This window comes from Seonamhaeicola algicola, from assembly GCF_007997385.1.
Taxonomy (GTDB): domain Bacteria; phylum Bacteroidota; class Bacteroidia; order Flavobacteriales; family Flavobacteriaceae; genus Seonamhaeicola; species Seonamhaeicola algicola.
The window spans coordinates 231,523-346,865 of the sequence record NZ_VOSC01000030.1 but is presented as its reverse complement, the minus strand read 5'-3'; the positions used below and the strand labels follow the sequence as shown (position 1 = coordinate 346,865).

Sequence of the window (115,343 nt, the reverse complement as noted above, 5' to 3'; positions counted from 1 at the left end):
AGCCGAATTTTTACCAAAAGTATTCTTTCAAATTTACGCAAACACACTTTTAAAAGTACTGGCAATACCAGCGTATATTTTTTATTTACTCTTTAGTTTAATTTCAGAATTTGTAATCTGGATTTCAGATATCATACTAAAAACGTTTTTTAAAACAGAAGGAGACCAAATTCAAATGGCCTTTACAAAGGTTGAATTAGGTAATTACATTAGTGAACAAATGGAATCAGTTGAAGAACATGACGAAGTAGATTCCGAAATTCAAATATTTCAAAATGCATTAGAATTTTCAGAAGTAAAAGCACGCGAAGTTATGGTACCACGTACCGAAATTATTGCAGTTGAAATGAATGAATCTATAAAAACATTAAGCGCTTTATTTACTGAAACAGGCAGAACAAAAATTTTAGTTTACAAAGAAACTATTGATGATATTTTAGGATACGTACACTCATTTGAACTTTTCAAAAAGCATAAAAACATAAAATCTATGCTTATGCCTGTTGAGTTTGTGCCCGAAACAGTGCTCATAAAAGATGTATTAAATGTGCTAACTAAAAAACGCCGAAGCGTTGCAGTAGTTATTGATGAATACGGAGGAACATCGGGTATTATGACCGTTGAAGATATTGTAGAAGAACTATTTGGTGAAATTGAAGATGAACATGATACTTTAGATTTAATTGAAGAAAAAGTTGATGATGAAACCTTTATGTTTTCGGCACGTTTAGAGGTAGATTATTTAAACGAAACCTATAAAGTAAACCTGCCCGAAAGTGAAAATTATGAAACCCTTGGCGGTTTAATTGTAAACCATACCGAAGAAATACCAAACCAAGGCGATGTTATAAAAATAGATAATTTTAAGTTTATTATTTCTGAAGTTTCAAACACAAAAATAGACTTAGTAAAACTTAAAATGTTAGAAGATAATTAGTTGTTGTACCTTTTATTGCTAAAATTAAAATAAAGTAGTACAGTAAATTACACTTTGCTAACATTAAAAATAATTAATGCAACTTTCTGTTTTTATTATTAAATAGAAAATGGTATTTTCGCGCACGATATTTTCGTCAAATTTAGTGTTTTAACCAACATTTCAATAAAAAAGAAAAAATCCTAAAACGGATATAATTAAGTATAGAAGATGGCAATTTTAAGTAAGATTAGACAAAAAACCTTAGTGTTAATATTGGTAATTGCAATGGCATTGTTTGCTTTTGTTTTATCTGGTCTTTTTGATGGTAGCGCAAGCTTTTCTAACAAAGGACAAAATGTAGGTACCATAAACGGTAAAGATATTTCAAGAGAAGAATTTTTACAAAAAGTAGAAATAGCGCAACAGCAACTTGGTGGTTCTGCTACAAATACACAGGTAATGAACCGTGTTTGGGAGCAAGAGGTAAGACAAGCCGTTTTAGAAACGCAATTTGACGCTTTAGGTATTACTGTTGAAAAAGATCAAATTAGAGATTTACTTAAAACTGCCTTGGCAACAAACCCACAATTTTCAAATGAAGCTGGTATTTTTGATGAGAATAAATTAAACGAATACATTGCTAATTTAAAAGAAAACTCTCCTGAAGGTTATGCCGGTTGGATAAATTATGAGCAATCTTTAGCTACAAATGCCTTACAACAAAACTATTATAATTTAGTAAAAGCTGGTTTAACAGGTACTTTAGCCGAAGGTGAGTTGGAACATAAATTAGACGGAAATAAAGTTGATATTAAGTATGTGCAAGTACCTTATTCATCAATAGCAGATAGTCTTGTAAAAGTTTCAAAATCTGAAATTTCTAGTTATGTTAGCAACAACAAAAAAGCGTTTGAAGTAGAAGAATCTAGAGATATAAGATTTGTTGAATTTAAAGAAGTAGCTTCAGTTGCCGATGAATCTGCAATTATTAATGAATTATCAACCTATTTAAATGGTCAATTAGTTGATGAAACTGGAAGAAAAGATACTATAGTAGCATTTTCAAAAGTAAAAGATAACCAAGATTACATCAATTCAAAATCTGATATTAAGTTTAATGATCGTTTTGTATTCAAATCATCATTACCTTCAAAAGTAGCTGATAGCTTAATGAACTTAGAAGTTGGAGAAACTTACGGACCATATAAAGAAGCTGGATATTTTAAAATATCAAAATTAATTGCTGAAAAACAAATTCCAGATTCAGCTAAAGTAAGACACATTTTAATTCCTTTTATCGGATCACAAAGCGCTGGTACTGATGTTACTTTAACAGAAGACCAAGCTAAAGTAAAAGCCGATAGTATTTTAGCAGTAGTAAAAAGTAACCGTTCTAAATTTCCTGAGTTAGTTACTGAATTTTCTGCAGACCAAGGAAGTGTTGCTAATGGCGGACGCTATGATTGGCATGCTTACAACACAATGGTGCCAGAGTTTAATGATTTTGAATTTAATGGTAAAACAGGTGATTTAGGTGTTGTTAAAACAGTATTTGGTTTCCATGTAATAGAAATTGAAGGATTAACAAGTAAAAAGAGAGCTGTACAAATTGGTACAATTGCTAGAAAAATTGAACCATCAGAAACTACAACAGCTAAAATTTTTAGAGATGCTTCTAAATTTGAAATAGATGGAGCTAAAGGTGATTTTGAAGCTTTGGCAAAAGAAAATAATTATACTGTTAGACCCGTAAATGGAATGAAAGCTTTAGATGAAAGTATTCCTGGTATTGGTAACCAAAGACCAATTGTGCGTTGGGCGTTTGAAGATGAAGCTAGCGTTGGTGATGTTAAACGTTTTAGTTTATCTACCGGTGGTTACGTAGTTGCACAATTAGTAGCAAAACACAAAGCAGGTTTAATGTCTGCTGAAGATGCATCAGCTACAGTATTACCAATTTTAAGAAAAGAAAAGAAAGCAGAGTTAATTAAAAATAGAGTATCAGTTAGTACTTTAGAAGATTTAGCAACTGCTGAAAACACTTCAGTTAAAACAGCATCAGCTATTACAATGAAGAGTCCAACAATTCAAGGGGCTGGTAGAGAACCTTTAGTTGTAGGAACTGCTTTTGGTTTAGGCGAAGGAGAAACGTCTGGTTTAATAGAAGGTGTAAATGGCGTGTACATGGTACAAGTTACTAAAGTTACACCAGCTGTGAAATTAGATAACTATCAAGCTGCTGCTAATAGATTAGAGCAACAAAAAGCGGCAACTGTAAACAGTAAACTATATAATGCCTTAAAAGAAGCTGCAGAAATTGAAGATAACAGAGCAGCATCTCAAGTGCAATAAAATATAATCATATATAAAAAAAAGGCTTCGCGTTGCGAGGCCTTTTCTTGTTTTATAAAATCATTTTTGAGTAAGGTATAACGGTTGTTAAACCTTTGCTTTTAAAATAAGACTCGGGATTTGTTACTGAAGTTGCTAAAATAAAATCGCCACCCCAAGCACCAAGGCTTTTAATGCTACCATTAAAATCATTAAAATATAAATCTTTTGCAGGTATTTGGTTGGTTATTTTTGCAATAATATGTTCGTGTGCGTCAATTAAATTTTCAAAAGCTTTTAAATTATCACAGTGTAGCATTTCATGTGTAATTCTATTAATTTCTAAAATAATAGTTTTTAAATTACTTTTATTTTGTGCTTTGTAATGCGCAATACCATCTCTACTATTTTGCTTTTTATTAAGGTAAACAAAGTATAAATGCTCTTTAAAAATAGGGTTGAAACATACTGGTTCAACTAAAGGAAATTCAGATTCAGTGTTTATTTTATAAGTAATAGGCGTGCTATTTTCAGCACAAGCAATATCATAACCACTACCGCCAAAAGTTAATTTAAGTAAGTTATAGGGGTTAATATTAGTCCATTTTGATAAATTGTTTATTAATGTTGAAGATGTGCCTAATCCCCAGTTTTTAGGAAATTCTAAATGCGTTTCAATATCATAACCACTTTTAATATTTAAAAAAGTTGGGTTTAATTTATTGATAGCTTCAAATATTTGTACAATTCTATCAGAAACGGCGTTTTGTTGTAAAGGTTTTAATGTGTTGTTGTTAATTTCAAAATTACCATTAAACCATATGTTTTTTTGTTCATCAAAACTACACCAATTAATAGTAGGTGTTTCAGTAGGTTTAATTATTAGGTTTTGACCATATTTTGTGGGTATAGCAAGGGCTTTTGCGCCATCTAAAACCACATATTCAGCAGTTAATAATAATTTTCCGTTACTGTTGAATTTAATCATTGTTTATTCTTAAGTTGTTTAAAGCATTAACAACAGCGCTGTGAGTAACTGTATTATTCTTAAAATGATTTGTCAATGTTTTTTTCTCAGCATCGGTAGCTTCAAACTGGTTTAGTATATTCATTAAGTGCATTTTCATGTGTCCTTGCTGAATACCTGTGGTTGTTAAAGAATTTAAGGCAGCAAAATTTTGTGCTAAACCTGCAACTGCCACAATTTGCATAAGTTCTTTAGCTGATGGAGAATGAAGCATTTCTAATGATAGTTTTACTAACGGATGTAAATTTGTTAATCCGCCCACAGTGCCTAAAGCTAATGGAATTTCAATGTGAAAAATAAACGTTTCGTTTTCAATTTTGGCATGGGTTAAACTGCTGTATTGACCATTTTTTGAGGCATACGCATGTGCGCAGGCTTCAATAGCTCTAAAATCATTTCCCGTGGCTAAAACAACAGCATCAATACCATTCATAATACCTTTATTATGTGTTACGGCTCGGTAAGGTTCGTTTTCAGCAATAGTAACAGCTTGCACAAATTTTTCGGCATATGCTTTACTGGCTTCGGGGTTATTTTCAACTAAATCATTAACAGGGCAACTTACTTCAGCTTTAACTAAACAATTGGGTACATAATTAGATAGAATACTCATTATTACCTCTATGTTTTTTTCTTGCTCATTAAATAATTCAAATGTTAAAGCTTCTCTTTTTAATGTTTCAGCAAATTGCTCTAAACAAGAGTTTATAAAGTTTGCTCCCATAGCATCTAAAGTCTCAAAAGATGCATGTAGTTGGTAATAACCAGCAATACTATTTGTTTTATTGCGCAATTCAATATCTAAAATGCCGCCACCACGTTTTTGCATATTTTGGGTAATGGCATTGGTATCTTCAATTAATTGTGGTTTTATAGTATTAAAAAACGTTTGTAAAGTTTCAAAATTACCATGGTACATAAAATGTACCTGTCCAATTTTAGTTGTAGATATTACAGATGTTTTAAAACCACCACGTTTTTGCCAAAATTTAGCTGCTTTACTAGCTGCGGCAACTACAGAGCTTTCTTCAATAGCCATTGGTATGGTGTATAGCTTATTATTAATTAAAAAATTTGGCGCCACACCTAGCGGTAAGTAATAGTTTGTTATAGTGTTTTCAATAAACTCATCGTGTAGTTTTTGTAGTTTTTCATCACTATTCCAGTATTGTTTAATAATACGTTTGGCACTTTTGGAGTTGGCAAAATATGTATCAATAATCCAATCAATTTTTTTTGCTTTTGAAAGTTTAGAAAAACCAGCAATAGATTTACTCATAAAACGTTTTTTAATGCTGCAAAGATACTAACTTGCTGTTTATTATGAATTGCTATTTTGGTGTTACTTAATTAAGTGTTAATAAATGCTGAATTTTGAATTATTTTTAGTAAAATTGACATCATTTTATGTAAAAATCAAAGTTTTTGAAAAAACATCTATTATTTTCAATTATAAATTGTAATAATTGAAAGTCTATGTTGTATTTTAAAAGCCTAAAATCTTGTAACGTTAATTAATGAGATATCTTAAATTTTCAGTTTGCGTTTTATTTATTTTAACTTCAGTTTTAAACGCACAAAACAAACAAATTACCTTAAAAGACATTTGGAGCGGTAGTTTTAGAGCCGAAAGCATGGACGTATTACACTCTATGGCAAACGGTAAGCAATATTCGGTATTAAATTTTGATAGAGCTACAATGGCCACAACCATTGATATTTATGACTACAAAACTCAGCAAAAAGTAAAAACGCTAGTTAGTTCAGCAAACCTAAGCAGCATGCAGTACTTTAGCAATTATACCTTTAGCGCTGATGAAAAAAAGATAATTTTAGCAACTAATGAAACACCAATTTACCGTCACTCTGCAGTTGGAAATTACTTTGTTTATAACGTTGAAGATGAAACTTTAGAGCCTATTTCAAAAGAATTAATACAAGAGCCAACATTCTCGCCTAACGGAACTAAAATAGCGTATGCTTTTAATAATAATTTATTTGTGAAAGATTTAAACACTGGCGAAACTATTCAAATAACTTCCGATGGTAAAAAAAACAGTATAATTAATGGTATTACAGATTGGGTTTATGAAGAAGAATTTGCCTTTGTACGTGCTTTTGAGTGGAGTGCCGATAGCCAAAAAATAGCTTTCATTAAGTTTGATGAAACCAACGTGCCTGAGTTTTCAATGGATGTTTATGGTGAAGCACTTTACCAAACCCAACACGTATTTAAATATCCAAAAGCAGGCGAGCCAAACTCAAAAGTATCTTTGCATGTTCATAATTTAATATCTAGTACAACAACCAATATTAATTTAGATGAAAAAGCATACTATATACCCCGATTACAATGGACTAACAATGCAAATATGTTAAGCTTTCAAATTTTAAACAGAAAGCAAAACAATTTGTACGTAATGCGTTTTAATACGGAAACAAATACAACCCATGTGCTTTTAAATGAAACAGATAAAGCCTATGTTGATGTAACCGATAATTTAACATTTTTAGATGATAATAGCTTTATTTGGACAAGCGAAAAAGACGGATACAACCATATTTATCATTATGATAACAACGGTAAATTAATAAACCAAGTAACTAAAGGAAACTGGGATGTAACAAATTATTATGGTTATAACCCTAAAGCAAAACGTATTTTTTATCAATCTGTTGAAAACGGTTCTATAAACAGAGATGTGTATTCTATCAAAATCAATGGTCGAGATAAAAAACGTTTATCAAATAATGAAGGAACAAACAATGCATCTTTTAGTGCCGATTTTTCATATTTTATAAACACATTTTCAAACGCAACCACACCAACACAATACACTTTAAATAATGCCGTAAATGGTAGTGTAATTTCTAAAATAGTTGATAATGCTGCTTTGGCAAAAAAAATAGAAAATTATACTATTTCAAAAAAAGAGTTTAGTACCATAAATATTAATGGAAATGATTTGAATATGTGGATGCTAAAACCAGCAAATTTTGATGCATCTAAACAATACCCGTTATTTATGACGCAGTATTCTGGTCCTGGTTCGCAATCGGTTTCAAATAGTTGGAATAGTTATAACGATTATTGGTATCAAATGTTAGCACAACAAGGTTTTATAGTTGTTTGTGTTGATGGAAGAGGTACCGGATTTAAAGGTGCTGTATTTAAAAAAGTAACGCAAAACCAACTTGGTAAATATGAAGTTGAAGATCAAATAGCTGCAGCAAAAAAATTAGGAGCATTACCATACATTAATGCAGATAAAATTGGTATTTGGGGTTGGAGTTATGGCGGTTTTATGAGCAGTAATTGCTTGTTTAAAGGTTATGATACCTTTAAAATGGCAATAGCGGTAGCACCTGTTACAAGTTGGCGTTTTTATGATACTGTTTATACAGAACGTTACATGGCAACACCACAAGAAAACCCATCGGGTTATGATGATAATTCTCCAATTAACCATGTAGATAAATTACAAGGAGATTTTTTATTAGTTCACGGAACTGCCGATGATAATGTACACGTACAAAATACCATGCGTTTAGTAGAAGCTTTAGTGCAAGCAAACAAACAGTTTGATTGGGCCATTTATCCAGATAAAAACCATGGTATTTATGGCGGCAACACAAGACTTCATTTATATGAAAAAATGACTAATTTTATTCTTAATTCATTAGGAAACTAAAATGTTTTTCAGAAAAAAATAAAATAACTAACTCAAAGAACTATTATGGCAGAAATTACAAAAGCACCACACCAAAAAGAATTATGGGGGCATCCAGTAGGGCTCTATGTACTATTTTTTACAGAAATGTGGGAGCGTTTTTCGTATTACGGAATGCGCGCTTTATTGGTTTTATATTTAACTTCAAAAACAACAGGTTTAAATCCAGGAGTTGGTTGGAGTCAAGGTGAAGCTTTGGCACTTTACGGATGGTACACAGCATTGGTTTACATCATGTCTATTCCAGGAGGTATTTTAGCCGATAAGTTTCTTGGGCAAAAAAAGTCTGTAATACTAGGTGCAGTTTTACTTGTTATTGGGCATAGTGTACTAGCAATTGAGGCAATGTGGGCTTTTTATACTGGTCTTGGATTTATTATACTTGGGGTTGGGTGTTTAAAGCCTAATATATCAACCATGGTTGGTGGACTCTATAAAAAAGGAGATGTAAGAAGAGATAAAGGCTTTACAATTTTTTACATAGGTATAAATGTAGGCGCTTTTTTATCCGGGTTAGTTGTCGGTTATGTGGGTGAAGTTCATGGTTGGCATTATGGTTTTGGGTTAGCAGGTATATTAATGGTATTTGGATTAATACAGTTTTTGGCGGGGCAAAAATATTTAGTTCACGTTGGAAATTACTTGGGTAAGTCTGAAAGTAAAGAAGATCAAGAAAATTTTAAAAGACCGCTCACTAAAATAGAAAAAGATAGAGTTATAGTATTGTTAATTTCTTTCTTGTTAATTATTGCTTTTTTTGCAGCTTTTGAACAAGCAGGTGGTTTAATGAATATTTATGCGAAAGAAAAAACAAATAGAATGTTAATGGGATGGGAAGTACCCGCAACATGGTTTCAGTCATTAAATTCATTTTTTATAATTACATTAGGTGTTGCTATTGCTGCTTTTTGGGCTAATAGAAAGCTTAAAGGAACTGAAGCATCATCTTTATTTAAAATGATTGTTGGTTTAGGTATTACAGGTGTAGGCTTTTTGTTTATGTCTGCCGCTGCATCAGAATATGATAATACAGGAAGTTCTATGATGATATGGTTAGTATTAGCATATTTGTTTCACACTATTGGAGAGCTATGTTTATCTCCAGTTTCACTTTCATTTGTAACAAAACTAGCACCAGCAAAATACGCATCGATAATGATGGGGATTTATTTTGCAACTACTGGTTTAGGTAACAAAGCAGCTGGTTTATTAGGAGAATCTTCATCTGTATTTGGTGAATTTAAAGTGTTTACAGGAATTGCAATATTTTGTATTGTCTTCGCTTTAATAGTTTTCATTTTCTTTAAAAAATTAAAAGCTTTAACACATGGGGCAGAAGACAACGAAACAGATTTTAGCACTAAAGAAGCCGAAGGCTTTGAATTAGCCGATAATTAATATTATACTATGAATACAGATATACAAAATCTATTTAAAGATAAAGTCTTAGGGCATCCTGCGGGTTTAATTGTATTGTTTTTTACTGAAATGTGGGAGCGCTTCTCATTTTACGGTATGCGAGTGCTGTTAGTTAACTTTTTAACCATGGCAATAACAAGCTCAAATCCTGGTTGGGGATGGACCGCTGAAAATGCCGGAGCTCTTTTTGGTACATATGCAATGCTTTTATATATAACACCTATTATTGGCGGTGTAGTAGCCGATAAAATAACAGGTTACCGTTGGGCAGTTGTTATAGGATCTGTAGTTATGGCTCTGGGGCACGCTTCAATGGCTTTAGAAACCGAGTTTTCTTTATATCTAGGCTTGGGGCTTTTAGTTATTGGTACTGGTTTTTTTAAACCAAACATCACATCTATAATATCTGAAATGTATAAAGAAAATCCAGAGAAAAAAGATGGTGCTTACACCATTTTTTACATGGGTGTAAATGCAGGGGCTTTCTTTGGTATGATGCTTTGTGGTTACTTAGCTGAAAAAGTAGGATGGAGTTATGGCTTTGGTTTAGCAGGTATTTTTATGATTTTAGGAACACTACAATTTTGGTTGTCTGGCAATTTATTTGGAAATATAGGTGCCAAACCTAGTAACGTTCATGAAGTAGAATTACCTCAAAATATAAATGAAAATACTGCTATAGCTGTTAAAACCAATGATGTTGAAAAACAAAATCCTTTCACAATGCTTGATAAGGTTTTAATTGTAATTACAGCAATTATTGGCTTGGGCTATGCTATCAATGATCCTATGTCTAAAATAGCAGGCATAGATATGTTTTCATGGGCTAAAACACCATCTGTTGAAGGGCAATATGTTGTGGTTCTAGTAGGTTTATTATTGTTTTTAGTTTTGTCAATAGGAAGAATAGCTAGGTACACAAAAGTTGTAAGAGATAGAATGATAGCTTTCATAATTTTTGCTTTTTTCACAGTGTTCTTTTGGATGAGTTTTGAGCAAGGAGCTTCATCTTTAATTCTTTTTGCAAGAGATAATGTAGACAGGGTTTTAACAGGTAATGCAGCCGTTACTTTTAACATAATAAATGCACTACTAACAGTTGTACCATTAATAATAATAACTTATGTATTGTTTTTACTTTGGAAAAAAACATTCAAAAAAATACCAGGTTCAAACATTGTATTAGTTATCTGTTTTTTATGTATGTGGGGTTTAGTTGGTTGGATGTTGAATAGAGAGTTTTCTGCAGATATTTCTGAAATTACCGTATCTTGGTTTAGTATATTAAATTCCTTTTTTATTATTGTTTTCGCATCATTCTTTTCTAAATGGTGGGAGAGTAAGTATAACCCTTCTGCAGCAACAAAATATGCCTTAGGTTTAATAATTATGGCTATTGGTTTTGGGTTATTAGCCTTTGGTTCTTATGGTATTGAAACAGGCGTAAAAGTAAGTATGCTTTGGTTAGTATTAGCGTATTTATTTCATACTTTGGGTGAGTTATGCTTATCTCCTGTAGGATTATCTTATGTTAGTAAATTAGTGCCAGCAAGAATGATTGCTTTAATGTTTGGTATGTGGTATTTAGCCATAGCTATTGGAAATAAATTGGCAGCAGTTGTTGGTGGGCAAATAGAGAATATTACTAAAGAGTACAGTTTATCAACATTCTTTTTAATATTTACTATTGTGCCTTTGGTTGCAGGTTTACTTGTTTTTGCATTAAATCCTGTTTTAAAGAAACTTATGCACGGTGTACGATAGTTATAAACGTTAAAAATTAAATAAAAGGCTCCTAATTAGGAGCTTTTTTTGTAAGTTGGGCACACAATTTGCAACTTATCTATTATGAAAAAAATACAACTTATACTGGTTTTAGCAGTTTTAACTACGCTTAATATTTCTGCACAAGAAATAAATTGGCTTACTTTAGAACAAGCTGTTGAACTTCAAAAAAAGACACCTAAAAAAATAATGATGGATGTTTACACCAATTGGTGTGGCCCTTGTAAAATGTTAGATAGAAACACATTTCAAAATCAGCAGGTAGCAAATTACGTGAATGAACATTATTATGCTGTAAAATTTAATGCTGAAGGAAATGACCAAATAACTTTTGATGGTAAAACATTTAGCAACCCAAATTACAATCCGGCTAATGCAAACCGAAGAAATTCACCACATGAATTATCAAGATATTTTCAAATACAAGCATACCCAACCATTGTATTTTTAGATGAGGAAGGCAAGCTAATATTTCCGCTAAAAGGATATAAAACACCTCCGCAGTTAGAGTTATACTTAAAAATGTTTAAGGCTGATGACCACAAACAACTAGATACACAAGAAAAGTTTAATGCATATTATGAAGCATTTAAACCACAATTTCAAGGATAAGTATTAGTATTTAATAATAAAAGCTCCCTTTTTACTTGTTTGATGAAAAGGGAGTTTTCTTTTTTTGCAAACACGCTCCCAATGTTCAATATAAGATTTGTAGTTGCTACCGTCTGCAATAATTTGAGTAGGTTTTAAAGAATCAATAAGGCGGTTTAAATTAATTTTTGGCGATTGCCTAAGCAACACATAATCTGGCTTTAATGTTTTTACATTATAAATACCCAAGCTATCAACAATTAAAAGCGACTTTCTATTTAAAAAATATATGTTTTTTAAGGGAACATATTTAACGTTTTTTATGTGGTTTCCCACAGTGAAATCTTTAATTATTTTGGTGTTTACTTTAGTTATACTATCAAAATCGTTTGAAACAAATATTTTATTATCAGTAATATTTGCTAGTAAACTATATCTGCTTTTATGAAATACTATAAATTCATTTTTTGGCAAAGTATGTTTAGTATATAAAAATGATAGTTGCAATATAACAACCGATAGTAAAGCCCATAAAATGGCTTTAAAGTGCGTTTTTGCTGCTAATTTCACAATACAAATAATAAAAATGTAACTAGTAAAAACATATAATAAACTAAAAGAAATATTCTTAAAAATAAACGCCTCTTGCTGTGCTACCCAAGCAACAAAACTATTCATTAAATAAATTATAAACCCAAAAGCATCAGCTAAAAACTGGGGTAATACGTTAATAGAAGCTAATAAAATTATTAAAATGCCAAAACCCAAAATAAAGCCAAGTAGCGGAATTATTACTAGGTTTGATATGAAAAACAACCCTGGAAATTGATGGAAATAAAACAGGCTAATTGGTATAATACCAAACTGTGCCGAAATTGTAACGGTTAAAGTTTGCCAATATATTTTTAATAGTTTGTTTTTTGGTTTCCAAAGTTTATTTAGCATAGGTTCTATGGCTACAATTGCAAAAACGGCTAAAAAGCTTAATTGAAAACCAACATCAAAAATAAATAGTGGTTTAAATAGTAATATAACAAATATTGATATAGCTAATGTGTTATAAACGTTTGTGGGTCTTTTTAAGTTTACAGCAATAGCCACAATACTAAACATGGTAACAGCTCTAGTTACCGAAGCCGATAAACCAGCAATGACAGCAAAACCCCATAGAGTAGTTAGTAGAAATATGGTTTTAATTAAATACCCTTTTTTTAAACGTTCTATAGGTTTAAATAAAAAATTTAAAATGAGAAAAATAATACCAACATGTAAACCCGAAACAGCTAAAATATGAATAGCTCCAGCATTGGTATAGTTGGTATAAATAGCCCTGTCAATATTTTGACGTTGCCCTAAAAACAAAGCATTAATAATAGCGAGTTCGTTTATTGAGAAATTGTAAGTTTTAAGTTTGTTGTTTATAAAACTACGCAACCTATTGGCATAGCCCAAAAGTGTATGCGGTTTTGATGAAACTTTTAAAAGCGCCTTGTTTTTAATAAAAATTTGATGGTAAATGTATTGCTTCTTTAAATAGGTTTTGTAGTTAAATTGATTAGGGTTTAATGGACTAATTAAGTTTTTAAACGTTGCTTTAGTAATTAAAACATCATCTACTTTTAAAGTAGAAATAGTGCTGTCTTTCTCAATGTTTAAAAGCGTTTTTCCTGAAACATGCGTACTGTCAATATTAAGTAAATCAATAATGTATTTATCATAATAATTACCAGGTTTTAAAACTTCGCGCACCCTAAAAGTTATGGTGCTTGGTGTTGTTTCATTTGTAGTAATTGTATGTGTGTAGTTATTACTTTTGTTTTTATGATTGTGAAAATTAGTAACTAAAACACCTAAAAAAAGTACCGTTATAAAACTAAACACACCAAACCAAATGGTTTTTTTAAATGTGTTTTTAGCTGTAAAATAACAAATACTTAAAGCTATAAACGTAACAGCAAAAATAATTGAAGATGTACTTATATTGATTGGTGTTATATACCCAACTATAATGCCTACAATTAAGAAGAAGGTAAGTTTTATTATGGTGAAATTTAACAGCCGCATTCAGCTGTAAGATAAATAAATTCTTATAAAATTCGGCGTGCTTCGGTAAAAGCTTTATGCCAGTAGGGTTCATTTAAACCAGAAATGATAACACCTTTACTTGTAGTGGCGTGTATAAATTTAATATCGTTATTTTTAATATCAACAATTAAACCTACATGGTTTATTGCGTTTCGGCGGTTTTTACTGGTTTTAAAAAATAGTAAATCGCCTTTTTGTACTTGTTTTAAACTAATGGCTTTTCCTTTTTTAGCCATGTCTCTAGAAATTCTAGGCAAATAAATATCATGTGTTCTAAACGATTCATAAACCAAACCAGAACAATCCATTCCTGCTTTTGTAGTGCCACCCCATTTATATTTAACACCTTGAAATTGTTTTGCAAAATGAATAATGCTTTCAGATTGTGAAATATTTTTTTTATCATTTTTTGCAATTACTGTAGATGTATTTTTTTTTGATGTTTTAGCTTTTTTTGATGACTTACAGCTGCTAAAACCAACAAGTAATATTATGATAAAAAGGAGTTTTTTCACGTTTAAATTTTTATGATGTTAATGATGCATAAATAAGTTTAGCAGTATTTTCACTAGCACCTTTACCACCCAAAGTTTTTTCAAGTTCATAATAATCTTCAAAAATTCTTTGGCGTGTGTTGGCGTTTAAAATATTTTCTAGTTCGTGTTTTAATCGGTTTTTATTAAAGTCGTTTTGAATTAATTCAGTAACCACTTCTTTGTCCATTATTAAGTTTACTAAAGATATAAATTTAAGTGTAATAATGCGTTTTGCAATGTGGTAAGAAATGGCGCTACCTTTATAGCAAACAACTTGCGGAACTTTAAATAGAGCGGTTTCTAAAGTAGCTGTGCCAGATGTTACCAATGCAGCGTGGGCAACACTTAGCAAATCATAAGTTTTATTTGAAATAAACTTTACATTATTCGTTTTTATAAATTGTTGGTAAAAACTAAATTCTTGACTTGGGGCGCCGCCAATAACAAATTGATAATCTTTAAAATCATCAACCAAACTAAGCATAACAGATAGCATTTTGGTAATTTCTTGTTTACGGCTTCCGGGTAAAAGAGCAATAATTGGTTTTTCACTTAAATTATGTGCTTTTCTAAATGCTGTTGGGTTTACTTGAGTTCTGTCTGCAATAGCATCAATTAAAGGATGTCCAACAAATGTAACATTATAGTTGTACTTTTCGTAAAACGGTTTTACAAAAGGTAGAATAACGTACATGGCATCAATATCGCGTTTAATAGCTTTTACGCGGCTTGCTCTAGATGCCCATACTTGTGGTGAAATGTAGTAATTGGTTTTAAAACCTTGGGCTTTTGCCCATTTTGCAATGCGTAAGTTAAAACCAGAATTATCTATGAAAATAACAACATCGGGTTTAAAATTTTTAATGTCTTCTTTACAAAAAGAAATAAGTTTGAAAATTTTTGAGAGGTTCATAATAACCTCAGTAAAGCCCATAAAAGCACGCTCTTTATAGTGTTTTACTAAAGTGCCGCCAACGTTTTGCATCAAATCGCCACCCCAAAACCTAATATTGGCATTGGCATCAACTATTTGTAATGCTTTCATTAAGTTGGCACCGTGTAAATCTCCCGATGCTTCTCCTGCAAGTATATAATACTTCATTTTTAAATTTAATACAGTTTAAAAATAAATGTAAAAACAGCAATAAAAACAGTAATTAGTAATACACCACGAGCTCTGTAATCTTGCCTTTTCTTAATAAAAATAAAAAAAGCTATTAAGTTTAATACAGCACCAAGGCTTATGAGTTTACCTAAAAAGCCTTCGTTAGCAGCAGCTTTAATTACGTTTGTAAAATCATCACCATTACCTAATAATGTAGCGGCAGCTAATAAGCCAATGCTATTTGCAATAAGGCCAACAAGCATGCCAATAATTATATCTTTTTTCATTTAAAAATTATTCGGTTTTATTAAAATTCCATGAATTTAAAGTTTTTAAAGCTTGGTAGGCAGTTAAATCAAACTGTACGGGTACTATAGATATGTAACCGTTTTCAAGGGCATACTCATCAGTGTCTTCACCGCCATCTAAATTTACAAATTTACCACTAAGCCAGTAGTAGTCTTTACCCATAGGGTTTTGCCGTTTATCAAAAGTTTCTACCCAATTGCCTTTGGCTTGCCTACATACTTTTACGCCTTTAATTTTGTGCTTTGGTAGGTTGGGTATGTTTACATTTAAAACTACATCATTTGGTAGTTTGTTTTTTAAAACTTCAAGAACAATTTGTTTTACAAAAGGTTTAGAGGCATCAAAATTAGCATTCCAAGAATAATCTAAAAGCGAAAAACCAATAGCCGGAATACCTTCAACACCAGCTTCAACAGCAGCACTCATAGTGCCAGAGTAAATAACATTTATTGAGGCATTTGAACCGTGATTAATACCTGAAACACAAAGGTCTGGTTTCCGGGTAAGCAATTCTCTATTGGCAAGTTTTACACAATCTGCGGGTGTGCCAGAGCAGCTGTATTCTTTTTGTGGTCCGTCATCAAAAGTAACTTTGTTAACATATAGTGTGGCATCAACTGTAATAGCGTGTCCCATGCCGCTTTGTGGGCTATCGGGTGCAACTACCACAACATCGCCAATGGTATTCATAACACTAATTAAGGTTCTAATTCCGGGGGCGTTTATGCCATCATCATTTGTTACAAGTATAAGCGGTTTTTTTGTCATGAATAGAATGTAAATAACATGTGCTAAAATACATAATTTCATTAGGAAACAGGCATTTTCTTCGGTTTAACAAAAAATTAGGCCATTTTGCAGTTATTGGCATAGTTTTTTCTTTATTTTAGTGAAATATTACTATTGTATAATAGAACTATTTAAACATTAACTGATGAAAAAAATTATGAAAAGGAATTATAAAGTTCTATCGTTATTACTGTTGTTGGCCTTTGCTTCATGCAGTTTTACAACCAAAACATTTGATAATCCAGATAAAGATAAATTACTGGTACAAATAATAACCTTTGTTTTAGAGCGAGGGCATTATGATCCTATTGCAATGGATGATAACTTTTCTCAAGAACTTTTTGATGATTATATTGAAACTTTAGATCCTTTTAAACGCTACTTCTATGAGTCTGACATTAAGGATTTTGAAAAATATAAATTACAGCTAGATGACCAGTTAAAAGCTACTGATGTTACATTTTTTAATGAAACACACGAGCGTTTAATTACAAGAATTCGTGAAGCAAAAGAAATTTATAATCAAGTTTTAAGTGAACCATTTGATTATACCATAAATGAAAGTTTTGATACAGATTATGATAAAGATGATTTTGTAAAAAACAAAAAGCAAATGAAAGAACGTTGGAGAAAGCAATTAAAATTTTCAACACTTTCAAACTATGATGATATTCACATTCAAGAAGAGCAAGCTAGGAAAAATGATGCGTCTTATGTTTCAAAAACCGAAGCTCAAATTGAAAAAGAAGCACGCGAAGCCACTAAAAAATCATTAGAAATATATTTTAATGATAATATTGACGATTTACAACGCGAAGATTGGTTTTCAATTTACGTAAACACTATTGTTGAAGAGTTTGATCCGCACACATACTATCTAGCACCAAGAAACAAAGAGGCTTTTGATATGGATATGTCTGGTAAATTAGAAGGTATTGGTGCAAGACTACAAAAAAGAATGGATTACATTAAAATTGTTGAGCTAATTTCAGGAGGGCCTGCATGGAGAAGTAATGAGCTTGACGTTGAAGATGTTATTTTAAAAGTAAAGCAAGAAGATGAAGAATATCCAATTGACATTGTTGGTATGCGTATTAACGATGCCATAAAATACATTAAGGGGCCAAAAGGCACCAAAGTAACCTTAACCATAAAAAAAGTTGATGGTACAATTAAAGAGGTAACCATTGTTAGAGATGTGGTTGAGTTAGGTGAAACTTATGCAAAATCATCAGTAGTTGAAAAAGAAGGTAAAAACTTCGGTATCATTAATTTACCTAAGTTTTATGTAGATTTTAATGATTATAAAAATGTAAATGCAGCTCAAGATGTTAAAAAAGAAATTGAACGATTAAAAGCCGAAGGTATTGAAGGTTTAATTCTAGATTTAAGAAACAACGGAGGTGGTTCATTACCAACTGTTGTTGATATGGCAGGGTTATTTATTAAAGACGGGCCTATTGTACAAGTACGTTCAACTGGAGATAATAAAGAGGTTTTAAAAGATAGAGATAAATCAATTTCTTGGGATGGTCCATTAGTAATTTTAGTAAATGAGCTATCAGCTTCAGCTTCCGAAATTATGGCGGCCGCCATGCAAGATTATAAAAGAGCTATTGTTATTGGCAGTAAACAAACTTACGGAAAAGGTACTGTTCAAAACGTATATAATTTAAATGATTTAGTAAGAAACAGTACCAGTGGAGATTTAGGAGCTTTAGCTTTTACAACTCAAAAATATTATAGAATTAACGGTGGTTCTGTTCAGTTAGAAGGAGTACAAAGTGATGTAACTGTTCCTGGGCGCTTTAGTTATATTGAAGTAGGAGAAAAGGAAAAAGAAAACCCGTTGCCATATGACGAAATTACACCTGCAGATTATACGCCTTGGGAAAATTATTTTGATTATGAAGCTACCATTAATAAAAGTAAAGCACGAATGAGTAACAATGAGCAATTAAAGCTTATTGATGAAAATGCTAAATGGGTAAAAAGTAAAATTGATGAAACAGTAGTGTCATTAAACTATAATCAGTACAAAAAAGATGCTGAGTTAAATGACGAAGAAGGAAAAAAATTTGATGCTATTTCAAAATACAAAACTAATTTAACATTTAGGTCTCATGCTTACGAGAAATCATTATTTGAGCAAGACACTACAGATTTAAAAGAAAAAAGAGAGCGTTGGCACAACAATTTAGCAAAAGATGTGTATGTTGAAGAAGCTATAAATGTTTTAGAAGATTTAAAAACAGCCTATCCTATAAAAAAAGTAGCATCAACAAATAAACCAGAAATAAAAAAGTAGTTGGTTTATGCAACATAAGCCAAATTCATTAAAACAATTAGCGCTCCAAAAGTTTAAAAAAAACTTTTGGGGCGTTTTTAGTTGTTTTTTTTTAGTGTTTGTTGGTGTAATAGCAGTATTTGCTTATGTAATTGCACCAGATAACACTAAGCATGCCAACCAAATGCATTTATCAATTCATTCTAAAAAGCCAGGTTTTAAAGTAACAATGCTTTCAATTCCTTCAGGGTTTAATGAAAAAGAAAGTGTTATAAGTAATATATTCTTCGGAAAAAAAAGCACAAATACTGAAGTTCCTATATCAAAATACAAAATAGAAAATAACGTATTACAATACACTGAATATGCTTCCGATGGTTTAGAAGGTGTTGAAAAAATAGTAAAGCTTGAAGTGTTTCCTAATAATGATGTTTCAAAGTTTATTAAAGAAAAACGCTTTCTGTTTGGTACTGATAAATATGGACGTGATTTATTAAGCAGGGTACTAGTAGGAGCCAGAATTTCATTTTTTATTGGCTTTGTAGCAGTATTAATATCTTTAATTATAGGCGTTTTTATGGGAAGTGTTGCGGGATATTATGGCGGAAAAACAGATGCTGTAATTATGTGGCTTATAAACGTAACGTGGTCTATACCAACGTTGCTGCTAGTTATTGCAATAACATTGGCTTTAGGCAAAGGTTTTTGGCAGGTGTTTATTGCGGTAGGTTTAACAATGTGGGTAGAAGTTGCTAGAGTTGTACGCGGACAAATAATTAGTGCTAAAGAAATGCAATATGTAACAGCTGCAAAAGCATTAGGTTATGGTAATTTTAGAATTATAACTAAGCATATTTTACCTAATATAATGGCGCCAGTAATTGTAATTTCGGCAGCAAATTTTGCGGCAGCTATTTTAATAGAAAGCGGATTGAGTTTTTTGGGTATTGGAGCTCAACCGCCTATGGCTAGTTGGGGTGCCATGATAAAAGATCATTATAATTATATTATTTTAGGGAAACCTTATTTAGCTATAATACCTGGGCTATGTATTATGAGTTTAGTTATGGCATTTATGCTTATTGGTAATGCTTTGCGTGATGCTTTAGATGTTAAAACTTAAACGCTAATAAAGCTTCGTATGGGTTTCCTGGTAAATGTAACGCTTTTGCAAAAGCAGGTTCAGTTTTTAAGCCTTGTAGCTTAAGTGCAATAATGGTATTTTTAAAAGAAGTGCCTTTTTGTTGTAAAATGTCATATTCAATGAGCATATGTTTGTAGGCGTTTTGTTTTTTGGTTGGTGTATTTTGACCAAATATTTCAAAAACAAAACCATCAAATTTAAATGTAGCAATGGTTGATTTTACTTTGTTTTGAATAATTGTGTTAATCTCAAAATCAGTTTCATCTTTAAAATTGTATATTAAAACCTCTTGTAAATATTCATGGTTTTTACAATAGCAAATAATATCTAAATCGCTATTTGGTATATCAATTTCTATGGGTATTGTGCCTGTTAAAATTGGGTTAAACTGTTGTAGCGTATTAAAAATGTTTAGTGCTTTAATAGCTTTATATGCTGCTTTTTGGCGTGTGTTGCCTTGTTTTAAATAAGATATATTTTCAAAATTAATAGGCATTAATGCGGTATGTTCTATTCTTTAAAAAGTAGAAATTTTTTAAAAATACAGCGTTATTTAGCTAAATTATTGTTTAAATAATCAATGTAATTCAACAAATTATCTTTTCCAATACTTTTTGATGATGAAGTTATGAAGTATTCTGGCATTTCTTCCCATGTTTCAAGCATAATATTTTTATAATCTTCAACATGTCTTTCTATAGCCATAGGTTTTAGTTTATCAGCTTTTGTAAAAATGATGCAAAAAGGAATACCATTTTCACCAAGCCATTGCATAAATTCTAAATCTATTGTTTGGGGTGTATGCCTAATATCAACTAAAACAAAAGCGCAAACTAACTGTAAACGTTTGCTAAAATATTGCGTTATAAATTTTTGAAATGTTTTTTTTGAAGATTTTGAAACGCGCGCGTACCCATAGCCTGGTAAATCTACCAAATGCCAATTGTTATTAATTAAAAAATGGTTTATTAACTGTGTTTTTCCTGGCCTACCCGATGTTTTTGCTAAACTTTTTCGGTTAGTAAGCATGTTAATTAATGATGATTTCCCAACATTACTCCTGCCAATAAAAGCGTACTCTGGCAGATTGCTTTTGGGGCATTTTTCAACTTCAGAATTACTTACTACAAAGCTGGCAGATTTAATATCCATTAACTAATTAATGTTTTTTAGGTGTTTAAAAGTTACGTTTACTTAACCAGTTTTCCATTAGATTGTTAAACGTATCTGGGTGCTCCATCATGGCTGCATGCCCGCATTTATCAATCCAATACAAATCAGAATCTGGTAAAAGTGTATGGAATTCTTCAGCTACCTCTGGTGGTGTAACATTATCGTTTTTTCCCCAAATAATACATGTAGGTGTTTGCATTTTTGGTAAATCTTTTGCCATGTTATGTCTAATGGCACTTTTAGCTATGGCTAATGTTTTAATAAGTTTATTTCTGTCATTAACGGTAGCATAAACTTCATCAACAATTTCTTTGGTAGCAACTTCGGGGTCATAAAAAACTTCTTGGGCTTTCTTTTTTATAACTTCATAATCACTACGTTTTGTATAACCTCCGCCCATAGCGCTTTCATAAAGGCCAGAACTGCCTGTAATTATTAAAGCTTTTACTTTTTCTGGAAATAATTTAGTATGGTATAAACCTATGTGTCCACCTAGTGAATTTCCTAATAAAATTACTTCATTGAATCCTTTAAACTCTATGAAACTATGCAAATAATTGGCAAAGTTTTTAACGTTGGTTTTAAGCAAAGACATGGTGTAAATAGGTAATTCAGGTATAATAACCTTATAGCCTTTAGTGCTAAAATGTTTAGTTACAGCATCAAAATTACTCAATCCACCCATTAACCCATGAAGCACTATTATTGGAGTGCCTTCACCAACTTCAATATAGTTGTAATTTCCTTCTTTTTTTAAACTATGCGTCATTAAATAGTAAGTCTTTCACAAAAAACAAATATAGTTATTTCATTCATATTTCAGCTATCATAATTAATTCAGTAAAACAAAACACGTTTAAAGTATTGTTAATAATGTAACTGTTAAAGTTATGTGTTTTGTAATTGTTTGATTATTAGAGTTTATAGGGGTTTTGAAGGTGTCTTCATAGATAAGTGGTAACTATGTGGTAAAATTTATTAACAAAGTGGTATATTGTGGTAAAATGTGGTAAATTTTTCAATATCTTTGAATTTTGAATAGGGAACCTAACAAACAAGCTTGAATTTTTTAACAGGAACATACGAATGCAAAGTAGATGCAAAGGGTAGGTTAATGATGCCTGCGCCTTTAAAAAAGCAAATGGCTGCTGTGTTGGCAGAAGGCTTTGTTTTGCGTAGATCGGTGTTTCAGAAGTGTTTAGAGTTGTATCCAATGGCAGAGTGGCAAGTGCTAATGCAAAAAATGAACAAACTAAACAGGTTTAAAAAAAAGAACAATGATTTTATAAGAAGGTTTACTGCAGGGGTAAAAATGGTTGAGGTTGATGGTAATGGGCGTTTGTTAATACCTAAAGATTTAACCGTTTTTGCAAACATTTCAAAAGATATTGTGGTGGCTTCGGCTGTTAATATTATTGAAATTTGGGATAAAGATTTATATGAACAAGCCATTGATGATGCGGCATTAGATTTTGCAGATTTAGCCGAGGAAGTAATGGGGCAAGATGATGACGAAGCGTATGGAATATCATAATCCGGTATTATTAAAAGAAACTGTTGATGGTTTAAATATAAAACCCAGCGGTGTGTATGTTGATGTTACTTTTGGTGGTGGCGGGCACAGTAAAGAAATTTTAAGTAGGCTTGATGAAAATGGGAAGTTATTTGCTTTTGATCAAGATGAAGATGCTCTTAGAAATAAAATTGATGACCCTAGGTTTACGCTAATTAATGAGAATTTTAGGTATTTAAAGCGTTTTTTAAGGTTGCATGGTGTGAAGCAAGTTGATGGTGTTTTGGCAGATTTTGGTGTGTCATCTCATCAGTTTGATGTTGCTGAACGTGGGTTTTCAACGCGTTTTGAGGCTGATTTAGATATGCGTATGAATCAACGAAATACGCTATCGGCTTTTCATGTGGTAAATGAGTATGAAGAGGAGCAGCTTAGGCAGGTATTTGCACAATATGGTGAGTTAAGGCCGGCGCCAGCAATGGCAAGGTTAATTGTGGCGCATAGGCAAAATGAGCCAATTGTAACAAGTAAGCAATTAAAAACGGTTTTAAAAAAGTTTTTACCGCCAAGGCATGAAAATAAAGTATTGGCACAAATATATCAGGCAATAAGAATTGAAGTAAATCAAGAAATTGAAGTTTTAAAAGAGTTCTTGTTGCAAACGCCAGAGGTTTTGGTAAAAGGCGGTAGGTTAAGTTTTATATCCTATCATTCTTTAGAAGATAGGTTGGTAAAACGTTTCATAAGAAATGGTTTGTTTGAAGGAGAGCCAGAAAGAGATATGTTTGGCAATTTTGAGGTGCCACTTAAAAAAGTTAATGGGCTCATAGTGCCGTCAAAAGAAGAAATAAAAATAAATAATAGGGCTAGAAGCGCAAAACTGCGAATAGCTGAAAAGTTATAAAACTGGTTTAGTAACCGTGTGTAAGTTGTTGGTTAAGCAATGAAAAAGAACATTTACAACATATTAAAAGGAACGTTTTTAGTAAGTGATGATTCTTTTAAAAACTGGAGGTTTATCATTTTTATATCAGTGTTGGCTTTGGTTATGATAGCAAGTTCGCACAGTGCAGATAAAAAAGTATATGAAATAGCACGGTTAAAAAATGAAGTTAAAGAAACCCGATCCACATTTTTAGAAGGTCGTACAAAATTAATGCGGCTAAAAATGGAGTCGCATGTAATAAATATAATGAAAGAAAAAGGGATTGCGCCATCAGTAATTCCGCCAAAAAAAATAAAAGTAAAATCTAAAAATTAAACAACATTGGCAGTTAACGAGAAAAACATATTAAACCGTTTGTACTTTATAGCAGGGTGTATGTTTGTCTTCGGGCTTGCAGTTGTGTTTAAGCTATTTAGTATACAGTTTCTGCAGGGCGAAAAATACAAAGCACTAGCAGAAAAACGTGTTGTAAAAGATGTTGTTATTCCTGCAAACAGGGGTAATGTATATTCTGTTAATGGTAACTTGTTGGCAACGTCAATTCCAAAATATGATATTAGAATAGATGCGCTAACACCTTCGGCAAAAAACTTTACCAAATATTTGAAACCTTTGGCAGATTCGTTGTCAAAGTTTACAGGTAAATCATCAGCTTTTTATCAAAAAGAATTAAGAAAAGCACGCGCCAATAAAAATAGATATTATTTGTTAGTGAGAAATGTGGGGTATACAGATTATACGCGCATAAGGAACTTTCCATTATTAAGCTTGGGTGCGTTTAAAGGCGGTTTAATTGTTGAGCAAACAACAAAGCGAGAGCACCCAATGGGTGGTATTGCTCAAAGAACTATTGGTTATGAGCGGGTTGATGAAAAAGGTAATGTTACACGCCCTGGTATTGATGGTGCTTTTGGTGTAAAGTATTTACGAGGCGTTGATGGGCAACGAAAAAAACAGCGTATAGGTAAAGGGCAATGGAAACCTTTGCGAGATGCTAATGAAATTGAGCCTAAAGATGGTTATGATGTATATACAACTATTGATGTTAACATACAAGATATTGCACACCACGCACTTTTAGAGCAATTAGAAAAATACAAGGCAGACCATGGTTGTGTGGTGGTAATGGAAACAAAAACGGGTGAAATTAGAGCTATTTCTAACTTGGGAAGAAATAAAAATGGGCGCTATTATGAGCGCTTAAATTATGCGGTTGGTGAAAGTCATGAGTCGGGGTCAACTTTTAAGTTAATGGCTTTGGCAGCTGCTTTTGAAGATAAATTGGTAGATACAAGTGATGTGGTTGATACTGAAAAAGGTATTATTACTTACTACGGAAAAAAAGTAAGGGATTCTAAATGGGGTGGCTACGGTAAAATTTCAATTGCTCGTGCTTTTGAAGTGTCTTCAAACACAGGAATTGTAAAGGCAATAGATAAAGCTTACAGAAAACAACCTGAAAAATTTGTTGATAGGTTATATGATATGAATTTGAATTCAGATTTAAACTTACCAATAATAGGTGAGCCAAAACCCATAATTCCAGATCCGCGTGTAAAAAACGGCCGCTGGAGTGGTATTGCTTTGCAGTGGATGGCTTACGGTTACGGTGTATCATTTACGCCTTTACAAACGCTAACTTTTTATAATGCGGTTGCTAATAATGGTGTAATGGTAAAGCCTAGGTTTTTAAGAGAGGTTAGAGAATTTGACAGGGTTGTTGAGCCTTTTAAAGAGGAAGTTATAAACAATGAAATATGTTCAAAACAAACGGTTGCTAAACTACAAGCTTTATTAAAAAATGTAGTTGAAAAAGAGCACGGTACAGGGCATCGTTTATATTCTGAAAATTTTTCAATGGCGGGCAAAACAGGTACATGTCAAAAAGATTATAGTAATAAAGAAAAACTTAATTACATATCATCATTTGCAGGGTATTTTCCAGCTGAAAATCCTAAGTATTCTTGTATTGTTGTTATTCATGAACCTGATAAAAGTGTGGGGTATTATGGGGCAGATGTTTCAGGGCCAGTTTTTAAAAGAATAGCACAAAAAATATTTACAGATACACCTATTGTTGATGAAATTGAAACACTTAATGTTAAAAAATCATCGGTTGAGAAAGAATATGAAGGGTATTATCAATTAGCGCAAACCTACAAAACTATAATGCCAAATGTGGTGGGTTTACCAGCAATGGATGCTGTTGCGCTTTTAGAAAATATGAATGTAAATATAAAGGTGAAATTACAAGGTAGTGGTATTGTTAAAAAACAATCCATTAACAAAAATATAAAGTTAAAAGACAATCAAACAATTGTTTTAATAGCATCATGAGTTTGTTAAAAGATATATTATATAAAGTTTCAATTAATGCCGTTGTAGGAGATACAAACGTGTCTGTTAACGCTATTCATTTTGATTCTAGAAATGTAGGTGAAAATGATGTGTTTGTAGCTATAGTTGGTACTGCGGTAAATGGGCATGATTTTATTGAAAAAGCTATTAAAAACGGGGCAAAAGCTATTGTTTGTCAAGCCATGCCTAAAGTTTTGGTTGAGGGTGTAACCTATGTTGAAGTTGATAATTCTAACAAAGCTTTGGCAATTTTGGCATCAAATTATTACGGTGCACCTTCTGAAAATTTAAAACTTGTAGGTGTAACAGGTACTAATGGTAAAACAACAGTTGCTAGTTTACTTTATCAGTTGTTCAAAAACGCAGGATATAAGGTTGGGCTACTTTCAACAGTAAAAATATTAGTTGATAATAAGGTTTACAAAGCAACACATACAACACCAGATTCTTTAACTATCAATAAATATTTAAAGGAAATGAATGATGAAGGGGTAGAGTTTTGCTTTATGGAAGTGAGTTCGCATGGTATTCATCAAAGTAGAACTGAAGGATTGGTTTTTTCTGGTGGAATTTTCACGAATCTGTCGCATGATCATTTAGATTATCACAACACATTTTCAGAATATAGAGATGTGAAAAAGCAATTTTTTGATGCTTTGCCAAAAACTGCATTTGCTTTAACGAACACCGATGATAAAAATGGGGCAGTTATGCTGCAAAACACAAAAGCAAAAAAATACACGTATGCATTAAAAAGTTATGCCGATTATAAAGCGCAAATTTTAGAAAATCAGTTAAGCGGTTTATTGCTTAAAGTTAATGATAATGAAGTTTGGACAAAGCTTATTGGTAATTTTAACGCCTACAATGTTTTGGCAATTTACGCCACAGCCGAACTTTTAGGGCTTGAAAAATTTGAAGTTTTAAGGCTAGTTTCTGAATTAGAAAGTGTTAGTGGGCGTTTTCAATATATAATTTCAGATGAAAAAATTACAGCTATTGTTGATTATGCACACACGCCTGATGCGCTTAAAAACGTGTTAGAAACCATAAATAGTATTAGAACAAAAAACGAAGAACTTATAACCGTTGTTGGTTGTGGTGGCGATAGAGATAAAACCAAGCGCCCAAAAATGGGGCATATTGCAACGGCACTTAGTACAAAGGTAATTTTTACCAATGATAACCCAAGAAGTGAAGATCCTGAGGCTATATTAAGAGATATTGAAGCAGGTGTTGAGCCTCAAAATTTCAAAAAATCATTAACAATTTCAAATAGGGCGCAAGCAATAAAAGCAGCGTGTCAATTAGCAGCTCCTAATGATATAATATTAATAGCCGGTAAAGGCCATGAAACATATCAAGAAATAAAGGGTGAACGCTTTGATTTTGATGATTTCAAGACGGTAAAAGAATTTTTAAAACAGTTACAAAAATAAAATGGCGTTTGGTTGCTAAGCAAAGTTTAAGCAATTAAATAGCAATATAGAAAACATGTTATACTACCTATTTAAATATTTAGAACAGCAATTTCAGTTTCCAGGAGCAACGCTTTTTGGGTTTATAACTTTTAGGGCGGCTTTGGCAATGATTCTGTCGTTGTTAATTTCAACTATTTATGGTAAAAGAATTATTCGTTTTCTTCAAAAGAAACAAATGGGCGAAACCATTAGAGATTTAGGTTTAGATGGGCAAGCCGAAAAAGCTGGTACGCCAACAATGGGTGGTATTATCATTATTTTGGCAACGTTAATTCCGGTACTTCTTCTTGCTAAATTAGAGAATATTTACATCATTTTATTGCTAATTACTACGCTTTGGATGGGGGCTATTGGTTTTTTAGATGATTTTATAAAAAAGTTTAAAAACAATAAAGAAGGTTTACAAGGGAAGTTTAAAGTTATAGGTCAAGTTGGTTTGGGTATTATAGTGGGGGCAACGCTTTATTTTAATAATGATGTTGTTATCAAAGAAAAATTACCATTAGAAGCTCAGCAACAAATACGAAAAGAAAATCCTGCAGCTAAAGAGTCTGCGTTTTTTAAAGCAGAAGAAAAATCAACAAAAACAACTATTCCGTTTGTTAAACATAATGAATTTGATTATTCAGATTTAATAACTTGGATTCACCCAGATTTAGAAAAATACACGTGGTTAATTTTTATAATAGCGGCTATTTTTATAATAACAGCCGTTTCTAACGGTGCCAATTTAACCGATGGTATTGATGGTTTAGCTGCCGGAACATCAGCAATTATAGTGCTTACACTGGGTATTTTTGCTTGGGTGTCGGGTAATATAATTTTTTCAGACTACCTCAATATAATGTACATACCCAGAGTAGAAGAAATTACTATTTACATAGCTGCATTTGTTGGTGCGCTTATTGGTTTTTTGTGGTACAATACATATCCGGCACAGGTTTTTATGGGTGATACGGGAAGTTTAACTATTGGCGGAATTATAGCAGTAATAGCAATTGCTGTAAGAAAAGAATGGCTAATTCCTGTGTTGTGTGGTATTTTTTTAGCTGAAAATTTATCGGTTGTAATGCAGGTTAGTTGGTTTAAATATACCAAAAAGAAGTATGGTGAAGGTCGCCGAATTTTCAAAATGTCGCCCCTACATCATCACTATCAAAAACTAGGATATCATGAAAGTAAAATTTCAACACGCTTTTGGATTATTGGAATTCTACTTGCTATTCTATCTATAGTAACGTTGAAGATTAGATAGATGAAAACACTTGTAGTTCTTGGAGGAGGCGAAAGTGGTGTTGGTGCAGCGCTACTAGCAAAAGAAAAAGGATACAGCGTGTTTGTATCTGATAAAGGAAAAATAAAAGAAAAATATAAAGAGGTTCTTATAAATAATGCAATTGCATGGGAAGAAGAAATGCATACCGAAGCAAAAATTCTTAATGCAAGTATGGTGATGAAAAGCCCAGGAATACCAGATAAAGTACCGTTAGTAAAATTAATACGAAGCAAAGGTATTCCAGTGGTTTCAGAAATTGAATTTGCGGCAATGTTTGCCAATGCTACAATTGTAGGTATTACAGGTAGTAATGGCAAAACAACAACAGCAAGTTTAACGCATCATATTTTAAAACAAGAACTAAATGTAGGTTTAGCGGGTAATATTGGCGATAGTTTTGCGAAACAAGTTTTACAGAAAAACTATCAGAATTATGTGTTAGAAATTAGCAGTTTTCAGTTAGATGATATCATCAAATTTAAACCGCATATAGCAGTAATTACCAATATAACTCCAGATCATTTAGATAGGTATGATTATAAGTTTGAAAATTACATAGCATCAAAATTCAGGATAGTAGAAAATCAAACAGAAGATGATTTTTTAATATATGATGCCGATGATGAGGTTATTGTAAAGCACTTAGAAAACAATCCTGTAAAATCAACATTATTACCGTTTTCATTAACAAAACGTATTGAAAATGGTGTCTTTTTAGAAAACAATAATATAAAAATAACAGTTAATAATAGCGAATTTATTATGCCAACAACAGGTTTAACATTAGAAGGTAAACATAACGTAAAAAATGCAATGGCAGCTTCAACAGTTGCACATTTGTTAAAAATTAGAAAGCAAACAATAAGAGAAAGTTTAGAGAATTTTCAAGGTGTAGAGCATCGTTTAGAAAACGTTCTTAAAATAAATAAAGTTCAGTATATAAATGATTCTAAAGCAACCAACGTTAATGCAACGTATTTTGCTTTAGAAAGTATGGATGCGCCAACTGTTTGGATAGTTGGTGGCGTAGATAAAGGTAATAACTATGAGGAGTTGTTTCCTTTTGTAAATGAAAAAGTAAAAGCCATTATTTGCTTAGGTGCAGATAATGAAAAGCTTATTAACACTTTTGGCAATATGGTTGATGTTATTGTTGAAACACAATATATGAGTGAAGCTGTAAAAATAGCTTACAAAATTGCTGAAATTGGAGATAATGTATTGCTATCACCAGCTTGTGCAAGTTTTGATTTATTTGAAAATTATGAAGATAGAGGACGTCAGTTTAAAGATGCTGTACGTAACTTATAGTAGTGTGTTGTTTAGAATATAGAATAACTAAAGAGTTTTTCTTTTTCTATTCAAAATAACATTATAAATATTAAAATAAATAAGTGCAAACACTATTTAAAAACATAAAAGGAGATCGATTAATTTGGGCAATTGTGGCGTTGTTGGCTATAGTTTCATTTTTGCCCGTTTACAGTGCTGCCAGTAATTTAGCATATAAAGGCGGTGGTAGTAATACGTTTGCTTTTTTTGTAAAGCATTTTATGCATTTGTTTTTAGGGTTTGCAATAATGTATGGGGTTCATAAAATTCCGTATAGGTATTTTAAAGGTTTATCGTTAATAATGATTCCTGTGGTGTTGGTGTTGTTAGCAATAACCATGATGCAGGGAACGGTTATTGATGGCGCCAATGCCAGCCGTTGGATACAAATACCAATAGTGGGTATGTCATTTCAAACATCAACACTAGCTGCAGTAGTTTTAATGGTGTATGTAGCAAGATATATGTCTAAAATAAAAGACAAAAAAATAACCTTTAAAGAGTCTGTATTGCCACTTTGGCTGCCTGCATTTTTAGTGTTAGCGTTAATATTACCGTCAAATTTTTCAACAACAGCCATTATATTTTTAATGGTTATTGTGTTGGTATTTTTAGGTGGTTATCCTTTAAGATATTTGGCTGTTATTATTGGTAGTGGTTTGTTAATGTTAACAATGTTTATTCTGGTTGCAAAAGCATTTCCTGATGCTATGCCAAACAGGGTTGATACTTGGATGAGCAGAATTGAGAGTTTTTCTAATGCAGAAGATACAGAAGCAGATTATCAAATTGAAAAAGCAAAAATAGCTATAGCCTCAGGAGGTATTAATGGTGTTGGCCCAGGAAAAAGTAGGCAGAAAAACTTTTTACCACAATCATCATCAGACTTCATTTTTGCCATTATTATTGAAGAGTATGGGTTAATAGGCGGTTTGTTTGTTATGGTTTTATATATGTGGTTATTGTTTAGAATAGTAATAGCTGCACAAAAAGCCGATACTGTGTTTGGTAAATTATTAGTGCTAGGTGTTGGTTTGCCAATAGTGTTTCAGGCATTAATAAATATGGCTGTGGCTGTAGAGTTGTTTCCGGTAACAGGGCAAACACTACCATTAATTAGTAGTGGAGGAACCTCTATCTGGATGACTTGTTTAGCACTTGGTATTATTTTAAGTGTTAGTGCTAAACGCGAAGAAATAAAAGAAAAAGAAGAAAATATAGAAGAAAACCCATTAGAAATTTTATCTGAAACTATTTAATGAGTAATTATAAAATCATATTATCTGGAGGAGGTACAGGTGGGCATATTTATCCTGCAATAGCAATTGCTAATGAGTTAAAAATGCGTTTTCCTAATGCGGAATTTTTGTTTGTTGGCGCAAAAGATAGAATGGAAATGGAAAAAGTACCACAAGCAGGTTATAATATTGAAGGTTTATGGATTTCGGGTATACAGCGCAAGTTAACATTAAAAAACCTATCGTTTCCTTTTAAGGTCGTTAGCAGTGTTTTAAAAGCTAAAAAAATAATAAAGCAATTTAAACCTCACGTGGCTATTGGTACGGGTGGTTTTGCTAGTGGTCCGTTATTGTATGCGGCTGCATCTAAGGGTATTCCTAGTTTAATACAAGAGCAAAATTCGTATCCAGGAATAACAAATAAATTATTATCAAAAAAAGCTAAAAAAATATGTGTGGCTTATGATGGTTTAGAGCGCTTTTTTCCGAAGGATAAAATTATAAAAACGGGTAATCCGGTGCGCCAAGGTTTGTTAAATATTACATCAAAAACAAACGAAGCTAAAAAGCATTTCGGTTTAAAAGAAAACATGGTAACGCTGTTGGTTTTAGGTGGTAGTTTGGGGGCAAAGCGTATAAATGAATTAATTGAAAAAAAATTAGACTTTTTTAATACTCAAAATGTGCAAATAATATGGCAATGCGGTAAGCTTTATTATCAGCAATATAAAATTTATGGTAATACAAAGCATGTGCAAGTGCATCAGTTTTTAAATGATATGGCTAGTGCTTATGCGGCGGCCGATGTTATAGTTTCAAGGGCAGGTGCTAGCTCGGTTTCAGAGCTGTGTATTGTTGGTAAACCGGTGGTTTTTATACCATCGCCAAATGTTGCCGAAGATCATCAAACAAAAAATGCAATGGCTGTAGTAAATCAACATGCCGCTTTAATTATTAAAGAAGAAGATTTAAACGCCGATTTTGAAAATAAATTTTCACAATTAATAGCATCAAAAGAAAAGCAAAAAACGTTATCTGAAAATATTAAAAAATTAGCCTTGGTAAATGCAACAAAAGATATTGCAGATGAGGTTGAAAAATTGTTAAACAAAGCATGAATTTAAACAACATACAAAACATTTATTTTGTTGGCATTGGTGGCATTGGTATGAGTGCTTTGGCTAGATATTTTTTGGCTAATAATAAGCATGTAGCTGGTTATGATAAAACACCAACTGAAATAACCGAAGCGCTATCAAGCTTGGGTGTTCATGTACATTTTAATGATGCTGTTGAGGCTGTGCAAAAGCCATTTTTAAACCCCGAAACTACATTGGTTGTTTACACGCCGGCAATACCAAAAAACCATACAGAACTTAATTATTTTTTAAACAATAATTTTAAGGTGTTAAAACGCTCGCAAGTGTTGGGTTTAATTACAGAAAATACGTTTTGTTTAGCGGTTGCTGGTACGCACGGTAAAACAACAACATCAAGTATTTTGGGGCATTTGTTGCATGAGTGTAATGTAGAGGTTACTGCTTTTTTAGGAGGTGTTACAGAAAATTATAATTCAAATTTAATATTGAAGGGAACTGAAGTTTCGGTGGTTGAAGCAGATGAGTTTGATAGGTCGTTTTTAACGTTATCGCCAAATTTAGCATGTGTAACTTCAATGGATGCTGATCATTTAGATATTTATGGTGAAGCTGATGCTTTAAAACAATCGTTTATAGATTTTACAAAGCGTTTAAAACCTAACGGTAAGCTTTTTGTAAAAAATGGATTGCCACTTGATGGTATAACCTACGGGATTGAAGACGATGCAGATTACAGTGTTCAAAACATAAAAATTACAAATGGAACCTATGTTTTTGATGTGAAAACACCAAAAATCACCATTACAAATATAGCGTTTAACCTACCAGGAAGACATAATTTGTCTAATGCGCTAGTAGCCTTGGTAATGGCTATAGAGTATGGCTGTTCTTATGAACAACTCGCCAAAGCTTTAGCGTCGTTTAAGGGGGTTAAAAGACGATTTTCGTACCATATTAAAACTGATAATTTAGTTTTTATTGATGATTATGCGCATCATCCTGAAGAAATTAATGCTGTACATCAAGCTGTTAGAGAAATGTATCCAAATAAAAAAGTATTGGCTGTGTTTCAACCGCATTTGTATAGCAGAACAAGAGATTTTATAGATGATTTTGCTTTAAGCCTATCAAAATTTGATGAGCTATTGTTGTTAGATATTTATCCGGCAAGAGAGCTGCCAATTGAAGGTGTAACATCAAGTTGGTTATTAAGTAAAATTACAAATAAAAACAAGCAATTAGTAAGTAAACAAGCGCTGCTGCAAAAAATAAACGAAAGTAATGCGCATGTAATTTTAACCATTGGCGCCGGAGATATAGGGGAGCAAGTAAAACTAATTAAAAAAAGTTTAAGCGTTGAAAGTTAACTGGAACTACATAAAAGTGTTTGTTTTGTTAGTGTTTACGGTGTTTTTGTATGCGTTTTCACTAAAGAAAAATGGTGTGCGAGAAGTTTCAAAACCTAATATTGAATTTGTGGGTGAAAACAGACCATTCATTACCACCAACAATGTTAGTAAATTGTTAATACAAAATTACCAAGGCATGAAAAACGTGCCAAAAGAAACTTTAGATTTGAATGAATTAGAAACTGCCCTAAAATCTAATCCAATGGTCAAATCTGCAGAGGTGTATGTTGCTGTAAATGGCACACTTAACGCTAAAGTTGAACAAAAAACACCTATTGCAAGAGTAAATACAAATGTATCGTATTACATTGATGACGAAGGTTCGTTTATGCCTTTGTCTGCAAATTATTCAGCAAGAGTGCCGTTGGTTACAGGGTATGTAGAGAAAAATAATTTAAAAAATCTCTTTACTTTAGCTCAAAAAATAAATAACGATGTGTTTTTAAAAAAACACGTTATAGAAATACACCAAAGTTTAAATAAAACAATCAATTTAAAACTTAGGCAGTGTAATTTTATAGTACAGTTAGGAGACGTGAAATTATTAGATAAAAAAATTAATAATCTAAAAGCGTTTTATAAAAAAAGTTTAAAAGAAAACACGCTAAATGATTATAAAAAAGTGAATTTACAATTTGATAACCAAGTAGTTTGTAGTAGGTAAATTGGTTGGTTACAATAATCATTTAAGTGCGTTTAGTGTTTAAGTATTAAAATCTCAATTTTTTTGAGTAAAACGTAAACTATGGAACATAATTTAGCAGTAGGATTAGACATAGGAACCACAAAAATTGTGGCCATGATTGGTCGTAAAAACGATTATGGTAAACTTGAAATTTTAGGCATTGGGAGGTCTAAAAGTTTAGGCGTACACCGTGGTGTGGTAAATAATATCACACAAACAATACAGTCTATACAACAAGCGGTTCAAGAGGCAGAAGCAGCTGCAAATATGAAAATTACCGATGTTACAGTTGGTATTGCGGGGCAACACATACGTAGTTTACAACACAGCGATTATATTACCAGACCAGATTCTGAAACTGTAATTGATGATGATGATATTGATAGGCTAATAAACCAAGTGCACAAGTTGGTTATGTTACCAGGAGAAGAAATTATTCACGTGTTACCACAAGAATATAAAGTTGATGGGCAAGCTGAAATTAAAGAACCTATAGGTATGTATGGCGGTAGGTTAGAAGCTAATTTTCATGTAGTTGTAGGCCAAGTATCATCAATACGAAATATTGGACGATGCGTAAAAAGCTCAGGTTTAAGTCTTGAAGGTATTACTTTAGAACCTTTAGCATCAGCAAATGCCGTATTAAGTCAAGAAGAAAAAGAAGCTGGTGTAGCCCTAATTGATATAGGAGGTGGTACAACAGATTTAGCCATTTTTAGAGACGGCATCATCCGTCATACAGCAGTCATTCCGTTTGGAGGTAATGTAATTACTGAAGATATTAAAGAAGGCTGCTCAATCATAGAAAAACAAGCCGAACTATTAAAAATAAAATTTGGTTCAGCATGGCCTGGTGAAAATAAAGACAATGAAATTGTATCAATACCAGGGCTTCGTGGTAGAGAACCTAAAGAAATAACCCTCAAAAACTTGTCTAAAATAATTCACGCACGTGTAGTTGAAATTATTGAGCAAGTATATGTTGAAATAAAAAATTACGGACACGAAGAGCAAAAGAAAAAACTCATTGCAGGAATTGTTTTAACAGGTGGTGGTAGCCAATTAAAACATTTAAAGCAATTGGTAGAATACATTACAGGTATGGATACTAGAATTGGCTACCCTAATGAGCATTTAGCTGGTGATAGTGATGAAGATATTACTAGCCCATTATTTGCAACAGCTGTAGGTTTAGTGTTAGATGGCCTAAAACGCCAGCAACGTAAAAAAGTAGAAACTGAAACTATAACCGAAACCGAAGTTGAGGAAGAAGAAGCTGATACAACAGAAGAAAACGTAAACAATATAGTTGAAGAACCTAAAAAAGAACGCAAGTCGTTTTTAGATAAATTAACCGAACGTGTTAAAGATTTTCTAGATAACGCAGAGTAGCCTAGCGGCACATTAAAAAGAACCATTGAATTTAAAATATAAGTACAAAACCCCAGAAAAACAGAATTTATGAGCAGCAACAAAGAATTCGAAAGCATTAAGTTTGATTTACCCAAAAACCAATCAAACGTAATCAAAGTTATTGGTGTTGGTGGCGGTGGTAGCAATGCCATAAACCACATGTTTCAGCAAGGCATAAAAGGTGTAGATTTTTACATTTGTAATACCGATGCTCAAGCACTTCAAAATAGTGGTGTTCCAAACAAAATACAGCTAGGTGTTAATTTAACCGAAGGATTAGGCGCTGGTGCCAACCCAGATATTGGTGAGCAAGCTGCTGTTGAAAGCTTTGAAGAAATTTCAAGAATGCTAGACTCTAACACTAAAATGGTATTTATTACCGCTGGTATGGGCGGTGGTACTGGTACAGGAGCTGCACCTATAATTGCTAAAATGGCTAAAGATTTAGACATTTTAACCGTGGGTATTGTTACCATGCCATTTCAGTTTGAAGGAAGAATGCGTATTGAGCAATCACAAAAAGGAATTGAAAAAATTAGAAGCGTTGTAGATTCTTTAATAGTAATAAATAATAACAAACTTAGAGAAGTTTATGGAAATCTAGGTTTTAAAGCAGGTTTCTCAAAAGCCGATGAGGTGTTATCTACCGCTGCTCGTGGTATTGCCGAAGTTATAACACATCATTATACACAAAATATAGATTTACGTGATGCTAAAACGGTATTAAGTAATAGCGGCACCGCAATAATGGGGTCTGCAGTAGCTGCTGGTCAAAACCGTGCGCAAGATGCTATTAGAAACGCATTAGATTCGCCGTTACTAAACGATAATAAAATAACAGGTGCTAAAAACGTACTATTACTGATAGTATCAGGAACACATGAAATTACTATTGATGAAATAGGTGAAATTAATGACCACATACAAAATGAAGCAGGTCATGGCGCTAACATTATTATGGGTGTTGGTGAAGATAGCACTTTAGAAGAATCAATAGCAGTAACAATAATAGCCACAGGTTTTAATATTGAGCAGCAAGATGAAATTTCAAATACTGAAACCAAAAGAGTTATACATTCTTTAACACCAGAAGATCAAGATTTAAGTGGTGAAGAAAAAGAGCCCGCAATTATAGCGCCTGCCATTGAATTAGAAGAAAAGCAAGCACCAAAAATTGTACGCCATACTTTAGATTTTGATACAGAAGAAGAACAGGTAAAGCCAAAAACACAGGTAAAACCAGAAAACAATGTAAGACAAAATCCTAATTTAGATATTATTCCAACATCAGAAATCATTAAAAACATCAATGTTGTTTATGATGAAGTAAAGGCAACTGTTGAAGATGAAGATGATTTTATCATTAAGCCAGTAACCAAAATGGAAAATGATATTAAAAATATTGATGTTGTAGCCGAAACTATTGAAGAAGAAGAGCAGCAAATAACCTTAACTTTTGATTTGCCTTTAACAAGCAATGTTGAAGCACCAAAACAACCAGTTAACGAAAAAGAAGATATAATATCGCATGATTTAAATGACGAAATTAAAGATATTACTGTAAATGATTACACTGAGCTAATCACCATTACCGAAGCAAATGAAGACGGAGATATTCGTTACACTTTAGATGATTATGTAGAAGCTGATGCTGCAAACCCTAAAAAGAAAACACAACAAGAAGCTGTTGAAGAAGTTGATAATGATGTTGTTTTTGAACGAAAAGTGGTTAACGAACCAGCAGTAGAACCTGAAGAGGAGCAAGAAATTGACCCCATGAATACGCCTATTTCAGAACTCTTAAAAGAACGAGCTGAAGAGCGCAGACGTAAAATGAAGGATTTCAATTATAAATTTAATAATGCCAAAATTGATGATATTGAAAAAGTACCAGCATACAAACGTCAAGGATTAGATATTAGCCAAACCAAATCATCATCTGATACTGATATGTCTCGAACCAGTGTAGGTTTAGATGATAATGACGACATCCAATTAAGAAGTAATAATTCTTTTTTACATGACAATGTCGATTGATTTTTTCCTACTTAAATAGTTATGAACCCGAAAAGCAACTCTCACCTTTTCGGGTTTTAGTTTTTATATAGGGTTTAAACAAGATGTATTTCTTATCAAATAATAGCGCAATTTATTATCTTCGCACTCTAAAAAAATAAAGAAATGAGTTTACAGCAAGACGTAATGACGGCTTTAAAAGAAGCAATGAAAGCCAAAGACCAAACAGCTTTAACAGCTTTAAGAGCCGTAAAATCGGCCATACTTTTAGCTAAAACTGAAAGCGGTGCAGGCGATGAGTTAACTGAAGAGCAAGAGCTAAAACTATTGCAAAAGCAAGTTAAACAACGTAAAGATAGTGCAGCTGTTTATTTAGAACAAGGTAGAGAAGATTTAGCAGCACCTGAATTAGCTGAAGCTGAAGTTATTAGTCAGTTTTTACCAGAAGCATTAACTAATGAAGAAATTGAAAAAGTAGTTGTAGCAGTTATTGAACAAACTGGTGCTGAAGGCATGAAAGATATGGGTAAAGTTATGGGGGTAGTTAGTAAAGAATTGGCAGGACAAGCCGATGGGAAAACTATATCAAACATAGTAAAAGCTAAATTAGCTTAAACAATATAAAGGCTGCGTAGTTCAACTGGATAGAATATCAGATTTCGGCTCTGAGGGTTGGGGGTTCGAATCCCTTCGCGGTCACTAATAAACATGCTAATATAAAAACCTATAATTTTAGTGTTATAAGTATTTTATATTAGCATATTTTTTTTAATTTATAAAATAAATATTAAAAGTGTTTTAATTATGTATGTGCTTACATGATTCCAAACTTGTTATAAGCCTCTACAGTGCTCATGCCTTCCTCTAAGGCTTTTTTAACAAGTTGCTCGCCTCTGGCTTTGCCTATTGCTCTTTCAAAAGCTTCTTTCTCTACTTCTTGAGGTATTATTAATACACCGTCTCTATCACCAAATACAATGTCTCCGGGGTTTATTTTTATGTTATTAATTTCAATAGGTACTCCGTAGTCAATAACTTTCCCTCTAGGGCCTTGGTCTTGTGCGTAAGTACCAGCAGAAATTGTAGGGAATTTTAACTTTTCAATTTCATTAGTATCTCTAGAGTAACCGTTTACTACAGCGCCATTAGCTTCTAATTTCATAGCGCGTGTACTCATTAATCCGCCCCATAAAGCATAATTAAAAGAAGACCCTGTGCAGATGTATACTTCATTCTTTTTCAAACTGTCTAAAGCTTCAAACATAAGGCCAAATGGTTTTTCCATAAGGGGATTTTTAGAGCCTTTTACAGATTCTGCAAAAACATCTGCTTCTAAAGCGGGCATAGCTCTACCAATAACCACCATTGTTTTTTCTACAGGTTTTAGATTTGGAGATAAAAATTGGTGTTCGTAGCCCATTTGATCCAAAACATCACCAACAAGTGCCGTAAATAATTCTTTTCTAGCTATTTCAAATAACTCATCATCTGATTTCCACATTTTTGTTATATTTTATTTCTTTTAAGTGTAATTTCTAAAGGATTGTTTATTTTAATTGATGTTTGTTTAAGGTGTGCATACCAATCATCTGCACTACTAATTTCACCTTGTTTCTTCCATCCATAACCAGCCCAATAAGTAAAGCTGTTATCTTTTAGTTTACTATGTATGCATACATTGTTAAGGCTTTCGTTTTCGTCAATGGAAGTGTCTAAATCAAAACTAAATATGTTATTTGGTTTGGTTATTACAGCAGTTCCTAAAAAGGAATCGTCTATAGGTTCCCAGTAAGAAACCCAACCCTCTTCTTTATTTTCTTTAACAATACCTTTTCCTTTATGAAGTGCCAAACCAGCAGATGCTTTTTCAAGCTGTTTATTTGAAGTGTAAGATACCTCGCATTTATAAAAGTGAGACTTTAAATCAATTGAAATTGTTTTTTTCTCAGAGGCTTTAGTGCCACAAACATCAACAGGCTTGTAATTGAGTTCAAAAATGGTTCTAATTGGTCCGTTAGTAATGATTTTCCATGAAGTAAAGTTTTCACTTAGTACATTGGTACTATCACAAATTAGTGCAGTTCCTCCTGTTCCTCTGGTAGTTCCCACATGGTAATTATCTAGTCCTTCTCCATGATCTTGATGGTATGATATGCCTTTTTTATGGTTATTATACCATTTGTTAATTATTGGGTAATCAACTCTTTTTAACCAACAATCTATACCACTTGAAATTAATCCTGTTGGGTCTCCTTTTTCATAAAGACGCTGGCACTCTGGTCCATAGGTACGAAATGCTACTATGTCATTTTCCCAAGCAAAATCATCCATTCTCTCAGGTACAAATTTACAATATGTGGTTGAAATGCTGTTTGTTAGTTGGTTATGTTTTTTTGCTTTCTGTAATGTGTATACTTGTGTAGATTTTGCTTCTATAGTAGTTTGGAAAACTAAGTAATCATAAACAGTGTCTAAGTTTGTATCAATCATTTGAGAACGAATAATTTCACCAGAGGTATTATAAACTTCAAATGTTTCTCCTTTATCTAGTTTTAAATCTAATTTTTCAAACCAAATTTCTATAGTTTCAAAAGCTCTAGAAACATTAGAATTGTTTTTTATGGTTATTGAATAACTGTTCAGATTTTTTGATTCACAAGAGGTTAATACAAGACTTATTAAACAACTTACTAAAGTAACTAAGTTTAGTTTGATATTCATTGCTAAAAATTTTATCAAATTAAAGGATTATGAAATAATGATAGTATTGTAAAATTGATTTATTTTAATTAAATATTTGCAAATATTAAGTTATGTGGTTTATTTTTGGTTAAATTAGTATAATAATAATGAGTAAGGCTAAGTTTTTATCTATGGGTTATGAGCCAGGGAAGGCTCTTACCATAATGCATCAAAATGTGAAGTACTTTCCTAATCCTTTACATTACCATAAAGAGTTAGAGTTGGCATACATATTAGAAGGCCATGGTACTAGGTATGTAGGTAGTAGTATAAAATCTTATAAAAAAGGCGATTTAGTTTTAGTAGGAGAAGAATTAACCCACGTATGGGTTAGTGATGATATTTATTATGAAGATAACGGCCTTTATAATCAAGCTATTGTTGTAAAATTTTATCAAGATTTTGCAGGCAAAGACTTTTTAAGACTTCCAGAAGCTAAAGGTGTATTGGCAACTCTTAAGGAGGCTTCTGGCGGACTTAAAATTACAGGACAAACTAATAAAGAAATTGGAGGTATTCTAAAAAGCATGCTTACACAATCACCTCTAGAACAAGTTTTGTCTCTTATTAAGGTACTGTATTTAATGTCTGTTACTAATGATAAACATGTGCTATCTAATTATGATTTACACAAATCTACAAACCCAAAAGAAAGAGATCGAATAAATAGAGTTATTAAACATACTTCTTTAAACTTTAGGAAGAATATCTCACTTGATGAAATAGCTAATGTAGCTAATTTGTCAAAAAGTGCTTTTTGTAGATATTTTAAAAACACAGTAAAAAAAACATATTTAGAATTTCTCTATGAAATGCGTGTAGAATATGCATGCAAATTACTTTTAGATGATAATTTAGGAATGACTCAAATATGTTATGAATCTGGCTTTAACAACCCATCTTCATTTTCTCAAATATTTAAGCGCATTAAAGGTATGTCGCCAGTTAAATACAGGAAAACTAATAGTTTCCAACAGCAATATTAAAAACCACTTGTTTTTTTAATGAGGTGAAATTTCATCTTATAGCTAAAAGTGATAACACTTTTAATGCACGTATATTGTCTTTTTTTATGTGTTAAAAATGTTATTGTGGTAATATTTATGCAAAAGTTGTAAAAATCAATGTATTTAAGAAAGAATTTAGAATTAAGTTTGTAATGTATATAATAATGCTAATTAAACGTTTAATGCTATAGGTTTAACTTTTGCCTGCTGTTAAAATTTTTCATTTTAACATTTAACATATGCTTGTTATATAATAACAAAACCCTATTAAAGTAGACTTATGTGATATTTCAAAATTAAATCTTTTAATGGTTTGTTTTGAAATATTCATCAACTAAAAAGAATAAATATAAACTAATTATGAAAAAAAACATTTTATCATTACTTACAATTTTTACCGTATGTGTAAGTGTAACTGCTCAATCAATTTTTGATAAAATCACCATTAAAGAACTAATGGATAAAACTAATGAGTATCAGCTTAAGAATCCTTGGAAAGCATATGATGATAACTGGATTCGTGGAACTTATTATGCAGGCGTAATGGCATGTTTTAAAGCAACAGGAGATGAGAAGTTTTTACAACAAACCGATGCATTATGCACGTCTTTAAATTGGAAGGTGCCAACGTTACCACCGGTACATCCAGCTAGTGGTGCTAATTTGTTAACCATAGGTCAATCTATGATTGAGTCTTATATGGCTAAACCAGAAAAAAGTAAAATAAGAGGAGTAATAGATCATTTAGATGATGCTGAACTAAGAAATCCAAAAGGTAATCCGCACCAATGGTACTATGAAAACGGAACAAGATATGTTGATGCTTTATTTACAGGGCCACCAACTTTAGCAATGTTATACAACGTTACAGGAGATAGAAAGTATGCTGAATGGATGGACGCCATGTTTTGGGATGTTTACGGTAAATTATACAATACAGATACCAACTTATTTTATAGAGATAAACGTTTTTACCCACATAATCAAAATGGTAAAAACATAGTTTGGTCTAGAGGAAATGGTTGGGCAATTGCAGGAATTGCAAGAATTTTAGAATACTTGCCAATGGAACACGGTAACTATAAACGTTACGAGTCAGTTCTTAAAAATATGGCAGCAGCTTTAAAAGAGTGTCAGGCACAAGAAGGGTTTTGGTATCCTAACTTAGCAAATCCAGATCATGCACCTTTTAAAGAAACAAGTGGAACTAGCTTTTTTATTTATGGTATTGCTTATGGTATTAATAACGGAATTCTTAACAAAGAAGAGTACTTGCCAGTAATTAAAAAGGCTTGGAAATCTGTTACAGATGAAGTTAGTAAAGAGGGAAAAGTACAGTGGGGACAGTTAGTAGGAGACCAACCTGTAAACTTATCTAAAGATGATTCTCATGAGTACGTAACTGGAACTTTTTTATTAGCTGCTAGTGAAATGTACAAAATGAATCTAAACAATAACAAATAATTAAACATGACTAAGATCACTTACGACGAACGTTACGAAGCACATCCTGAAGATGTAAAAACATATGGAACACAAAAGTTAAGAGACCATTTTTTAATAGATAAAGTGTTTGTAGAAAATAAAATTACATTAACCTACACACATTATGATAGGTATGTAGCAGGAGGTGCAGTTCCTGTAAATGGAGTTTTAAATTTAGAAGCTATAGAACCGTTAAAGGCGGAACACTTTTGTAACAGGAGAGAAGTAGGTGTTATAAATATAGGTGGAGAAGGAACTGTAACAGTTGATGGAACAGCCTATGTTTTAAATAAAAAAGAAGCAATTTATATTGGAATGGGTGCTATAACTGTAACTTTTGAAAGTTCAGATGTATCTAACCCAGCTTTATTCTACATCAATTCAGCACCTGCACACCATAGTTTTCCTACTAAAAAAATTGGTAGAGAAGATGCTAATGTTTTACAACTTGGTAGTAAAGAAGATGCTAATGAGCGTGAGCTGTTTCAATATATTGTTTCTGCAACTGTTGAAACCTGTCAATTACAAATGGGAATTACTGAATTAAAACCAGGAAGCGTTTGGAACACTATGCCAGCACATACACACAACAGAAGAATGGAAGTGTATATGTATACTGATGTTGCAGAAGGTCAAGCGGTTTGCCATTTCATGGGGCCTGGTCATGAAACACGCCATATCTGGATGTCAAACAATCAAGCTGTTATCTCGCCACCATGGTCTATACATTCAGGTGCAGGAACTTCAAATTATAGTTTCCTTTGGGGGATGGCAGGTGAAAACTTAGACTTTACAGATATGGATGGTATTCCAAAAAATGAATTACGATAATATACTTAAAAACTAAACTAAAAAAACTTTTGATGGTATTAAAAAACAGTTACATAAAAATCATTAATATATTTTTATTTATAATTTGTATAACTTCATGTAGTTCCCAAAAAAATAAAGAAACAAAAACAAGTTTGAATAATTCAAAATTATTTAAAGATACCACTTTAATACCATTAAAAGCACTTTCTGAAACTACTTTAGATAATAGTTTACATCCGCTTTCAGGTAAGCTCAAAGCGTTTTTGCAATCACAAGAAAATACAACCGGTTTTATATCAACAGGACTTAAAAAGGATGATTATTTAAAAGTAATTGAAGCTCAAGTAAGAGCTATGTTAAAGTATCAAAATAAAGAAGGCCGCCTTATTGATCCTGTTGAAAAAACTGAAAAATATTATAGTACGCCTTGTTTTGCACATGCTGTATCTGCATTAGTGGCTTCTGGTGCTATTGAGAAAGATAATCCTTTGGCTATAAGTGGTATGAAGGCGTTAGATGCTTCATTAACTGATATGGTAAATGCTACAGTTAATGGTAATCATGGTGATTTTTATACTTGGCCTGTTATGCTGGCTTATAGATTGTTTAAAACTAATGCCAGTAAGGAACAAGTTAATTCTTGGGATGAAAAATTGAAATCGATAAATATCGAGAAGCTATATGCATTTTATAACCAAGAAAAAAATCTTAATTGGATCTTAGTACATGCTTCTGGCGAATATTTAAGAGCCAAAGAAGGGTTTACAACTGTAGATTATGCTGAACGTATGATTAAGTATCAACTAAGTAATTTCACAGATTTAGGAATGTATGATGAACCGGGTAATCCATTAGCCTATGACCTTTTTGCTAGGCATTATTTAGCAGGAATGTTGCAATTAGATTATAAAGGACAGCATTACTCTATACTTAAACATAATTTATGGAAGGGAGCTTGGACTTCTTTGTTTGTACAATCTCCCTTTGGAGAATTACCAACAGGGTATAGAAGTAGTCATCATATATGGAATGAAGCAGAACAAAGCGTACTTTTTGAAATCTACGCATCAGCTTACGCTAAAGCAGGCTTAAATAAAGAGGCAGGAGCTTTTAAAAGAGCCGCCATGTTATCATTAAGTTCTATTCAAAATTGGATTCGCGAAGATGGTTCAGGGTATATTGTTAAAAACAGATTTCCTATTGAGAAAAAACATGGCTATGAAAGATACTCTGTTCATACATGCTACAATATGCTAGCAATGTCTATGTTAGCGCAGGCGTGGCAATTTTCAAATGGTGCAATAGAAGAATATCCTGCCCCTGCAGATATAGGGGGCGCCGTAGTTACTGCAGTAAAACCGTTTCATAAAATATTTGCTAGTTTAAAGGGAAACTATGTTGAGTATGATACAAGTGGTGATCAAAAATACAACCCAACTGGTATTTTACGTGTTCATTTACAAGATGGACATCCGCAATTAGGGCCATCTGAAGGTATTGCAGAGTTATATAGCGGAGAAGGAAACGTTATGGCTTTAGGGCCTTCATGGAAAGATGATGAAGGAAACTGGATATACTTAGCTAAGTTTAAAGATTTAGAACCAGAAATTAAGATAGTAACTGAAAGTGATTCTGAAGTCACATTTAGTGTTTCTTATAATTTTGAAAAGGTTGATAACAACAATTTAAAGCAGATTGTTGAAACAATATCTATTACAGATAAAAATGTTACTATAACTAATGAATTTAAAGGTTTTGAAGGGATAAAAAGGTTAGTTTGGCCCATGCTAATTAATGATGGTAGAGAGAAAACTGCAATAAAACAAACTGATAATTCGGTATCATTATATTTAGAAGGTAAAGGTGTGAAATGGTCTACTAATTTTTCCAAAAATATCAATTTGATTTTATCAAATGAGCAGTTCGAACATAGAAATGGAATCTCCAGCCCAATGTTTGTAGAATTTAAAGAGAATAAAATTACCTACACATTAGAAGCTGTAAAATAAATTAAAACAGTACTCTGTCAAAAACACAAAACATGTTAAAAGTTAAAAAAATAATAGCAAGTGTTTTACCTGGAATATTTTTAATTGGTTATAACGTTGGCACAGGCAGTGTAACATCTATGTCTAAAGCTGGCGCAAATTTTGGTTTAGACCTTTTGTGGACTGTATTGGTAAGTTGTTTAATGACATATTATTTAATAGTACTGTTTAGTAAGTATACTATGGTAACTAATGAAACTGTTATTCAGGGTATAAAAAAACATATTCACCCAAGTCTGGCTATTTTATTACTTGTTGCACTAAGCACAATAATAATTAGCGCGCTTACGGGTTTGTTAGGTATTATGGCAGATGTTATGGCAGAATGGTCAGCAGTTGTGTTGCCTTTTTATATATCATCTTTAGCGTGGGCTATTATTTTTGGAAGTTTAATATATGTGCTTATTTGGTTAGGTAACTATGATTTGTTTGAAAAAATACTAGCTATTTTGGTAGCTATTATGGCCTTGGCTTTTATAACAACAATGTTTTTAAATTTTCCTTCAATTTCAGAGTTAGCAAAAGGCTTTATTCCTAAATTTCCTAAATCAGCTGCTGGTAGTGATAATAGCCCTTTTATCATTATAGCAGGTATGGTAGGGACAACAGTATCTGTTTTTGCATTCATTATACGATCTCAAATTGTTAAAGATACAGGTTGGACTATGGGTGATAACAAGGTTCAAAAAAGAGATGCTTTTGTAAGTACATCTTTAATGTTTATAATAAGTTCTGCTATATTAATTACGGCAGCTTCAACATTGAATGTTCAAGGATTAAGCCTAAACAATGTAGCCGAAATGATTCCGTTAATGGAGCCAATTGCAGGTAAAGCAGCACTTGGTGTTTTTGTAATAGGTATTCTAGCGGCAGGTTTATCATCTCATTTACCTAATACATTGGTAATTCCTTGGTTAATTATTGATTATAATGAACAGGAAAGGAATACGAAAACATTAAGTTCTCGTTTAATAGTTTTAGTACTTACAGTATTTAGTGTTATAGGAATTGCTTTCGGGTTTAGGCCTGTTTTTATTTTAATGTTATCTCAAGCAAGTATAGCTATTGTGTTACCTGTAACAGTAGGTTCTGTATTTTATTTAACGTGTAAGAAATCATTAATGAAAGCACATAGTAATAAGGCATATGACATTATTATGCTATCTCTAATTATGTTGTTTACTTTGTATGTTAGTGTATTAGGTATAGAAGGATTGATTGATGATTTAACAAAATAAATTCACGTATTTAAGGCAGAAAATTTTTTAAATCTACTTGATAACCCTATAAATACCAACTAAACTAAAAACAGTACGCCAATGAAATAAACTAAGAAAAAAACAATAAACTAAATAAAGTATTTAATCAACCAAAAAAATCAGGAAATGGGCTAGCATTTCCCGATTATAAGTGTGATTAAAAAATTAATTAACCACAGTAAACATGTCAAAAATATGAAAAAACTTCTAGAAAGTAATGGGAAATCTTTGCCATTACTAAACTATAAATTAAGAATAAATTTTTTTTTAATATTAATAGTTTTAGTGCACTTAGGAGCTCATGCAAACGAAATTTATTTTTTTAAAATAGATGGTAATATTAAGTATTCAACACTAATACAAGTTGATGATAAATTATCACAAATAAGAGAAGTAAATGGTGTTGTTACTGATGATGATGGTTTTCCTTTGCCTGGTGTTTCAATAATAGTAAAAGGAGAAACCATTGGAACAACAACAGATTTTGATGGGAATTATTCTATAAATGTAGCCAAAGGAAGCACGTTGGTTTTTAGCTACGTAGGGTTTATATCTCAAGAAATACTAATTCAAAATCAAACTAAATTAGATATTAAACTAACAGAAGATCTAGCTAAACTAGATGAGGTAGTAGTGGTAGGCTATGTTGCTCAAAAAAAGTCAGACGTTACAGGCTCGGTAGCAAGGGCTGATGTTGAAGCTTTTGCAGATCAACCTAATACCAGTATTGTACAATCATTACAAGGGTCTGTAGCAGGCTTAAATGTAGGAGCTGTGAATTCTGCAGGCGGTTCACCTACAATTGAAGTTAGGGGTAGAAATACATTTGCAGTAGATAATGATAATAAACTTGTTGGGAATGTACCTCTTATAGTTCTAGATGGCGTAATATACAGAGGTAGTCTCGCAGATATAAATCCAGCAGACATAGCGAGTATTGACATATTGAAGGATGCTAGTTCTCAGGCAATTTATGGATCCCAGGCGGCTAATGGTGTTATACTTGTAACATCTAAAAGAGGAAAAAGAGGTGATAAACCAAAAATTAATATTTCAAGCTACTACTCTATTGATTCACCTGCTAATAGATTACAACCAGCTAATAGGCAAGGTTATCTTGATAATTTACGTAGGCGTTTTTATGATCAAGCCTTTTTAGGCCCAAATTTTACTGAGCCTAATCCAAATTTTGATATAGTGAGTACATTTCCTTACCAATCAATTATTGATGGTTATAATAACGGAACGGATACAAACTGGCTAGATCTTGTTACACAAGATGCTTACATACATAATTTTAATATTAATGTTTCAGGCAGTACTGAAAAAACAAATTATTTTCTTTCAGCAGGTCGAACAGAACAAAAAGGATATGTTAGAAATGATAATTATGATAGAATTAACCTAAGAGCCAATTTTGAAAATAAGGTAACAGATTGGTTAACTGTAGGTATGCAAACATCTCTAACTGAAGGTGATTATTCGGGAGTTGAAGCAAATTTATTGTTAGGTAATCTATATTCACCACTAATAGCACCTTACAATGAAGATGGATCTTTAAACACAGACCCAATAGGTATAGATAGAAGTCCTTTGTTACGGTTAGAGATAGAACAATTGGATAAGCGTTTAAATTTATTTGGTAATTTTTATGCAACATTTAAGTTACCTATAAAGGGGTTGAAGTATAAAATAAATCACGGTATAAGTTATAGAACGCATAGAGATTTTAGATTTGATAAAAATGGTAATAATTTTGAAGGAACAGCTTCTAAATATAACGCATTTACTACAGATAGAACTACAGATAACTTGCTAACTTATACAACAACTTTAAATGATATGCACAATTTAGATGTAACACTTTTATATGGTTTTGAAGAACGTAAAGGAGAGAATACCACAGCAGAATCTGGAACTTTTTTAAATAAAGCACTTGGTTACAACGCTCTAGAGTCTGGTGTAGGGCAACAATTTGCGTTTTCAGGTGCTTGGGATGAAAGAAGTATTTATCAAATGGGAAGATTAAATTATAAATATAACAATAAATACTTAGTAACATTTACAGTAAGAAGAGATGGTTTTTCTGGTTTTGGTACAGAAACAAAATTTGGAACTTTTCCATCTTTAGCATTGGGGTGGACACTTAGCGAAGAAGCATTCATAGAAAAAGCGTTACCTTGGGTAAATAGTTTAAAGTTTAGGGCATCATACGGGCAAACGGGTAATAGAACAGTAGGAAGATATGATACGTTAGCTCAAACACAAACAGACTTCTTATACGTATTTGGAGATAAACCCGCATTTGGGCAATTTATATCCTCACTAGGTAATAACGATTTATCTTGGGAAACTACAACAGGGCTTAACCTTGGGCTAGATTTTTCTATTCTAGAAAACAGATTGAGTGGTAATGTTAACTATTATAATACAACAACTGAAGGTATTCTTTATGAGGTTGAAATACCCAGAATTACAGGTTTTGAAAAAATAACAACAAACTTAGGAGAAGTTGCAAACAAAGGTTTAGAATTATCTATATCTAGTTTAAATATACAAACAGATAACTTTACTTGGAAAAGTACCGTAAATTTTTCAACCAATAAAAACGAAGTTGTTAGTGTATTAGGAAAAGATGATGATGGAGATGGTAAAGAGGATGATTTGATACAAAACAATTTATTCATTGGAGAATCTATAGGTGCTGTGTATGATTTTGTAGATACAGGTAGAATATATCAAATAGGCGATGATATACCTGATGGTTTTAACCCAGGCAATAGAGTTATTGCAGATTTAAACATTGACAATGCAATTTCTGAAGATGGAGACCGTAAAATTTTAGGTAGAACAGAACCAGCTTACCGTTTTAGTGTTTTTAATGAATTTAAATACAAAAATTTAAGCTTAAGTGTATTTATTAATTCTATTCAAGGAGGAAAAGATGGCTACTTAGGGCAAAACACACCAACAGCAACAGAATACAGATGGAGAAGTGACAACGCAAGTACATACAATGTTGTTAATGAATTTAAGCCGTGGTCTCCAGCAAACCCAAATGCGCCTCATGCAGGTATTTTTGTTGATGACCCTAACCCTGTAACAACAAGGCACAAGTGGTCAGACAGAAGTTTTGTAAGATTACAAGATGTAAGACTTTCTTATAGTTTTCCTGACTCATTATTAAAAGATACATTTTTTGATCAGCTTCGCATTTTTGCAACAGGTAAAAATTTAGCTACTTGGACTAAATGGGAGGGTATTGACCCAGAAACTGGCGCAGGTTTTAACCTAGGGGCTAGACCTGTTATGACAAGTTATTCTGTAGGTATCAATTTAACTTTTTAAAAAAAGCATTATGAATATTTATAAATATATAATTTTAGTTTGTACAATAGCATTAGTGATTTCATGTGATAAAGATGAACTCGATGAAGTTCCACTTGAATTTTTAAGTCCAGAAAATTCATACACAAACTCTACCGATATTGAAACAGCCCTTGTTGCAAACTATGGTATTTTAAGAGAGTTGCATAATGGTGTTAATAATAATATAATGCATAATGGTACAGATTTATGTATGTCTGCTAGAAACCCAGAAACATCTGGTTTTGGAGATTATAGAGTAGAATTATCACCATCAACAGGCGCTGTGTTGGAGTTTTGGAAGCTTTATTATAAAATAATAGCAAACTCTAATGTAATATTAGGTAGAATAGATGCTATAGATTATCTAGACGAATCTGTTAAAGATATTCACGTAGCTGAAGCTAGGTGGTTTAGAGGGTATGCTTATAGATGTTTAGGATATTTATATGGAGGCGTACCTATCATACTTGAAGAAGTGTCAGGGCCTAAAAGAGATTTTTTAAGAGCGTCTAAAGAAGAAACATTAAGTCAAGCAATTTCAGATATGGAATTTGCAGCTTCTAACTTGCCAGATATTTCATCTATTTCTGCAGAAGGTAAATTAAATAGTGCCGCTGCTTATCATTTTTTGGCCGAGTTATACATAGCAACAGATAATTACGTTGAAGCTATTTCTGCTGCTAATAAGGTAATAGATAATTCAGCCATTAGTTTAATGACATCACGATTTGGAAGTAAAGCATCAGAAGAAGGAGACCCTTACTGGGATTTATTTCAAAGAAATAACCAAAATAGAAATATAGGAAATACCGAAAGTATTTTGGTTCTACAAGAAGAGTTTAATATACAAGGTGGAACACCAATAGCGCAGTGGGAAAGTTCTACACCTTTTAAATATGAACGCTATTATGGTTGTTTATATTGGTTTTTGAATGACCCAGATGGCGAAAAAATATTCTTTGGCCCTAGCACTCAGAATGGAGGAAGACCTGTAGGTTTTGTTAGACCTACACCATATTTTACGCATACTATTTGGGGTAATGGGAATTGGGATGTTGATTTAAGAAATAACAATAGAAATATTACTAGAGATTGGATTGTTGATAACCCATCATCGTCTTATTTTGGACAAAACATTAGTGATTTCCCACAATCCTGGTTTAATGGTTTATCTGCTCAAGATACGCTACGTGATTTTTACCCAAACGTTGCAAAAATATCTACACCAAATGATCACCCAAGCGAATTGTTATTAGATGAATCTACTGGTAGAATGGCTAATAGTTCAGGTCAAACAGTTACAGATTGGTATTTAATAAGAGTAGCCGAAACTTACCTTTTAAGAGCCGAAGCTTATTTAGGGCAAGAGAACACTATTGCAGCAGCAGCAGATATTAATGTGGTTAGAAGTAGATCTCAAGCAATTCCTGTAGTTCCGGGAGATGTAGATATTAACTATATATTAGATGAGAGAATGAGAGAGCTGAATTATGAAGAAGATAGAAGATTAACATTAGCAAGGTTAGGCTTAGTGTATGATAGAACAGTGTTAGGAAATCCTTTTGCAGGTACTACCATTGAAGCTTTTAATAATTTATTTCCTATTCCTTTTTCTGAAATACAGTTAAACACAGAATTAGAGTTAGAACAAAACTCAGGTTATGTTAATTAAAATAATAAAAATTATATAATAATTTTTATTATTGGAAGTACTTAAAACCCAACATAATTATTTATGTTGGGTTTTAAGTTGTATTAGGTTTAAAGAGTCTATTTAAATCCTTATGGTTGAGCTAAACCAACATCTAATTCGGTAATAATGGCTTTTTTACCGTTAGCATTTATAATATCTAGTTTTAAATACTGTGCGTTTGAAGTTTTAAAATTTATAGATTTATATTTTGCATTAGGTTCCCATTTTACATCTGCTACTTCAGTAAAGTTAATATTGTCTGTACTTAAGCTTAATTTTGCGTGTGTAATATTGCCTTCGGCTAAAGCTGTTTCAGGTGCGGGTTTACATTTGTGGTTTGGTACTATTAAAAGCGAATTAATAGCTTCTTGCTTACCTAAATTTATAGTTATTGTTTGTGGTAAATTTGGATCTGATTTCCAATAAAAATGATCTGACCCTTTTTGATGAGCATCAATTAAGTAATCTGCATTTCCACTAGTTGCTGTTATTGTTTTTATTGGGTAACTTTCAATAATTTGAGGGTCTTGTCTAGGTAACTTAGGTCTAGAGGAGTTAGGCTTCCATTTTTGTCCAATTTCATTTAGCATGTCAATGTAAATAGTATCTAAAATGCCATCTCTATTAGGCATGCAATTAAGCATAAAGTTGCAATATCTACTTTCGCATTTTGTAAGTTTATCTAAAATGGTTTCAATGCCATCGCCTTCAATTAATCCATTCGGGGTTTTTTCACTCCAAAACCAACCATTTCCTTTTACACTACAATGCCCTAAAGCAGAAGCCATGGTGTTGTCTTCTGGAGGGAAAGCTCCAAATGGCCCTTCAAAATAAGGTATTTCCATGTGGTAAGGTGCCTGCAGGTGTGTATGGTCGGTTATTAAACAATCTGGTTGTAATTTTCTAATTAAAGTTCTTATGTCTTGGTATGGAATTTCATGATGTCCAATTTTCCAATACCACCCATCCAAAACAAAGTAGTCTATTTTCCCATAATTGGTTAAAAGCTCTGTAATTTGGCCTTTTACAAAATCTAATTTATTAGAGGTTATACTATCTTTATCTATGTTGTGAGTACTGTCCCAAATAGAATAGTAGAGTCCAATGCCTAAGTTTTTCTTTCTAAAGGCATCAACATATTGTTTTACTATATCTTTTTTATAGGGTGTTGAAGCTACATCATAGGTCGTAAATTTACTATCCCATAAGCAAAAACCTTCATGGTGTTTGGTAGTTAGCAAACCGAACTTCATACCTGCAGATTTTGCCGCTTCAGCCCATTGGTTACAATCTAGTTTCTGAGGATTAAATGCCTCAATTGGATAATTAGCTTCTCCCCATTTGGCTCCATAAGACATAATGTTATAGCAAATAAACATTCCAAAACGTTGCGCTATAAAATCACTTTTTAATTGCTGCATGGTTTTGGATTGCTCTGCATGAATGATGTTTTCCTTTTTTACTGGGTTTTTACATTGTATAAGGGTGCAGCAAATAGTAAAGAGTAGCAGATAGTTTTTCATTGTTAGCTAATATAGTTTTTTTCTATTCGAAAAAATATTGTAAGTATATCCATCAATAACATCATCAAATATTATTGCAGGCCTTTCATCTTTTGAAATAGTATTAATGTTTACATTATTAATAAACAAACCTTTTATATGTCGTGCATAAATACCATGAGCAGGTAGTGTGCCAACTAGGTAAAACTCTGGCCACCATTCTCCTAAGGTATCTAAAGTGTATTCTTTAATAGTTTTATTGGCATCTTCTTTAGTACCGCCACCAGAAACCGTCATTTGAATGTTGTTTAATTGAATATCGGTGATGTAATTATTGGGCATTCCAGTTAAAAAGAAAGCTGAATTTTTATCAAGCTCACTATTATCAATAATAAAATCTGAAAATGTAAACCCATGCATTGCTTTCATAGGAAGCATTTCTTTTGGAGCATCAACACCTGCACGTTGTTGGCAAAACGTCATAAAAACTGGACGAGGAACATTTTTCATAACTAAATTAGAAAAGGCCATATTTTTCATTTCGCCACCTTCATTCATTTGAATTTTCAAACCAGAGTCTTGTATATCATGAAATGTACAGTTTGATATGGTAACCGACTCAAAGTCTGCTCTAGAAGAAAGGCCAATACGCAAACCAGCCCATTTACTTGTAAACACACAATTACTTACAACAATATCTTTACACGGATAGTCTGGGTGAGAAGTTTGCAAGCAGATGGAATCGTCGCTGGTATCAAATGAGCTATTGCTTACTCTAACATTTGTACAGCCATCAAAATCTAAACCATCACCATTATTATTTACTCTGCTCACAATTTTAATACCTTCAACTACAATTTCATTGCAGTATAACCAAGCAGAAGTCCAAGCAGCAGGATTTATTAATGAAACGCCTTCAATATAAATATCATTACATCTTAAAAAGCGAATCATCATAGGTCTACCACCTTTTTTTTTGGTGAAGTTCTTTGTATAACCATTACCATCAATAGTACCTTCACCTTTAATAGCAAAGGATTTGGCGTCTTTAGCGAAGATTAGACAACGATCCATGTGCGGTTCGTTCTTGTACATGTTTTTGTGGGTGTCTAATGCATAATCTTCAATATTAGGACTACCTAATAAAGTAGCCCCGTTTTCTAAATAAAGAGTTACATAATCTTTTAAATAAATAGTGCCTATAACTACAGTTTTTCCTGCTGGAATAATAACGTTTCCGCCGCCATTTTTTGTGCAAGCGTTAATAGCACTTTGTACAGCTTGGGTATCTAGCGTTACACCATCAGCTTTAGCGCCATAATTTAAAACATTAAAATCTGTTGCATGTGCAAAAAAATGCAGGCATAAAAAGCAGATGGTATAAATGTATTTCATGGTTATTTACTTTTGTAATTTGATGTAGATTCGCTTTCGTAAGTGTACCTGTACACCTTTGGTTTTCCTTCGCCACGTGCTTTAATTAATTCTTGTTTCCAAGCTGTTTTTAATTCTTTTAAAACTGAAGCGTGTTTGGGGTTGTTAATTAGGTTGTTAAGCTCTGAAGGGTCGTTTTTTAGATTGTAAAGCTCTTCATAAACAGGTGTTTCCCCTTCAAGAGAACCATTGGAAAGTGCACGATAAATAGCAATGTCAGTATCATGTACTTTGTAAAGCATGTCATTTAGGTTTAAACCAAGCTCTTTGGCAGCCGCTATTTTCTTCAATGCAGGAAAACTGGTGTTTTTATAGTAACGTATATATTTCCATTCTTTGTTTTGTACCGCTTCAATTTTAGGGTTGCCAAATTGTGTTGCCCATAAATTTTCAGTAAACACATAATTTCTAACTTCGGTTTTATCACCTTTAACTAAATTTGAAATGTCTTTGCCTTGAAATTCTTTAGGAATGCTAACGCCAGCTAAACTTAACATAGTTGGTGCAACATCTATACTTTGTACTAAGGCATCACTTGTTAAACCCCGTTGTTTTTTCTTAAGTTCAGGGTTGTAAACAATCATAGGAACATGTGTGGTTTTTTCATAGCACAGTGCTTTTCCGCCTAAACCTTGTTCGCCCATAAATAATCCGTGGTCTGAAGTGAATATTATAACGGTGTTTTTGTCTAGTTTTAAATCTTTTAGTTTAGCTCTAAGGTTACCAATTAACCTGTCAATACCCGTCATTGCTTGTAATTGGCGGGTATAACGTTCTATATTGTCTTCGGGTTTGTCAACGTAATTGTAGCCAGTTTGTCTGTTTTCAACTTTTAATAAATCTGCTGGTAACTTAGGTGTTTTAATATCCTTTTTAGCAATGTAATTTTTAGGAAGCGGAATATCTAAATCACGATACATGGTTTTATATATATCATCATCAGTTGTTCGTAGCTTCATTGAGCCAGTGCCTGCACTGTGGGGTAAATTGAAGTTAACAGACAGCATAAAAGGTTTATTTGAAGGCCTGCTTTCTAAAAATTTAATAGCACCTTTAAGTTTGCGCTCATTTGGGTCTAAAAAATCATTAATTCCTTCATTAATAATTTCAACCTGTGTGTCTGCAATGGCATCATTAAAAATATTGTGCACTTCTTTAGGGTAGAATCTAATATGGCCATGTCCTGCATACCAATAATCAAAACTCTTTTCCATAAGGCCGCTGCCGTAACCGCCTTTACCAATAGGCGCATGGTTTTTACCTATCCAACCGGTGTAATAACCAGCATTACGCATAACCATTGGGTATGATTTTGCCCAAGCTTCATCTGATACACTGGTGCCAGAATTAAAATTTACAGCGTGTTTTCTTTCGTATTGACTCAATAAAATTGAAATTCTACTTGGTGTACAAATGGCACTGGTAATGTGTGCATTATTAAATAAAGTGCCATCATGGGCAAGTTTATCTAGGTTAGGGGTTTGTACAATATTGTTCCCAGTACATCCCATCATGCCATACGATTGATCGTCTGTTAAAATAAAAATGAAGTTAGGGCGCTCTTGTATTTGAGCGTTAACAAAGCCTATAGCTATAAATGCTAGTATTAAAATGGACTTAAACTGCTTAGTCATTTATCTTTTGTTATTTAATGATTTTTTTCTTGTTTCTTGAAGCCTTTGCTCTTCTTTAATTACATTTTCTGGGTGCGGATCTACCCATCCAGGATCTAGGTTTTTAGAGTTCCATTCTACATAAGCTTTTTCTAATTTAGAAACTATTTCAGGATTACTTTGGGCAATATCGTTTCTTTCTAAGGGATCGTTTTTTAAATCAAATAGCAAAGTTTTTCCCTTATAGGCACTTTTGTATAGTTTATAATCATTAATTCTTGCGGCATATTCAAAGCCCCCCACAGAGCGCCAGAAAAGTTTTTCGTGGGGTCTGTTAGTGTTTTTACCTTCAATGTAAGGTAGTAAATTAACACCTTCAAGTTGAGGTTCGTTATTAATGTTTCCGCCAGCAGCATTAAGAAAAGTTGGGAATAAATCTAACGAAATTATAGGGTTGTTATAAGTTTGGTTGCTTTTAATACCTGCGGGCCATGAGATAAAAAATGGTACTTTAATACCGCCTTCAAAAATCATTCCTTTATGGCCGCGGTTTGGTCTGTTATCGGCATGTTCTTTTCTGCCTCCATTATCACTTAAAAAGGCAATAATAGTATTGTCTTTAATGCCGTTGGCAATTAATGTAGAGTCAATTTTTCCAACACCAATGTCAACACCGTTAACCATAGCTGCGTAAACACTTCTTCCTCCGTATTCAATATGTTTGGTGTTTTCTAGATATTGTTCCGTAGCGTGGTCTGGTGCATGTGGTGCATTATAGGCAAGGTATATAAAGAATGGATTGTCTTTTTCTTTAGTAATGAAATTAATGGCTTCTTCAGTGAAATCATCGGTTAAATAGCTTAACTCATCTTGTGAAACATCTTTGCCATTGCGTACAATTTTGTTGATAGGGCTTTTGGGTATGCCCCAAAAATTCATACCACCACCAGCAAAACCAAACCAGTGGTCAAAACCTTGCGCATTGGGGTGAAGATCTGGGTGATCTCCTACGTGCCATTTACCAATAGCGGCCGTTTTATACCCTTGTTCTTTTAAGGCTTCAGAAATCATTTTTTCAGATAATGGAGTGCCAACAGTATTATCGTTTTCGCCTTGATAAGGCATGTTGCAATCATGCCCAAAACGTGCTTGGTATCGTCCTGTTAAAATACCAGCTCTTGAAGGGCTGCAATATGGGTGGGAAACATAACCATTGGAGAAAATAACACCTTGATTGGCTAACCGATCAAGGTTGTCTGTAGGGATATCTGTTGCGCCGTTGAAACCAACATCTGCCCAACCTTGATCGTCAGTTAGTACAATAATAATATTGGGCTTTTTATTGTGTTTAGTAGATGTTTCGTTTTGTTTTGTAGCTAAAGCACTTTCTTTTGGTGCATCATTACAGTTTAAAAAGTAAAATGTTATGCTACATAAAAATGCTTTTTTTAATAGTGATTTCATGGGTTTTGTGTTTAGTTGTAATTTAAGTTGTTTAGCAAATTTAATTATAGCTTAAGTTAAAAAAAGTTAGTTATAAATTATATTGTGCAACAAATGGTTTTTATTTTGGTTTGCATGGATTTTTACTAGTGGTTTAGTTGTTCTTTTCTAAATTTATTAGGTGTTTTGTTTGTTGTTTTTTTAAAAACTCTAGAAAAGTATGATGTGTTTTCAAAGCCTACTTTAGTAGCTATTTGTTGTAAAGAGTTGTTTGTTGTTAAAAGCAAAAGTTGAGCTCTTTCTACGCGTTTAGTTTGAATATATTTTAAAGGCCTTATGCCAAAATTTTCAAGAAATACTCTTGAAAAATGATCTGTGCTTAAATGGCAAAAATTTGCTAAACTTTTAACAGTAAGTTCTTCGTGTAAATGCTCAGTAATGTAAATTAAAACTCTTTCAAAATTGGTTTTTGTATTCGTTGTATGTTTAGTTGTGTTAGCATCAATAAATCTAGATAATAAAACAGATAAAATGCCGTGTGTTTCAAGTTGTTTGCTGTAGCTTGTATTGTTATCCTTTTTTTGAAAACTTTCTTTTAAAGATTGGTTTACGTAGGCTTTAGGGTCACTATTTGTAACAGCCATATCTGGGTTTAGCTCCATGAGTCTCTTAAAATATTGTACATCAGATATTGATGCTTTAACTTCATATTTAAAGTTTTTTAAGTTATAAATAGATAGGCCGTTGCTAGTTTCTTCAAAAAAACCAACATAATATTGCTCATGGTATTTATCGCATTTGTACCTATTATAGGTGTAGCTAGGTATTAAATACATAAAGCCTGGGCGCAAATTAAATTCAATATTATTATGGTATGCTTTGGCATTGCCTGTGGTTACGTAAAACAACCGTGTAAATGGGCTAATAACATTGTTATAGTTCCAGTTTTGGTTTAGTTTAGCGTAGCCAACGTGAAGTAAATCTAATTTTATATGATGAAGATTTTGCTGCATTATTACTGTACTTTTTTTTAAGTTTTATATTTTAAAAACACCTTTTTTTTACATTTCAAAAGTATTTAAAAATATGATTTTTTATAATTAAATATCGGAAATGTACAATTTATAGTCTGATTTTGTTATTTGCAGTTGAAAACTTTTCGTTTATATTTGAAAAAAAAATTCAATAGTAATTTTTTATGTTAAAAAATATGAGATTTGTCACCTTTTTAATAATGGTGTCCTTTTTGTTTTCATGTGGCGGTCCAGATATACCTGAAACCGTTGCAGTTGAGTATGATAAATTGCCTAAGAAATTAGACTTTAATCAACATGTAAAACCCATACTATCAGATAAGTGTTATCTCTGTCATGGACCAGATGCAGGAAATATTAAAGGTGGTTTACAGTTGCATACTGCTGAGGTAGCTTATGCAGAGTTGCCTGAAAACCCAGGCAAAGTAGCTATTAAACCAGGTAATTTAGCCAAAAGCGAGTTTTTTCATAGAATTATGACAGATGACCCTAAGTTGATAATGCCAGAACCAAGTTCGCATTTAACGTTATCTGATTATGAAAAAGCTGTTCTGGTAAAATGGATTGAAGATGGCGCTGAATATAAAGATCATTGGGCCTTTATAAAGCCTGAAAATCATGCTATTCCAAAGGTAAAAAATAAAGAGCAGGTTGCTAATCCTATAGATAATTTTGTTTTAGAGCAGCTCGAATTAAAAAATTTAAAACTTTCAGAAAAGGCTGATAAAGAAACGTTGTTAAGAAGAGTGTCCTTAGATTTAACAGGCTTGCCACCAACATTAGAAGAAATAGAAAACTTTGTTAATGATGATGCGCCTAATGCGTTTGAAAAACAGGTAGATAGGTTGTTGGCGTCAAACAAATATGGTGAGCAACGAGCCTTAGATTGGATGGATTTAGCGCGTTATGCAGATACGCATGGTTATAGTGTTGATAGGTACAGAGATACATCGCCATGGAGAGATTGGGTAATTGAGAGTTTTAATAAAAATATGCCTTATGACAAGTTTATACTTTGGCAAATGGCAGGTGATATGTTACCAAACGCTACTAGAGAACAAAAATTAGCAACTACTTTTAATAGGTTACACCCACAAAATATGGAGGGTGGAATTATTGATGAAGAATTTCGTGTAGAATATGTAGCCGATAGAACAGCTGTTACCGGACAAGGGTTCTTGGGGTTAACTTTAGAGTGTGCAAAATGTCATGACCATAAATACGACCCTATTTCTCAAAAAAATTATTTCGAAATGTTCAGTTTCTTTAATAATGTTGATGAAACGGGCCTTATTTCATGGGATAACGCTACACCTGTGCCAGCAATGATGCTTCCAACTGAAGAGCAAGAAAAAGTATTAGCTTATTTAGAAACACTTGTTGATGATACAGAAAAATCACTTGAAAATGTTGTAACTGATGAGCAGAAAAAAGCTAAAGATTGGATTGCTAGCGAAGGTTATAAAAAAATAGCACCACAAGCAAAGCCAAGAGCATTGGTGGCGGCATTTAATTTTGATAATGGTAAGCTGGTAAATACTGTTGGTGGTAATGGAAAAAATAATATACAAATGCGCCAACAATTTGCTAAAAATGAGCCTGCAGTTTTTAAAGAAGGCTCTCAAGGCAAAGGGCTTTATATGGATGGTGATACTTGGTTAGACCTGGACAAAATAGGTATTTACCAAAGAGCCGAAGCGTTTTCTATAGGTATAGATGTTTATATTCCAAAAGATTTAGAGACAGGTGTTATTTTTCATAAAATGAATAGTCCTGAGCTACATAGTTTTAGGGGTTACCATTTAAAAATTAAGGATAATAAACTTGAAGCATTATTGGCACACGTATGGCCAGACAACGCTTTAGTAGTTGAATCTTTAAAAGATGTGCCAAAAGAACAATGGGTACAATTAACCATGACTTATGATGGTTCAAGTAAAGCAAGTGGTGTGTCTATTTATATGAATGGTGAAAAACTTCAAACCAAAACTACCTTTGATAACTTGTATAAAGATATTATTTTTCATGGTTTACAATTATATGAAAACAGTCCTATAATAGAACCTGGTTTACGTATTGGAGCTGTATGGAGAGGTAAAGGAATAAGAGGCGCTGTTATTGATAATTTAATGGTTTTTGAAAAAGAACTTTCTGAGGTTGAGGTTATGCAAATTTCTAGCGCAGATAAATTAAATGCTATCAAACAAAAAGCTGTTGCAAATTTAACCGCCCATGAAAAAAATATACTTTCAAACTATTACTTATCGGTAAACTCAAAACCATACAATTCAGTATTAGAAAAACTAGAAAAAGAACGTTTGGTTTTAGCAGATAGTGTAGATAATGTTAAACAAATTATGGTTATGAAAGAAAGCTCAAGAATAAGACAAGCCTATGTTTTAGATAGAGGGCAATATGACCAACCAACAGATTCTGTTTTTCCAAACACACCTGAGGAAATTTTTCCTTTTACTGATGCATTTGAAAAAAATAGAATTGGTTTAGCAAAGTGGATAACACATCCTGATAATCCATTAACATCAAGAGTTACAGTAAATCGTTACTGGCAAAATCTTTTTGGTATAGGTATTGTTAAAACAGCTGAAGATTTTGGTAACCAAGGCGAGTTGCCATCACATCCTAAATTATTAGATTGGTTGGCAATACAATTTATTGAATCTGGTTGGGATGTTAAGGCTTTGCATAAATTAATAGTAATGTCTAATACCTACCAACAAAGTAGTTTAGCCAGTAATGAATTAATTGAAATTGATGGTGAAAATAGGTTGTTAGCCAGAGGGCCTTCAAAACGTTTGTCTGGTGAAATGTTAAGAGATAATGCGCTTTACGCTTCTGGTTTATTAAACGAAACTATTGGTGGAGAAAGTGTGCATCCGTATCAGCCGCCAGGGTTATGGCGTGTAACCGGTGATACTTATCCGCAAGGCGAAGGTGAAGCATTATACAGAAGAAGTATGTATACTATTTGGAAGCGTGCAGTACCACACCCAACAATTTCAACTTTTGATGTGCCTTCAAGAGATTTATGTACAACCCGAAGACAAGAAACAAACACACCATTACAGGCTTTAGTTTTACTCAATGATCCAACATTTGTTGAGGCTGCGAGAGTGTTAGGTAAAAAAATGGTAGAATATGATAGTGTAACTGAAGGTATTTCAAAAACGTATAAAAAACTAACAGGAAGATCTATCAAGAAAGAAGAATTAGCAATTCTTACAGATTTACAAAAATCTGAATTTGAAAAATTTAAAAATAACAACGCAAAAGCAAAAGGCTGGATAAGTATTGGTGAGCACAAATTAGACCCCAAAGACGATATAGCTTTAGTTGCAGCAAATGCGGTAGTAGCATCAACAATTATAAATTCTGATGCTTTTATTACAAAACGATAAATTAGTGTATTATGTGTGATCATCATGATATTTTAAGATCAAATAATAAAGATCTTCAAAGCGTAGAAAAACAAATTGATAGAAGGCATTTTTTAAAAAAAACGTCTTTAGGTATTGGCGCTTTAGCATTAGGTAGTTTATTAAATACCGAAAAGGCTTGGAGCTCAATTGGTGGAGCAGATAAAGCAATAAATAGTTTTACAAAAAATAAACTAGGTTTACCGCATCATTTGCCTAAAGCAAAGCGTATTATTTATTTGTTTCAAAGTGGTGGGCCATCACAACTAGATTTGTTTGATTATAAGCCAAAATTAGTTGATATGTTTGGTAAAGATTTACCAGAATCTGTTATTGGTGGTCAGCGGTTAACAGGTATGAGTGGTAGTCAAAGTTCATTGCCTGTAGCGCCATCGTTGTTCAAATTTAAGCAGTATGGAGAATCTAGGGCGTGGGTTAGTGAAATTATGCCACATTTATCTGAAGTGGTAGATGATTTATGTTTTGTGAAATCAATGCAAACAGATCAAATTAACCATACACCTGCAGTTACATTCATGCAAACAGGGCATCAACTACCCGGGCGTCCATCAATAGGTTCTTGGTTAAGTTATGGTTTGGGTTCCGATAATGAAAACTTACCAACATTTATTACCTTAATATCTAAAAACGGAAGTGGTCAACCGTTAAAAGCAGGTTTGTGGGGTAATGGGTTTTTGCCAACTGAACATCAAGGTGTGCAATTTCGATCAGGAAAAGACCCTGTGTTGTATTTAAATAATCCAGATAATTATGACGGAACAGATAGAAAGAAGATGCTTGATTACTTAGGTAAATTAAATTCTATTCAGCATGATGCCTATGGAGATCCGGAGATTCAATCTAGAATGGCGCAATATGAAATGGCTTTTAGAATGCAAACGTCTATACCTGAAGTAACAGATACTTCTGATGAGCCAGACCATGTTTTTGAAATGTATGGTAAAGATAGTAGAGATGCAGGAACGTATGCTGCAAATTGCTTAATGGCAAGAAAATTACTTGAAAAAGGGGTAAAGTTTGTACAATTATATCACCAAGGGTGGGATCAGCATATTGGTTGTCCTTGGGGTGTTAAAAATAAAGCTAAACAAACAGATCAAGCAACAGCAGCTTTAATTAAAGATTTGAAACAACGCGGTATGTTAGATGATACACTTGTTGTTTGGGGTGGTGAGTTTGGTAGAACCGTGTATTCACAAGGACAATTAACTGAAAAGAATTACGGTAGAGATCATCATCCAAAAGCTTTTACCATGTTTATGGCTGGTGCAGGTGTTAAACCTGGGTTTACTTACGGTGAAACCGATGATTTTAGCTATAACGTAACCAAAGATCCGGTTCATGTACATGATTTTCATGCAACATTGCTCCATTTATTTGGTGTAGACCATGAAAGACTAACTTTTAAACATCAGGGAAGGCGTTATAGGCTTACTGATGTGCACGGTCATGTGGTTAAAGATATATTAACATAAACAACAACTAAATTATAATAAACTATGTCTTCTAGAAGAAATTTTTTAAAGAAAACAGGATTGGCGGCTAGTGCTGCCTTAGCTTCGTCTTCATCGGTTTTTGGAGCTTCAATAATAACTAAAAAGCAAACTTCAAATCATTTTCTAAAAGAAACTGATACCATTTTAGGGCATGGTGATTATAAATATAAATTAACTAAAAATTGGGCGCAAATAAGTTCAACTAGAATACCATTACTTAATTGTCATGAAATGGTAATGGATAGCAAAGGGCGCTTAATTATGATAGGAGATCATCCTCAAAATAATATTTTAATTTTTGATAAATCAGGTAAGTTATTAGACTATTGGGGAACAGCCTATCAAGGTGGTCATGGCTTAACATTACATGATGAAGGTGGTGAAGATATGTTATATATAGCAGACTCTGGTTGGGCGCTAGGTAAAAATAACAAAATGATAAAACACAATGGTAGGGTAGCTAAAACAACTGTTGATGGTAAGGTTATTTTTGATATTGGTCACCCAGTAACTATTGGTGTTTACAAACCAGGAGAAGATTTTTGTCCTACAGAAACCGCTATTGGACCCAATGGTGATATTTATGTTGCTGATGGCTATGGACAAAGTAGAATTATTCAATATGATTTAAACGGAAGATACATCCGTCATTGGGGTGGTAGTGATAATCCAGATCCTAATTATAGGTTAATGAGCGCCCACGGTGTAGCAATAGATTATAGGGAAAAAGGAAATCCAATGGTAGTTTGTACATCACGTTCAGAGCAGTGTTTTAAGTATTTTACCCTAGATGGTAAATATGTAAAAACAGTAAAAATGCCAAATATGCAGGTGTGTAGAGCGGTTTTTGATGATGATAATTTATATGCCGGCGTTTGTTGGTCTCAGCCAAAGGTTGGTAAAACCAATTGGAAAGATCATACAGGTTTTGTTACCATTATGGAAGGCGATAAAGTGGTGTCTAATCCAGGAGGTACAGCGCCAGTTTATGAAAACGGCGAGCTTCAAAAAACGTATCAAATTGATGAAAAACCAATATTGCATGGTCATGATGTGTGTATAGATGAAGACAAAAATATTTACATATGCCAATGGAATGCTAATCATTCGGCACCATACAAATTAACACGTATATAAAGAATTTACATTATATTTTATGAGCCAAACTCCAGACTTTGTCTTGTTTTTAGGAAGATTTCATCCGTTAGTAGTACATCTTCCTATAGGATTTTTATTTTTTGCATTTGTTTTAGAAATCTTCGGAAAAAAGAAAAAATATGAAAATATAACAGTGGCTATTCCTTTAGCTTTAATGTTAGGTTTTCTTTCTGCATTAATAGCTTGTATTTTAGGTTACATGCTATCGCTTAGTGGAGATTATGATGAAAATATGCTTGATAGCCACTTTTGGTTTGGGGTATTTACAACTGTTTTAACTCTAGTAGCTTGGTTAATAAGGGTTGACAAAATAAAACTACCAAACAAAAACAAATTAAAAGCAAATATTTCAGCATTAACAGTTATAGTAATTTTATTAAGTGTTACAGGGCACTACGGAGGTAATTTAACTCATGGTAGTGATTATTTAACAAAGTATATGCCTTTTAATAAGAAAGAAGAAAAGGTATTAGTGCCTGTTGAAAAAGTTGAAGATGCTGTGGTTTTTGATTACTTGGTTGCGCCTATTTTAGATGCTAAATGTACTAGTTGCCATAACGAAAGCAAGAAAAAAGGTGGTTTGTCATTAATAGATTCTCTTTCTATAATGAAAGGAGGAAAAGGTGGTGAAGCTGTAGTTGTTGGTAGTGCCAATAAATCTGAAATTGTGAAACGCGTGTTGTTAGATCCGCATCATGAAGATTTTATGCCGCCCGAAGGGAAAACACCTTTAACAGAAGAAGAAATTGCTGTTATTACATACTGGATTAACAATGCTTTTGCTGGTTTTTCAAACACTGTTGGAGCCGTTAAAACACCTGAAAATATTACAAAAATAGCTTCTAATATGTTGGGTTTAAGTGCAGGAGCAGCTAAACAGGCAAGTTTAAAAGCGTTGCCTAAAATACCTGATGATGTTTTAAAAGAAATAGTAGCCCAAGGTTTCCGTGTGTCTGAATTAGTTTTTAATTCAAATATTTATGCCGTAGAGTTACCTGCAAATACTGTAACAGCTAATAATTCTTCAGAATTAAAATCGAAATTAGAAACTTTAGCAAAAATAAAGGATAATATTTTGTGGTTATATTTAGAAGATAATCAAATTACAGACAGTTACATTGATGATATAAATCAATTTAAAAATGTTCAAAAATTAAAACTGAATAAAAATAATATAACTGATGCTGGTATATCTAAAATTAATTTGCCGCAATTAGAAGTTTTAAATCTTTTTGGAACTAAAATTACAAAAGCAAGTTTACCAGTTTTAGCAAATATTAAAACCTTAAATAAAGTATATATCTGGAATACATCAATTTCTAAAGAAGATATTGAAAACACTAATTTAGAAAATGATGTACCAGATTTTGTTTTAAATTAAATATTATTCAGGTTCTTGTTCTGTTAGTTTAAATTTGTCAATAGCATGGTAAGCTGATCTTGCAGCAATTTCAACTGTATATTCTTTAGCTTCATCAAATCGAACATAAATTGAATGGAAATCGTTATCTGAAGTTCCGCTAGTCCATGTCCAAGCACCTCCGGTATTCATGTAAATTTTAAAGAATCCGTTACCATTTTCTCCTGCAGGGTTAGGTGTTTTACCTGACCCTTTTGGGTAAACAATACTGCCTTCTTTTTTTCCGTAAAAGTCATCTGCATCAGGGAATCTTAACCAGCTATCATTGTGCTCAGTTGTAGGGTTGCTTGGTTCAACTTTAGCTATGTACGAGCTCCAGTTAAATTGATACGTTCCTGCTCTAGGTACATTAATTTTATAAGTAAGTCTGCCTGCGTTTCCAATATTAGCATCTCCTTTCCAAAATTGATTTGGGCCTTCCCAAACTATATAGCCTTCTCCTGTAAAGCCTTCTATAGTTGTTTTAAGTTTCCAATCTCCACTAAGTGTGGCTGTTTCAGTTTCAACTTCAATTATTTCAGCTACAAATACTTCGTCTTCTTCGCATTCACAAGTATCAGCATTTAATGTAAATCCATCTTCACAAGTTCTTGTACATTCGCATTCACAAAGATCCTCATCAAGAGTGAATCCGTCTTCACAGGTAAGTGTACATGGTTCGGGTTCGCACTCACATTTGTCTGCGTTCAGTATAAATCCTTCAGTACATGTTTTTTCACAAGTGGCTTCTTCTTCAGAGTTTGAATCGCTGCTACTGCAAGAAAATATTATTAGTACTATTACTAATAAATAAGAGATTTTGTAATACGGTTTTTTAGTTTTTTTTTTCATGTGGTTTAAAAGTTTAGTTTGTTTGATTTCAAAGTTTTAACATTACTTATGAATATTTAGTAACAAATGATTAAATGTGTAAAACAAATGATTTTAGAAGATGTAAGTTAATCATTATTTGTTTTGAAAGATAAATTTTATATTTCCTTTGTTGTTAAATTTCCTTTTGAAAATTATAGGTAAATAGACTTTTTTAAAGGTTGATATTTAAAGCTTTTGTGTTTGTTTTTACAGACATGTGGCTCAAATTAGAGTATATTTAGATTTATTTTTGCTAGTATAGTTTTTGTCAAGTTTCAAATTAAGCATTTAGAGTGTTGTATTTTTACATTTGGAATGCATTTAATAATGCATAATTATACTAATCAGCATAACTTACAACTAAATGAAAAAAAAGGTAAATTTTATAACTACATTATTATTAACATTAATTATGGCGGGGTGTAACTCACAGCAATCACAACAAAATGCAAAAGAGTCAGGTGCCTCAAGTGAAGAAGCTATGAATATAACAAAAGAACAATTAGATCACTTAGGAATTACAGATGTAAATCATTTAAGTGCAGCATCAAAAAGAGCATTAAAATGGCCTACAGATTTAGGGAATGAATGGTTTATTGAATTTGGTCCGTTAAAGCCATTAAAAGGCGATTTAGCTTATGAGGAAGGTGTTGTAAGAAGAGACCCCAGTGCTATGATTAAGCATAATGGAAAATACTATGTTTGGTACTCTAAAAGTACAGGCGAAACCCAAGGTTTTGGAGGAGATATTGAAAACGAAAAAGTATTTCCTTGGGATAGATGTGATATTTGGTATGCAACATCAGAAGATGGTTGGACGTGGAAAGAAGAAGGTATTGCTGTTAAAAGAGGTGAAAAAGGTGCGTATGATGATAGATCTGTGTTCACTGTAGAAATTATGGAGCATGATGGAAAATACTATTTGTGCTATCAAACAGTTAAATCACCTTATAATGTAAGAGTTAAAAATCAAGTAGGGTTATCTTGGGCAGAATCACCTGATGGTCCTTGGACTAAACTTGATGAACCAATTTTAAGTCCTGCAGATAATGGTATTTGGAAAGGAGATAATTTGCAAGATAGAAGTATGGTTGAGAAAAAAGGCGATTTTGATAGCCATAAAGTGCATGACCCTTGCATAATTCCTTACAAAGGTAAATTTTACTTATATTACAAAGGAGAGCAAATGGGAGAAGAAATTACCTTTGGTGGTCGTCAAATACGCCATGGAGTTGCCATTGCCGATAACCCTTTAGGTCCGTATGTAAAATCACCTTATAATCCTATTAGTAATAGCGGTCATGAAATTTGTGTATGGCCATACAATGGCGGTATAGCATCATTAATTACTACCGATGGTCCTGAAAAAAATACTATTCAGTGGGCGCCAGATGGTATTAATTTTGAAATAATGTCAGTGCTTAAAAGTGTAGATGCTCATGCTATTGGGTTGAACAGGACTGCAGATGTTGAAAAAGAACCAACCGAAATTTTACGTTGGGGTTTAACACATGTATACAATAGTTGGCATTACCAAAGTATTATGAGGTTTTCTTCTAAAAGAAGAACGGCTCATACTGCTCCAGGAGAAGTAAAAGAAAGCAAGAAATAATAAGTTTATTACTTAAACCGTATTTAATTGGCTGTGATTTATCATAGCCAATTTTTTTATTTGTTAACTAATCTTATTTTTGCTCAACTACATAAATAAGATATGAATAAAGATAGTAATGATGCTAAGCCAAATTATAATGTTCCTAATTTAGAACGAGGTTTATTAATTATAGAATTATTGGCAAATCATTCAAAAGGCCTAACGTTAACTGAAATAATAGATGTTCTAGATATTTCAAAAACAAGTGCTTTTAGAATAATAAACACGTTAATTTTTAAAAACTATCTCCAAAAAAACGAAACAACCAAAAAAATAACACTTTCTAGAAAAATGCTTACGCTAGGTATTTCATCAATGAATGAGCAAAGTATAGTAGAAATGTCTATTGATGTAATGCGTGCTTTAAGAGATGAACTTAAAGAGTCTGTAATGCTAGGTGTTATTTTAGGATCTAAAAAAGGTACAATTTTAGAGCAAGTTTCATCATCTTATCCAGTTAAATTATTTGTTGAGCGTGGTACGCAATTTAACTTGCACAGTTCTGTTGGAGGCAAGTCAATTTTAGCTTTTTTGCCTGACGAAGAGTCTGATAGTATTATAAAACAAATGACACTAACTAAGTACACAAAAAACACCATAACATCAAAAGTAACATTCAGGGAGCAACTAAAAGATGTAAAAAAGAAAGGATACGCTATAGATAATGGCGAAGATATTCAAGGTATTCATTGCATAGGTGCGCCAATTTTTGATGAGTATGGCTATCCGGTGGCTTCACTATGGATAACAGCACCACACGGTAGGTTGCCACATGACGAGTTTCATAAAAAAGGTAAAATTGTATCAAAATACGCTCTAGATATTTCTGAAAAATTAGGGTATGTAGCAACCTAATAACAGGTGTTTGTAAGTCTTCCTTTAAAGTTTGCTTTTTAATATTTTTTTAAGAATAATGGTTGTGTTAATTTCCTCAACATAATCAAAACTAAAGCAGTATGTAAATTTTAAATATTTTATAATTAACCATTAACAAAATTTTATATATTTGTTTCAAATAATAAACTAATTCCTTATTTGAAACTTTTTGGTGTTTTGTTGTTATTTTGGTTAAATGTGTTTTTTTTGTATATAAATCTTATTTTTATATTTGAAAAACTAAATATGTTGCTTTAAAAATCATTTGTCATAGTAATAATGAAAAACAAGAAGTAATATTGTTAAATAGTAAAAATTAAAAGTTTCAATAATTAGTTAAATTAAATTAAAATGATAGCAACACAATACGAAGGAAACAAAACCTTTTCGGTTGTAGAAAAGCAAATTGAAACTCCAGCAGCAGGCGAAGTAAGAATTAAAGTAGCCTATTCAGGAGTTTGTGGTACAGATGTGCACATCTACCACGGTATGATGGATAAACGTGTGGCAATGCCACAAACTATTGGGCATGAAATGTCTGGTGTAATTGATGCTGTTGGTGAAGGTGTTGAAGGCTTTGTTGAAGGAGATAAAGTTGTGGTTCGTCCTTTAGATGACCGTAAAGTTAAACCTTCAGACAAGGGTTTCAATCACATTTGCGAAGAGTTAAATTTCATAGGTATTGATAGCCCTGGTTCAATGCAACAATATTGGAATGTGCCAGCATTTGTGCTTCATAAGTTAAAAGAAAACACAGATTTAAAATTAGCAGCTTTAATTGAACCATTATCTGTAGCTACGCACGATGTACGTTTAAGTGGCTTAAAAGCAGGTGAAACCGCAGTTATTTTAGGTGGTGGTCCAATAGGTCTTTTGGTGGCTATGGTTGCTAAAGAAGTTGGTGCCCAGGTCATTATTTCTGAGGTTAACCCAACAAGAATTGCAAAAGCCAAATCTATGGGGCTTGAAGCTGTAAGTCCTTTAGATGTTGATTTAGTTGAATATGTAAAAGGGAAAACTGAAGGCGGATTAGCCGATGTTGTTTTTGAAGTGGCAGGTGTTCAACCAGCACTAGATATAATGACAGAGGTTGCAGGCATAAGAGGTAGAATTGTAATGGTGGCAATCCATGGGCAGCCAAAACCTGTAAATTTATTTAAGTTTTTCTGGAAAGAATTAAAGTTAATTGGTGCACGTGTTTATGAAAAAGAAGATTATGAAAAATCAATTGCATTAATAACAGCAAATGAATTGCCTTTTGAAGACATGATTACAGATGTGCAACCGTTGTCTAATATTCAAAAAGTGTTTGAAAATATAGATAACAATCCTGATGGCATGAAAGTTTTAATGGATTGCCAACTTTAAAAAATTATTAAGCAGTTAGTCTGTGTATAAAAAACAGATTGATAGTTAACATCAACAAAAAAATATAAAAATGAGTATTTTAAATAAATTTAGTGTAGAAGGAAAAACAGCATTAGTAACAGGGTGTAAACGAGGTATTGGTATGGCAATGGCTATTGGTTTAGCAGAAGCAGGAGCCAATATTATTGGTGTTTCGGCATCATTAGAGTTAGAAGGTAGTGAGGTGTCTAAAGAAGTAGAGGCTAGAGGTAAAAAATTTAGTGCTTATCAGTGCGATTTTTCTAACAGAGAATCATTGTATGCGTTTATTAAGGCGGTAAAAGCCGATCATCCTCAAATTGATATTCTAGTAAATAATGCGGGTACAATTTTAAGAACACCGGCTGCCGATCATCCAGACGATATGTGGGATAAAGTAATTGAGGTTAACCAAAACGCACAATTTATATTAACCAGGGAAATTGGAAAAGAAATGGTAAATAGAGGTAGCGGAAAGGTAATTTTCACGGCATCATTATTAACGTTCCAGGGTGGAATTACTGTGCCAGGTTATGCAGCAAGTAAAGGTGCTATTGGTCAGTTAACTATGGCATTTGCCAATGAGTGGGCAGGTAAAGGTGTAAATGTAAATGCTATTGCTCCAGGTTATATTTCTACAGACAATACAGAGGCATTACGAAATGACCCTGTAAGATCAGAGTCAATTTTATCAAGAATTCCAGCAGGCCGTTGGGGTAATCCTGAAGATTTTGCAGGCCCAACCGTATTTTTAGCTTCAGAAGCAGCAGCTTACATGAATGGAGCTATCGTGCTTGTAGACGGTGGTTGGATGGGTAGATAAAACTTAACATAAACATTAATTATTTTATTAATGACTATTTCAAAACTAAACTTTACTAAACTATGCTTATTACTTTTGGTGATTACATCTTGTAGTCACCAAAAAGTAGTGGCACAAAAGCCTAATATTCTGTTCATTTTTTCTGATGATGCAGGATACGCTGATTTCGGATTTCAAGGAAGCAAAGATTTTAGCACTCCCAATTTAGATGCTTTAGCAAAAACAGGGGTAAAGTTTACCCAAGCATACGTGTCTGCAGCTGTTTGTGGTCCCTCACGAGCAGGATTATTAACTGGTAAATATCAGCAGAAATTTGGGTTTGAAGAAAACAATGTAAAAGGGTATATGAGCAGTTCATCACGCTATTTAGGTGATAAAATGGGATTGCCTTTAAATCAAGTTACGGTAGCAGATTACCTTAAAAAGTTAGGTTATAAAACAGCTGTTTTTGGTAAATGGCATATGGGACATGCCGATGAATTTCATCCTTTAAAAAGAGGGTTTGATGAATTTGTAGGTTTTAGAAGTGGTGCTAGAAGCTATTGGGCTTATAATGACGAAGACCCATCAGGTGAAATAGAAAAATACCTAGAGTACGGATTTGGTAAATACAATGAACAACCAGAAAAGTACATGACAGATATTTTAGCAGATGAAACAGTGGCGTTTATTGAACGCAATAAAGAGCGCCCATTTTTTGCTTATTTGTCATTCAATGCAGTACATACGCCTATGGAAGCCCGTAAAGATGATTTAGAAAAAGTTCCAACGCATTTAACAGGCAGGCGCAGAACTTTAGCAGCCATGACTATTGGTATGGATAGGGCTATTGGGCGTGTACTCAATAAAATAAAAGAACTTGGGCTAAGTAAAAATACCTTAATAGTTTTTTCAAATGATAACGGAGGCCCTTCAGATACCAATCATTCATCTAATCACCCGTTAAGTGGTACAAAAGCAAATCATTTAGAAGGCGGTATTCGTGTGCCTTTTTTAATGTCTTGGCAAGGTGTGTTAACGCCCAATACAATATATAATAACCCAGTTTCTACTTTAGATTTATTGCCAACATTTGTAAATGTAGCAGGAGGTAATGCTTCACAAATTGATGGGTTAGATGGTGTTGATTTACTACCATTTGTAAAAGGAGAAATAAATGAAAAACCACACAAAACGCTCTTTTGGAAAAAAGAAAACAGAGCAGCCGTTCGTCATAATGAATGGAAATTAATTCGCTTTCCAGATAGGCCTGCTGAACTTTATAATATAGAAGAAGATATTTCTGAAGTAAACGATTTAGCATCAGAAAAACCAGAATTAGTCCGAGAGTTATATAAAAAACTATTTGAGTGGGAACTCACTTTAGATAGACCACTTTGGCAACTAAAACGCCTTTATGAAGGAAAGGCAGCTGAAAGAATGGATAATCATAGAAAACCAAAAATTAAAAAATAAATTACTAAATATTATGGGGCAAGTTAAAGAATACCAGTTGTTTATAAACGGAGAGTGGAAAACCTCTGCATCTGGAGAAACTATTGATATTATAAGTCCTTCTACTGAAGAAGTAGTGGCTAAAGTGCAAAATGGTACAGCTGAAGAGGCTATTGAAGCCTTAAAAGCAGCCGAAGCAGCTCAAAAAGAATGGAAAAAATTACCTGCACGTACCAGAGCAGATTATATGTATGCTTTAGCAGATGAAATAGATGCCAACAATGAGCGTTTAGCTGTATTATTAACAAAAGAGCAAGGTAAACTTTTAAAAGTTGCACGTTTTGAAGTGCAAGTTACAGCATCGTTTATTAGATATGCTGCCGAAGGAGCGCGTAGAATTGAAGGCGATATCATTCCTTCTGATAATCCAAACGAACAAATCTGGATTCAAAAAATACCAAAGGGTGTTGTTGTGGCAATTACAGCTTGGAATTTCCCATTAGCACTAGCAGGTCGTAAATTAGGGCCAGCATTAGTAGCCGGTAATTCAATTGTAATAAAACCTACTTCCGAAACGCCAATAGCAACACTAGAGTTAGGAGATTTAGCAAATAAAGTAGGCATTCCAAAAGGTGTTATTAACATACTTACAGGCCCAGGACGAGCCATGGGTAATGCACTTGTTGAAAGCCCAATAACTAAAATGATAACCATGACGGGCTCTACACCCGTAGGGCAATCTATTGCTCGTGCTGCAGCTAATAATTTAACACATGTACAGTTAGAATTAGGAGGTAAAGCACCATTTATTGCATTTGCCGATGCTAATATTGATGCAGCCGTAGATGCAGCATTGCATTCTCGTTTTGATAACTGTGGACAAGTTTGTACATGTAATGAGCGTATGTATATTCACGAAGATATTTACGATGTATTCATGGAGAAATTCTTAGCTAAAGTGGCTCAAATAAAAGTTGGAGATCCAATGCTAGAAGAAACTGATATGGGCCCAAAAGTAAATGCTTCAGAATTAAAGCATATGGAACATTTAGTAGAGGTATCAGTAAAAGAAGGTGCTACTATTGCTGCTGGAGGTAAAAAACCAGAAGGAAAAGAATTTGAAAAAGGTTACTGGTTTGAACCAACGGTTTTAACCAATGTAACACAAAATATGACTATTGTTCATGAAGAATCATTCGGACCAATTTTGCCTGTATTAAAATTTAAAACGTTTGATGAGGTTATTGGATATGCTAATGATTGTGAATACGGATTAGCAGCCATGGTATTTACCAATGATATGAATACCATTATGAAATGTAATGATGAATTAGAATATGGCGAAATATACGTAAACCGTGGTCATGGAGAGCAACACCAAGGGTTCCATAACGGCTATAAATTATCTGGTTCAGGTGGTGAAGATGGAAAATATGGTTTTGAACAATATTTAGAAAAGAAAACATTTTACATAAAACACACAGTTTAATTTAGTTTGCTTTACTTATAAATGAGAAATTACAGTATCTTATTTATACTTTTTTTGAATTCACTTATGGGCTTACAAGCCCAAGGTGAATTTAAGTGGTTTGATGAATCTATAGCTTTTGAAACGCGTGCAGATTTATTAATACAAGCCATGACGCTTGAAGAAAAGTGTAGTCAGTTTACATCAAGCTCACCAGCAATTAAACGCTTGGGCGTACCAGAATACGATTGGTGGAACGAATCTTTGCATGGTGTAGCTAGAAACGGTAAGGCTACTATTTTTCCTCAAGGTATTGCAATGGGAGCAACCTTCAATCCTGATTTAATTAAAGAAGTGGCATCTGCTATAACAGATGAAGCCAGAGCTAAATTTCAGGTATCATTAGCAATAAATAATAGAGGTAAATATGCAGGTTTAACTTTTTGGTCTCCTAATGTAAATTTGTTTAGAGACCCTCGTTGGGGGCGCGGGCAAGAAACATATGGAGAAGACCCTTATTTAATGTCTAAAATAGGTGTAGCCTATGTTCAAGGTATTCAAGGAGATCATACTAAATACTTAAAAGCTGCAGCTTGTGCTAAGCATTTTGCGGTACATTCTGGTCCTGAAGAATTACGACATAGCTTTAATGCTGTTCCCTCAAAGTTAGATTTATATGAAACCTATTTTCCTGCTTTTGAGGCTTTGGTAAAAGAGGCTAAAGTTGAAGGAGTCATGGGGGCATATAATGCTGTTTACGGAGAGCCAGCAACATCAAGTATGTTTTTAATGGATCAAATTCTTAAAAAAGAATGGGGTTTTAACGGTTATATAGTATCAGATTGTGGTGCCCTAGGTGACATTTTAAAAGGCCATAACAAAGCAAAAACAGCCGAAGAAGCATCAGCTTTAGCAATGTTAGCAGGTGTTAATTTAAATTGTGGCTGGGTTTACAAAGCTGGATTAAAAAAAGCTGTAGATAAAGGGTTAATTAAAGAAGAGCTAATTAATAAACGTTTAAAACAATTGTATTTAACACGATTTAAACTTGGTTTTTTTGATAAAACTGAAAGTAATCCATACAACAGTTTAGGAACCGAGGTTATTAACTCTCAAAAACATAAAGATTTAGCAAGAAAAGTAGCGCAGCAATCCATTGTGCTTCTTAAAAATAAAAACAATGTACTTCCTCTAAAAAAAGATATTAAGTCATTATATGTTACTGGAGCGTTTTCGTCTTCTACAAATATTTTAATGGCTAATTATTACGGCATGTCATCAAATTTAGTAACAGTTTTAGAGGGTGTTACAGAAAAAGTTTCATTGGGTACGTCATTAAATTACAGGCAAGGTGTACTGCCTTTTACTTCAAATTTAAACCCTAAAAATTGGGCGCCAAATGTTGCTAAAGAAGTTGAAGCTACCATATTAGTGGCTGGTATATCTAATGAAATTGAAGGCGAAGAGGTTGATGCTATTGCTTCAGAAACAAAAGGAGATAGAACACATTTACAACTACCTAAAAGTCAAATAGACTACATAAAAGAAATAAGCGAAAAGAAAAAAGGGCCATTAATTTTAGTAATAGGAACAGGTAGTGCGGTTTCTCTAGAAGAAGTTGAGCCTTTGGTTGACGCTATTGTTTTAATGTGGTATCCAGGAGAACAAGGCGGTAATGCCGTAGCCGATGTATTGTTTGGTGATGTTGCTCCATCTGGTCATTTACCTGTAACGTTTCCAAAAAATGTAAATCAATTACCTCCTTTTGATGATTACAGTATGAAAGGCAGAACGTATAAATATATGGTAAAAGAGCCAATGTATCCGTTTGGTTTTGGGTTAAGTTATGGAGAAACATATTTAGAAAACGCTGTTTTTAATTCCAATAAACTAAAGAAAAATAAAGAAGCCTTTGAGGTGGCTGTAGATATTACAAATAAAAGTAATTTGAATTTAGAAGATGTTGTACAAGTATACTTGGTTCCTGAAGACACAAAAGGTTATTTGCCTTTTTATGCTTTAAAAGCATTTAAAAGAGTAGCTTTAAAACCAAGAGAAAAGCAAACAATAAGTTTTATAATTTCTAATAAAAGCTTTTTACAAACCAACTTAAACGGCGAAAAAGAATGGATAAAAGGCAATTACAAAATTATTATTAGTAATGCCTTACCAAGTAAAAGAAGTAAAGATTTAGGAGCAGCTACCCCTGTAGAGCTTCCAATAATATTAAAATAAAAAATGAGTACAAAAATTTCAAAAGTACAAGCACGTTTATTTGAGGTGCCTTTACCAGAAGTAATGTCTGATGCTAAACACGGAGATCATTATCATTTTGAGTTAGTTACTGTTACTATTACTTTAGAAGATGGTAGCGAAGGCACAGGTTATACCTACACAGGAGGCAAAGGCGGTAGAGCCATTAAAGCCATGATTGATTATGATTTTGATGTGTTAGTAGGTAAAGACGGAACAGATATAGATGGTATTTATGATTTTTTAGAGTGGCACATTCATTATGTTGGTCGTGGTGGTATTGCATCATTTGCAATTTCAGCAGTAGATATTGCACTTTGGGATATTAAATGCAAAAAAGCAAACCAACCATTATGGAAAATGGCAGGAGGCGTAAATAATACCTGTAAAGCCTATTGTGGTGGTATAGATTTAATGTTTCCTATAGAAAAGCTTTTACGCAACATGCAAAACTACCTAGATAGAGGTTACAAAGCTGTAAAAATAAAAATAGGTAGAGATAATTTAGAAGAAGATTTAGAGCGAATTAAAGCAGTAAGAGAATTTATTGGGCCTGATGTAACTTTTATGGTTGATGCTAATTACTCCATGGATGTTGAAAAAGCTATTAAAGCTATTGAAGGTTTTAAACAGTACAATATTACTTGGTTTGAAGAGCCTATCATTCCTGATAATTATAAAGGTTTTGGAGAAATTGTAGACAGAACTGGTTTTCCATTAGCTATGGGCGAAAACCTACACACAATTCATGAGTTTGAGTACGCTATGGAACAAGCTAAACTATCATTTGTACAACCCGATGCTTCTAATTGTGGTGGTGTAACAGGATGGTTAGCAGCAGCAAGATTAGCTAATAAACATGGTATTCCTGCATGCTCACATGGTATGCAAGAGCTTCATGTAAGTTTGGTGTCAGCACAACCAAATTCTGGTTGGTTAGAAGTACACAGTTTCCCTATTGATGAGTATACAACCAGACCACTAGTGGTTGAAAACCACAGAGCTGTAGCGCCAGATTATCCTGGTGTTGGGGTGATTTTTAATTGGGAAAAGTTAGCACCCTTCGAAAAAAAATAAAACAAAACTAAATAAGACATATGAGTGTAACTAAAACTTCTTTTGGAAACTACAACGATGTAGATATACAACAGTTTACCTTATCAAATGATAATGGAATGGCAGTAAAAATTACTAACTACGGTGCTACCATAACATCTTTAAAAGTACCAGTTGATGGTGAGTTAAGAGAAGTTGCCTGCGGTTTTGATGCTTTAAGCGGTTATTTTTCTGAAGATTACAAAAATAATGCACCTTATTTTGGCTGTACTGTTGGTCGTTATTGTTCGCAAATCAAAGATTCAAAATTCACCCTAAATGATAAAACATATAGTTTAGCTGATAATTGCGGACCAAATAATTTACATGGTGGTGCAGTTGGTTTTGATAAAAAAATATGGGATGCTGAGGTTATAACTATTCAGGGAGCATCTGCTGCACTAAAAATGCGTCTTAAAAGTAAAGATTTAGAAGAAGGATTTCCAGGGAATGTTGATGTATCTGTAGTTTTTAGTATTAATAATGCTAATGAACTTCATATAAATTATGAGGCAACACCTGATGCTGATACGCCACTATCATTAACCAATCACACGTATTTTAATTTAAGCGGATTTTCTGAAAGTATAGAAAACCACAAAGTGCAAGTTAATACTAATAAACGTTTAGAAACTGACGAAACTGGTGCTGCTACAGGCGTTATTTTAAAACTTAATAATAAAGCAGACGATTTGCGTCAGCCAAAACGAATTGCTGATGTACATCAAGCTATGGGTGATGGTTTTGAGCATTTTTACGTGTTTGATAATCCAAATGCAAATCTCATTCAAACGGCAGTTATTACAAATTCGGTAGGTGATTTAAGTTTAGAAGTATACTCAACCGAGCCAAGTATGTTGCTTTACACGGGCAAATATACATCCAATGATTTAAAACGAGAAGATGGCACCCAATTTGGAAAATATAGAGGTTTTTGTTGTGAAACGCATCGTTATCCAAACGGTCCAAATATTCAAAATTCACCAGGTTCAATAACCAAGGCAGGTGAAACGTTTACAAGTACAACAATTTTTAAGTTTAAAAACTAATTACTAACTAATACTAATTATTATGATTACAGGTGTTTTATTTGCCATTTTAGCAGGCTTATTACTAGGTTTATACGCATTACCTGAAAAGTTTACCAAAGATTATGAGTTTGAAAATACATGGAGTATGTTCTTTGCCATAAATACTTTTGTGGTACCTAATGTAGCTGCCTTTTTATTAATTGATGGTTTTACAGATATTTTAGCAGCTATTCCTTCTGATGTGTTAATTGGTATGGTTGTATCAAGTGTAGCATGGGGTATAGGTGCAATGATGTGGGGAAAAGCCATTAACTACATAGGGTTGTCATTAGGGTTTTCAATATTTATAGGTACCATTATTTTGGTAGGCTCATTAATACCATTTTTTGTAAATGGTGTACCCGCAACTAATATATTTTTAACAATTTTGGCTGGTTTGTTAGTGGTACTGGTAGGTGTTATGGCAAACGGTAGAGCTGGTATTATTCGTCAAAAAGATGAAGCAGGTAATACAAACAATGAAGAAAAGAAAAGCGGCTCTATAATAACAGGTATTTTAATTGCAGTAGTTGGGGGGTTATTAGCAACTGGCTTCAGTTTTGCAAATTCTTACGGAGCAGAAATTATAGATAAGGCTTCTCAAGCACAAGGCAATCCTTCTTGGAAAAGTGCTATTGCTGTTATGTATGTTATTTACATGGCTGGTGGTGTTGCTATAGCTATATATTTTGCACAACAATTAACAGCAAAAAAGTTGTGGGGTAAATTTAAAACACCGCATTTGGGTAAAAACTTATTATTAACCACCATAATGGGGATTTTTAACTTTGCAGCATCAGTAGTTTTTGCATATGCAGCCTTTAAATTAGGTGAGTTAGGTGGTAGTATTGGGTATGCAATATTTAATACAGCCTGTGTTGTTACTGCTATTGTAAGTGGTTTAATTACTAAAGAGTGGGTTAAAGCATCAGCTAAAGCTAAAAACTTTTTATACATAGGCTTAACTTGTATGGTTGTAGGTATTATTATTGTAGCCTATTCTAATAGTTTAGCAGCTTAATAATATAATTTAAATAATTAAAAGGCGCATTGTTAATTACAATGCGCCTTTTTGTATATAAAAAGTAAAGTAGTAATTATTGGTCAAATTAGCGGGGTAACTAATCTAGCTTATAAAATGTATGATAGCTTTTATTAAGTTTGAAAAAATGAAACATTTGTTATCGTTATTGAAACAAATATGGTGTATAAACAATGACTAAATTTTTATTTTGCAGCATAAACTAAATTCACATTAAATGAAATTGAACATGTACCATTTAGCTACCTTTTGTTTGGTGGCATTAATATTCTCTAGCTGTAAAAAAGAGAAAAAAGTATATGCTGATGTTATTTACACAAAACCAGCAATAGTTAAAGATCCGCCAATAGATTTTCTATCACCCGAAGAAAGTATTAAAACCATGCATTTGCCTGAGGGTTACAGGGTAGAACTTGTTGCTAGTGAACCTATGATAAATGAGCCCGTAGCTATTGAATGGGATGGAAACGGAAAAATGTATGTGGCAGAAATGCTTACTTACATGCAAGATGTTGATGGTACCAACCAACAGAAACCTTGGAGTAGAATTTCAGTTTTAGAAGATTTAGATAACGATGGTAAAATGGATAAAAGTACCGTTTTTATTGATAGTATTATTCTACCAAGAATTATAATGCCGTTAGACGATAGACTTATTGTTGGTGAAACTTACAACCGACATATTTGGAGTTATAGAGATACTGATGGAGATAATGTAGCCGATGAAAAAATTAAACTTTTAGATGCACCAAAGCGCGATAATTCTAATTTAGAGCACCAATCTGCTAGCATGCTTTGGGGTATTGATAATTGGTTATATTTATCAAAAAACTCTATTCGCTACAGGTTTACCAGAGGAAAAATTGAAGCAGATACTTTACAAGATGCTCCTAATGGTCAATGGGGGTTAACACAAGATGAAATAGGTCAATTATATTACTCTAGTGCAGGAGGTGAAGTACCAGCATTAGGTTACCAACAACACCCATACTACGGTACTTTAGAATTAGAAGGAAAATGGGAAGAAGGTTTTGAGCAAGTATGGCCCATTACAGGAACACCCGATGTTCAAGGCGGCTTAAAAAGGTTGCGAGAAGATGGTACACTTAACCATTTTACAGCAAGTTGTGGGCAAGCTATTTATTTAGGAGATAAATTACCACCAAATCTTTACGGTGACTTGTTTATCCCTGAGCCTGTTGGAAGATTAATTAGACGTGCAAAAGTTGAAAACATAAATGGTAAAAAAGTACTTAAAAACCCATACGAACAAACAGAATTTTTAGCCTCTACTGATATGAATTTCAGACCTGTTGATACTAAAACAGGGCCCGATGGTTGTTTATATATAGTAGATATGTACCGAGGTATTATTCAGGAAGGAAACTGGACCCGAAAAGGTAGCTTTTTAAGACCTGTAATTGAAGAAAAAGGACTGGATAAAAACATAGGTAAAGGTAGAATTTATAGAATTGTGCATGATGAAATTAAACCTTCAAAAGTAGAAAACCTTTTAGATAAATCGGCCAAATCATTATTGCCATATTTAGGGCATGCCAACGGTTGGTACAGGCTTAATGCACAAAAACTTATTATTTTAAAGAAAGATACATCGGTAATTCCAAAACTTCAAAGTATGGCTTCTAAGGGTAAGCCGCTGGAAAGACTACATGCTTTATGGACACTAGAAGGGTTAGATGCTATAAATGAAAGTACAGTACTTAAAGCTTTAAAAGATGAAGATGCACGTGTAAAACAAGCTGCTTTAAGGTTAAGTGAAGCTTTTCATGCTAAGGGCAATGCAGCAATTTTTTCTGCATTAGCAAGCATGAAAACAGATACAGATATTAATGTTATAGTACAGTTGCTATTGTCACTTAGGGCCAACAAAACACCTGAAGTTAAAAGCCTAATTAAAGAAATTATGGCTGCTCATCCAAACAATGAAGTTGTAAAAGTTACAGGAGAAGAAGGCATAAAAGAAGTGCCACCCGTAATAGAGCAACTAAAAAAGAAATATGTTTTAGAAAACTCGCATGTTAGAAAAAATATCATTGAAGGTTACAAAAACTATAACAGCATATGTGCAGCTTGCCATGGTAAAAATGGCGAAGGTATTGATGGTTTAGCACCAGCGTTAGTTGGCTCACCAAGAGTAAAAGGCAATAAAGATATTACCACCAAAATTATACTTAATGGCTTAACAGGGCCTATTGACGGGAAAACCTATTCTGGTGTTATGGTTGGTATGAAACACCAAGATAATGATTGGTTAGCCAGCGTTTTAACTTACGTAAGAAAAGAGTTTAACAACGCATCTCCTGTTGGTGGTTGGCAAGTGCAACAAATAAGAAGCCAAATTAAAAATAAAGAAGATTATTTTACTATTAAAGAATTATATAAAAACAAATAAACATGCGTAAAAACACCACCACATTCATTTTTTTAGCAATGTTATTGCTAGTGTTTCAAACAACTAAAGCACAAACAATAAAAGGCGAATTAAAAAAATGGCATAAAATAACCTTAGAGTTTGAAGGCCCAGAAACATCAGAAAATGCAGAAGATAATCCGTTTTTAAACTACAAACTAGATGTAACCTTCACACATAAAAATTCTGGAAAAAATTATACAATTCCAGGGTATTTTGCAGCCGATGGTAATGCCGCCAACACAAGTGCCACAAAAGGTAATGTTTGGCGTGTACATTTTGCCGCCGATGCTGTTGGTGAGTGGCATTATAAAGTACGGTTTGTAAAAGATAAATGGGCTGCGGTACGTGTTTCTAATAAGTTGAAGTCTGCCGGATTTATGGATAATAAAGAAGGATCTTTTGTAGTTGAAAACACCGATAAAACAGGTAGAGATATGCGTGCTAAAGGAAGACTGCAGTACGTTGGCGAGCGTTATTTGAAGTTTGCTGAAACCGGTGAATACTTTTTGAAATGTGGAGCAGATGCCCCTGAGAATTTTTTAGCTTATGAAGAATTTGATGGTACATTTCATAATGACGGATTTAAAGATGATTTAGTAAAATCATGGGAAGCACATGAAAAAGACTGGAAACAAGGAAATCCAACATGGCAAAACGGAAAAGGAAAAGATATTATTGGTGCTGTAAATTACCTAGCATCAAAAGGTATGAATGTGTTTTCTTTTATTACTATGAATATTGAAGGTGATGATAAAAACGTATTTCCATACACAGATTATAATACAAAAGATAGGTTTGATGTTTCAAAATTAGATCAATGGGAAATTATTTTTGAACACGCCGGTGCTTTGGGTATGTTTTTACATTTCAAAACCTTAGAGGCTGAAAACCAAGGCTTGTTAGATAATGGTGGTGTTGGTTTATACACCAAGCTATATTACCGAGAGCTAATTGCACGTTTTGGACACCATTTGGCTTTAAATTGGAATTTATGTGAAGAAACTGGCGATTGGCAAAATCCACCACGTACTTTTCCAGTAGATGTACAAGGGCGTTTAACATTAGCAAATTATGTAAGTGAAATAGATCCTTATAAGCATCATATTGTAATTCATAATGGTAATTGGTTTACAGGTGTTTACGGAAAAAACAGTAAATTTACAGGGGCCTCTTTACAAACTAATAAAGCCGATTTTAGCAATGTTCATAATAGTGTTTTACGTATTTTGAAAGAAGCTGAAGCTGAAGGTAAAACTTGGGCCGTAGCTTGTGATGAACCTGGTGATGCCCAACATTCATTATTACCTGATGATGAAGATCCTGAGCATAATGATGCTAGAAAAAACGGACTTTGGGGTGCTATGATGGCAGGTGCTTGGGGCACTGAGTGGTACTTTGGCTATAAGCATGCACACTCAGATTTAACATGTGAAGATTACCGCTCAAGAGATTTATTCTGGGACCAAGGAAAAATTTGTTTAGATTTTTTTAATGATAACAAGATTCCTGTTGCTAAAATGCTATCAAATGATACTTTAATATCAACAAAAGGTGATTATGTTTTAGCTAATGAAGGTGAAACTTATGTGGTGTTTTTAAAAAATGGAGGTGAGGCTATGTTAGATTTTAAAGATAATCCAGGAACATATTCGGTGTTGTGGTATAACCCAAGAACAGGAGGTAAACTTCAAAAAGGTAGTGTAAAAACTATAAAAAATTCAGGAAAACAGTCTTTAGGTTTACCACCAAAAGATAAAACGAAAGATTGGGTGGTTTACATTCAAAAAAAGTAAATTAAAAAAACAGTAATAAAAAAGGTTAGAGCTTACACTCTAACCTTTTTTATTATTATGAACTATTTAATTTATTCTTTTGCTATTAGAATATCGTTTTGAACATCATTTAAAAGTTCTGAAAATGAAAATTTAGGGTTAAATTGATGTGGCATAGTGTCTACATTAAAACGATTTAAGGTATTGGTATAATGCCACCATTGTTTTAGGCCAAATTCTAAAAACTGTATGGCTTTTTTTTGCTGTTCTTTATCGTTGTTTGTTCTATAATTTTCTAGGGCAACACCACCACGTATTTTAGAGGCAAAATACAGTCCGAAATATCCCCAAGCTTCAATATCATTTAACTCTATTTGCAAGCGTTTGTTTTCGGGGTGTTTTTCTTTTAAAAATTTGGCTGTGTTTATAGCCTCATTACTTTCACGTTCTGTTGTTTCAGCTAATTTTAATGGTGTTATATGTGCTTTTGTGTAATTTCCAGCAACAAAATCTTTAATATTTACATAGCTAGAGTCTAAAACAGGGTGGTTTATAAATTTATTAATGTCAATAAACTTACCTCCAACGGTAGTAAACCCTTCGGTATAAATTGTGGCATCCCAAGTACCTTGGTGAAAACTGGCAAAGCGGTTAGCATTCATTGATGCTTGTTTCCATGCTTTAAGAAGTTTATTTGTTTCAGTTATACTAAATTTTTTCTTTAAAGCGTTTTCAAAATAAGTGTCTGGGGTAGTTTTATTATATAGCAAATTACCCCAAGTTTTATAAAATAACCACTGTCTCTCAAAAGCATAATTCCAAGTACGGTGTTCATTTTTTGTGATATAGTCTTTTGCAGGAATATATGTTTCAGAACCAATTATGGTACCGTCTATATACTCTTGGCTGTTATTACCAATAAATGCTCTTATAAAATCTGGTTGTGCCCAACGTAAGGCAAAAAAATCTTCGTTTCTTACTGTATAAATGCCTTTGTAATTTTTTGGTTTAGGTTTCCAGTAAGTATCTGTTAATATACCACCATGTACTATAGAAAGTTTTGGAGACGAGTGCCCGTGCGACCAATTAAATTTAAAACCTAAATGAACATCATTTTTAAGACCTATATTTTCAAGGGCTTCACGAGTTAAAATTTCGGTTGATTTACTTACTGTGCCTTCACTTGATAAACCAGCAGATAAAGGGGCTCTGTAAAAAAGTTTTGCTTCTCTGTTAGCTTCTTTAATACCGGCAATAATGGTTCTGTTAATCCAATCTTTTCTCATTTGTGATGTCATACCTCCCATGCGTTCACCTAAAGTAATGCCTATGCCAGTTAAATTTGGGTATTCATTAATGGTTTGCGTTACAATTTCTTTGGTATATTTTTCAATACTTTCATTTGTTTCTCCTTCACCCCAAAAACCACTGTCTTTTGAGTATTCAGCAGCACCATAAGCTTGAGCAAATTCTTCTGAAACAAAAATATTCCAATTAACAATGTAGGTTTCAATGCCACGTTGTTTAGCCATTTTAAATAGTGCTTTCCAAAAGGCTTGCCATTCTTTAAATTCTTTGTTTGTAAAAGGTGAAGCATTTAGAAAGTTTTTAGGTTGAACCATGTATATGTATGGGTGTAAACTCCATAATGATAGTACATTAAATTTATTTTCTACCATCATGTCTAGAAATGACTCCCAAAATTTTAAATCTCTACACGTTTCATAATGAAGGGACAAGTTTTTACCTTTTCTGTATGAAAACCAGGGTAAATTAAATTTAATGGCTCTAAAGTTATAGTGGGATTTTGTTTGTTTGGTGGTTATGTTTTTCCAGTTATTGTTGGGTGTAATTTGTTCACTTATATCTTGTAGCCCATAAATTATTCCTCTATTGTTATTGGCAGTTAATATGGTTTGAGTACCTGTTTTGTTTATGATGTAACCATCGTTTTTAACGATATTCTCATTTAAATTTATAACTAATTGCGCATCGTTTTTTTGTTGAGTTTCAATTAGGTTGATTTTAGTTTTTTTTAGTTGGTTTTTAAGCTTGTTTAGGCCATAAAAGCATGAGTTTTTGGTTGTTTCTTCAGTGTAAAATAAAATAGATTTTGGTTGTTTTTTACAAGAAATGGTCAATAGCATAATAATTGCTACTGACCATTTTTGTAAGTTTATACTGTGTGGCATAATTATTTGGGTTTATTTCCATTCACTTAACTCAAAAGCATTTATCCAAACGCCTTTGTTTTCTTTTCCGTTGAAGTTTATAGTAACTGGTGAGTTACCATCTGAAACAAATTCAATAACACTTAACCCTGCTGATTGCCATTGCATTTCTTTGCCTTCGGTAACTTTTGCTTTTACTTGTTTTTTACCAACTAGGGCTTCCGAAGAAATAACAATATCTTTTTCATATGGTAGTTTGTGAATTTGCAGTGATTTTAATTTGTCTTTGTTTGGGTCCATAGAATCTGAATTGCTACTTGGTGCGTGGTGCCATGTGGTTAATTTGTAATTTCCTTTAGGAAGATTTTCAAAAACCAAGTTAACACCTTTATCATCAATAGTAATTACGCCTTCGCCATATGCAAAACCATATTTTCCAATAACATTCATTTCGCCTAACCAACGTAAAACGCCTTCGTTTGAAGCAGCTGATATTTTAGCATTAACACCTGCAAAATTTTTAAATGTGTATGTGTTTTCAGCCTCATCAGATCCGTACCAAGGTTGCCACCCAAACTGAAGTAATTGGTCTGCAGCACCAAGATCTACACGTTCACTTTTAAAATCATAAATGGCTTTGGCATTTTTTTGAATAATATTGGTGTTGTTTGCAACTAAATTAACGGTGCTACTAGCAGATTTTAAACCTTTGCATTTAGCAGTAATAGTAATGTTTCCTATGGTATTTCCTGCTCTTACTAATGCAGGAGCTACAGCATATTCAGTAAACATAGGGTTTGCATTAATATCAGTATCATCTCCAATAATAGAAGCATCACCTTTTACCGAAAAGTGTATTAAATGATTGGTGTTAAAAACAGGTGTGCCATTTTTGTCAACCACAGTAGCATAAGCAACCAAAATATCATTGCCGTCGGCTGTAAATGTTCTGTTATTATTATCTAATTCAAGTTTTATGGCATATGGTTTTCCTGGTGTTTGTTTAGTAGTTTCAATAGTTTTTCCATCATTAAAGAAACCTTTGGCAACAAGTTTTCCTGAAGAATAGTTAATGTTTTTAAAATGGAATGGTGCGTGGTCTAACCCATCATAAATAGTATCATTACTGGGTTTTGAGCGTTCAATTAGTTTGCCGTTTAAGGATAATGCTACTTCATTAGCATTGCTAAAAACGGTAATTTCGTTAGTGTTTGGCACCCATTCTTCATGTATATTAATAAAAGGAGTTTCTAAAAGTTCAGATTTATACCATTCTAAATAAGGTCTTGGATCTCTAAAAATAGTCATCATACCACTTCTGGTACGGTCTCTTTTGTCATTAGCTCTACTGTGTGTTGGGTGAAATGTGTAGTAAGCGTGTGCTGTCCATGATATTAACCCTGTCATTAACACATCCTTTTTGTAAGGAGCTACAGCAGCAGCACCTCTACCGCCTTCCATGGCGAAAATAGGTTCGCTGCGGTCCCAAAGGAAAGGGCCATAAAGCATGTTAGCGTTAATATCAGTTAAACCAGAGGTTTGCCAACCAGTCCATCTGGCACCTTGTGATGCTGTTAAGCGTGTTGGATCTTCTTGTTTAATAGTATTGTGAACTCTAGGTACGTATCCGCGATGGTTTACACCTGCACCCCACATGACAATAGACGGGTGATTTCTGTGATTACGTACCATGGTTCTTGCAGATTGCTCAAGGTTATCCCACCATAGTGCTTTGTCTGAAATTGAAATCCATGTAGGTGCTTCTTCATACACAAGAATGCCTAATTCATCGCAAGCATCAATTAAAGCATTATCTTGTGGGTAGTGAGCGGTTCGCATAATATTCCAACCATATTCTTTAAATTGAACCATATCTTTATAATGAAGTGCATTTGGTACGGCATCACCTAAATACGGATATTGTTGATGACGGTTTGCACCAATAAGTTCAATGGGTTTCCCGTTTAAAATAAAACCTCTAACAGGATCTAATTCAAATTTTCTAAGACCAATACGGTTTTCAACAAAGTCAACTTCTTTTCCATTAATTAAAACCACACTGTTTACACGGTATAGGTAAGGTGTGTTTATGTCCCAAAAATGGACATTGTCTTCTAAACTTCCAATTTGGTTAAATTGAAACTCTTGTCCTGGCCAAATATCAGCATCTTGTGTAAGGCGTAAAACCACCAGTCCGTTTTTATCAATTACACGCGTTAATAATTGGCATTTGGTGGCTTGATCTGTTTCATTTTTTACAGCTGTTTTAACGGAAATAACAGCATTTTTGTTTACAACATCAATGGTTGGTGTGGTAATGTTAACACCAGAATTTAACGTTTCCCAGTTAAAAGTTATGTGTACAGGGTTGGTTTCAACAAGATATACATCACGGTAAAGTCCGCTAAATTTAACATAATCAAAAGGTCCTGGGTCAGGAGGAATCATTTCATTACGTCTGTTATCAACTAAAATAGTAACTTGGTTATTAGTTCCTTTAGTAACATAATTAGTTATATCAAAATGAAATGGTGTGTAACCACCAACGGCGTGCTTACCCACGTGTTTGCCGTTAATCCAAAGGTCTGTAACTTGGTGTGCACCTTCAAATTCTAAAAATACTTTTTTGTTTGAATTTGAAACTGGAATAGTTTTTCTGTACCAACCAACATCTCTATGGAAAATTAATTGTGTTTTATCATCTTGTAAACCATCAAGTGTTAATGATGTGAGTTTTAATGTGTGCGGAATATTTACAGTTTCCCAAGAGGCGTCGTTTAAATTTGGCACATAGTTTTCTGCTTCAGGGTTACCTAGTTTAAATTTCCATCCTTGGTTTACGCTTATTTTAGTTCTATCTGTATCAGGAAAACCGTAAGGTAAATTCTGGGCATTAGTGTTAAAAGCTAATGCAATAAAAGCTAAAATAGTTAGGGTTAAATGGCGTTGCATAATATTTATTGTTTAGTGTGGTAGTAAAATTCATAAATAATACACATAAAAGTATTAACAAATGGACAGAACATTGGAACAAATGTTTTTGAGCCTTAAAGTTATTTAAATTTATGTGTTTTAAAATTATGGCTAAACTAAGCCAAGGGGTTGTAAAATATGTGAATTTAAAGGTAAAAACAGGTCAAACTTACTGTGTAGTTGTTTGGTTTTCACGTGATATGTATATATTTGGTTTGAAGCACTGCTATCATGCAGTTACATAAAGTTAAAATTACGCAAGCCATAAAAATGATAGAAAAACCAAAAACAAAAAAGCGTTATAATATATTAGCAATGATATTTATTACCGTTGTTATAAATTACTTAGATAGAACAAACATATCAGTTGCAGCCTTTGCTTTAAGAACAGATTTAGGAATAAACACAGAGCAAATGGGATGGGTGTTTTCTGCATTTGGAGTTTTTTATGCAGCATTGCAAATACCAGGAGGCGTTTTAGCAGATAGAATTAAATCTAGAGTCTTATATTCAATAATTTTAGTGCTTTGGTCTGTAGCTACATTGGTACAAGGGTTTGTAAATTCATTAGCCGCTTTAATTGGTTTAAGAGCTAGTATTGGTGTTTTTGAAGCACCATCCTATCCTATAAATAATTTAGTAGTAAGTCGTTGGTTTCCAGAAAAAGAAAGGGCTTCGGCTATAGCCGTTTACACGTCTGGTCAATTTTTAGGTTTAGCATTTCTAATGCCAGTTTTAACACTAATACAAGATGCTTTAGGTTGGCGCGGTTTGTTTATAGTTTCTGGTATTATTGGTATAATTTGGGCGCTAATTTGGTATTTCTTTTATAGAGACCCAAGAGATCATAAAAGTGTAAGTGATTCAGAGTTAGATTATATTGAAAAAGGAGGTGGCTTAGTTGGTTCAAAAGATAAAGAAGAAGCACCAAAAAAGAAGTTTACTTGGCACGATTTTAAACAAGCATTCATATATAGAAAACTTTGGGGGATTTATATTGGTCAACTTTGTTTGGGAGCTATAACATGGTTCTTTTTAACATGGTTTCCAACATATTTAGTAGAGTTTAGAGGTTTAGATTTTGTAAAATCAGGTTTTTATGCATCTGTTCCATATTTAGCAGCCTTTTTAGGTATTTTATTATCTGGCTTTACATCCGATTTTTTAACCAAAAAAGGCTTTTCAGTAGAAATATCACGCAAAGCACCAATTATAATAGGTATGTTAATGACTATTTTTATAATTGGCGCTAATTATACAGATAATATAGTGTTTATTATTTTGTTTTTAGCTCTTGCAGGTTTTGGTATGGGTTTAGCAAGTATTGCGTGGGTGTTTGTATCATTAATAGCACCAAAAGACAACTTAGGTTTAGTAGGTGGGGCTTTTAATTTTATAGGAGGTTTTTCAGTATTTGTACCTGCAATAATAGGTTATTTAGTTGCCGATGGCGATTTTAGTCCTGCCCTAGTTTTCATAGCCGTTGTGTCATTAATAGGAGTGCTTTCATACATTTTTATCGTAGGTAAAGTAGAACGCATAGTTCCAAAAAAATAAAAAGAATTACAGTGAAAATTTCAGCAGTAAAAACATTTCCGGTAAATATTGGTTCAGGAAGCCAACTAGTTATAAAAATAGAAACTGATAATGGTTTGCATGGTTGGGGAGCATCAGGTTTATCTGGTCGTGAGTTAGCAGTTATTGGTGCCATTGATCATTTTAGACCTTTACTTTTGGGAAGAGACCCTATGCAAATTGGCGCCATTTGGCAAGATTTGTATAGAGGTCAGTATTTTGAAGGTGGCCGTGTATTAACAGCCGCTATTTCAGCTATAGATATTGCTCTTTATGATATAAAAGGAAAAGCACTTGGAGTACCAGTTTATGAACTTTTAGGAGGCAAACAGCGTAATTATGTGCCTTGTTTTGCATCAGTACGCTTTTCAACTTTAGAAGCGCTTTTAGAACAGTCTAAACGTTTGGTAAACGAAGGTTGGGATATGTTGCGTTTAGCGCCAGCAGAGTTTGAAGCTCAAACAGATATTAGTCTTTTTGAACCTAGAAAATCTATTGCTTTATTAGCCGATTGGATGGTGAAACTGAGAAAAGAAGTAGGCCATAACGTTACTATTGGTATTGATTATCATACCCGTTTAACACCAGCCGAAACGTATTCATTTATGAAACGCATGCCTGAAGGAACTTTAGATTTTATTGAAGAACCTATTAGAGATGAAAACCCTGAAGCATACGAAAACCTGAGGAAAATGATTGATATTCCTTTTGCTATTGGCGAAGAGTTTTCAAGCAAGTGGCAATTTTTACCATATATTGAACGTAATATTACACAATATGCTAGAATAGATGTATGTAACGTTGGTGGTATTACAGAATCTATGAAAGTTGCAGCCATGGCCGAAGCGCATTATATTGATTTAATGCCTCATAATCCATTAGGACCTATTTGTACGGCAGCAACTATTCATGTGGCAGCAGCTAGTCCAAACTTTAGTTGGTTAGAAGAGGTAAACACTGGGGCACACGTATCTACTAACGATCCTAAGTACTATCCAGTACAGCCAAAAATAGAAGGCCCAAGATATCCCTTACCAACAGCGCCCGGGTTAGGTGTTGAATTTAACGAGGCTTTAGCGTTAAAAGAAGGATTTAAACCCGTTGAAATACCACGATTAAAACGTAATGATGGTTCATTTACTAATTGGTAAATTTTAATTTAAAAATGACAAGAAACGATATTGTTAATAGTATTGAAAACGAAAAATTAGTAGTAGTTATTCGTTTGCAACACCAAAATGAGGTAGCAGGTGTTATAAAAAATTTAGTAGAAGCCGGTATTAAAGTTTTAGAGGTAACATCAAATACACCAGGTTTTTCAGAAGAAATTCGTAAAGCAAGGCAACAATACCCAAACATTTTAATTGGAGCAGGCACGGTAATAAATACAGAAATAGCAGAAAAAGCAGTGGCTGGTGGTGCTCAATTTTTAGTAACTCCAAACACAAATATAGCTGTAATTAAAATAGCACATAAAAATAATATACCAGTTTTAATGGGGGCTTTAACCCCAACCGAAGTTTGTAATGCCCATGAGGCTGGTGCAGATTTTGTAAAGTTATTTCCGGCAGATATTATGGGTGTAGACTATTTTAAATCAATAAAAGCACCTTTAAATCATATCAAATTATTGGCTGTTGGTGGTATAAATTTAGAAAATGTAAAAGCGTGGATGGAAGCTGGTGCAGCTGGTATAGGTATTGGTGGTGCACTAACAAAAACAGTTACTAATACATCGCAATTAAACGCAGTTAAAACAAGAGCTGCTCAGTTTATTTCAGAAATAGAAAAGTTTAAATAATCAATATTTTAATTAAGAATATGAGATTTTTAGCCATATTATTAGTGTTTTTAACGCTTAATTGTTCTTCAAAACAAAAAAATAAACAACCTAATATTATTTTAATAATGGCTGATGATTTGGGGTTTGAATGTATTGGTAGTTATGGTGGCACTTCTTACAAAACACCTAATATTGATAAGTTAGCAGCTAACGGTTTGCAGTTTAATCAAGCTTATGCACAACCACTCTGTACCAATACCAGAGTAAAGTTAATGACTGGTAAGTATAACTTTAGAAATTGGACAGCTTTTGGAATTTTAGATCCTGAAGAAAAAACGTTTGGGCATTTAATGCAAAATGCAGGTTATAGCACATGTATAGTTGGTAAATGGCAGTTGCAAAGTTATGATCCACTAGGGTATCCTGGGGCTGAGCACAGGCGTGACACAGGAATGAAAATTAGCAATGCGGGATTTGATAAATACTGCGGATGGCATGTTGGCCATACTGAAAACAAGGGGTCGCGTTTTGCTAACCCAACTATTTATCAAGATGGTGCTTTTTTAGAAGCAACAAACGGTAAATATGGGCCTGATGTGTTTGTTAATTACCTAAATAATTTTGTAAACCAACAAAAGGATAATGAGAAACCTTTTTTTGTGTACTATCCAATGGCGTTAACACATGACCCATTTTCGCCCACGCCAGATAGCAGTATTTGGAGTGATGAAGCACGTAGGCTAGATAATGAACCTCAATATTTTGGTGATATGGTTGCTTATGCTGATAAAATAGTTGGTAAAATTATGAGTAACCTTGAAGCTCAAGGTTTAGCCGAAGAAACCCTCGTTTTATTTTATTCTGATAACGGAACGCATCAAAAAATATACTCAAAAATGGGTGATAAAGTGGTGCAAGGCGGTAAAGGCTTAACAACACAAGCCGGAATTAAAGTGCCCTTTATAGCAAGCTGGAAAGGTAAAATAAAAAAAGGACAACAGACAAATGAATTTGTTGATGCTATAGATTTTCTTCCAACACTATTAGACGTTGCTGGAGTACCAGTACCAGAAAATTTTAAAACAGATGGTCAAAGTTTTTTACCTGTTTTAAAAGACGAAAATACTAATAGAAGAGATTGGGTTTACATGAGTTACAACCCAAAGCCAGGGGCGCACAAAGAGCATTTAAGTCCTGCAGAATTTGTAATGAATAGTACACATAAGTTATATGCTGATGGTAGATTTTATAACTATAAAAATGATGTTTTAGAAGCAAAAAGTATTGATGCTAAAACAAACACAGAAATTCAAATAAAAGCAAAATTTCAATCCATTTTAGATTCATTAAAAAAATACCCAACAACAGGAAGTATTGAAAGAATAGCGCCTGAATTGGATAGTATAATATCAAAACATGCTAGAATTGATGTTGTAGCACAAGGTTTTAATTGGTCTGAAGGGCCTGTGTGGCAACCTAAAGGACAAAACTTATATTTTTCTGATGTACCAGAAAATAAAGTATATAAGTGGAATGATTTAGATGGGTTAAGTGTATATCTGTCAACATCAAAAAACTCAAATGGTTTAGCAATAGATGCCGAAGGAGATTTAATTTTATGTCAGCATGCTACAAGATCGGTTAGTAAACTTGCAAGTTTAAAAGATACTTTAAATCCGGTTTATAAGCCTTTAGTATCTCATTACAAAGGTAAAAAGTTTAATTCTCCTAACGATTTATTCTACGATAAAAAAGGAAATGTATACTTTACAGATCCGCCTTATGGTTTAGGTAAAAAAGATGTTAGTGAGTTAGGTTTTAACGGTGTTTATTTTTTAAGTAAAGAAGGCCAATTAACTTTACTTGATAAAACATTAGCAAGACCAAATGGTATAGCGGTTGCAAACAACGGAAAAATACTTTATGTTGCAGAATCAAATATACCAAAACCAATAATTTGGGCTTATGATATTGTAAAACCAGGAGTTGTTAAAAATAAACGTGTATTTTTCAATCCTAAAGAAATAATAGATAAAAGTACCGCAAAACAAAATCCAGATGGTATAAAACTAGACCAACATGGTAATATTTTTGTGGCAGCAGGTAATGGTATTTTAATAATTTCTCCTGAAGGGAAACATTTAGGAACAATTAACACAGGAAGAACAACAGGTAATTGTGTGTTTAATGATGATTATAGATATTTATTTATAACCGCCGATAATTATTTATTAAGAGTTAATTTAAAACCTTTTTCTAAATAAAATAAATTACCTAAAAAAGAATGTTATTTAAATGAAAAATATTTTTTTTCTCATAGTAGTAGCATCTTGTTTTGTTTCATGTAAAAAAGAAATTGAAACAAAAAATGAGGTGTCAACATCGTTTAAATCATTACCAAAAGAACAAACCGGAATAGTTTTTTCAAACAATATAGTAGAAAACGATTCGCTTAATTATTTCACATTTCCTTACATGTATATGGGAGGAGGCGTTGCCATTGGCGATGTTAATAATGATGGGTTAGATGATATCTATTTTACAGGAAACATGACACCTAATAAACTGTATATTAATAAAGGCAATATGCAATTTGATGATGTTTCAAAAAAAGCAGGTGTTTCTGGTGATGAAAGATGGTATACAGGAGCAACCATGGCCGATGTAAATGCCGATGGTTGGTTAGATATCTATACATCTGTTTCAGGATTATACGGTGAAACTAGAAATCAACTTTTTATAAATAATAAAAACGGTACTTTTACTGAATTAGCTGAAAGCTACGGTCTTGCCGATGCTTCTTACTCAATACAGGCCACTTTTTTTGATTATAATAATGATGGCCTTTTAGATGTTTTTGTTGGTAATTATCCTTTAGTGCCAGTAAGCCAGGGAAATCAATATTACTTTAACAAAATGCAAAAAAATGCATTTGAAGATTCTGGTCATCTATACAAAAACAATGGAGATAATACATTTACTGATGTAACAACAAAAGCAGGTGTGCAAAATTTTGGAATGACTTTAGGTGTACTAGCTTCAGATTTTAATAATGATGGCTTTAAAGATTTATACCTTTCTAATGATTTTAATGTGCCTGATTATTTCTATTTAAACAACGGTGATGGAACCTTTAAAGAAGTTGTAAAAGAAGCTACCAACCAAACAGCTATGTTTGGAATGGGTATTGATGCAGCCGATTTTAATAATGACAGTCTTTTAGACTTTGTTCAGTTAGATATGACACCCGATGATTACAAACGTGCTAAAACAAATATGGCAAGTATGAGTCCAGATACCTTTTATGAAGCTATAGATTTAGGTATGCACTACCAATACATGCAAAATGTATTGCAGGTAAATAATGGGGTAAATACTAACGGTATGCCGTTATTTAGTAATATTTCAAGGTTTGCAGGTATGGCTACTACAGATTGGAGTTGGGGCGTTTTGTTTGCAGATTTTGATAATGATGGTTTAAAAGATGTTATTGTTACCAACGGTATGAAACGCGATGTTAATAACAATGATGTAAACCAAAGAACTAAAATAAAAGGGTTTACAGACCTAAATAAAGCTATAGATTATCGTCAATACCCAAGTAACCCTATTGATAATTACGTGTTTAAAAATGAAGGCCATTTAAAATTTACTAAAGCCAATAATTTATGGAATTTAAAGTACGAAGGCTTTTCAAACGGTGTATCTTATGCCGATTTAGATAATGATGGCGATTTAGATGTGGTAATGAACAATTTAGGCGATGCCGCATCAATTTTTAAAAATGAAACTGATACTTCAAAAAATCAAAAATTTATAAAAGTAAAACTAAAGGGGGCTAAAAATAATCCTAATGGATTAGGAGCAAAAGTAACCTTAAAGACTAGCAAAGGCACACAATACCAAGAGTTAACTTTAAGTCGTGGTTTTCAATCTAGCGTATCGCCAGTTTTACATTTTGGTTTAGGAGATGCAAGTGTAGAGCAATTAAAAGTACTTTGGCCAAACGGAAATGAACAAGTTTTAAATGCACTTGAAGTTAATAAGCAACACGAAATTTCATTTAAAAATGCAAGTGAAACAAACACAAAACCTAATAGTGTATTGCCAATGTTTACTGATGTTACTGAAAAGTGGGGTGTTAATTTTAGCCATAAAGAAGATGTTTATAATGATTTTTTAAGAGAGCCGTTGTTGCCACATAAAAATTCGGCTTATGGGCCTGCATTGGCTGTAGGCGATGTTAATAATGATGGTTTAGAAGATTTTTTTGTAGGCAATGCCACTGGTAGTGAGGCAAAAATGTATATTCAAAATAGCAATGAAACATTTCAAATACTAAACGGCCCTTGGGAAAATGATGCTGCTTTTGAAGACGTATCTGCACTTTTATTTGATGCTGATAACGATGGAGATTTAGATTTATACGTTGTTAACGGCGGGAATGACCCAACTAAACCCGCAAACTTTTATCAAGATAGGCTATATATAAACACTAAAAACGGTTTTATAAAAAGTAATACAGCATTACCAAAAATTACCGCTAGCGGAAGTAAAGTGATTGCCTCTGATTATGATGGCGATGGCGATTTAGACTTATTTGTTGGCGGAAGAATAGTACCAGGTAAATATCCATTTGCAGCAAAAAGTTATATTTTAAAAAATAATGGCGGTAAAAACGAAACGCTAAAATATACAAACGTAACACATGAAGTTTTACCAGAGCTACAAGAAGCAGGTTTAGTAACATCAGCACTTTGGGAAGATTTTAATAATGATGGAACACCAGATTTAATAATTACTGGCGAATGGATGTCTATTCGTTTTTTCGAAAATAAAGGCAATAAGTTTAATGAAGTTACCAGTGCATTAGGTTTTAATGACTATACAGGTTGGTGGTACAGTTTAGAAAAAGCAGATGTTGATGGTGATGGAGATACAGATTTTCTTGCCGGAAACTTAGGGTTAAACTATAAATACAAAGCAAAAAAAGAAAAGCCATTTGAGGTGTATGCCAATGATTTTGATGAAAACGGTAGTATGGATATAGTACTTAGTTATCAAAAAAACGGTAAAATGTTACCGCTAAGAGGTAGAGAGTGTTCATCGCAACAAGTGCCAGCTATTGCCCAACGTTTTCAAACTTTTGAGTTGTTTGCTGAAGCATCATTAGCTGATATTTATGGGCAAGCAATGTTAGATAAATCGTTACATTATGAAGCAAATATGTTTGAAAACGCATGGGTAGAAAACTTAGGTAACGGTACTTTTAAGCTTCATAAACTGCCAAACAATGCGCAGCTATCTTCAATAAACACATTTAGAAGTTTAAAAATAAAAAATACTAATGTTGTTTTAGCAGCAGGTAACTTATACAACGCTGAGGTAGAAACTCCTAGAAATGATGCTAGTTTAGGTTTAGTTTTACAGTTTAATAAAAATAAAAAAGTAGAAGTACTCTCAACACAAAAAACAGGATTGTTTGTTAATGGCGAAGTTAGAAATATACAAACCATTATGTTAGGCAAAAATGGCAAACAAGGTGTGATATTTGCACGTAATAATCATACCACTAAACTACTTTTGGTTTCTCAATAAAGAAAGTTTATAAATTAAAAAACACACCCCGTAATTTAAAAAAATTACGGGGTGTGTTTTTTTTTGTAATAGTAAAATAAGTAAGTTTTACAACGTAAAAAGTTTGTAAAAATTCTTTCAAATAATTGCCGAATAGCTGATTTTATAAGGGGTTGATTTAATAATCCGTAATAATGAACATATTTTACCAAGCAAAAAAAAGTCAAACCTGTTACTTTGGAATTGGTATTTAAGGCATAGTTATGCGCTTTCATTTTTTGTTTAAAACAAGAACCATTTTAATTGAAATTTGAAGCACAACTATCTTTAAATAACAGTCAAACTAAATTAAATAACTAAAACTTCAAAACGCTTATGAAAGTATTAAAATTACTTAAGAAGACATTTCAGCATCGCGTTTTTATGGTTGCAACTTTTTTACTAGCTGGTACATTGGCTGGTTTTGCACAAGACATAAAAATTAGTGGTGTTGTTAGTGATGAAAATGGGCAACCGCTTACGGGAGCCAACATTGTTGTAAAAGGAACAACAACAGGAGCACAAACAGATTTTGACGGTAACTATTCACTTACTGCTTCTAGAAATGCAACCCTTGTTGTTAGTTACTTAGGGTTTATAACTAAAGAAGTAGCTGTAAACGGAAAAAGCCAAATTAATGTTACACTAGTTGAAGATGCTAGTCAATTAGATGAAATTGTAATTGTAGGTTATGGAGCAACAAAAAAATCTGATTTAACTGGAGCTGTAGCTGTAGTAGGATCAAAAGATATTGAAAAGTATACATACAATGACGCTTCACAAGCATTACAAGGGCGTGTTGCAGGTGTAAGTGTTCAGTCTGCTGGTGGAGCACCAGGTGCTGGTTCTAATTTTTTAATTAGAGGCGCAACATCTTTCTCAAATAATGAACCTTTGTTTGTTATTGATGGAATGATAACAGGTAGTATGAGTTCTGTAGCACCACAAGATATTGAGTCTATTTCTGTATTAAAAGATGCGTCAGCTTTAGCAATTTATGGTTCACGTGCTGCAAATGGCGTAATTATAATTACAACAAAAAAGGGTAAAGGTGGCAAAGTTAACATATCTTTAGACACTAGTTATGGTATTCAAAAAGTCATTAATACTTATGATTGGGCTAATGCAAGTCAATATGCTCAAATTGTAAATAATGCCAGAGATAATGATGGACAAGAAAGATATCCCGCTTTAGATCAATTTTTTGACCCAAACTACAGTAATAACCTTTATGATGAATCACTCAGAACAGCAGGTGTTAAAAATACAAATGTAAGAGTAACTGGTGGTGGAGAAAACACAACATACAGTGCTTCTTTTACTCAGTTTGAACAAGAAGGTATTGTTAAATATTCAGATTTTAAAAGACAAACATTACGTACCAACGTTGGTTTATCTAAGGGTAAATTTAAAATTGAAAACACAATTGGTTTAACAAGAACCGTTAATAATCCCAACAACTATTTCAACAAAGAAAGAAACATCATACCTGTTATTAGACTAAAAAATGATGCTGGTGATTGGAGCTTATCTGATATTGCAGACAGAGGAGTAATAGACCCTGCAACAGGAAGTCTATTTCAACCAGGTAAATTTTATGGAGCAAACAACATAATGAATGAATTAGGTTTAGCAGCCACACAAGATAGGACTGTTACACGTAATACACTTATAGGTAATATTGCTGCATCTTATGAAATTCTTAATGGTTTAACTTATAAAATTAATTTAGGTTTAGAGCATTATAACAATAACAATTATACATTTACACCATTGGTGCCAGTGTTTTCTGAAAATGGAGGTAATGATGTGCAATCTAGATTACAAGAAACCAATACAACATTTACTTCAACTTTAGTTGAACATACATTAAGTTACAATAAAACATTTGCAGATAAGCATACTATTGATGCTGTTATTGGTTTTACTGAGCAAAAGAATAACTCTAGGTCATTGGGGGTTGATGCAAGAGATTTTCCAAATAATGATATTAGAGTAGCTTCAGCTGCACAAACATATGTTGAAGTACCATCTACAGATATAACATCTGCTATTCACTCTTATTTAGGACGTTTAAACTATAATTTTGCAGACAGATATTTAATTACAGCATCTATACGTCAAGATAGATCATCTTTATTCAAAGAAGGACTAAGAGATGCCACTTTCCCTTCCGCCGCTTTAGGTTGGAATGTAAGTAATGAGCCATTTATGGAAGATTTTGATGCTTTAACTAATATAAAGTTCAGAGCAGGTTATGGTGAAGTTGGTTCAAACAATGTTAGTGCTTACCAAACAGATTTTGTCATAGATTTCTTTAGTGAATACATATTAGGAGAAAATCAAGAAAGACAAACAGGTTACGCTATTACAAATATGGTTAATCCTTTTATAAGTTGGGAAACAACAAAAACAACTAATATAGGTTTAGAGTTTGAAGCTTTTGATAGAAAGTTAAGTGTAACTATGGATTATTTTAAAGCTGAAACAGAAGACATTCTGCTAAATTCTTCACCAGTTTTTTATTCAGGTTTTGGTAATGAGTTTCCACAAAATATAGCTACAATGGAAAACAAAGGATTTGAGTTTTTGGCAACATATAGAGATAATATTGGAGATTTAAATTTTTCAGCAACAGTAAATTTTTCTAAAATAAATAACGAAGTAACTTCATTAGGTTCTGCAGGTCGTTTGGTGCAAGGTTCATTTACATCTAATACCATAAACAGTATGGAGATTACTCCTGGTCGTCCTATAAGTTCATTTTATGGCTATGTGGTTGATGGTATTTATCAAACTGATGCTGAAGCCACTGCAGCTAATGATCAAGTAGGAAATCCAGTAGCCGGAGATTTAAAATTTAAAGATATTGCAGGGCCTGATGGTAGTGGGCCAGATGGTATTATTGATCAAAATGATCAAACAGCTTTAGGTTCAGGTATACCAGATTTTGAATATGGTATAAATCTTTCTGCAGATTATAAAAATTGGGATTTAAATTTATTCTTCAACGGAGTATCTGGTAATACAATATTAAACGGAACTAAGTATAGAGGTTATTTTGATACAGAAGGTAATTATTTTTCTGACAGATTAAACTCTTGGACTCCAACCAATACTAATACAAGTATTCCTAGAAATACTAGAACAGATAATGGGTTTAATAGAAGAATGTCTGATTTTTATTTAGAAAATGGAGCCTATTTCAGATTAAGAAATGCACAAATTGGATATACTTTACCAACAGATATTACAGATAAAATAAAAATTCAAAAAGTTAGAATGTATTTATCGGCTACTAATTTGTTTACAATAACAGATTATACAGGCTATTATCCTGAGGTTGGAAGAAATAATAGAGGCTCAAACGGTAGAGCTATCATTAATACCGGTATAGATGAAGGTGCTTACCCAACACCAAGAACATTTCAGTTAGGTTTACAAGTATCGTTTTAATGAAAAAAAAATAGAATTATGAAAAAAATAAATATAAAATTATCAATCACAGCTCTATTTTTACTAGGAGTTGTAGGGGTAGTAAACATTAATTGTTCAGAAGATGTTTTAGATCAAGTAAACCCAAACAAACTATCTCCTGATACGTTTTGGCAATCTCAAGGTGATGCTGAAAAGGGTATTATAGGAGCTTATAGTCCATTCACACACATTTGGTATTATACTAGATTTGAAATATTTATTTCAGATTACAGAGATGATGTAGTAAACGGATTTAATACCTCAGAGCGTACAGCTGTGGGTTACTTTAGCGGAACTTCAGACAGTAATGCTACACGTTGGTGTTGGCAAGCTATGTATCAAGGTGTAGCTAGAGCAAATGAGGTATTAAAGTACGTGCCAGATATTGATGATCCTGAGTTTTCTCAACAAGAAAAAGATAATATTTTAGGTGAAGCTTATTTTATTAGAGCCTTCAATTATTTTAATTTGTTAAATAACTGGAGAAATATTCCTTTAATTACAAAGCCAACTTCAGAAGTAGATTTATTTACAGTAACTCAAGCAGACCCAGCCGATGTTTGGGCACAAATAGAATCTGATTTACAAATGGCACAAACTATGTTACCAGATTCTTGGTCTGCAGATCAACTTGGTAGAGCTACTTCAGGTGCAGCAACAGGTTATTTAGGTAAGGTTTACTTATATCAAAACAAATACGCTGAGGCAAAGGTAGAATTTGCAAAAATTATGGATGGTAGATATCAGTTAATGGATGACTATGCTCATAATTTTACAGAAGAATTTGAAAACAATGCAGAGTCTGTATTTGAAATTCAGTTAGTTGCTGATGGTTTAGGTGGTTGGGGTGCCGACGCACCAAATAGAGGTAAAGGCGCAGCATATCAACCTGATTTAGCCCCAGCAGGTTACACAGGGCAAGATGGTATGCGTATTAACCAATGGGCTTTAGATTTGTTTTTAGATGAGCAAACTGTTAACGGAGAAATTGATCCAAGAACCTACACAACTTTTTTCTGGAACACAGAAGAAACAACAACATATGAAGGTAAAACACTTCGCTCTAGAACATACTTAAACACGCCATATTCAAGCGCATACAGTCCCACAGCTACCGAGATTTATGCAAATAAGTTTTTAGATTGGGAATTTAATAACCATAGTGGTTCGCAAGACGGTGGTTGGCATGGATCTGGTAATAATTTAAGATTAATGCGTTACGCAGATGTTTTATTAATGTACGCTGAAGCAGATTTAATGGATGATAATAATTTATCTGCTGATGGGTTAGAGGCTATCAATGCAGTAAGAAGAAGAGCTGATATGCCAGAGTTTACTAGTGTAACAATGCAGGATATAGAAGATGAGCGTGTTAAAGAATTGAGCCTTGAGCGTTCAAGATATTTTGATTTATTACGTTGGGGTAAAGTAAAATCTAGAATTGTAGATAACCCAGATTTAAAATCTGAAAGTGCAGGAACATCGGCTTATAAACCAGGGAGAGAATACATTGCAATTCCGCAAAACGATGTTGACAGAAACCCTAACTTAAAACAAAATCCAGGATATTAATATAGTTAGTCATAATTCATATTTTTAGAATTGTTTTAGTTTTTTTAACGGCTCAAAAGCATATTTGGTTTTGAGTCGTTTTAATTTTATAAATTAAAAGTTTTAAGTTATTTTTAAGTACAGTCCAACTTTTATTAAAATGAAATTAAGTTTCTTTAAAAATATGTTAAAAAAAACAATATCATTTTTTATTGTATTAATAAGCCTTTTTAGTAGTATTAATGCACAATCTCCAAAGCTACAGTTTGAACATTTTATTGATGATAAAGGTTTAACACAAAACACCGTTGAATCTGTTGTTCAAGATATTGATGGTTTTTTATGGATAGGTACCTCTAATGGTTTGTACAAATATGATGGCCAAAGGTTTATTGTTTTTAGAAATACCTTAAATAACAACACTAATAGCCTTATCAATAACATGATAAGCAAACTAGCTGTAGACAAAAGTAATACCCTATGGGTAGGTACTGTTGGTGGTTTATGTGCTTATAATATTAATAAACAGCATTTTTATGCTGTAAATTCTCAATTAAAAAATAAAGAAATAACAGCAATTTATGCCGATGATTCTGACGGTACAATTTGGGTTGGCACAAAAAAATCGGGAGTATTTCAAATAATAAACCCTAATGAAGTAAATGAGCGAATAGAACATTTTTATTTTCATCCAAATAAGAAACATGTAATTGATAGTAACACTATTTTATCAATAGCTAAAGATGCATATAATAACCTGTGGATAGGTACTGTAACAGGTTTAAATAGAGTGTATTTATCAAAGTCTGATACTAAAAGTTTTACAAAAGTAAAAGGGTTTAATAAACCAATAAATGCTATGTTTTTAACGTCTAAGAGAAAATTTTTAGTAGGCGAAAAAGGTACAGGTATTTGGAGTTTAAGTAAACCTACCAGCGTACATGCAACATCTAAAAATGATTTTAAAAGGTTTCAATTAAATTTAAACGAAAATGAAAATCTTTATGGCGAAATTAATGCTATAAAAGAAGATTTTAATAATAAAATTTGGGTGGGTGTTTACGGCTATGGTGTTTATAGTTTAAATACTGAAACGGGTGTTTTTAATCTACATGAACCTAGTGATATTTATCCCAAAAGCCTAAGTAATACACGTGTCAAATCGGTACTTGTAGATAAAACAAATGTACTTTGGGTTGGTACAGAAGTTGGTGGTTTAAATAAAGCCGATTTACAAAAAAAAGACATACTATACTTTACAAGAAATAAATTAACAAAAAATACATTAAGTAATGCTTCTGTAAATGCCATTTTTCAGGATGATAATTACGTTTGGGTTGGTACAGAACAAGGGTTGAATAAAATAGAATTTCAAGAAAATTTTCAATCGCCTAACATCACACATTATTTTTATAATGATGAAAAAACTACCCATAAGTTTAACAAATCACAGTCAATAAAATCTATTTTTAAAGACAATGATGGGCATTACTGGTTAGGCAAAGAGGCTATTTATACCATGCAAGTTAATACAGTTTATAAAGCTGTAACTTTTAATAAAACACCCATAGATGTTCCTGATGTTTTTTCAATTATTCAAGATAAATATGGTACAATGTGGTTTGGTTCTTTTGGTGAAGGTTTGGTGAAATGGGAAAAAAATGAGTCCTTTAATTTTTCAAATGCCGTTTATTATAATTCAGATTTAAACAATGAGCACAGCATTGGAAGTGATTTTGTAAGCTGTTTATTTGAAGATAGCAACGGAAATCTTTGGGTTGGTGGAGTGCAAGGTGGTTTAGGGTTGCTTAAACGCGGAAATAACGGAAATATAGATATTTTTAAAACCTATTATCACAACCCCGATGATAATACCAGTTTAAGTCATAATTCCGTACTTGCTATTCATGAAGATAGAAATGGTGTTTTCTGGATTGGAACTTTTGGTGGCGGACTAAATAAAATGACATTTACCGATAATGGTACGCCTGTTTTTGAGCATTTTACTGAAAAGCACGGTTTAGCAAATAATGCTATTTATGGTATTTTAGAAGACGAAACTGGCAACCTTTGGATTAGTACAGATAATGGTATTTCATGTTTTAACCCTAAAACAAAAAGCTTTAAAAATTACAGTAAAGATGATGGTTTGCAAAGTAACAACTTCAGAAAAAACGCTTACTTTAAAAACAAACAAGATTATATGTTTTTTGGCGGATTACGAGGTTTAAATATTTTTCATCCAAAAAACTTACAACAAAACAATTTAATAGCGCAACCAAAACTTACCGGATTCAAAATAAAAAACCAATTAATTGATGTTGGCCAAAAGTATAATGGGCGTGTATTAATTAACTCTAATAAAACTACTGATGTTGTAAAACTAAAACACCACGAAAACACATTAACTTTTGAGTTTGCAGCTTTACACTATGCAGCTCCCGAAAAAAATAAGTTTCAATACCAATTGGTAGGTTTTGATAAAAATTGGCAACCTGCAAAACAATTATCATTTGCGCATTACACAAACCTATCACCAGGTAATTATACTTTTAAGGTAAAAGCATCAAATAATGATGGCATTTGGAATGAAACACCAGCCGAATTTAAATTTAAAATAACACCACCTTTTTGGTATACTTGGTGGGCTTATGCTTTGTATATTATACTATTATCTGGTATAATTTACAGTATAATATCTTATAACAGTTTAAAAGAAAAAGAAAAAGCAGCAGTTAAAGTTCAAAAAGAAATAGAAGAAGTTAACAGGCTAAAACTACAATTTTTCACCAACATATCACATGAGTTTAAAACACCTATAACGCTTATTTTAAACCCAATTGAAGAACTTTTAGAAAATTTAGGTGAAAACATATCAATAAAGCCTAAACTAAAAATTATTCAACGTAATGCCAATTCACTTTTACGTTTGGTACATCAGTTAATGGAATTTAGAAAAATTGAAGTAGGCGAAACAAAATTAGGTGCCACAAAATCAAATATTATAAGTTTTGTTAAAGAAATAACAAACTCATTTCGTTCATCAGCTAAAAAAAACAATATCAATTTAGTATTTGAGTCTAAACTAAAAACATTTGATATTTGGTTTGATTGGGATAAACTAGAAAAAATATTAAACAATTTAATATTTAATGCCATAAAATTCACCAATCAACAAGGCACTATTACAGTTAGAATTAAAAAGGCAAAAGGGATTAATGATATTAAAATTAATAATACAGATTTCAGTTTGAAATACCTCGTTATTGAAGTTGAAGATAACGGAGTTGGCATAAAACCAGATGAACTACCATTTGTATTTCATAGGTTTTACCAGGTTAACCAAACACGAGAGCGTATGCGCAAAGGTACAGGTATTGGTTTAGCCATAACTAAAGATTTAGTAGAGTTACATCATGGTAAAATTGAAGTAGAATCTCAACTAGGTATTGGCACTAAATTTACCATTAAACTGCCTGTTGGTAATGCGCATTTATTACCTGAAGAAATAATTGAAACAGCAACCATATCAGATCAAGAAGCTTTTGTAGAAACACAAGAAATTAATCAGGATTTTGATAATGATGAAGCTTTAGAAAATCAGAAATTTGATAATACCATTTTGGTGGTTGATGATAATCCAGATATTCGTTTATTGGTAAAAGAAGGTTTTTCAAAAAAATATAATGTATTTGAAGCTGAAAACGGAAAAGAAGGTTTAAACATAGCTTTAAAACAAATGCCAGATATTATTATTAGTGATATTTTAATGCCTGAAATGGACGGCATTGAATTTTGTAAGGCCTTAAAAACCAATATTAGAACAAGCCATATACCAATAGTTTTACTAACAGCATTGTATTCTGTAGAGCATAGAATAGAAGGTTTAGAGTCTGGAGCCGATGCTTACATTCCAAAACCATTTAAAATGAAACTACTTAACGTAAGAGTAGAAAAGCTTATTGAAACCAGAGCATTAATGCGTAAGCGTTTTCAAACCGAAAAAGAGTTAACACCAGAAAAAGTAACCTTAAACTCTTTAGATGAAGCATTTTTGAAGAAAATTATGGATTTAATGGAAGCTAATATGGGTAATGATAGTTATTGGGTTGATAATTTAGTTGAAGATATGAATACAAGTCGTTCAACGTTTTTTAGAAAATTAAAAAAACTTACAGGCCAATCACCTAATGATTTTATTAGAATGGTGCGTTTAAAACGTGCAGCGCAACTTTTAGAGCAAAATGAGTTAACCATAGCACAAGTAAGTTATATGGTTGGATTTTCTGATCCGGGATATTTTGGTAAATGCTTCAGGAAGTTTTTTGGAGATTCGCCTTCAAACTATATAAAGAAAAAGGTAACAACCTAGCCTTTTCTTATGCCATTTTACAAATGACTTTTATCATGCTTTTTTTATACTTGATTTTTTAATTTTAAGGAACAAAGTATAAATTTAAATGTTATGATACGTAAAGCACCCGTTTCAATGATTATGACAGCACCTGTTATTACGTTGAAAAAAACTGATACATTAGAAAAAGCCGAATATTTATTTAAGCACAACCACATTAGGCACATACCAGTTGTAGATAACAAAAAAATTGTAGGTATGCTAAGTTACACTGATTTACAACGCTTAAGTTTTGTTAATATATCTGAAGATGAAGTAGCAGAGGCTGATACAGATGCTTTGGTTTATAACATGTTTACAATAAACCAAATAATGACTAAAAATGTAACAGTGATATCGGCTAAAAATTCAATAACAGATGTAGCAAAAATTTTTACTGAAAAAGAATTTCATGCGTTACCAGTGGTTAATAACAACCAATTGGTGGGAATAGTTACCACTACAGATATAATTAAACACGTTTTAAACCAAAATTAAGAATTGGCAAGTGCTTTTAAATCTTTAATAGTTTCTATTTGGTTAGTACTTTTAAAAACGTAACTACCAGCAACCAAAACATCAGCGCCAGCATCAATAAGCTGTTTTGCGTTTTTGTTTGTAACGCCACCATCAATTTCAATTAACGTTTTAGCACCTTTTTTATTAATAATGTCTTTAAGTTTTGAAACTTTATTATAAGTGTTTTCAATAAAACTTTGGCCGCCAAAACCAGGGTTTACACTCATAATACAAACTAAGTCAATATCATTTATAACATCTTCAAGTACGTTTACATTTGTATGTGGGTTTAAAGCAACACCTGCTTTCATACCTTCAGCTTTTATTGCTTGTAAAGTTCTGTGCAAGTGTGTGCAAGCTTCGTAATGCACGGTTAAAATATCACTGCCAAGATTAGCAAATGTTTTTATGTAACGGTCTGGGTCTACTATCATTAAATGTACATCAATAGTTTTTTTAGCATGTTTTGTAATAGCTTCTAAAACAGGCATACCAAAAGAAATATTTGGTACAAAAACGCCATCCATTATATCAATATGAAACCAGTCGGCATCACTGTTGTTTACCATTTCTACATCACGTTGAAGGTTTGCAAAATCTGCTGCTAAAACTGAAGGTGCTATTAATTTTGAGCCCATTATAAGGTGTTTGTTTTAAAGTTTTTGCAAATATAGTACTCTTTTTTAAAGTCTTTATTTAATAACACTGTAGTTTTTGAATAGGCATAAAAAATAAACCCGCGGTAATCAGCCGCGGGTTCTTTCATCAATCAAAAAACGAACAGTTATGTGTAACTGTTGTGCTTGTAATTTAGGTGTTATAAATAAACTATCCTAAATAAGTTTTTAATATTTTACTTCTAGATGTATGTTTTAATCTACGAATAGCTTTTTCTTTAATTTGTCTTACACGTTCCCTAGTTAAATCAAACGTTTCACCAATTTCTTCAAGTGTCATTGGGTGTTGGTTTCCTAAACCAAAATACAGTCTAATAACATCAGCTTCTCTTGGTGTTAGTGTTTCTAAAGCACGTTCAATTTCTGTGCGTAAAGACTCGTGTAATAATTCTTTATCTGGGTTTGGAGATTCTCCACTGTTTAATACGTCGTATAAGTTAGAATCTTCACCTTCAACTAAAGGAGCATCCATACTTACATGGCGCCCAGAGTTTTTCATAGATTCTTTTACATCATTAATAGTCATGTCTAGCTCTTTTGCTATTTCTTCAGCAGAAGGCGGACGCTCATGGCTTTGCTCTAAAAAGGCAAATGTTTTATTAATTTTGTTAATAGAACCAATTTTGTTTAATGGTAAACGTACAATTCTAGACTGTTCAGCTAATGCTTGAAGAATAGATTGACGAATCCACCATACGGCATATGAAATGAATTTGAAACCACGTGTTTCATCAAAACGTTGTGCCGCTTTAATTAGGCCTAAGTTACCTTCATTAATTAAATCTGGTAAAGTTAAACCTTGGTTTTGGTATTGTTTTGCTACAGATACCACAAAACGTAAGTTAGCTTTTGTTAATTTTTCTAAAGCTACTTGATCTCCAGCTTTAATGCGTTGTGCTAACTCAACTTCTTCGTCGGCAGTAATAAGGTCTACCTTACCAATTTCCTGTAAATATTTATCTAACGAAGCGGTTTCTCTATTGGTAACCTGTTTCGTAATTTTAAGTTGTCTCATTTAAAAGTCTCCTGTAATTTAATTGTGAATATATAGGGCATTCAGTGGTTATACGTAAATAAGTCGGTTTTTGTTACAAAAAGTTTCAAATTATTTTTAACCGTCTGTATTTTAGACACTAAACCTTGTGAAAAGTCACAATTAAAATACGTTATAAAACTTTACAGCTACTATTAATTAGTTAATTTTGGTTGTAATGTAATAACTTTTGAGTCTTTTTTCTCATTAGAGATACCGCGTGTTAACCAACCTCTTTTATTTGCCGTAGCAATGGCGTATGGTGTAATCCAGAATAATCCAAAGGTGTGTAGTAAACTGTATGAATAAATCCATAACGATTCTTTTAAATTATATTTTTTAGAATAAAATAATACTGGAAACGTTGATAGAACTAAAATACTAACCAATGTTGAAGTTAAAAATAATAACGGATGGGTTGCAACAAAATAAAGCATAAATAATAGAAACGGATAACTCATAATTATTTTATAGGCTTGATTAAAAAATAATAATCTTGCACCTGCTTTTGTACCTTCTCTAAAGTTTGTAAAAACATATTTTGCCATTTCAATGTTTTCTCTAACATTACTGCGTGCCCACCTAATAAACATTTTGTATAGGTTTTTATATTTTTCTGGAACGTTCGTGTAGGCTACAGCATTGCTTTGAAATAATACATGGTTACCTTGGTTTAGAATCATGTTAGTCATGGCTCTATCTTCACCAATGTCTGATGCTTGCCCCATAAAGGTTTGGTTAATCCATTTAGGTAGTATTTTAAAAACAGCACTACTACGGTAAGCAGCAAGCGCTCCGGGTGTACATAAAACGGTATTTAGTGTGCTTTCAGCAGAACGAACAAATTCAAAACTTAAAACAAAACTAACATCTAACATTTTTGGTATTATAGTTTTGTGTTTGTTTAATACTCTAATATTTCCGGCAACGGCACCTACTTTTTTGTTGGTAACAAATGGGCTAACTAAATTTCTTAGAGTTTCTGGTGTTACAATAGAATCACTATCTACAGTAACAAAAACATCACCAGTGCCTAAGTTAAAACCACGATACAATGCATGCCTTTTACCTTTGTTTTTTGGTTGCTTATAAATTTCTAAAGTAGCCCCTAAATCTATTTTTGCTTTTTGCATCCATTGCCAAGTATTATCTACACTACCATCATCAATAGAAATAAGCTGTAGTTTTTCTTTAGGGAAATCACTGTTAGTTAAACTAACAAGTGTGTCATAAACTTGTTTACCTTCATTGTAAGCGGGTACTATAACGGTTACATTTGGTAGTTCGTCATTAGTTACTGATGCTATTGGTTTATATTTAAAATAACGAAATAACATAAATATGAAAAACAGCACTTTAAAAGCCAATAGGCTAGTGGCAATTACCATAAAAGTAGCGCCAAAAAAGTTGCTAGTACGTTCTGTATTAAATTCTAAAAAATCATTTTGAAGTATTACAAAAAAGTAAGCAGCTGCTAGTAAAACTAAAAAAGTACCAGTTAAAATAAGTTTGTTGAATAGTTTGTTTTTTGAAGCTTCAGAAATTTGATTAGTTGAGGGCTTGTTTTCTTTTGTGGCTTTTAATAACATAAGTATTGTGTTCATGGTTTAACAATTAATTTTTGTTTTCACTGCTTTTACGAACAAATACTTTTTTTAGACTTTTTGTTTTTTCTATTTGTGATTATTTTAAGAAATATACTGCATTTCAACCATGTAAATGTTAAAACGTTAGTTGTTTATATGTTGTTTCTTTAATATTAATTCATCGTTAAAAACCTTTTTTTTTCGTTTAAAAAACAAAAAAGAAGTATATATATTACATTTATTAGTGTTTACATTCTATATTTGTGATACCAATCAAAATAATAAATTAACCCTAACACCTTAAAATCAATGAAATCAAAATTACTTTTTCTAGCATTATTTGCTAGTACTATTTTTGCTAGTCATTCTCAAAATCAAAAACTGTTTTTTATAGATGAGGATAATAGGCAGTTAAAAACAATAAACACTAACGGTACTAACGAAAATTTATTTTTTGCCAAAACAGAAGCCTTATCTTCAAGATATTTGGCTGTAAACAATACAACACAAGAGTTGTTTTTTTCAACCGGTTCTCCTTATAGCATTTATAGAAAGAATCTTAGCGGTAGTGTGGAAGAAAAAATATATACTTCATTAAATAGTACATCAATTTATGGTATAGCCGTAGACGAAGCTAATTCTAAAGTATATTGGGCAGAATATGAAACTATAAAACGTAGTAATTTAGATGGATCTTCTGTAGAGACAATAATAAATCAAAGTACCGATGTATATTTTCGTAATGTTGCCATAGGAGGAAGTAAGCTATATTGGGCAGAGCGTTATTATAATACTTCTAACTTTTCAAATACTTATTACATAAAGCGTAGTAATTTAGATGGTACTAGTACAGAAACCTTACATTCTGAATATGTGCCATCAGGACAACTTTATGTAAATGAATTGGGTACTATTTATGGTATGCAAGTAGATGCTACTAATAATGTGTTGTATTGGGCATCATCATCGGCCGATGGTATATTTAAAAAGAATAGTGATGGCACGGGAAGTGTTGTTAAAATTTTAAACGATACTTATGTAAAATCACCAAGGGGCTTAGCTATTGATGTTGCAAACAATAAATTATTCTGGACAGATTCTGATTCTAGTTTTGATAATTTAAGAAGTGCTAATTTAGATGGTTCAAATGTTACAGTATTGTCAACTACTTCAGATGATCCTTATGGGTTAGCGTTAGCGTTAGTAAACGAAAACCCGTCTGGAAACCCAGAAATTGAAATACAGGGTAATAGTTTAAGTATTGCCAATAATGATGCAACACCAAATACAGATGATAATACAGATTTTGGTAATGTTGCTTTAAATAATAATTATAAAGATTTTTACTTTTTTATTAGAAATTTAGGTGGCGCAAATTTAAGTATAACAGGATCACCTAGAGTTAGTATTACAGGAGTTCATGCGGCCGATTTTACTTTACAAACAGATGTTGCTACAACAATAGAATCTACCAGTTCTAGTTATTTTATAATTAGGTTTGATCCCTCTGTATTAGGTGAAAGAACAGCAACTGTTACTGTAAATTCTAATGATGCAGATGAACCATCTTATACATTTTCTATTAAAGGAACGGGTAATGTTTCTAGTGGAGAAATAGGAACAAATGATGTTAGATTAACAACACATACCACGGGGGCGAGCCTTGATAATGAAGACCCTTACATTGCTTACGACCCTACATTAAATAGGTATTTACTAGTGTATGAAGGAGAGGTAACAAATGGTGAAGAAGAAATCTTTGGACAATTTATTGATGCAAACGGAAATTTAGATGGCAGTGCGTTTCAAATTTCTAAATCAGGAAATAATGGCGTAGCTGATATTGATGCTTTTAACCCAAAAGTAGTATTTAATGCTGTTTCTAATCAATTTTTAGTGGTTTGGAGAGCAGACATGGGAACAACAGCTCAAACCGATAGCGAAATTTTTGCGCAAATAATTAATCCAAACGGTTCTTTTGTTAATGGATTTGATACAGGCCAAATTAGAATATCTCAAAATGGGCCAGAAAATAATGATACTTATGCCCCTTCAAATGCTGAAGTAACAGTTAATACAAGTAATGGCAATTACTATATAGTTTGGCAAGCTCCAACCGCAAGTAACGCCGAAGTAGAGATTTTTGGAACCATTTTACAGAGTAACGGTACATTAACTAACGGATTAGGAGGAAAGGTACAGCTAAGTTCGTATACGGCTTCAAATTTAGCCCCAGCTGCACCGCATGTAACTTATAATCCTGTTACAAATCAATATTTAGTGGTGTATTATGCGGATTACCCAAGTAATGGCGTAAATAATGTGTTTGGGCAAATAGTTGCAGCAAATGGCAGTTTAGTTAGTGGTATTAATTCTCCAATAACTATTACTAATGTAGGTTCTAGTAGCGATGCCGATAACCCAAGAGTTGTTTACAATAACTTATTAAATGAATACTTTGTTGGCTACCAAACAGATCATATAAATACAGATAATGAAGAGGAGATTTTCGGACAGCGTATTGCATCAAATGGTACTTTAATTAGTACACCAATACAACTTAGTTTTGCGGGAATTGATGGTGATGGAGAAGAAACAGGTCCTTACTTTGATTTTGCCTATAATACAGTAGATGATCATATTTTAGTAACGTTTCAATCTGAAGAGCCAGGAAGCAATTCGTATGATATTTTTGCAACAACATTAGATGCTTCAAACTATATTAAATTAGAAACTCAAAGTAGAGTTAGTGATATGGGAGATACCAACGGGGATAGTGATTTTTCGGCCCAAAAACCTAAGCAGGTTTTTAATATTACATCTCAAAACTTTTTTATTGTTTGGGAAGGAGATGATACTGT

78 protein-coding genes and 1 tRNA gene (2 of these 79 only partly in view) are annotated in these 115,343 nt (G+C 32.9%); 56 read left to right on the top strand and 23 right to left on the bottom strand.

All coding sequences use genetic code 11. The annotated features are described in order from the left end of the window. On the top strand, positions 1-937 hold the 3' portion of the coding sequence (locus FUA26_RS13745) for a hemolysin family protein (protein ID WP_147137297.1). It extends 353 nt beyond the left edge of the window; the window shows 937 of its 1,290 coding nt (coding positions 354-1,290); its start codon lies beyond the left edge, outside the window; its stop codon occupies positions 935-937. A 210-nt stretch (positions 938-1,147) separates the two neighbouring features. Further along, on the top strand, positions 1,148-3,271 hold the full coding sequence (locus tag FUA26_RS13740) for a peptidylprolyl isomerase (protein WP_147137295.1): 2,124 nt from the start codon (positions 1,148-1,150) through the stop codon (positions 3,269-3,271). Positions 3,272-3,323: 52 nt separating this feature from the next. On the opposite strand, the gene FUA26_RS13735 is transcribed toward FUA26_RS13740, so the two are convergent. Both FUA26_RS13735 and FUA26_RS13730 read right to left on the bottom strand, forming a co-directional pair. Next, a complete protein-coding gene (locus tag FUA26_RS13735) occupies positions 3,324-4,238 on the bottom strand; it encodes a GYDIA family GHMP kinase (protein WP_147137293.1) in 915 nt (304 codons plus the stop codon). Continuing rightward, positions 4,231-5,556, bottom strand: a complete 1,326-nt coding sequence (locus FUA26_RS13730; protein WP_147137291.1) for a hydroxymethylglutaryl-CoA reductase, degradative — start codon at positions 5,554-5,556, stop codon at positions 4,231-4,233. The genes FUA26_RS13735 and FUA26_RS13730 overlap by 8 nt, the downstream gene beginning before the upstream one ends. Positions 5,557-5,794: 238 nt before the next feature. Between FUA26_RS13730 and FUA26_RS13725 the strand changes: the two genes are divergently transcribed. The 4 genes from FUA26_RS13725 to FUA26_RS13710 all read left to right on the top strand — a co-directional run bounded on the left by FUA26_RS13725 (position 5,795) and on the right by FUA26_RS13710 (position 11,824). Then, positions 5,795-7,969, top strand: coding sequence for a S9 family peptidase (locus FUA26_RS13725; RefSeq protein WP_147137289.1), 2,175 nt, complete (start codon positions 5,795-5,797; stop codon positions 7,967-7,969). A 45-nt stretch (positions 7,970-8,014) separates the two neighbouring features. Continuing rightward, complete coding sequence (locus tag FUA26_RS13720; protein ID WP_147137287.1) at positions 8,015-9,406, top strand: peptide MFS transporter; 1,392 nt, start codon at positions 8,015-8,017, stop codon at positions 9,404-9,406. Positions 9,407-9,415: 9 nt separating this feature from the next. Further along, a complete protein-coding gene (locus FUA26_RS13715; RefSeq protein ID WP_147137285.1) occupies positions 9,416-11,191 on the top strand; it encodes a peptide MFS transporter in 1,776 nt (591 codons plus the stop codon). An 84-nt stretch (positions 11,192-11,275) separates the two neighbouring features. After that, positions 11,276-11,824, top strand: a complete 549-nt coding sequence (locus tag FUA26_RS13710; protein WP_186826920.1) for a thioredoxin family protein — start codon at positions 11,276-11,278, stop codon at positions 11,822-11,824. A gap of 3 nt (positions 11,825-11,827) precedes the next feature. Here the strand turns inward: FUA26_RS13710 and FUA26_RS13705 are convergent, their stop codons facing one another. Genes FUA26_RS13705 through surE form a run of 5 tightly spaced genes read right to left on the bottom strand, consistent with a single transcriptional unit; the run spans position 11,828 to position 16,606 of the window. After that, positions 11,828-13,867 carry a ComEC/Rec2 family competence protein gene (locus FUA26_RS13705; RefSeq protein WP_147137281.1) on the bottom strand — a complete coding sequence of 680 codons (2,040 nt, stop codon included), beginning with the start codon at positions 13,865-13,867 and terminating at the stop codon, positions 11,828-11,830. 23 nt (positions 13,868-13,890) lie between these two features. Further along, positions 13,891-14,403, bottom strand: a complete 513-nt coding sequence (locus FUA26_RS13700; protein WP_147137279.1) for a C40 family peptidase — start codon at positions 14,401-14,403, stop codon at positions 13,891-13,893. Positions 14,404-14,413: 10 nt separating this feature from the next. Beyond that, entirely contained in the window at positions 14,414-15,526 is a 1,113-nt protein-coding gene (gene lpxB / locus FUA26_RS13695) for a lipid-A-disaccharide synthase (RefSeq protein WP_147137277.1), read from the bottom strand. Between the two features lie 8 nt (positions 15,527-15,534). Continuing rightward, positions 15,535-15,816 carry a hypothetical protein gene (locus tag FUA26_RS13690; RefSeq protein ID WP_147137275.1) on the bottom strand — a complete coding sequence of 94 codons (282 nt, stop codon included), beginning with the start codon at positions 15,814-15,816 and terminating at the stop codon, positions 15,535-15,537. Between the two features lie 7 nt (positions 15,817-15,823). Further along, positions 15,824-16,606 carry a 5'/3'-nucleotidase SurE gene (surE, locus tag FUA26_RS13685; RefSeq protein ID WP_147137331.1) on the bottom strand — a complete coding sequence of 261 codons (783 nt, stop codon included), beginning with the start codon at positions 16,604-16,606 and terminating at the stop codon, positions 15,824-15,826. A 178-nt stretch (positions 16,607-16,784) separates the two neighbouring features. On the opposite strand from surE, the gene FUA26_RS13680 reads away from it, so the two are divergent. Continuing rightward, the gene (locus FUA26_RS13680) at positions 16,785-18,935 is read left to right on the top strand and encodes a carboxy terminal-processing peptidase (RefSeq protein ID WP_147137273.1); all 2,151 of its coding nucleotides are present in this window, start codon (positions 16,785-16,787) and stop codon (positions 18,933-18,935) included. 7 nt (positions 18,936-18,942) lie between these two features. Then, on the top strand, positions 18,943-20,037 hold the full coding sequence (locus FUA26_RS13675; protein ID WP_147137271.1) for an ABC transporter permease: 1,095 nt from the start codon (positions 18,943-18,945) through the stop codon (positions 20,035-20,037). Here FUA26_RS13675 and FUA26_RS13670 read toward each other — a convergent pair. From FUA26_RS13670 to FUA26_RS13660, 3 genes are read right to left on the bottom strand one after another with little or no spacing between them, the layout of a single operon-like run. Next, positions 20,027-20,554, bottom strand: a complete 528-nt coding sequence (locus FUA26_RS13670; RefSeq protein WP_147137269.1) for a DUF4269 domain-containing protein — start codon at positions 20,552-20,554, stop codon at positions 20,027-20,029. The genes FUA26_RS13675 and FUA26_RS13670 overlap by 11 nt on opposite strands. A gap of 53 nt (positions 20,555-20,607) precedes the next feature. After that, positions 20,608-21,210: a ribosome biogenesis GTP-binding protein YihA/YsxC gene (yihA, locus tag FUA26_RS13665; RefSeq protein WP_147137267.1), complete on the bottom strand. Its 603-nt coding sequence runs from the start codon at positions 21,208-21,210 to the stop codon at positions 20,608-20,610. A 25-nt stretch (positions 21,211-21,235) separates the two neighbouring features. Next, entirely contained in the window at positions 21,236-22,000 is a 765-nt protein-coding gene (locus FUA26_RS13660) for an alpha/beta fold hydrolase (protein ID WP_147137265.1), read from the bottom strand. A 291-nt stretch (positions 22,001-22,291) separates the two neighbouring features. Here FUA26_RS13660 and mraZ point away from each other — a divergent pair, with 291 nt between their 5' ends. From mraZ to FUA26_RS13585, 15 genes are all read left to right on the top strand, one after another. Beyond that, entirely contained in the window at positions 22,292-22,765 is a 474-nt protein-coding gene (gene mraZ / locus FUA26_RS13655; protein WP_147137262.1) for a division/cell wall cluster transcriptional repressor MraZ, read from the top strand. After that, positions 22,752-23,648, top strand: a complete 897-nt coding sequence (gene rsmH, locus FUA26_RS13650) for a 16S rRNA (cytosine(1402)-N(4))-methyltransferase RsmH (RefSeq protein WP_147137328.1) — start codon at positions 22,752-22,754, stop codon at positions 23,646-23,648. Before mraZ ends, rsmH begins: the two co-directional genes overlap by 14 nt. Before the next feature lie 39 nt (positions 23,649-23,687). Then, positions 23,688-24,005, top strand: a complete 318-nt coding sequence (locus FUA26_RS13645) for an FtsL-like putative cell division protein (RefSeq protein ID WP_147137259.1) — start codon at positions 23,688-23,690, stop codon at positions 24,003-24,005. 60 nt (positions 24,006-24,065) lie between these two features. After that, positions 24,066-26,027, top strand: a complete 1,962-nt coding sequence (locus tag FUA26_RS13640; RefSeq protein WP_147137326.1) for a penicillin-binding protein — start codon at positions 24,066-24,068, stop codon at positions 26,025-26,027. Beyond that, positions 26,024-27,487: a UDP-N-acetylmuramoyl-L-alanyl-D-glutamate--2,6-diaminopimelate ligase gene (locus FUA26_RS13635; protein ID WP_147137256.1), complete on the top strand. Its 1,464-nt coding sequence runs from the start codon at positions 26,024-26,026 to the stop codon at positions 27,485-27,487. The genes FUA26_RS13640 and FUA26_RS13635 overlap by 4 nt, the downstream gene beginning before the upstream one ends. Before the next feature lie 55 nt (positions 27,488-27,542). Beyond that, the gene (mraY, locus tag FUA26_RS13630) at positions 27,543-28,784 is read left to right on the top strand and encodes a phospho-N-acetylmuramoyl-pentapeptide-transferase (protein ID WP_147137253.1); all 1,242 of its coding nucleotides are present in this window, start codon (positions 27,543-27,545) and stop codon (positions 28,782-28,784) included. Beyond that, a complete protein-coding gene (gene murD / locus FUA26_RS13625; protein ID WP_147137250.1) occupies positions 28,785-30,116 on the top strand; it encodes a UDP-N-acetylmuramoyl-L-alanine--D-glutamate ligase in 1,332 nt (443 codons plus the stop codon). Positions 30,117-30,199: 83 nt separating this feature from the next. After that, complete coding sequence (locus FUA26_RS13620) at positions 30,200-31,396, top strand: FtsW/RodA/SpoVE family cell cycle protein (RefSeq protein WP_147137248.1); 1,197 nt, start codon at positions 30,200-30,202, stop codon at positions 31,394-31,396. Then, positions 31,396-32,493, top strand: coding sequence for an undecaprenyldiphospho-muramoylpentapeptide beta-N-acetylglucosaminyltransferase (murG, locus tag FUA26_RS13615; RefSeq protein ID WP_147137245.1), 1,098 nt, complete (start codon positions 31,396-31,398; stop codon positions 32,491-32,493). Before FUA26_RS13620 ends, murG begins: the two co-directional genes overlap by 1 nt. Then, a complete protein-coding gene (gene murC, locus FUA26_RS13610) occupies positions 32,490-33,842 on the top strand; it encodes a UDP-N-acetylmuramate--L-alanine ligase (RefSeq protein ID WP_147137242.1) in 1,353 nt (450 codons plus the stop codon). The genes murG and murC overlap by 4 nt, the downstream gene beginning before the upstream one ends. Continuing rightward, positions 33,832-34,548, top strand: coding sequence for a cell division protein FtsQ/DivIB (locus tag FUA26_RS13605; RefSeq protein ID WP_147137239.1), 717 nt, complete (start codon positions 33,832-33,834; stop codon positions 34,546-34,548). Before murC ends, FUA26_RS13605 begins: the two co-directional genes overlap by 11 nt. An 81-nt stretch (positions 34,549-34,629) precedes the next feature. Beyond that, the gene (gene ftsA / locus FUA26_RS13600) at positions 34,630-35,961 is read left to right on the top strand and encodes a cell division protein FtsA (protein WP_147137236.1); all 1,332 of its coding nucleotides are present in this window, start codon (positions 34,630-34,632) and stop codon (positions 35,959-35,961) included. Positions 35,962-36,030: 69 nt separating this feature from the next. Further along, on the top strand, positions 36,031-38,019 hold the full coding sequence (ftsZ, locus tag FUA26_RS13595; protein ID WP_147137233.1) for a cell division protein FtsZ: 1,989 nt from the start codon (positions 36,031-36,033) through the stop codon (positions 38,017-38,019). 144 nt (positions 38,020-38,163) lie between these two features. Continuing rightward, positions 38,164-38,613: a GatB/YqeY domain-containing protein gene (locus FUA26_RS13590; protein WP_147137230.1), complete on the top strand. Its 450-nt coding sequence runs from the start codon at positions 38,164-38,166 to the stop codon at positions 38,611-38,613. A gap of 10 nt (positions 38,614-38,623) precedes the next feature. After that, positions 38,624-38,697 (top strand) — tRNA-Arg (locus FUA26_RS13585). Between the two features lie 115 nt (positions 38,698-38,812). On the opposite strand, the gene FUA26_RS13580 is transcribed toward FUA26_RS13585, so the two are convergent. Further along, the gene (locus FUA26_RS13580; RefSeq protein WP_147137227.1) at positions 38,813-39,499 is read right to left on the bottom strand and encodes an RraA family protein; all 687 of its coding nucleotides are present in this window, start codon (positions 39,497-39,499) and stop codon (positions 38,813-38,815) included. A 5-nt stretch (positions 39,500-39,504) separates the two neighbouring features. Beyond that, positions 39,505-40,719: a DUF4861 family protein gene (locus FUA26_RS13575; protein WP_147137224.1), complete on the bottom strand. Its 1,215-nt coding sequence runs from the start codon at positions 40,717-40,719 to the stop codon at positions 39,505-39,507. 128 nt (positions 40,720-40,847) lie between these two features. Here FUA26_RS13575 and FUA26_RS13570 point away from each other — a divergent pair, with 128 nt between their 5' ends. The 7 genes from FUA26_RS13570 to FUA26_RS13540 all read left to right on the top strand — a co-directional run bounded on the left by FUA26_RS13570 (position 40,848) and on the right by FUA26_RS13540 (position 52,393). After that, entirely contained in the window at positions 40,848-41,726 is an 879-nt protein-coding gene (locus tag FUA26_RS13570) for an AraC family transcriptional regulator (protein ID WP_147137221.1), read from the top strand. Positions 41,727-42,107: 381 nt separating this feature from the next. Next, a complete protein-coding gene (locus tag FUA26_RS13565; RefSeq protein ID WP_147137218.1) occupies positions 42,108-43,211 on the top strand; it encodes a glycoside hydrolase family 88 protein in 1,104 nt (367 codons plus the stop codon). 6 nt (positions 43,212-43,217) lie between these two features. Then, positions 43,218-44,063, top strand: coding sequence for a 5-dehydro-4-deoxy-D-glucuronate isomerase (gene kduI / locus FUA26_RS13560; RefSeq protein ID WP_147137216.1), 846 nt, complete (start codon positions 43,218-43,220; stop codon positions 44,061-44,063). Positions 44,064-44,197: 134 nt separating this feature from the next. Continuing rightward, complete coding sequence (locus FUA26_RS13555; RefSeq protein WP_147137213.1) at positions 44,198-46,054, top strand: hypothetical protein; 1,857 nt, start codon at positions 44,198-44,200, stop codon at positions 46,052-46,054. Between the two features lie 32 nt (positions 46,055-46,086). Further along, positions 46,087-47,331: an Nramp family divalent metal transporter gene (locus FUA26_RS13550; RefSeq protein ID WP_147137210.1), complete on the top strand. Its 1,245-nt coding sequence runs from the start codon at positions 46,087-46,089 to the stop codon at positions 47,329-47,331. Positions 47,332-47,547: 216 nt separating this feature from the next. Further along, the gene (locus tag FUA26_RS13545) at positions 47,548-50,700 is read left to right on the top strand and encodes a SusC/RagA family TonB-linked outer membrane protein (protein WP_147137207.1); all 3,153 of its coding nucleotides are present in this window, start codon (positions 47,548-47,550) and stop codon (positions 50,698-50,700) included. Positions 50,701-50,710: 10 nt separating this feature from the next. Further along, complete coding sequence (locus FUA26_RS13540; protein ID WP_147137204.1) at positions 50,711-52,393, top strand: RagB/SusD family nutrient uptake outer membrane protein; 1,683 nt, start codon at positions 50,711-50,713, stop codon at positions 52,391-52,393. A 110-nt stretch (positions 52,394-52,503) separates the two neighbouring features. On the opposite strand, the gene FUA26_RS13535 is transcribed toward FUA26_RS13540, so the two are convergent. The 5 genes from FUA26_RS13535 to FUA26_RS13515 form a co-directional block, all read right to left on the bottom strand. Continuing rightward, entirely contained in the window at positions 52,504-53,937 is a 1,434-nt protein-coding gene (locus FUA26_RS13535) for an alpha-L-fucosidase (RefSeq protein WP_147137201.1), read from the bottom strand. A gap of 6 nt (positions 53,938-53,943) precedes the next feature. Beyond that, complete coding sequence (locus FUA26_RS13530) at positions 53,944-55,311, bottom strand: glycoside hydrolase family 28 protein (protein ID WP_147137198.1); 1,368 nt, start codon at positions 55,309-55,311, stop codon at positions 53,944-53,946. A gap of 2 nt (positions 55,312-55,313) precedes the next feature. Further along, positions 55,314-56,984, bottom strand: a complete 1,671-nt coding sequence (locus FUA26_RS13525) for a sulfatase-like hydrolase/transferase (protein WP_147137195.1) — start codon at positions 56,982-56,984, stop codon at positions 55,314-55,316. Then, positions 56,985-58,427 carry a sulfatase-like hydrolase/transferase gene (locus tag FUA26_RS13520; protein WP_147137192.1) on the bottom strand — a complete coding sequence of 481 codons (1,443 nt, stop codon included), beginning with the start codon at positions 58,425-58,427 and terminating at the stop codon, positions 56,985-56,987. Positions 58,428-58,552: 125 nt separating this feature from the next. Continuing rightward, complete coding sequence (locus FUA26_RS13515) at positions 58,553-59,419, bottom strand: helix-turn-helix domain-containing protein (RefSeq protein ID WP_147137189.1); 867 nt, start codon at positions 59,417-59,419, stop codon at positions 58,553-58,555. A 197-nt stretch (positions 59,420-59,616) separates the two neighbouring features. Here FUA26_RS13515 and FUA26_RS13510 point away from each other — a divergent pair, with 197 nt between their 5' ends. Genes FUA26_RS13510 through FUA26_RS13495 form a run of 4 tightly spaced genes read left to right on the top strand, consistent with a single transcriptional unit; the run spans position 59,617 to position 66,930 of the window. Further along, positions 59,617-62,856: a DUF1553 domain-containing protein gene (locus FUA26_RS13510; RefSeq protein WP_246109141.1), complete on the top strand. Its 3,240-nt coding sequence runs from the start codon at positions 59,617-59,619 to the stop codon at positions 62,854-62,856. Positions 62,857-62,867: 11 nt separating this feature from the next. Then, positions 62,868-64,370: a DUF1501 domain-containing protein gene (locus FUA26_RS13505; protein ID WP_147137182.1), complete on the top strand. Its 1,503-nt coding sequence runs from the start codon at positions 62,868-62,870 to the stop codon at positions 64,368-64,370. A gap of 24 nt (positions 64,371-64,394) precedes the next feature. Beyond that, the gene (locus FUA26_RS13500) at positions 64,395-65,528 is read left to right on the top strand and encodes a twin-arginine translocation signal domain-containing protein (protein ID WP_147137179.1); all 1,134 of its coding nucleotides are present in this window, start codon (positions 64,395-64,397) and stop codon (positions 65,526-65,528) included. A 19-nt stretch (positions 65,529-65,547) separates the two neighbouring features. Continuing rightward, positions 65,548-66,930 carry a DUF2231 domain-containing protein gene (locus tag FUA26_RS13495; RefSeq protein ID WP_147137176.1) on the top strand — a complete coding sequence of 461 codons (1,383 nt, stop codon included), beginning with the start codon at positions 65,548-65,550 and terminating at the stop codon, positions 66,928-66,930. Positions 66,931-66,933: 3 nt separating this feature from the next. Here FUA26_RS13495 and FUA26_RS13490 read toward each other — a convergent pair whose 3' ends face one another. Continuing rightward, positions 66,934-67,800 (bottom strand): carbohydrate-binding protein, encoded by an 867-nt coding sequence (locus tag FUA26_RS13490; RefSeq protein ID WP_147137173.1) that lies wholly within the window; start codon positions 67,798-67,800, stop codon positions 66,934-66,936. 502 nt (positions 67,801-68,302) lie between these two features. Between FUA26_RS13490 and FUA26_RS13485 the strand changes: the two genes are divergently transcribed. The 12 genes from FUA26_RS13485 to FUA26_RS13430 all read left to right on the top strand — a co-directional run bounded on the left by FUA26_RS13485 (position 68,303) and on the right by FUA26_RS13430 (position 85,149). Further along, the gene (locus FUA26_RS13485) at positions 68,303-69,433 is read left to right on the top strand and encodes a glycoside hydrolase family 117 protein (protein WP_394344921.1); all 1,131 of its coding nucleotides are present in this window, start codon (positions 68,303-68,305) and stop codon (positions 69,431-69,433) included. A 102-nt stretch (positions 69,434-69,535) separates the two neighbouring features. After that, entirely contained in the window at positions 69,536-70,330 is a 795-nt protein-coding gene (locus tag FUA26_RS13480; RefSeq protein WP_147137168.1) for an IclR family transcriptional regulator, read from the top strand. Between the two features lie 372 nt (positions 70,331-70,702). Beyond that, positions 70,703-71,719, top strand: coding sequence for a zinc-dependent alcohol dehydrogenase (locus FUA26_RS13475; RefSeq protein WP_147137165.1), 1,017 nt, complete (start codon positions 70,703-70,705; stop codon positions 71,717-71,719). 76 nt (positions 71,720-71,795) lie between these two features. Next, a complete protein-coding gene (locus FUA26_RS13470) occupies positions 71,796-72,560 on the top strand; it encodes an SDR family NAD(P)-dependent oxidoreductase (protein WP_186826921.1) in 765 nt (254 codons plus the stop codon). A 30-nt stretch (positions 72,561-72,590) separates the two neighbouring features. Then, positions 72,591-74,015 (top strand): sulfatase, encoded by a 1,425-nt coding sequence (locus FUA26_RS13465; protein ID WP_147137160.1) that lies wholly within the window; start codon positions 72,591-72,593, stop codon positions 74,013-74,015. 13 nt (positions 74,016-74,028) lie between these two features. Next, a complete protein-coding gene (gene aldA / locus FUA26_RS13460; RefSeq protein WP_147137157.1) occupies positions 74,029-75,483 on the top strand; it encodes an aldehyde dehydrogenase in 1,455 nt (484 codons plus the stop codon). Between the two features lie 54 nt (positions 75,484-75,537). Further along, positions 75,538-77,697, top strand: a complete 2,160-nt coding sequence (locus FUA26_RS13455) for a glycoside hydrolase family 3 C-terminal domain-containing protein (RefSeq protein WP_246109140.1) — start codon at positions 75,538-75,540, stop codon at positions 77,695-77,697. Positions 77,698-77,700: 3 nt separating this feature from the next. Continuing rightward, a complete protein-coding gene (locus FUA26_RS13450; RefSeq protein ID WP_147137151.1) occupies positions 77,701-78,792 on the top strand; it encodes a mandelate racemase/muconate lactonizing enzyme family protein in 1,092 nt (363 codons plus the stop codon). Positions 78,793-78,812: 20 nt separating this feature from the next. Next, positions 78,813-79,859, top strand: a complete 1,047-nt coding sequence (locus tag FUA26_RS13445) for an aldose epimerase family protein (RefSeq protein ID WP_147137148.1) — start codon at positions 78,813-78,815, stop codon at positions 79,857-79,859. A 22-nt stretch (positions 79,860-79,881) separates the two neighbouring features. Continuing rightward, the gene (locus tag FUA26_RS13440; protein ID WP_147137145.1) at positions 79,882-80,901 is read left to right on the top strand and encodes an L-rhamnose/proton symporter RhaT; all 1,020 of its coding nucleotides are present in this window, start codon (positions 79,882-79,884) and stop codon (positions 80,899-80,901) included. 238 nt (positions 80,902-81,139) lie between these two features. After that, positions 81,140-83,335, top strand: coding sequence for a DUF7133 domain-containing protein (locus FUA26_RS13435; protein WP_246109139.1), 2,196 nt, complete (start codon positions 81,140-81,142; stop codon positions 83,333-83,335). A 2-nt stretch (positions 83,336-83,337) separates the two neighbouring features. Then, complete coding sequence (locus FUA26_RS13430; protein WP_222611767.1) at positions 83,338-85,149, top strand: DUF5060 domain-containing protein; 1,812 nt, start codon at positions 83,338-83,340, stop codon at positions 85,147-85,149. A 71-nt stretch (positions 85,150-85,220) separates the two neighbouring features. Here the strand turns inward: FUA26_RS13430 and FUA26_RS13425 are convergent, their stop codons facing one another. Continuing rightward, positions 85,221-87,320 (bottom strand): hypothetical protein, encoded by a 2,100-nt coding sequence (locus tag FUA26_RS13425; RefSeq protein ID WP_147137142.1) that lies wholly within the window; start codon positions 87,318-87,320, stop codon positions 85,221-85,223. Positions 87,321-87,332: 12 nt separating this feature from the next. Beyond that, positions 87,333-90,251 carry a glycoside hydrolase family 2 TIM barrel-domain containing protein gene (locus FUA26_RS13420; RefSeq protein ID WP_147137139.1) on the bottom strand — a complete coding sequence of 973 codons (2,919 nt, stop codon included), beginning with the start codon at positions 90,249-90,251 and terminating at the stop codon, positions 87,333-87,335. A gap of 252 nt (positions 90,252-90,503) precedes the next feature. Between FUA26_RS13420 and FUA26_RS13415 the strand changes: the two genes are divergently transcribed. From FUA26_RS13415 to FUA26_RS13375, 9 genes are all read left to right on the top strand, one after another. Next, complete coding sequence (locus tag FUA26_RS13415; protein WP_246109138.1) at positions 90,504-91,829, top strand: MFS transporter; 1,326 nt, start codon at positions 90,504-90,506, stop codon at positions 91,827-91,829. A gap of 11 nt (positions 91,830-91,840) precedes the next feature. After that, the gene (locus tag FUA26_RS13410; RefSeq protein WP_147137136.1) at positions 91,841-92,998 is read left to right on the top strand and encodes a mandelate racemase/muconate lactonizing enzyme family protein; all 1,158 of its coding nucleotides are present in this window, start codon (positions 91,841-91,843) and stop codon (positions 92,996-92,998) included. 14 nt (positions 92,999-93,012) lie between these two features. Continuing rightward, the gene (locus FUA26_RS13405; protein ID WP_147137133.1) at positions 93,013-93,648 is read left to right on the top strand and encodes a bifunctional 4-hydroxy-2-oxoglutarate aldolase/2-dehydro-3-deoxy-phosphogluconate aldolase; all 636 of its coding nucleotides are present in this window, start codon (positions 93,013-93,015) and stop codon (positions 93,646-93,648) included. A 20-nt stretch (positions 93,649-93,668) separates the two neighbouring features. After that, entirely contained in the window at positions 93,669-95,894 is a 2,226-nt protein-coding gene (locus FUA26_RS13400) for a sulfatase-like hydrolase/transferase (protein ID WP_147137130.1), read from the top strand. 31 nt (positions 95,895-95,925) lie between these two features. Beyond that, positions 95,926-99,228 (top strand): VCBS repeat-containing protein, encoded by a 3,303-nt coding sequence (locus FUA26_RS13395; protein ID WP_147137127.1) that lies wholly within the window; start codon positions 95,926-95,928, stop codon positions 99,226-99,228. Positions 99,229-99,582: 354 nt separating this feature from the next. Continuing rightward, positions 99,583-102,702 carry a SusC/RagA family TonB-linked outer membrane protein gene (locus FUA26_RS13390; RefSeq protein ID WP_222611766.1) on the top strand — a complete coding sequence of 1,040 codons (3,120 nt, stop codon included), beginning with the start codon at positions 99,583-99,585 and terminating at the stop codon, positions 102,700-102,702. An 18-nt stretch (positions 102,703-102,720) separates the two neighbouring features. Continuing rightward, positions 102,721-104,295, top strand: a complete 1,575-nt coding sequence (locus FUA26_RS13385; RefSeq protein WP_147137124.1) for a RagB/SusD family nutrient uptake outer membrane protein — start codon at positions 102,721-102,723, stop codon at positions 104,293-104,295. A gap of 163 nt (positions 104,296-104,458) precedes the next feature. Then, positions 104,459-108,646, top strand: a complete 4,188-nt coding sequence (locus FUA26_RS13380) for a hybrid sensor histidine kinase/response regulator transcription factor (protein WP_186826919.1) — start codon at positions 104,459-104,461, stop codon at positions 108,644-108,646. A gap of 93 nt (positions 108,647-108,739) precedes the next feature. Next, entirely contained in the window at positions 108,740-109,165 is a 426-nt protein-coding gene (locus tag FUA26_RS13375; RefSeq protein ID WP_147137119.1) for a CBS domain-containing protein, read from the top strand. Here the strand turns inward: FUA26_RS13375 and rpe are convergent. From rpe to FUA26_RS13360, 3 genes are all read right to left on the bottom strand, one after another. Next, the gene (gene rpe / locus FUA26_RS13370; RefSeq protein ID WP_147137116.1) at positions 109,162-109,824 is read right to left on the bottom strand and encodes a ribulose-phosphate 3-epimerase; all 663 of its coding nucleotides are present in this window, start codon (positions 109,822-109,824) and stop codon (positions 109,162-109,164) included. The genes FUA26_RS13375 and rpe overlap by 4 nt on opposite strands. 190 nt (positions 109,825-110,014) lie before the next feature. Then, on the bottom strand, positions 110,015-110,878 hold the full coding sequence (locus tag FUA26_RS13365; RefSeq protein WP_027137161.1) for a sigma-70 family RNA polymerase sigma factor: 864 nt from the start codon (positions 110,876-110,878) through the stop codon (positions 110,015-110,017). A gap of 173 nt (positions 110,879-111,051) precedes the next feature. Further along, on the bottom strand, positions 111,052-112,500 hold the full coding sequence (locus tag FUA26_RS13360; RefSeq protein WP_147137113.1) for a glycosyltransferase: 1,449 nt from the start codon (positions 112,498-112,500) through the stop codon (positions 111,052-111,054). Positions 112,501-112,791: 291 nt separating this feature from the next. Between FUA26_RS13360 and FUA26_RS13355 the strand changes: the two genes are divergently transcribed. Continuing rightward, positions 112,792-115,343, top strand: the 5' portion of a protein-coding gene (locus FUA26_RS13355) for a choice-of-anchor D domain-containing protein (protein ID WP_147137110.1). It continues 673 nt past the right edge of the window; 2,552 of the gene's 3,225 nt are visible here — the first part of the coding sequence; its start codon is at positions 112,792-112,794; its stop codon lies beyond the right edge, outside the window.

Coding starts and splice junctions, on each gene's coding strand:
- FUA26_RS13380 (WP_186826919.1), top strand. CDS start 104,459: ATGTTAAAAAAAACAATATCATTTTTTATTGTATTAATAAGCCTTTTT.
- FUA26_RS13735 (WP_147137293.1), bottom strand. CDS start 4,238: ATGATTAAATTCAACAGTAACGGAAAATTATTATTAACTGCTGAATAT.
- FUA26_RS13575 (WP_147137224.1), bottom strand. CDS start 40,719: ATGAATATCAAACTAAACTTAGTTACTTTAGTAAGTTGTTTAATAAGT.
- FUA26_RS13535 (WP_147137201.1), bottom strand. CDS start 53,937: ATGAAAAACTATCTGCTACTCTTTACTATTTGCTGCACCCTTATACAA.
- FUA26_RS13645 (WP_147137259.1), top strand. CDS start 23,688: ATGAAAAAGAACATTTACAACATATTAAAAGGAACGTTTTTAGTAAGT.
- FUA26_RS13680 (WP_147137273.1), top strand. CDS start 16,785: ATGAAAAGGAATTATAAAGTTCTATCGTTATTACTGTTGTTGGCCTTT.
- ftsZ (WP_147137233.1), top strand. CDS start 36,031: ATGAGCAGCAACAAAGAATTCGAAAGCATTAAGTTTGATTTACCCAAA.
- FUA26_RS13550 (WP_147137210.1), top strand. CDS start 46,087: ATGTTAAAAGTTAAAAAAATAATAGCAAGTGTTTTACCTGGAATATTT.
- aldA (WP_147137157.1), top strand. CDS start 74,029: ATGGGGCAAGTTAAAGAATACCAGTTGTTTATAAACGGAGAGTGGAAA.
- FUA26_RS13515 (WP_147137189.1), bottom strand. CDS start 59,419: ATGCAGCAAAATCTTCATCATATAAAATTAGATTTACTTCACGTTGGC.
- FUA26_RS13405 (WP_147137133.1), top strand. CDS start 93,013: ATGACAAGAAACGATATTGTTAATAGTATTGAAAACGAAAAATTAGTA.
- FUA26_RS13570 (WP_147137221.1), top strand. CDS start 40,848: ATGAGTAAGGCTAAGTTTTTATCTATGGGTTATGAGCCAGGGAAGGCT.
- FUA26_RS13490 (WP_147137173.1), bottom strand. CDS start 67,800: ATGAAAAAAAAAACTAAAAAACCGTATTACAAAATCTCTTATTTATTA.
- FUA26_RS13400 (WP_147137130.1), top strand. CDS start 93,669: ATGAGATTTTTAGCCATATTATTAGTGTTTTTAACGCTTAATTGTTCT.
- FUA26_RS13425 (WP_147137142.1), bottom strand. CDS start 87,320: ATGCCACACAGTATAAACTTACAAAAATGGTCAGTAGCAATTATTATG.
- FUA26_RS13500 (WP_147137179.1), top strand. CDS start 64,395: ATGTCTTCTAGAAGAAATTTTTTAAAGAAAACAGGATTGGCGGCTAGT.
- FUA26_RS13715 (WP_147137285.1), top strand. CDS start 9,416: ATGAATACAGATATACAAAATCTATTTAAAGATAAAGTCTTAGGGCAT.
- FUA26_RS13360 (WP_147137113.1), bottom strand. CDS start 112,500: ATGAACACAATACTTATGTTATTAAAAGCCACAAAAGAAAACAAGCCC.
- FUA26_RS13485 (WP_394344921.1), top strand. CDS start 68,303: ATGAATATAACAAAAGAACAATTAGATCACTTAGGAATTACAGATGTA.
- FUA26_RS13710 (WP_186826920.1), top strand. CDS start 11,276: ATGAAAAAAATACAACTTATACTGGTTTTAGCAGTTTTAACTACGCTT.
- yihA (WP_147137267.1), bottom strand. CDS start 21,210: ATGGATATTAAATCTGCCAGCTTTGTAGTAAGTAATTCTGAAGTTGAA.
- lpxB (WP_147137277.1), bottom strand. CDS start 15,526: ATGAAGTATTATATACTTGCAGGAGAAGCATCGGGAGATTTACACGGT.
- FUA26_RS13590 (WP_147137230.1), top strand. CDS start 38,164: ATGAGTTTACAGCAAGACGTAATGACGGCTTTAAAAGAAGCAATGAAA.
- FUA26_RS13740 (WP_147137295.1), top strand. CDS start 1,148: ATGGCAATTTTAAGTAAGATTAGACAAAAAACCTTAGTGTTAATATTG.
- FUA26_RS13720 (WP_147137287.1), top strand. CDS start 8,015: ATGGCAGAAATTACAAAAGCACCACACCAAAAAGAATTATGGGGGCAT.
- FUA26_RS13495 (WP_147137176.1), top strand. CDS start 65,548: ATGAGCCAAACTCCAGACTTTGTCTTGTTTTTAGGAAGATTTCATCCG.
- FUA26_RS13580 (WP_147137227.1), bottom strand. CDS start 39,499: ATGTGGAAATCAGATGATGAGTTATTTGAAATAGCTAGAAAAGAATTA.
- FUA26_RS13480 (WP_147137168.1), top strand. CDS start 69,536: ATGAATAAAGATAGTAATGATGCTAAGCCAAATTATAATGTTCCTAAT.
- FUA26_RS13705 (WP_147137281.1), bottom strand. CDS start 13,867: ATGCGGCTGTTAAATTTCACCATAATAAAACTTACCTTCTTCTTAATT.
- FUA26_RS13520 (WP_147137192.1), bottom strand. CDS start 58,427: ATGAAATCACTATTAAAAAAAGCATTTTTATGTAGCATAACATTTTAC.
- FUA26_RS13395 (WP_147137127.1), top strand. CDS start 95,926: ATGAAAAATATTTTTTTTCTCATAGTAGTAGCATCTTGTTTTGTTTCA.
- FUA26_RS13385 (WP_147137124.1), top strand. CDS start 102,721: ATGAAAAAAATAAATATAAAATTATCAATCACAGCTCTATTTTTACTA.
- FUA26_RS13690 (WP_147137275.1), bottom strand. CDS start 15,816: ATGAAAAAAGATATAATTATTGGCATGCTTGTTGGCCTTATTGCAAAT.
- FUA26_RS13635 (WP_147137256.1), top strand. CDS start 26,024: ATGAGTTTGTTAAAAGATATATTATATAAAGTTTCAATTAATGCCGTT.
- FUA26_RS13440 (WP_147137145.1), top strand. CDS start 79,882: ATGATTACAGGTGTTTTATTTGCCATTTTAGCAGGCTTATTACTAGGT.
- kduI (WP_147137216.1), top strand. CDS start 43,218: ATGACTAAGATCACTTACGACGAACGTTACGAAGCACATCCTGAAGAT.
- FUA26_RS13530 (WP_147137198.1), bottom strand. CDS start 55,311: ATGAAATACATTTATACCATCTGCTTTTTATGCCTGCATTTTTTTGCA.
- murD (WP_147137250.1), top strand. CDS start 28,785: ATGAAAACACTTGTAGTTCTTGGAGGAGGCGAAAGTGGTGTTGGTGCA.
- FUA26_RS13670 (WP_147137269.1), bottom strand. CDS start 20,554: ATGCCTATTAATTTTGAAAATATATCTTATTTAAAACAAGGCAACACA.
- FUA26_RS13445 (WP_147137148.1), top strand. CDS start 78,813: ATGAGTGTAACTAAAACTTCTTTTGGAAACTACAACGATGTAGATATA.
- FUA26_RS13675 (WP_147137271.1), top strand. CDS start 18,943: ATGCAACATAAGCCAAATTCATTAAAACAATTAGCGCTCCAAAAGTTT.
- ftsA (WP_147137236.1), top strand. CDS start 34,630: ATGGAACATAATTTAGCAGTAGGATTAGACATAGGAACCACAAAAATT.
- FUA26_RS13505 (WP_147137182.1), top strand. CDS start 62,868: ATGTGTGATCATCATGATATTTTAAGATCAAATAATAAAGATCTTCAA.
- FUA26_RS13430 (WP_222611767.1), top strand. CDS start 83,338: ATGCGTAAAAACACCACCACATTCATTTTTTTAGCAATGTTATTGCTA.
- FUA26_RS13730 (WP_147137291.1), bottom strand. CDS start 5,556: ATGAGTAAATCTATTGCTGGTTTTTCTAAACTTTCAAAAGCAAAAAAA.
- murC (WP_147137242.1), top strand. CDS start 32,490: ATGAATTTAAACAACATACAAAACATTTATTTTGTTGGCATTGGTGGC.
- FUA26_RS13365 (WP_027137161.1), bottom strand. CDS start 110,878: ATGAGACAACTTAAAATTACGAAACAGGTTACCAATAGAGAAACCGCT.
- FUA26_RS13565 (WP_147137218.1), top strand. CDS start 42,108: ATGAAAAAAAACATTTTATCATTACTTACAATTTTTACCGTATGTGTA.
- FUA26_RS13475 (WP_147137165.1), top strand. CDS start 70,703: ATGATAGCAACACAATACGAAGGAAACAAAACCTTTTCGGTTGTAGAA.
- surE (WP_147137331.1), bottom strand. CDS start 16,606: ATGACAAAAAAACCGCTTATACTTGTAACAAATGATGATGGCATAAAC.
- FUA26_RS13375 (WP_147137119.1), top strand. CDS start 108,740: ATGATACGTAAAGCACCCGTTTCAATGATTATGACAGCACCTGTTATT.
- FUA26_RS13465 (WP_147137160.1), top strand. CDS start 72,591: ATGACTATTTCAAAACTAAACTTTACTAAACTATGCTTATTACTTTTG.
- FUA26_RS13540 (WP_147137204.1), top strand. CDS start 50,711: ATGAATATTTATAAATATATAATTTTAGTTTGTACAATAGCATTAGTG.
- mraY (WP_147137253.1), top strand. CDS start 27,543: ATGTTATACTACCTATTTAAATATTTAGAACAGCAATTTCAGTTTCCA.
- FUA26_RS13640 (WP_147137326.1), top strand. CDS start 24,066: ATGTTTGTCTTCGGGCTTGCAGTTGTGTTTAAGCTATTTAGTATACAG.
- rsmH (WP_147137328.1), top strand. CDS start 22,752: ATGGAATATCATAATCCGGTATTATTAAAAGAAACTGTTGATGGTTTA.
- FUA26_RS13725 (WP_147137289.1), top strand. CDS start 5,795: ATGAGATATCTTAAATTTTCAGTTTGCGTTTTATTTATTTTAACTTCA.
- FUA26_RS13420 (WP_147137139.1), bottom strand. CDS start 90,251: ATGCAACGCCATTTAACCCTAACTATTTTAGCTTTTATTGCATTAGCT.
- FUA26_RS13390 (WP_222611766.1), top strand. CDS start 99,583: ATGAAAGTATTAAAATTACTTAAGAAGACATTTCAGCATCGCGTTTTT.
- FUA26_RS13510 (WP_246109141.1), top strand. CDS start 59,617: ATGAGATTTGTCACCTTTTTAATAATGGTGTCCTTTTTGTTTTCATGT.
- FUA26_RS13545 (WP_147137207.1), top strand. CDS start 47,548: ATGAAAAAACTTCTAGAAAGTAATGGGAAATCTTTGCCATTACTAAAC.
- FUA26_RS13450 (WP_147137151.1), top strand. CDS start 77,701: ATGAGTACAAAAATTTCAAAAGTACAAGCACGTTTATTTGAGGTGCCT.
- FUA26_RS13525 (WP_147137195.1), bottom strand. CDS start 56,984: ATGACTAAGCAGTTTAAGTCCATTTTAATACTAGCATTTATAGCTATA.
- FUA26_RS13415 (WP_246109138.1), top strand. CDS start 90,504: ATGCAGTTACATAAAGTTAAAATTACGCAAGCCATAAAAATGATAGAA.
- rpe (WP_147137116.1), bottom strand. CDS start 109,824: ATGGGCTCAAAATTAATAGCACCTTCAGTTTTAGCAGCAGATTTTGCA.
- FUA26_RS13660 (WP_147137265.1), bottom strand. CDS start 22,000: ATGACGCATAGTTTAAAAAAAGAAGGAAATTACAACTATATTGAAGTT.
- FUA26_RS13435 (WP_246109139.1), top strand. CDS start 81,140: ATGAAATTGAACATGTACCATTTAGCTACCTTTTGTTTGGTGGCATTA.
- murG (WP_147137245.1), top strand. CDS start 31,396: ATGAGTAATTATAAAATCATATTATCTGGAGGAGGTACAGGTGGGCAT.